Source organism: Ancylobacter sp. TW_SC_1 (genome assembly GCF_056836805.1).
On sequence record NZ_CM166365.1, the window covers coordinates 1869041 to 1982657 of the forward strand.

At 67.0% G+C, this 113617-nt stretch carries 93 protein-coding genes, 2 tRNA genes and 6 pseudogenes (2 of these 101 cut by a window edge); 40 read left to right on the plus strand and 61 right to left on the minus strand.

Annotated features, from left to right (window positions below; genetic code table 11):
- Positions 1–1050 carry the 3' portion of an alpha/beta hydrolase gene (locus AC1PZ7_RS08610; protein ID WP_482359060.1) on the plus strand. 147 nt of this gene lie to the left of the window's left edge, so 1050 of the gene's 1197 nt are visible here — the last part of the coding sequence; its start codon lies off the left edge, out of view; its stop codon occupies positions 1048–1050.
- Positions 1051–1200: 150 nt separating this feature from the next.
- Complete coding sequence (locus tag AC1PZ7_RS08615) at positions 1201–2922, plus strand: EAL domain-containing protein (protein WP_482359061.1); 1722 nt, start codon at positions 1201–1203, stop codon at positions 2920–2922.
- 57 nt (positions 2923–2979) lie between these two features.
- On the opposite strand, the gene phaR is transcribed toward AC1PZ7_RS08615, so the two are convergent.
- Positions 2980–3555 carry a polyhydroxyalkanoate synthesis repressor PhaR gene (gene phaR, locus AC1PZ7_RS08620; RefSeq protein WP_482359062.1) on the minus strand — a complete coding sequence of 192 codons (576 nt, stop codon included), beginning with the start codon at positions 3553–3555 and terminating at the stop codon, positions 2980–2982.
- 258 nt (positions 3556–3813) lie between these two features.
- On the opposite strand from phaR, the gene AC1PZ7_RS08625 reads away from it, so the two are divergent.
- A complete protein-coding gene (locus AC1PZ7_RS08625; RefSeq protein ID WP_482359063.1) occupies positions 3814–4992 on the plus strand; it encodes an acetyl-CoA C-acetyltransferase in 1179 nt (392 codons plus the stop codon).
- A 137-nt stretch (positions 4993–5129) separates the two neighbouring features.
- A complete protein-coding gene (gene phbB, locus AC1PZ7_RS08630) occupies positions 5130–5855 on the plus strand; it encodes an acetoacetyl-CoA reductase (RefSeq protein WP_482359064.1) in 726 nt (241 codons plus the stop codon).
- Positions 5856–6046: 191 nt separating this feature from the next.
- On the opposite strand, the gene AC1PZ7_RS08635 is transcribed toward phbB, so the two are convergent.
- Positions 6047–6292, minus strand: coding sequence for a PepSY domain-containing protein (locus AC1PZ7_RS08635; RefSeq protein ID WP_482359065.1), 246 nt, complete (start codon positions 6290–6292; stop codon positions 6047–6049).
- Between the two features lie 149 nt (positions 6293–6441).
- Here AC1PZ7_RS08635 and yddG point away from each other — a divergent pair, with 149 nt between their 5' ends.
- On the plus strand, positions 6442–7308 hold the full coding sequence (gene yddG / locus AC1PZ7_RS08640) for an aromatic amino acid exporter YddG (protein ID WP_482359066.1): 867 nt from the start codon (positions 6442–6444) through the stop codon (positions 7306–7308).
- 6 nt (positions 7309–7314) lie between these two features.
- Here yddG and AC1PZ7_RS08645 read toward each other — a convergent pair whose 3' ends face one another.
- From AC1PZ7_RS08645 to thpR, 5 genes are all read right to left on the minus strand, one after another.
- Positions 7315–7755, minus strand: coding sequence for a cupin domain-containing protein (locus AC1PZ7_RS08645; protein WP_482359067.1), 441 nt, complete (start codon positions 7753–7755; stop codon positions 7315–7317).
- Positions 7756–7763: 8 nt separating this feature from the next.
- Positions 7764–8537 (minus strand): hydroxyacylglutathione hydrolase, encoded by a 774-nt coding sequence (gene gloB, locus AC1PZ7_RS08650; RefSeq protein ID WP_482359068.1) that lies wholly within the window; start codon positions 8535–8537, stop codon positions 7764–7766.
- Positions 8538–8621: 84 nt separating this feature from the next.
- A complete protein-coding gene (locus tag AC1PZ7_RS08655) occupies positions 8622–9140 on the minus strand; it encodes an invasion associated locus B family protein (RefSeq protein WP_482359069.1) in 519 nt (172 codons plus the stop codon).
- A gap of 219 nt (positions 9141–9359) precedes the next feature.
- Complete coding sequence (locus AC1PZ7_RS08660) at positions 9360–9743, minus strand: YkvA family protein (RefSeq protein WP_482359070.1); 384 nt, start codon at positions 9741–9743, stop codon at positions 9360–9362.
- Between the two features lie 87 nt (positions 9744–9830).
- Positions 9831–10364, minus strand: a complete 534-nt coding sequence (thpR, locus tag AC1PZ7_RS08665) for an RNA 2',3'-cyclic phosphodiesterase (RefSeq protein WP_482359071.1) — start codon at positions 10362–10364, stop codon at positions 9831–9833.
- 178 nt (positions 10365–10542) lie between these two features.
- On the opposite strand from thpR, the gene AC1PZ7_RS08670 reads away from it, so the two are divergent.
- The gene (locus AC1PZ7_RS08670) at positions 10543–11373 is read left to right on the plus strand and encodes an MOSC domain-containing protein (protein WP_482359072.1); all 831 of its coding nucleotides are present in this window, start codon (positions 10543–10545) and stop codon (positions 11371–11373) included.
- A 96-nt stretch (positions 11374–11469) separates the two neighbouring features.
- Here the strand turns inward: AC1PZ7_RS08670 and AC1PZ7_RS08675 are convergent, their stop codons facing one another.
- The 5 genes from AC1PZ7_RS08675 to AC1PZ7_RS08695 form a co-directional block, all read right to left on the minus strand.
- Positions 11470–12774, minus strand: coding sequence for a DUF4167 domain-containing protein (locus tag AC1PZ7_RS08675; RefSeq protein ID WP_482359073.1), 1305 nt, complete (start codon positions 12772–12774; stop codon positions 11470–11472).
- A gap of 361 nt (positions 12775–13135) precedes the next feature.
- Positions 13136–13984: a peptide chain release factor N(5)-glutamine methyltransferase gene (gene prmC, locus AC1PZ7_RS08680; RefSeq protein ID WP_482359602.1), complete on the minus strand. Its 849-nt coding sequence runs from the start codon at positions 13982–13984 to the stop codon at positions 13136–13138.
- Positions 13984–15081, minus strand: coding sequence for a peptide chain release factor 1 (gene prfA / locus AC1PZ7_RS08685; RefSeq protein WP_482359074.1), 1098 nt, complete (start codon positions 15079–15081; stop codon positions 13984–13986). The genes prmC and prfA overlap by 1 nt, the downstream gene beginning before the upstream one ends.
- Before the next feature lie 10 nt (positions 15082–15091).
- Positions 15092–17359 (minus strand): phosphoenolpyruvate--protein phosphotransferase, encoded by a 2268-nt coding sequence (gene ptsP / locus AC1PZ7_RS08690; RefSeq protein ID WP_482359075.1) that lies wholly within the window; start codon positions 17357–17359, stop codon positions 15092–15094.
- Positions 17360–17441: 82 nt separating this feature from the next.
- Entirely contained in the window at positions 17442–18692 is a 1251-nt protein-coding gene (locus AC1PZ7_RS08695; RefSeq protein WP_482359076.1) for an aspartate kinase, read from the minus strand.
- Positions 18693–18853: 161 nt separating this feature from the next.
- Between AC1PZ7_RS08695 and ubiG the strand changes: the two genes are divergently transcribed.
- Both ubiG and clpB read left to right on the plus strand, forming a co-directional pair.
- Positions 18854–19600, plus strand: coding sequence for a bifunctional 2-polyprenyl-6-hydroxyphenol methylase/3-demethylubiquinol 3-O-methyltransferase UbiG (gene ubiG / locus AC1PZ7_RS08700; protein WP_482359077.1), 747 nt, complete (start codon positions 18854–18856; stop codon positions 19598–19600).
- A gap of 232 nt (positions 19601–19832) precedes the next feature.
- Complete coding sequence (gene clpB, locus AC1PZ7_RS08705; RefSeq protein WP_482359078.1) at positions 19833–22451, plus strand: ATP-dependent chaperone ClpB; 2619 nt, start codon at positions 19833–19835, stop codon at positions 22449–22451.
- 152 nt (positions 22452–22603) lie between these two features.
- Here the strand turns inward: clpB and AC1PZ7_RS08710 are convergent, their stop codons facing one another.
- Positions 22604–23494 (minus strand): UTP--glucose-1-phosphate uridylyltransferase, encoded by an 891-nt coding sequence (locus AC1PZ7_RS08710; RefSeq protein ID WP_482359079.1) that lies wholly within the window; start codon positions 23492–23494, stop codon positions 22604–22606.
- Between the two features lie 257 nt (positions 23495–23751).
- Here AC1PZ7_RS08710 and AC1PZ7_RS08715 point away from each other — a divergent pair, with 257 nt between their 5' ends.
- Positions 23752–25122 carry a lytic murein transglycosylase gene (locus AC1PZ7_RS08715; protein ID WP_482359080.1) on the plus strand — a complete coding sequence of 457 codons (1371 nt, stop codon included), beginning with the start codon at positions 23752–23754 and terminating at the stop codon, positions 25120–25122.
- 80 nt (positions 25123–25202) lie between these two features.
- Positions 25203–26636 carry an SGNH/GDSL hydrolase family protein gene (locus AC1PZ7_RS08720; protein WP_482359081.1) on the plus strand — a complete coding sequence of 478 codons (1434 nt, stop codon included), beginning with the start codon at positions 25203–25205 and terminating at the stop codon, positions 26634–26636.
- Between the two features lie 116 nt (positions 26637–26752).
- On the opposite strand, the gene AC1PZ7_RS08725 is transcribed toward AC1PZ7_RS08720, so the two are convergent.
- Together AC1PZ7_RS08725 and gltB are read right to left on the minus strand one after the other, a co-directional pair.
- Positions 26753–28177, minus strand: coding sequence for a glutamate synthase subunit beta (locus AC1PZ7_RS08725; RefSeq protein ID WP_482359082.1), 1425 nt, complete (start codon positions 28175–28177; stop codon positions 26753–26755).
- A 248-nt stretch (positions 28178–28425) separates the two neighbouring features.
- On the minus strand, positions 28426–33165 hold the full coding sequence (gene gltB, locus AC1PZ7_RS08730; protein WP_482359083.1) for a glutamate synthase large subunit: 4740 nt from the start codon (positions 33163–33165) through the stop codon (positions 28426–28428).
- A gap of 413 nt (positions 33166–33578) precedes the next feature.
- On the opposite strand from gltB, the gene AC1PZ7_RS08735 reads away from it, so the two are divergent.
- Positions 33579–34517, plus strand: a complete 939-nt coding sequence (locus AC1PZ7_RS08735) for a hypothetical protein (protein ID WP_482359084.1) — start codon at positions 33579–33581, stop codon at positions 34515–34517.
- Between the two features lie 131 nt (positions 34518–34648).
- Here the strand turns inward: AC1PZ7_RS08735 and AC1PZ7_RS08740 are convergent, their stop codons facing one another.
- Positions 34649–35125 (minus strand): Hsp20 family protein, encoded by a 477-nt coding sequence (locus AC1PZ7_RS08740; protein WP_482359085.1) that lies wholly within the window; start codon positions 35123–35125, stop codon positions 34649–34651.
- Between the two features lie 265 nt (positions 35126–35390).
- Here AC1PZ7_RS08740 and AC1PZ7_RS08745 point away from each other — a divergent pair, with 265 nt between their 5' ends.
- Positions 35391–35777 (plus strand): hypothetical protein, encoded by a 387-nt coding sequence (locus tag AC1PZ7_RS08745; protein WP_482359086.1) that lies wholly within the window; start codon positions 35391–35393, stop codon positions 35775–35777.
- A 137-nt stretch (positions 35778–35914) separates the two neighbouring features.
- On the plus strand, positions 35915–36865 hold the full coding sequence (locus AC1PZ7_RS08750; protein ID WP_482359087.1) for an alpha/beta fold hydrolase: 951 nt from the start codon (positions 35915–35917) through the stop codon (positions 36863–36865).
- Here AC1PZ7_RS08750 and hisN read toward each other — a convergent pair whose 3' ends face one another.
- The gene (gene hisN, locus AC1PZ7_RS08755; protein ID WP_482359088.1) at positions 36866–37651 is read right to left on the minus strand and encodes a histidinol-phosphatase; all 786 of its coding nucleotides are present in this window, start codon (positions 37649–37651) and stop codon (positions 36866–36868) included.
- A gap of 1698 nt (positions 37652–39349) precedes the next feature.
- Positions 39350–40231, minus strand: a complete 882-nt coding sequence (locus tag AC1PZ7_RS08760; RefSeq protein WP_482359089.1) for an N-formylglutamate amidohydrolase — start codon at positions 40229–40231, stop codon at positions 39350–39352.
- A gap of 303 nt (positions 40232–40534) precedes the next feature.
- On the opposite strand from AC1PZ7_RS08760, the gene cpdR reads away from it, so the two are divergent.
- Together cpdR and AC1PZ7_RS08770 are read left to right on the plus strand one after the other, a co-directional pair.
- Positions 40535–40894, plus strand: a complete 360-nt coding sequence (gene cpdR / locus AC1PZ7_RS08765; protein WP_482359090.1) for a cell cycle two-component system response regulator CpdR — start codon at positions 40535–40537, stop codon at positions 40892–40894.
- Between the two features lie 99 nt (positions 40895–40993).
- Positions 40994–41068, plus strand: a tRNA-Val gene (locus AC1PZ7_RS08770).
- Between the two features lie 143 nt (positions 41069–41211).
- Here AC1PZ7_RS08770 and AC1PZ7_RS08775 read toward each other — a convergent pair.
- The gene (locus AC1PZ7_RS08775) at positions 41212–42735 is read right to left on the minus strand and encodes a putative bifunctional diguanylate cyclase/phosphodiesterase (protein ID WP_482359091.1); all 1524 of its coding nucleotides are present in this window, start codon (positions 42733–42735) and stop codon (positions 41212–41214) included.
- Between the two features lie 326 nt (positions 42736–43061).
- On the minus strand, positions 43062–43313 hold the full coding sequence (locus AC1PZ7_RS08780; RefSeq protein WP_482359092.1) for a hypothetical protein: 252 nt from the start codon (positions 43311–43313) through the stop codon (positions 43062–43064).
- Positions 43314–43487: 174 nt separating this feature from the next.
- Between AC1PZ7_RS08780 and AC1PZ7_RS08785 the strand changes: the two genes are divergently transcribed.
- A complete protein-coding gene (locus AC1PZ7_RS08785; RefSeq protein ID WP_482359093.1) occupies positions 43488–43766 on the plus strand; it encodes a hypothetical protein in 279 nt (92 codons plus the stop codon).
- Positions 43767–43833: 67 nt separating this feature from the next.
- Here the strand turns inward: AC1PZ7_RS08785 and AC1PZ7_RS08790 are convergent, their stop codons facing one another.
- Positions 43834–44532, minus strand: a complete 699-nt coding sequence (locus tag AC1PZ7_RS08790) for a histidine phosphatase family protein (protein ID WP_482359094.1) — start codon at positions 44530–44532, stop codon at positions 43834–43836.
- Positions 44533–44682: 150 nt separating this feature from the next.
- On the opposite strand from AC1PZ7_RS08790, the gene AC1PZ7_RS08795 reads away from it, so the two are divergent.
- Positions 44683–46527, plus strand: coding sequence for a M3 family oligoendopeptidase (locus AC1PZ7_RS08795; protein WP_482359095.1), 1845 nt, complete (start codon positions 44683–44685; stop codon positions 46525–46527).
- A 2-nt stretch (positions 46528–46529) separates the two neighbouring features.
- Here the strand turns inward: AC1PZ7_RS08795 and AC1PZ7_RS08800 are convergent, their stop codons facing one another.
- On the minus strand, positions 46530–47411 hold the full coding sequence (locus AC1PZ7_RS08800) for a helix-turn-helix transcriptional regulator (protein ID WP_482359096.1): 882 nt from the start codon (positions 47409–47411) through the stop codon (positions 46530–46532).
- Between the two features lie 91 nt (positions 47412–47502).
- Here AC1PZ7_RS08800 and AC1PZ7_RS08805 point away from each other — a divergent pair, with 91 nt between their 5' ends.
- The 9 genes from AC1PZ7_RS08805 to AC1PZ7_RS08845 all read left to right on the plus strand — a co-directional run bounded on the left by AC1PZ7_RS08805 (position 47503) and on the right by AC1PZ7_RS08845 (position 55985).
- Entirely contained in the window at positions 47503–48528 is a 1026-nt protein-coding gene (locus tag AC1PZ7_RS08805; RefSeq protein WP_482359097.1) for an MBL fold metallo-hydrolase, read from the plus strand.
- A 241-nt stretch (positions 48529–48769) separates the two neighbouring features.
- Positions 48770–49711, plus strand: a complete 942-nt coding sequence (locus AC1PZ7_RS08810; RefSeq protein ID WP_482359098.1) for a heme-dependent oxidative N-demethylase family protein — start codon at positions 48770–48772, stop codon at positions 49709–49711.
- 30 nt (positions 49712–49741) lie between these two features.
- The gene (locus tag AC1PZ7_RS08815) at positions 49742–50239 is read left to right on the plus strand and encodes a DUF6790 family protein (RefSeq protein ID WP_482359099.1); all 498 of its coding nucleotides are present in this window, start codon (positions 49742–49744) and stop codon (positions 50237–50239) included.
- 72 nt (positions 50240–50311) lie between these two features.
- A complete protein-coding gene (locus tag AC1PZ7_RS08820; RefSeq protein WP_482359100.1) occupies positions 50312–51691 on the plus strand; it encodes an ABC1 kinase family protein in 1380 nt (459 codons plus the stop codon).
- Between the two features lie 88 nt (positions 51692–51779).
- Positions 51780–52073, plus strand: coding sequence for an aa3-type cytochrome c oxidase subunit IV (locus AC1PZ7_RS08825; protein ID WP_482359101.1), 294 nt, complete (start codon positions 51780–51782; stop codon positions 52071–52073).
- 8 nt (positions 52074–52081) lie between these two features.
- Positions 52082–53239 carry a Re/Si-specific NAD(P)(+) transhydrogenase subunit alpha gene (locus AC1PZ7_RS08830; RefSeq protein ID WP_482356651.1) on the plus strand — a complete coding sequence of 386 codons (1158 nt, stop codon included), beginning with the start codon at positions 52082–52084 and terminating at the stop codon, positions 53237–53239.
- A gap of 234 nt (positions 53240–53473) precedes the next feature.
- A complete protein-coding gene (locus tag AC1PZ7_RS08835) occupies positions 53474–53926 on the plus strand; it encodes a proton-translocating transhydrogenase family protein (protein WP_482359581.1) in 453 nt (150 codons plus the stop codon).
- Between the two features lie 10 nt (positions 53927–53936).
- Positions 53937–55334, plus strand: coding sequence for an NAD(P)(+) transhydrogenase (Re/Si-specific) subunit beta (locus AC1PZ7_RS08840; RefSeq protein WP_482356650.1), 1398 nt, complete (start codon positions 53937–53939; stop codon positions 55332–55334).
- A 198-nt stretch (positions 55335–55532) separates the two neighbouring features.
- Complete coding sequence (locus tag AC1PZ7_RS08845) at positions 55533–55985, plus strand: CBS domain-containing protein (protein ID WP_482359102.1); 453 nt, start codon at positions 55533–55535, stop codon at positions 55983–55985.
- A gap of 75 nt (positions 55986–56060) precedes the next feature.
- Here the strand turns inward: AC1PZ7_RS08845 and rpoH are convergent, their stop codons facing one another.
- A complete protein-coding gene (gene rpoH / locus AC1PZ7_RS08850) occupies positions 56061–56972 on the minus strand; it encodes an RNA polymerase sigma factor RpoH (protein ID WP_482359103.1) in 912 nt (303 codons plus the stop codon).
- Between the two features lie 155 nt (positions 56973–57127).
- On the minus strand, positions 57128–58174 hold the full coding sequence (locus AC1PZ7_RS08855) for an RluA family pseudouridine synthase (protein WP_482359104.1): 1047 nt from the start codon (positions 58172–58174) through the stop codon (positions 57128–57130).
- Between AC1PZ7_RS08855 and AC1PZ7_RS08860 the strand changes: the two genes are divergently transcribed.
- Together AC1PZ7_RS08860 and AC1PZ7_RS08865 are read left to right on the plus strand one after the other, a co-directional pair.
- Positions 58173–58514 carry a hypothetical protein gene (locus AC1PZ7_RS08860; protein WP_482359105.1) on the plus strand — a complete coding sequence of 114 codons (342 nt, stop codon included), beginning with the start codon at positions 58173–58175 and terminating at the stop codon, positions 58512–58514. The genes AC1PZ7_RS08855 and AC1PZ7_RS08860 overlap by 2 nt on opposite strands.
- Positions 58515–58626: 112 nt before the next feature.
- Positions 58627–58701 (plus strand) — tRNA-Glu (locus AC1PZ7_RS08865).
- 443 nt (positions 58702–59144) lie between these two features.
- On the opposite strand, the gene AC1PZ7_RS08870 is transcribed toward AC1PZ7_RS08865, so the two are convergent.
- From AC1PZ7_RS08870 to AC1PZ7_RS08895, 6 genes are all read right to left on the minus strand, one after another.
- Positions 59145–60008 (minus strand): ABC transporter permease, encoded by an 864-nt coding sequence (locus tag AC1PZ7_RS08870; RefSeq protein ID WP_482359106.1) that lies wholly within the window; start codon positions 60006–60008, stop codon positions 59145–59147.
- Positions 60009–60010: 2 nt separating this feature from the next.
- Positions 60011–60880, minus strand: a complete 870-nt coding sequence (locus AC1PZ7_RS08875; protein ID WP_482359107.1) for an ABC transporter permease — start codon at positions 60878–60880, stop codon at positions 60011–60013.
- A 5-nt stretch (positions 60881–60885) separates the two neighbouring features.
- Positions 60886–61959 (minus strand): ABC transporter ATP-binding protein, encoded by a 1074-nt coding sequence (locus AC1PZ7_RS08880; RefSeq protein ID WP_482359108.1) that lies wholly within the window; start codon positions 61957–61959, stop codon positions 60886–60888.
- A 113-nt stretch (positions 61960–62072) separates the two neighbouring features.
- The gene (locus AC1PZ7_RS08885) at positions 62073–63149 is read right to left on the minus strand and encodes an extracellular solute-binding protein (RefSeq protein ID WP_482359109.1); all 1077 of its coding nucleotides are present in this window, start codon (positions 63147–63149) and stop codon (positions 62073–62075) included.
- A 181-nt stretch (positions 63150–63330) separates the two neighbouring features.
- Complete coding sequence (locus AC1PZ7_RS08890) at positions 63331–64821, minus strand: aldehyde dehydrogenase family protein (protein WP_482359110.1); 1491 nt, start codon at positions 64819–64821, stop codon at positions 63331–63333.
- Between the two features lies 1 nt (position 64822).
- On the minus strand, positions 64823–66094 hold the full coding sequence (locus AC1PZ7_RS08895) for a mandelate racemase/muconate lactonizing enzyme family protein (RefSeq protein ID WP_482359111.1): 1272 nt from the start codon (positions 66092–66094) through the stop codon (positions 64823–64825).
- Here AC1PZ7_RS08895 and pdxR point away from each other — a divergent pair.
- Complete coding sequence (gene pdxR, locus AC1PZ7_RS08900; RefSeq protein ID WP_482359112.1) at positions 66087–67613, plus strand: MocR-like pyridoxine biosynthesis transcription factor PdxR; 1527 nt, start codon at positions 66087–66089, stop codon at positions 67611–67613. The genes AC1PZ7_RS08895 and pdxR overlap by 8 nt on opposite strands.
- Before the next feature lie 23 nt (positions 67614–67636).
- On the opposite strand, the gene AC1PZ7_RS08905 is transcribed toward pdxR, so the two are convergent.
- The 6 genes and pseudogenes from AC1PZ7_RS08905 to AC1PZ7_RS08930 form a co-directional block, all read right to left on the minus strand.
- On the minus strand, positions 67637–69259 hold the full coding sequence (locus AC1PZ7_RS08905; protein ID WP_482359113.1) for a GMC family oxidoreductase: 1623 nt from the start codon (positions 69257–69259) through the stop codon (positions 67637–67639).
- A gap of 107 nt (positions 69260–69366) precedes the next feature.
- Entirely contained in the window at positions 69367–70455 is a 1089-nt protein-coding gene (locus AC1PZ7_RS08910) for an extracellular solute-binding protein (protein WP_482359114.1), read from the minus strand.
- An 840-nt stretch (positions 70456–71295) separates the two neighbouring features.
- A pseudogene (locus tag AC1PZ7_RS08915) lies at positions 71296–72233 on the minus strand (IS630 family transposase).
- Positions 72234–72457: 224 nt separating this feature from the next.
- A complete protein-coding gene (locus AC1PZ7_RS08920) occupies positions 72458–77620 on the minus strand; it encodes an autotransporter domain-containing protein (protein WP_482359115.1) in 5163 nt (1720 codons plus the stop codon).
- Entirely contained in the window at positions 77617–77787 is a 171-nt protein-coding gene (locus AC1PZ7_RS08925) for a hypothetical protein (RefSeq protein ID WP_482359116.1), read from the minus strand. Before AC1PZ7_RS08925 ends, AC1PZ7_RS08920 begins: the two co-directional genes overlap by 4 nt.
- A 751-nt stretch (positions 77788–78538) precedes the next feature.
- Positions 78539–79477 carry a helix-turn-helix domain-containing protein gene (locus AC1PZ7_RS08930; protein ID WP_482359117.1) on the minus strand — a complete coding sequence of 313 codons (939 nt, stop codon included), beginning with the start codon at positions 79475–79477 and terminating at the stop codon, positions 78539–78541.
- A 297-nt stretch (positions 79478–79774) separates the two neighbouring features.
- On the opposite strand from AC1PZ7_RS08930, the gene AC1PZ7_RS08935 reads away from it, so the two are divergent.
- Entirely contained in the window at positions 79775–79999 is a 225-nt protein-coding gene (locus tag AC1PZ7_RS08935) for a hypothetical protein (RefSeq protein ID WP_482359118.1), read from the plus strand.
- Positions 80000–80350: 351 nt separating this feature from the next.
- Here AC1PZ7_RS08935 and AC1PZ7_RS08940 read toward each other — a convergent pair.
- Together AC1PZ7_RS08940 and AC1PZ7_RS08945 are read right to left on the minus strand one after the other, a co-directional pair.
- Positions 80351–80515: pseudogene (locus AC1PZ7_RS08940) on the minus strand (IS5/IS1182 family transposase); the annotation flags it as partial.
- A gap of 270 nt (positions 80516–80785) precedes the next feature.
- On the minus strand, positions 80786–81772 hold the full coding sequence (locus AC1PZ7_RS08945) for an aldo/keto reductase (RefSeq protein WP_482359119.1): 987 nt from the start codon (positions 81770–81772) through the stop codon (positions 80786–80788).
- A gap of 87 nt (positions 81773–81859) precedes the next feature.
- Here AC1PZ7_RS08945 and AC1PZ7_RS08950 point away from each other — a divergent pair, with 87 nt between their 5' ends.
- Positions 81860–82711, plus strand: coding sequence for a LysR family transcriptional regulator (locus AC1PZ7_RS08950; protein ID WP_482359120.1), 852 nt, complete (start codon positions 81860–81862; stop codon positions 82709–82711).
- 62 nt (positions 82712–82773) lie between these two features.
- On the opposite strand, the gene AC1PZ7_RS08955 is transcribed toward AC1PZ7_RS08950, so the two are convergent.
- The 4 genes from AC1PZ7_RS08955 to AC1PZ7_RS08970 are packed head-to-tail and all read right to left on the minus strand — an operon-like array spanning position 82774 to position 85704.
- Entirely contained in the window at positions 82774–83487 is a 714-nt protein-coding gene (locus AC1PZ7_RS08955) for an SDR family oxidoreductase (RefSeq protein WP_482359121.1), read from the minus strand.
- Between the two features lie 47 nt (positions 83488–83534).
- Positions 83535–84212: a peroxiredoxin-like family protein gene (locus AC1PZ7_RS08960; protein WP_482359122.1), complete on the minus strand. Its 678-nt coding sequence runs from the start codon at positions 84210–84212 to the stop codon at positions 83535–83537.
- Between the two features lie 46 nt (positions 84213–84258).
- Positions 84259–85029 carry an enoyl-CoA hydratase/isomerase family protein gene (locus AC1PZ7_RS08965; RefSeq protein ID WP_482359123.1) on the minus strand — a complete coding sequence of 257 codons (771 nt, stop codon included), beginning with the start codon at positions 85027–85029 and terminating at the stop codon, positions 84259–84261.
- 48 nt (positions 85030–85077) lie between these two features.
- Entirely contained in the window at positions 85078–85704 is a 627-nt protein-coding gene (locus AC1PZ7_RS08970; protein ID WP_482359124.1) for a glutathione S-transferase family protein, read from the minus strand.
- Between the two features lie 109 nt (positions 85705–85813).
- Between AC1PZ7_RS08970 and AC1PZ7_RS08975 the strand changes: the two genes are divergently transcribed.
- Positions 85814–86692: a LysR family transcriptional regulator gene (locus tag AC1PZ7_RS08975; protein WP_482359125.1), complete on the plus strand. Its 879-nt coding sequence runs from the start codon at positions 85814–85816 to the stop codon at positions 86690–86692.
- A 163-nt stretch (positions 86693–86855) separates the two neighbouring features.
- On the opposite strand, the pseudogene AC1PZ7_RS08980 reads toward AC1PZ7_RS08975, so the two are convergent.
- Positions 86856–86939: pseudogene (locus AC1PZ7_RS08980) on the minus strand (IS5/IS1182 family transposase); the annotation flags it as partial.
- On the opposite strand from AC1PZ7_RS08980, the pseudogene AC1PZ7_RS08985 reads away from it, so the two are divergent.
- Positions 86929–87141 (plus strand): annotated as a pseudogene (locus AC1PZ7_RS08985) (IS21 family transposase); the annotation flags it as partial. The pseudogenes AC1PZ7_RS08980 and AC1PZ7_RS08985 overlap by 11 nt on opposite strands.
- Positions 87141–87638: pseudogene (locus tag AC1PZ7_RS08990) on the plus strand (ATP-binding protein); the annotation flags it as partial. The pseudogenes AC1PZ7_RS08985 and AC1PZ7_RS08990, both read left to right, overlap by 1 nt.
- A 38-nt stretch (positions 87639–87676) precedes the next feature.
- Here AC1PZ7_RS08990 and argE read toward each other — a convergent pair.
- Entirely contained in the window at positions 87677–88807 is a 1131-nt protein-coding gene (gene argE / locus AC1PZ7_RS08995) for an acetylornithine deacetylase (protein WP_482359126.1), read from the minus strand.
- Between the two features lie 114 nt (positions 88808–88921).
- Positions 88922–89788: an agmatinase gene (locus tag AC1PZ7_RS09000; RefSeq protein ID WP_482359603.1), complete on the minus strand. Its 867-nt coding sequence runs from the start codon at positions 89786–89788 to the stop codon at positions 88922–88924.
- A 130-nt stretch (positions 89789–89918) separates the two neighbouring features.
- Here AC1PZ7_RS09000 and AC1PZ7_RS09005 point away from each other — a divergent pair.
- Positions 89919–91282, plus strand: a protein-coding gene (locus AC1PZ7_RS09005) for an IS3 family transposase (RefSeq protein ID WP_482359592.1) whose coding sequence is annotated in 2 segments (ribosomal slippage) — positions 89919–90266 and positions 90269–91282 — 1362 coding nt in all. Because the reading frame shifts where the segments join, the coding sequence is not laid out codon by codon here.
- A 74-nt stretch (positions 91283–91356) separates the two neighbouring features.
- Positions 91357–91604 (plus strand): annotated as a pseudogene (locus tag AC1PZ7_RS09010) (transposase); the annotation flags it as partial.
- 73 nt (positions 91605–91677) lie between these two features.
- On the opposite strand, the gene AC1PZ7_RS09015 reads toward AC1PZ7_RS09010, so the two are convergent.
- Complete coding sequence (locus AC1PZ7_RS09015; RefSeq protein ID WP_482359127.1) at positions 91678–93219, minus strand: MFS transporter; 1542 nt, start codon at positions 93217–93219, stop codon at positions 91678–91680.
- A gap of 166 nt (positions 93220–93385) precedes the next feature.
- On the opposite strand from AC1PZ7_RS09015, the gene AC1PZ7_RS09020 reads away from it, so the two are divergent.
- Entirely contained in the window at positions 93386–94240 is an 855-nt protein-coding gene (locus AC1PZ7_RS09020) for a LysR family transcriptional regulator (RefSeq protein ID WP_482359128.1), read from the plus strand.
- A 43-nt stretch (positions 94241–94283) separates the two neighbouring features.
- Here AC1PZ7_RS09020 and AC1PZ7_RS09025 read toward each other — a convergent pair whose 3' ends face one another.
- Complete coding sequence (locus AC1PZ7_RS09025) at positions 94284–95327, minus strand: zinc-dependent alcohol dehydrogenase family protein (protein WP_482359129.1); 1044 nt, start codon at positions 95325–95327, stop codon at positions 94284–94286.
- Positions 95328–95427: 100 nt separating this feature from the next.
- Here AC1PZ7_RS09025 and AC1PZ7_RS09030 point away from each other — a divergent pair, with 100 nt between their 5' ends.
- Complete coding sequence (locus AC1PZ7_RS09030; RefSeq protein WP_482359130.1) at positions 95428–96351, plus strand: LysR family transcriptional regulator; 924 nt, start codon at positions 95428–95430, stop codon at positions 96349–96351.
- Positions 96352–96914: 563 nt separating this feature from the next.
- Here the strand turns inward: AC1PZ7_RS09030 and AC1PZ7_RS09035 are convergent.
- The 5 genes from AC1PZ7_RS09035 to AC1PZ7_RS09055 form a co-directional block, all read right to left on the minus strand.
- Positions 96915–97943 carry a mechanosensitive ion channel family protein gene (locus tag AC1PZ7_RS09035; protein WP_482359131.1) on the minus strand — a complete coding sequence of 343 codons (1029 nt, stop codon included), beginning with the start codon at positions 97941–97943 and terminating at the stop codon, positions 96915–96917.
- Between the two features lie 124 nt (positions 97944–98067).
- Positions 98068–98985 (minus strand): MBL fold metallo-hydrolase, encoded by a 918-nt coding sequence (locus tag AC1PZ7_RS09040; protein ID WP_482359132.1) that lies wholly within the window; start codon positions 98983–98985, stop codon positions 98068–98070.
- Positions 98986–99097: 112 nt separating this feature from the next.
- Positions 99098–100303 carry an NAD(P)/FAD-dependent oxidoreductase gene (locus AC1PZ7_RS09045; protein ID WP_482359133.1) on the minus strand — a complete coding sequence of 402 codons (1206 nt, stop codon included), beginning with the start codon at positions 100301–100303 and terminating at the stop codon, positions 99098–99100.
- A gap of 108 nt (positions 100304–100411) precedes the next feature.
- A complete protein-coding gene (locus AC1PZ7_RS09050) occupies positions 100412–101242 on the minus strand; it encodes an alpha/beta fold hydrolase (RefSeq protein ID WP_482359134.1) in 831 nt (276 codons plus the stop codon).
- A gap of 231 nt (positions 101243–101473) precedes the next feature.
- Entirely contained in the window at positions 101474–102445 is a 972-nt protein-coding gene (locus tag AC1PZ7_RS09055) for a helix-turn-helix transcriptional regulator (RefSeq protein ID WP_482359135.1), read from the minus strand.
- A gap of 215 nt (positions 102446–102660) precedes the next feature.
- Here AC1PZ7_RS09055 and AC1PZ7_RS09060 point away from each other — a divergent pair, with 215 nt between their 5' ends.
- Positions 102661–104241 carry a winged helix-turn-helix domain-containing protein gene (locus tag AC1PZ7_RS09060; RefSeq protein ID WP_482359136.1) on the plus strand — a complete coding sequence of 527 codons (1581 nt, stop codon included), beginning with the start codon at positions 102661–102663 and terminating at the stop codon, positions 104239–104241.
- Positions 104242–104457: 216 nt separating this feature from the next.
- Here the strand turns inward: AC1PZ7_RS09060 and AC1PZ7_RS09065 are convergent, their stop codons facing one another.
- Both AC1PZ7_RS09065 and AC1PZ7_RS09070 read right to left on the minus strand, forming a co-directional pair.
- Positions 104458–105132 carry a pyridoxamine 5'-phosphate oxidase family protein gene (locus tag AC1PZ7_RS09065; protein ID WP_482359137.1) on the minus strand — a complete coding sequence of 225 codons (675 nt, stop codon included), beginning with the start codon at positions 105130–105132 and terminating at the stop codon, positions 104458–104460.
- A 50-nt stretch (positions 105133–105182) separates the two neighbouring features.
- Complete coding sequence (locus AC1PZ7_RS09070) at positions 105183–106184, minus strand: MBL fold metallo-hydrolase (protein ID WP_482359138.1); 1002 nt, start codon at positions 106182–106184, stop codon at positions 105183–105185.
- 137 nt (positions 106185–106321) lie between these two features.
- Between AC1PZ7_RS09070 and AC1PZ7_RS09075 the strand changes: the two genes are divergently transcribed.
- Positions 106322–107236 (plus strand): LysR family transcriptional regulator, encoded by a 915-nt coding sequence (locus AC1PZ7_RS09075; protein ID WP_482359139.1) that lies wholly within the window; start codon positions 106322–106324, stop codon positions 107234–107236.
- Between the two features lie 167 nt (positions 107237–107403).
- On the opposite strand, the gene AC1PZ7_RS09080 is transcribed toward AC1PZ7_RS09075, so the two are convergent.
- The 7 genes from AC1PZ7_RS09080 to AC1PZ7_RS09110 form a co-directional block, all read right to left on the minus strand.
- Entirely contained in the window at positions 107404–107658 is a 255-nt protein-coding gene (locus AC1PZ7_RS09080; RefSeq protein ID WP_482359140.1) for a recombinase family protein, read from the minus strand.
- A gap of 73 nt (positions 107659–107731) precedes the next feature.
- The gene (locus AC1PZ7_RS09085; RefSeq protein ID WP_482359141.1) at positions 107732–109489 is read right to left on the minus strand and encodes an ABC transporter substrate-binding protein; all 1758 of its coding nucleotides are present in this window, start codon (positions 109487–109489) and stop codon (positions 107732–107734) included.
- Between the two features lie 57 nt (positions 109490–109546).
- Positions 109547–109852: a DUF2160 domain-containing protein gene (locus AC1PZ7_RS09090; RefSeq protein WP_482359142.1), complete on the minus strand. Its 306-nt coding sequence runs from the start codon at positions 109850–109852 to the stop codon at positions 109547–109549.
- A gap of 12 nt (positions 109853–109864) precedes the next feature.
- Positions 109865–110653, minus strand: coding sequence for a carbohydrate ABC transporter permease (locus AC1PZ7_RS09095; RefSeq protein WP_482359143.1), 789 nt, complete (start codon positions 110651–110653; stop codon positions 109865–109867).
- Positions 110650–111540, minus strand: a complete 891-nt coding sequence (locus AC1PZ7_RS09100) for a carbohydrate ABC transporter permease (protein ID WP_482359144.1) — start codon at positions 111538–111540, stop codon at positions 110650–110652. The genes AC1PZ7_RS09095 and AC1PZ7_RS09100 overlap by 4 nt, the downstream gene beginning before the upstream one ends.
- Entirely contained in the window at positions 111537–112613 is a 1077-nt protein-coding gene (locus tag AC1PZ7_RS09105) for an ABC transporter ATP-binding protein (protein ID WP_482359145.1), read from the minus strand. The genes AC1PZ7_RS09100 and AC1PZ7_RS09105 overlap by 4 nt, the downstream gene beginning before the upstream one ends.
- 9 nt (positions 112614–112622) lie before the next feature.
- Positions 112623–113617: the 3' portion of an ABC transporter ATP-binding protein gene (locus AC1PZ7_RS09110; RefSeq protein WP_482359146.1), read on the minus strand. It continues 91 nt past the right edge of the window; only the last 995 of its 1086 coding nucleotides appear in the window; its start codon lies off the right edge, out of view; its stop codon occupies positions 112623–112625.

The following is a 113617-nucleotide window of genomic DNA, read 5'->3' on the forward strand; positions in this document are numbered from 1 at the left end:
GGCGAGCGGACCCCGGCGCTGAGCTTCGCCAAGGTCGAGATGACCGTTCCGCCCAACCACAAGCCGGGCATGGTGGAATCGCCGAAGCAGTCGCCGCCCAATCCGGCCACCGACATGGTGGTGCGCGAGGCCGTCTATCGCGACACGCCGCAGGAATTCACCCGCGACCTCAAGGGCGAGCTGGCGAAGTGGCCGGCCGGCAAGAGGCAGGCGGTCATCTTCGTTCACGGCTACAACACGCTGTTCTCCGAGGCGCTCTACCGCCTCACCCAGATGGCCGAGGATTCGAAGGCGCCGGGAGTCCCGGTGCTGTTCACCTGGGCCTCGCGCGGCAGCGTCGGTGACTATGTCTACGACAACAACAGCGCCACCGCCGCGCGCGACCGGCTGGAGGAGACCATCCGCCTGGTCTTCGACAGCGGCGCCGACCAGGTGAGCATCGTCGCCCATTCGATGGGGAACTGGGTCACGGTCGAGGCGCTGCGCCAGATCCAGATCTCGGGCAAGCCGCTGCCGGCGAACAAGATCGGCAACATCGTCCTCGCCGCGCCCGATATCGACGTCGACGTCTTCAAGTCCCAGCTCAAACGCTTCGGCAAGCCGGCCAAGCCGTTCATCGTCATCGTCTCGCGCGACGACAAGGCGCTGGCCTTTTCCGACTTCATCGCCGGCGACAAGCCGCGGCTGGGCGCCTACACCAACGACAACGACCTGGTCGAGCTCGGTGCCGTCGTCATCGACATGACCGAGGTGAAGTCGTCCGACGGCCTCAACCACAGCAAATTCGCGCAGCTCGCCGAGATGGCGCCGGAGCTGCGCGGCATGATCATGCGGGCACAGTCGAGGGTCGGTGCCACCACCTCGATCGAAGTGGCGGGCATCCATTTCTCCGGCATTGACAAGATGAGGGCCGCCAGCACGTCGAGCGCGATCGCCGCGACGAAGGAAACCGGAGCCGAGGCGCTGGCGACCGAGGGCACCGGCGAGAGCCTCGTCGTGGTCGAGGAGAACGCACCCATCGTCAGCGCGAGCACGGTCGCGCGCCGGTGAATGGCCGTCGTGCGGCGCGACGCGCGTTGCCCGACGGGGTGGGGGCCCATCGCCTGTTAATTCCCTGCCGCCCTTAACCATTCTTGGGGAGCTTTGCCTGTATCTGCACGATCATGCACCGCTCTCACGCCACCTCAATGAAAACTGCCCATGTCGACGCATGAGACGGTCGCCAAGACAGGCCCGGACGCCTCGCTCCAGCCGGAGGCGATTGCCGATGTCGCACACTCGCTCGGAGCCGCGGCCTATCGCTGGACACTCGAGGACGATCTCTTGCAGTGGAGCGCGGCGGTGGCGGAGGTGCTCGGCGACGAGCGCCTGCCTTTCGCGTGGCGGGGCGCGGACTACGCCGATCTGATCACTCCGGGCTCGGGGCGTTCGCGCCACGAGGCGGCCGTCGCCGCCCTGCAGGTGGGGGCCGCGCCGGGCAGCGATCGCAGCGCCCGTTTCTTCGAGACCGTCTACTGCCTCTCCCTGCCGCCCGGCAGCGCGCCGCGCCGGCTGTGGGTCGAGGATCGCGGCGTGGCCAGCTTCGACGATGACGGCAGGCTGGTCGAGGTCGACGGCTTCCTGCGCCGCCTGTCGGTTGGACGTCCCGTGCGCCCGGCCCAAGGGGGCGGGGTGGAGGCGAAGACCGATCGCCAGCGCCTTGCCGGCCTGCTCGAGGAGCGCCTGGCGTGGGCCCTGGAGGAGGATCGCGAATTCGGCTTCGTGCTGATCGGCGTCGACCGCCTCGGCGACCTCAACGACGCCTACGGCTTCCTCGTCGCCGACGAGGTGATCGACGTCGTCTGGCTGCGCCTGCGGGCCCAGCTCGAGGAGGGCGAGGAGCTTGCCCGTTTCTCCGGCAGCAAGTTCGGTCTCCTGCTGCGGGTGGAATCGGGCGAGGATTTCATGGCCTCCGCGCGGCGCTTCCTCTCGGCGGTGAACCAGACGCCGCCGCGCACCAGCGCGGGCGCCGTCGCCGCCAGCATCTCCGCCGGCGGGCTGATCGTGCCGTCTCAGGGGCGCAATGTGCCGGAGATCTTCTCCCACGCCCAGGACGCGCTCCAGCGGGCGCGGCGCCACGCGCGCGGCTCGATGGAGATGTACTCGCACGCCTTCGACCGTACCGCCGAGCGCCACGCCAATGTGCGCTTCGCCGACGAGATCGTCGGTGCGCTCGGGCAGGACCGGGTGTCGCTCGCCTTCCAGCCGATCGCGCACGGCATCAGCCGCAAGATCGCCTTCTACGAGAGCCTTGCCCGCATCACCGGCCGCGATGGGCGGGTGTTCGACGGTGGTACCGTCATTCCGACGGCGGACCGGTTCGGCCTGACCCGAATGGTCGACTGCCGCGCGATGGCGCTGGCGCTGTCGGCGCTGCGCGCCGATCCGGCGCTGCGGCTTTCGGTGAACGTCTCGCCCGGCTCGATCCACGACGTGGCATGGCTGCAGCTTCTCGAAGAAGGCGCGCAGGCCGGCCTCGGCACGCGGCTGATCATCGAGGTCACGGAAAGTTCCAGCCTGCCGGACATCGAGACGATGCGCTCGCGCATCGCCTGGCTGCGCGGCCATGGCTGCAAGGTGGCGATGGACGATTTCGGCGTCGGCTACACCTCGTTCCGCAACCTGCGCAACCTGCAGGTCGACATGCTGAAGATCGACGGCAGCTTCATCTGCACCATGATGCAGTCGGAAGACGACCGGAGCTTCGTGCGCATGCTGCTCGATCTCGCCGGCCAGCTCGGCATCGAGACGGTGGCGGAATGGGTGCTGGACGAGGAAACCGGCCAGCAACTCGTCGAGTGGGGCTGTACCTATCTGCAGGGGCAGCTCATCGGCCTTCCGGCCTACAGACCCTCTCTCCAGGATGGCCCGCGCGGCCCCTGACCGCGTGGAAACGAGCTTTTGCCGGCGCTTTGCCGGCGGCGCGTCCCGTGCGCGACGTCAGTCCTTCTTGCCGCCTTCGCCGAGCCGGTCGAGGCGCTTTTGCATCTCGGCCACCTGCCGGCGCAGTTCGTCGAAATCGTCCGGCTGGGCGGCGGTCGCCGGCGCGGCCGCGGTATCCTCGGGCCGGCCGTTGGGCAGGAACACCTTGAAGGCGCGATCGAAGATCTCCATGTTCCGGCGAACCTGCTCCTCCAGCACGCCGAAGCCGCCGACGCCGAATGTCTTGGACACCTGCTCGCGCAGATTGTTCTGTTCCTTGCTGAAATTTTCGATCGACATGTCGAGATAGCGCGGCACCAGCATCTGCATGCTGTCGCCGTAGAAGCGGATGATCTGGCGAAGGAAATTGATCGGCAGCAGGTTCTGGCCCTTGCCTTCCTGCTCGAAGATGATCTGCGTCAGAACGGAATGGGTAATGTCCTCCGACGACTTCGCATCATAGACCACGAAGTCTTCGCCATTCTTCACCATCTGCGCGAGGTCTTCGAGCGTCACGTAGGTGCTCGTGCCGGTATTGTAGAGGCGGCGGTTCGCGTACTTCTTGATGGTGACGGGTTCGTTGGATTTTGCCATTGTGATCCTGTCGCCTTGATCGTTTCCCATTGAAAACCCTAGGACGTTTCCCGTCGGACGGCTACAGGAATTGTAGCGGCCGGCGGCCGTTCCCGCCGCCGCGCGGCGCGCCGCGCGAAATCGTGCCCGCAAGAAAATCCGGGCGCCATTGACATGGATCACTTGAGCCCACCACGATGGTGGCACACCTGGAAAACAAGGTGCAGGCACCGGCTCGGAAGCTGCGCCGAATTCGGAACGTACCGGAGGATCCCATTCATGAAAGACGGCATCGTCATCGTCGGCGCCGCGCGCACGGCTGTCGGCGCGTTCAATGGCGCACTGTCCTCGCTGCCGGCGCATGAACTCGGCAAGATCGCGATCACCGCGGCGCTGGAGCGGGCGGGCGTGGCGCCGGAAGAGGTGAGCGAGACCATCATGGGTCAGGTCCTCACCGCGGGGGCGGGCCAGAATCCGGCCCGGCAGGCCTCGGTGGCGGCCGGCATCCCGGTGGAGAGCCCGGCCTGGGGCGTGAACCAGCTCTGCGGCTCGGGCCTCAGGGCCGTCGCGCTCGGCTTTCAGGCGATCCTCAACGGCGACAGCGACATCGTCGTCGCCGGCGGCCAGGAGTCGATGAGCCAGGCGCCGCATTGCGCCTATCTGCGCAGCGGCACCAAGATGGGCAACCTCGAAATGGTCGACACCATGATCAAGGACGGCCTGTGGGACGCCTTCAACGGCTACCACATGGGCACGACCGCCGAGAACGTCGCCCGCCAGTGGCAGATCACCCGCGACCAGCAGGACGACTTCGCCGTCCGCTCGCAGAACAAGGCCGAGGCGGCGCAGAAGGCGGGCCGCTTCAAGGACGAGATCGTCCCGGTCACCATCTCCACCCGCAAGGGCGACATCGTCGTCGCCGACGACGAATACCCGCGCCACGGCGCCACCATCGACAGCATGACCAAGCTGCGCCCGGCCTTCGCCAAGGACGGCACGGTGACGGCGGGCAATGCCTCCGGCATCAATGACGGCGCCGCCGCCGTGGTGCTGATGAGCGCCGCCAAGGCGGCCAGCGCCGGCAAGAAGCCGCTGGCGCGCATCGTGTCCTGGGCGCAGGCGGGCGTCGATCCGGCGATCATGGGCTCGGGCCCGATCCCGGCCTCGCGCCGGGCACTGGAGAAGGCCGGCTGGACCGTCGCCGACCTCGACCTCGTCGAGGCCAACGAGGCCTTCGCCGCCCAGGCCTGCGCGGTGAACAAGGATCTCGGCTGGGACCCCGCGAAGGTGAACGTCAATGGCGGCGCCATCGCCATCGGTCATCCGATCGGTGCCTCGGGCGCGCGCATCCTCACCACGCTGCTCTATGAGATGGAGAAGCGCGACGCCAAGAAGGCGCTCGCCACGCTGTGCATCGGCGGCGGCATGGGCATCGCCATGTGCCTGGAACGCGATTGATGCGGATCAGGCACAGCCCGCACTGGCCGTGACGGATTGAGACGGCAAGACGGTTTTGCCGCCTTGCCGTCACCAAGAATCGACGTACAAGCCGTCGATAGGTTCCCTAGGGAAGGGACGCCAGAGGGGGGAGTGAGATGGTTCGTGTTGCGTTGGTCACGGGCGGCACGCGCGGAATCGGCGCGGCGGTCTGCAAGGCGCTGAAGGCCGCCGGATACCGGGTTGCCGCCAATTACGCCGGCAACGATGCCGCCGCCGCCGCCTTCACCGCCGAGACCGGCATTCCCGCCTTCAAATGGGACGTTTCCGACTTCGAGGCCTGCAAGGCGGGCATCGCCGAGGTGACGGCCGCGCTCGGCCCGGTCGACGTGCTGGTGAACAATGCGGGCATCACGCGGGACGGCATGCTGCACAAGATGGCGCCGGAGCAGTGGCACGCGGTCATCAACACCAATCTGAACTCGGTGTTCAACATGTGCCGCAACGTGATCGAGGGCATGCGCGAGCGCAATTTCGGGCGCATCGTGACGGTCTCGTCGATCAACGGCCAGAAGGGCCAGATGGGCCAGACCAACTATTCCGCCGCCAAGGCCGGCGAGATCGGCTTCACCAAGGCGCTGGCGCAGGAGAACGCCCGCAAGGGCATCACCGTGAACGCCATCTGCCCGGGCTATATCGGCACCGAGATGGTGCGGGCGATGCCGCAGGAGGTGCTGGACAAGCACGTTCTGCCGCAGATACCGGTGGGCCGGCTCGGCGAGCCGGAGGAGATCGCGCGCTGCGTCGTCTTCCTGGCCGCCGACGATGCGGGCTTCATCACCGGCTCGACCCTGACCGCCAATGGCGGCCAGTACATGATGTGAGAGCCTGACCTGTCATCCGCTTCCCTCATCCCCGGGCTTGACCCGGGGACCCAGCCTTCACGCATCCACTAGGCGGAAAGTCTGGGTGGCCGGGTCAAGCCCGGCCATGAGGCACTGAGAGAGAACGTGCTGACCGGCGACCTCCGGCGTGACAGGCCGGCGCTCTAACCCGATGCCCTACCGCTAGAGGCCTATTTGATCGAGATCACCTTGCCGTCCACGGCATTGATCTCGATCTCCATCTTCTTTCCCTGGGCATCGAGGCCCTCGGCTTCCCATTTGGACAGGCCCTTCTCGTGCTCGTGCTCGAGCTTGGCGACCGTCGCCATGCCGTTGGCGCGCACGATCACCAGTGCCTCGTCGATGCCGATGGCGGCCTGCGCGAATGCCGCCGTGGACAGCAGGGCGAAGGCGAGAATCAGGGCCGGGCGCGTCATCGGAGTTCTCCTCGGGTAGCCTGAAGGGGATTGCCCTAAGGTAAGGCCTGGCGACGACGGCGTCCATCGGTGGGCGCTGGGTGGAGAGACGCTTGGCGGGCGGATGGGTAGCGGCCATAAGGGGCCGTCCGATTCGAAGGTCCCCCCGCATGTCCCGTTCCTCCGCCACGCTCATCGGCTTCACCGCCATCCTGCTCTGGTCGACGCTGGCGCTCGCCACCTCCTCGACCGGCGCGGTGCCGCCCTTCCTGCTGACCGCGCTGACCTTCGCCATCGGCGGCGGCGTCGGGCTGGCGACGGCCATGGCGCGCGGCGTCGGGCTCTCGGTGCTGCGCCAGCCCTGGCCGGTCTGGCTGCACGGCGTCGGCGGGCTGTTCGGCTATCACTTCTTCTATTTTTCGGCCCTGAAGCTGGCGCCGCCGGCCGAGGCGGGCCTCATCGCCTATCTCTGGCCGCTGCTCATCGTGCTGTTCTCCGCCTTCCTGCCGGGCGAGAGGCTGCGTCCGGCGCATATTGGCGGGGCGCTGATGGGGCTCGCCGGCACGGTGGTGCTGCTCGGCGGCCGGGCCGGCGGTTTCGGCTTCGAGCCGGAATATGTGCCGGGCTATCTCGCGGCGGCGGCCTGCGCGGTGATCTGGTCGGTCTATTCGGTGGCCTCGCGTCATTTCGCCAACGTGCCGACCGAGGTGGTCGCCGGCTTCTGCCTCGCCACGGCGGGGCTTTCGGCGCTCTGCCACGCGATGTTCGAGCCGTCCATCTGGCCGGCCGGGGCGGGGCAGTGGCTCGCCGTCGCGGCGCTCGGCATCGGTCCGGTCGGCATCGCCTTCTACACCTGGGACATCGGCATGAAGCGCGGCGACATCCGCCTGCTCGGCGTCACCTCCTACGCGGCGCCGGTACTGTCCACGCTGCTGCTGGTGGCGGCGGGCTTCGCCGCGCCGAGCTGGACGCTCGCCATCGCCTGCGCGCTCATCGTCGGCGGGGCCGCCGCGGCGACGCTGCTGGCGCGCCGCTGAGCCTGGTCAGCCCGGCGACCAGCCGGGGGCGGCCAGCTCGAAGCCGGCGAATTCGAAGCCCGGCGCCACGGTGCAGCCGATCAGCGTCCATTCCCCGCAGCTGCGGGCCGATTGCCAGGCATCCTGCGGGACGATGTGCTGCGGCTCCTCGCCCTCGATCATGCCGGGGCCGAGGAGCCGCGACATGATCGGGCCGGCATCTTCCAGCGCGATCCGCAGTTCGAGCGGCGCGCCGGCATACCAGTGCCAGACCTCCACGGCGTCGACCCGGTGCCAGTGGGAGACCTCGCCGGCATTCAATAGATAATAGATGGCGGTGGAGACCGAACGGCCCTCCGCCGTGCGCCGCGCGTCGCGGAAGGTCTCGCGGAAATGACCGCCTTCCGGATGCGGCGCGAGCGCCAGCCGGGCGATGACCTCCTGCGCGGAAAGCCCGTCCCATCCCATGGCGAGCCTCAGCCGCGGAAGCTGTTCTTGAGGCTGCGCAGCTCGGTGAAGACGGCGCCGGGCTCGGCGCCGGGCAGGCCGATGCGCGCGGCGAGCTCGGGGTCGTCCGCCCGCAGGAAGGGATTGGTGGTCTTCTCCGCGCCGATGGTCGTGGGCAAGGTGGGCTTGCCGGCGGCGCGCAGCGCCTCGACCTCCTTCAGCCGGGCGGCGAGCTCGGCATTGTCCGGGTCGACGCTGAGCGCGAAGCGGGCGTTGGAGAGGGTGTATTCGTGCCCGCAATAGACCGAGATGTCGTCGGGCAGGGTGCGCAGGCGCGCCAGCGATTCCCACAGGACCGGCGGGTCGCATTCGAAGGGCCTGCCGCAGCCCATGACGAACAGCGTGTCGCCGGAGAACAGCAGGCGCTCGTCCTCGAACAGGAAGACGATGTGGCCCTTGGTGTGGCCGGGCGTTTCCATCACCCGGCCGACCAGGCTGCCGACCGCGACGGGGTCGCCATCCACCACCGCGAAGTCGAGACCGGGAATGGTGTCGCGCTCCGCCTTCGGGCCGATCACCGTGGCGCCGAAGCGTTCCTTCAGCGCCTGCACGCCGGCGATGTGGTCGGTGTGATGGTGGGTGACGAGGATGTGCGTCAGCGTCCAGTCCTCGCGCTCCAGCGCGGCGAGGATCGGCGCCACCTCCGGCGCGTCGATGACGGCCGTCGCTTCCGTCACGGGATCGCGCAGCAGCACCGCGTAATTGTCGGCGAGGCAGGGGATGAGCCGCAGTTCGACCGGCATGGTGTTCCTCTGGATGCCTTACCTCGGAGGTGGCGGGGCGGCCGCGGCCGCCGCCGTCAGTCTAGTGCAGGGCCAGACGATGCGTCAGCGGCATTCCTGCGCGGCATGGTCGATGGCGGCGGAGACGCCGCTCAGCGAATAGGTGTCGGTGGTGACGTTGCCGCGCGTCGACGTGCTCTTCACCACCACGTCGCGTCCCTTGCGCATGGCGTCGACGAGGCGGGTTTCCTCCGCGACGTTGCGCACCCAGGCGCCGGTGCCGCGGGTGTAGAGGTCGAAGCTCGCCGGGCCGATGGTGAGAGTGGCGTCGGTGCCTTCCTTCAGCGGGAAGCCCATGACCACGCTGACTTCGCCCTTCACATTCTCGGCGGTGCGGGTCGAGACGAAGAAATAGGCGGGATCGCGGGCCAGACCGGCCGGCAGCCGGGTCTTCGGCTGGGAGAGGGCGTAGCAGATCTTGCCGCTGCCGCTGGTGTCCAGATAGACGCCCCAGTCGCCGAACTGTCCGACAAGCTTGGGCGCACCCTGGGCGCTGGCGCAGCTCGCGCCGATCATTGCCAGTGCCATACCGGCGAGTGCCGCGCGCACGGTGCGTCGTGCCATGGTCTCTGTCCTCCGTGTCGTCCGCCGCGATGCGGCTCGCAGTGATTCTCCGTTCAGGTCGCCCCAGGGATATCCGCCCGACTCGCGGCTGTGAACCCTTGGCATCCCAAAGCGGAGGCTTTGCTGTTCAAATGCCCGAAGGCGGGCGGCGAATTGAAGGCATGGTTAACAGTTTCCTGCCGTTGTGCCCCAGTAAGATACCGTTATCGAGAGAGGGGTTCAGTTCCCACGCAGCTGCTCGAGCGCGGCATGGGCGGCCGCGCGGTGATCCGGGCCGATATGGCCGGCGAGCAGGTTGAGCGCGGCTGCCAGCACAGCCGCGTCGTCGGTGAAGCCGAGCCCGAGGAAGAAGTCGGGGACCGCGTCGGCGGGCAGCAGGAAATAGGCGAGGGCGCCGAACAGCAGCGCCCGCACGCGGGTCGGCGTGCGGCTGTCGAGCGCGCAGTAATAGGCCGCCGCCGCGTCCTCGGCGAAGGGGATGCGCGCGGCACCGGCCGCCAGCTTGCGCCAGAAGCCGGCACGCACCCGCGCCTCGTCCTTCGGGCTGGCGCTGAGCGCTTCGATATCCTCGATGTTGAACGTCCGGTCGGTAGGGCGGGCCATGCAGATCTCCTGACCAAGCCTGTCGAAAGCCGCTGGTCATGTCCCCACATGGTTGCGGCCGTGCGTCTTCGCAATGTCGCGCCGGGCCTACATCAGCGGATAGGCGGCCTCGACGCGGTAGGGCCCGCCGCCCACCGAATCACGCGAGGAATAGAGCACGAATCGCGAGACCTCGAAGGTCGGACTGCGGAAATAGCCGCGCAGGGCGAGATAGTCGGCGACCTGGCGCGGGGCGGCGTCGCGCAGCCGGGCGAGGGTGACGTGCGGGCGGAAATTGCGCGCTTCCGGCGGCAGGCCGATGCGCTTCATCGCCCGCTCATGCTCGGCATGAAGATCGTTCAGCGCCTCATTGGCCTTCACGCCGACGAAGATGGAATGCGGCTTGTGATTGCCGAACTGGTCCACCCCCGAGAGCGTGAGATCGAAGCCGAAGCGGTCGATCTCGTCGAGCGCGGCGGCGGCATCGCGGGCGACCGCATGGTCGACATCGCCGATGAAGCGCAGCGTGACGTGGTAGAATTCCGGGCTGATCCAGCGGGCGCCGGGCAGGCCGCCCCGCAACATGGACAGTTGCTCGGCGACGTCGCTCGGAATTTCGAGGGCGGTGAAGAGCCGCGGCATGACCCCCTCCTATGAGTTGCCGGCCAGGAAACCCGTCACCGATTGAGACGGATTCGCGCGCCGAGGAAAAGCTGAAAATGCGACAGGCAAAACACAGGCCGTCGCGGCATTGTGCGGTGGGGTGACGATTCTCCACTCAGGCTGACGAGGGGCTCGCAACCCTATATGGTGAGGCACGATGAACGAATCGACCGAAGATGCCGAACTTTTCACCCCTGCCGAGGCATCGGCGGGACCCGTCAACTTCGCCAGCATCGGCTCGATCTACCGCTATCCGGTGAAGGGCCTGACGCCCGAACGGATGGAACTGGTCGAGCTGGAGGCGGGGAAGTATTTTCCCGGCGACCGGCTCTACGCCATCGAGAACGGGCCCTCGGGCTTCATTCCCGAGGCGCCGGCCTTCCAGCCCAAGATCAAGTTCCTGATGCTGATGCGCAACGAGCGCCTCGCCGCGCTCGATGCCCGCTATGACGACGTGACGGCCGAACTCGTGATCCGCCACGAAGGCGGCGAGGTCGCGCGTGGAAAGCTCGATACGCCGGAGGGATGCGAGGCCATCGAGGCCTTCTTCCAGCGCTATTCGCGCTACGAGCTGCGCGGTGCGCCGCGCGTGCTGGCCGCGCCGCAGGGGTTCCGCTTCGTCGACACGACGGAGGGGTTCATCTCGTTGATCAACCTCGCGAGTTGCCGGGCGCTGGGCGACATCATCGGCCAGCCGGTCGATCCGCTGCGCTTCCGCGCCAATTTCTATCTCGACGGCATGGAGCCGTGGGAGGAGTTCGATCTCGTCGGTCACACGATCGAGGTCGGCAACCAGGTGCGGCTGAAGGTATCGCAGCGAATCTTCCGCTGTGCCGCGACCAATGTCGACCCGCACACCGCCCGGCGGGACATGGACGTGCCCGGCACGCTGATGCGCACCTTCGGCCATACCGATTGCGGCATCTTCGCCGAGGTGGAGCAGGGCGGGCTGATCGCGGAAGGCGATTCGGTACGCATCACCGTCTGAGCGGCTCGTGCCGGGACCGGCGCGGTGCGGCGTTCCGGCGACAAAAAAAGGCCCGGCTGAGCCGGGCCTTTTTCGTATCGGCGGATCGCCGCCGGATCACTCGCCGGCTTCGGCCGGCGCGGGCTCGGTGGCCTCGCCTTCGGTCTCGGCGCGACGATAACGCCGGCGACGGGTGCGCGGCGCGCGCGCCTCGCCATCCTCGGAAGCCTCTTCGACAGCGGCCACCGGCGGCGGCGCGGCCTTGGCGGCGCGCGAACGGCTGCTGCCTTCGGGCTTGGCCGGCGCTTCGCTCGCGACGGCCTCTGCCTTGGGCGCCTTCGCCACGACAGCCTCGACCGCCGGGGCCGCGACCACCGGGGCCTCGACCTTCGGCGCGGGTTCGGGGGCGCTCACCGGCACCGTGGTGCTCTGGGTGATGAAGGCGGGCAGGCCGATCTCGGCCTCGACTTCCGGCCCGAGGCGCGGCTGCGGCTGCTGCGAGGGATCGCGATACCCCTCGCCACCTTCACGGGGCTCACGCGGCTCGCGATAGGGGCGGTTGTCGCGGGACCAGCGACCCTCGCGCGGCTCGCCACGCTCCTGGCGGTCGCGGTCGGGGCGCTCGCTGCGCTCCTGCCTGTCGCGGTCCGGACGGTCGTTTCGGTCGCGGTCATTGCGATCGCGGTCATTACGGTCGCGATCCTGACCCCGGTCCTGCTGACCCCGATCCTGCTGGCCGCGGTCCTGATTGCGCTCCTGCCCGCGGTCGCGGTTGTCGCGGCGGCCATCGCGATCACGGAAGAAATCGCGCTGTCCCTCGCGCGGGCCCTGCTGCGGCTCGCGCGCCTGGAAGGCCGGCTGGCCATCGGCGCCGGCGTCCTCCATGTCCTCGTCGAACTCGTCGTCGTCGGAGCGCTGGTAGGGCTGCCCCTGGACGCCGAACTGCGCCTGCGCGGCGGCGATGATGCGGAAATAATGCTCGGCGTGCTGGAGGTAGTTCTCCGCCGCGACCGGATCTCCCGACGCCTGCCCATCGCGGGCGAGCTGCTGGTATTTCTCGACGATGTGCTGCGCGGTGCCGCGCACCTTCACGTCGGGACCGTTGGACTCGTAGACGCGCGTAAGCGGATTCTGGCTGCGACGATTGTTGTTGTTGCGGCCACGCATACGCTTCTGCTGGTTCGTATTTCGCATTGAGCTGGTCTCTGATGCCGGAACGCCGCCGGCGGGGCGAACCCCGTTCGGCGCAGCTACAGGCGGGTCAATCACCTCGATCGCCCGCTCTCCCGTCCCTTCGGCCTCGGCCTTCGGGGCGGTACGTCGGGAAATCTCGCCTTGGGTCGGGGCAAACCTGCCATACGCCGGAAGCCAGGAGGTTCCGGACATGCCACAGGTCGCCATCGACCATCGGACTTCTTCCATGGGAGCGCATCTCGAAGATGCTCCGCCGCCGGACAGGCCGGCCGCGATCTATCCCGGCCGCATTTCTCCGGCCCGGACCCGGCGCGCGCTACACTGCGCTGCCGCCGACCCCATGTTTCATCGTGCAACCAAGGCCGCACGGATAAACTCGTGGAGCGTTCGCCCCCTTGAGACCATTCATTCAAGCCTTCCGCAAGGGCTCGAATGTACCCGCCAGCGATGAGCACGACCGCTCAGAGAGAAGAGCAACCGGCATCCAAACCGCGAGAAGGCAGGTGATGTCTCAGGACGATTCCTGAAATCGACACTAATCGGTTCGGTATCTCGTTCCAAGCCCTTTTTTGCTGCATCGCCGGCATTCTCAGGCCGGCCGGGTCACGATGGCGCGTGCGATGCCGGCCAGATCGCGCCGGGCCGGACCGTCGGCGGGAAGCCCGGCCGCCGCCAGCAGCGCGGCGACGTCGTTCTCCTGTCCGATGCCCAGTTCGAACACGCCGCGTCCGCCCGGCCGCAGGAGGCCGGGCAGGGCGCGCGCGAGGACGCGATAGGCATCGAGCCCTTGCAGGCCGCCGTCGAGCGCGAGACGCGGGTCGTGTTCGCGCACCTCGCGATCGAGCGTGGCGATATCGTTGCTGGGAATATAAGGCGGATTGGAGACCACGAGGTCGAAGCGCCCGGCGATCGCCTCGGCCCAGCGGCCGACCAGCACGCCCGCGCGCGCTAGCAGGCCCAGCCTTGCCAGATTGTCGCGGGCCTGCTGCGCCGCCCCCTGCGACAGGTCGACGCCGACGCCGTAGGCCGCGGGATATTCGCTCAGCAGGGCGGCGAGCAGGGCGCCGCTGCCGGTGCCGAGATCGAGGATGCGGAGTGGAGCCCTGCTGTCGGGGAACAGGGCGAGCGCCGCCTCGACCAGCGTCTCGGTTTCCGGGCGCGGCACCAGCGTCTCGGGCGCGAGGGCGAAGTCGAGGCTCCAGAACTCGCGCCGGCCGGTCAGCCGGGCGAGCGGCTCGCCGGCGGCGCGGCGGGCGGCGAGGGCGCGCAGGCGGACGGCGTCGTCGTGCGAGACCGCCAGCTCGGCGCGGGCGACGAGGTCGAGATCGGTCAGGCCGAGCCCGGCCTTGATCAGGGCGCGCGCCTCGCGCTCGGCGTTCTCCATCCCGCGGGCGGCGAAGCCGGCGGCGATTTCGCGCTGCAGCTCGCCGCGGGCGATCACCGCTCGCCCCAGCCGGCGCTTTCCGCCTCGGCGAGCAGCGCGGCCTGGTATTCGGTGGTCAGGGCGTCGACGAGTTCGCCGAGGCTGACGCCGGCGAGGATTTCCGGCAGCTTGTGCAGGGTGAGGCCGATGCGGTGATCGGTCACGCGCCCCTGCGGGAAATTATAGGTGCGGATGCGCTCCGAGCGGTCGCCGGAGCCGACCTGTACCTTGCGCGCGCTGGCGCGGGCGCTGTCGCGCCGCTCGCGCTCGGCCTCGTAGATCCTGGCGCGCAGCATGCCCATGGCGCGGGCCTTGTTCTTGTGCTGCGAACGCTCGTCCTGCACGGCGACGACCGTGCCGGTGGGGATATGGGTGATGCGCACCGCGCTCTCGGTCTTGTTGACGTGCTGGCCACCGGCGCCCGAGGCGCGGAACACGTCGATGCGCAGGTCGGATTCGTTGATGTCGATGTCGACATCCTCGACCTCCGGCAGCACCGCGACGGTGGCGGCGGAGGTGTGGATGCGGCCCGACGCCTCGGTCTCCGGCACGCGCTGCACGCGGTGCACACCCGATTCGAACTTCAGCTTGGCATAGGCGCCGTTGCCGTGGAGGGCGGCGATGATCTCCTTGAAGCCGCCGGCCGCGCCCTCGGTCGTCGACAGCACCTCGACCGACCAGCCGTTGAGCGCGGCGAAGCGCTCATACATGCGGAACAGGTCGCCGGCGAACAGCGCCGCCTCGTCGCCGCCGGTGCCGGCGCGCACTTCGAGGATGACGCCGCGCTCGTCCATCGCGTCCTTGGGCAGCAAGGCGAGCCGCACGGCGTGGGTCAGGTCCTCGATGCGCGCGTCGAGATCGCGGGATTCCTCGCGGGCGAGTTCGGCCATTTCCGGGTCGGTCGCGGGGTCGTTGATCAGCGCCCACGCTCCGGCACGCTCGCGCTCGGCGGCACGCAGCGCCTTGACGCTTTCGATCACCGGCGACAGGTCGGCGAATTCGCGCGACAGGCGGACATAGGTTTCCGCCTCCGGACTGGCGGACAGGGCGTGCTCGATCTCGGCGTGGCGGGCGAGAAGCTGGTCGAGCCGGGCGTCGGGAAGGGCCGTCACGTGCGTGTACTCACAGCGGCAGGCCGGCCTTTTCGGCAAAGGCGGCGAGTTGCGGGCGCAGCGAGGCCGCTTCTGCGGTGACGGCGAGGAGCGGCTCGACGAAGGCGGCCGCGGCGGCGAGGTTGAGCTCGATGAGCATCGCCTTCACCGGGCCGTAGGAGGCCGGCGAGACCGACAGCTTGCGATAGCCGATGGCCGCGAGCGCCAGCGCCTCCAGCGGGCGCGAGGCGAGCTCGCCGCAGAGCGTGACCTGCTTGCCGTATTCGGCGGCCTTGTCGGCGATCAGCTTGAGCGCCCGCAGCGCGGCCGGGGCGAGCGGATCGAAACGGTCGGCGACGCGCGAATTGCCGCGATCGGCCGCATAGAGGAACTGCACGAGGTCGTTCGAGCCGACGGAGGCAAAATCGACACGGCTGAAGAGCTGGTCGAGCTGGAACAGCAGCGCCGGCACCTCCAGCATCACCCCGACCAGCACGCGCTCCGGCAGGCCATGGCCGTGGCGGCGCAGATGGGTCAGCTCGCGCTCGACGATATGGTGGGCGCGGTCGAACTCATCCACCGTCGACACCATCGGGAAGATCAGCCGCAGCTCGCGCCCGGTGGCGGCGCGCAGCAGCGCGCGGATCTGGCTGCGCAGCAGGCCCGGGCGGTCGAGGCCGAGGCGGATGGCGCGCCAGCCGAGGGCGGGATTCTCCTCCTCGATGGCGCGCATATAGGGCAGCACCTTGTCGCCGCCGATATCGAGCGTGCGGAACACCACCGGCCGCTCGCCCGCCGCGTCCAGCACCGAACGGTAGAGCTTGAGCTGCTCATTGGTGCGCGGGAAGGCCGAGGCGATCATGAACTGCAGCTCGGTGCGGAACAGGCCGATGCCGGTCGCGCCGGTCTCGGCGATGTGCGGCAGGTCGACCAGCAGGCCGGCATTGAGATGCAGTTCGATCTCGACGCCGTCCTTGGTGACGCTCGGCACGTCGCGCAGCGCCGCGTAGCGCTCCAGCCGCTTGGCGCGGAAGCGCACCTTCTCGACATAGGCCGCCTCGACATCGGCGGGCGGGCGCACATGCAGTTCGCCGCTGACGCCGTCGACGATGACCGCATCGCCCGCGTCGACCTGGCCGACGATGTTCTCCAGATGCCCGACCGCCGCGATGCCGAGCGCCCGGGCGACGATGGTGAGGTGGCTCGTCGCCGCGCCTTCCTCCAGCACGAGGCCGCGAATGCGCGTGCGGTCGTAGTCGAGCAGCGCCGCCGGGCTCATGTTGCGGGCGACGATGATGGCGTTGTCGGGCAGTCCGGCATGCTCGGAACGGTCGGCGCGGCCGGTGAGCTGGCGCAGCAGCCGGTTCGCCAGATCGTCGAGATCGTGCATGCGCTCGCGCAGATAGGGATCGGTCATGCGCAGCATGCGCGCGCGGGTGTCCGACTGCACGCGCTCCACCGCGCCCTCGGCGGTGAGGCCGGTCATCACCGCCTCGCGCATGCGGCCGATCCAGCCGCGGTCATGCGCGAACATCCGGTAGGCTTCGAGGATCTCGCGATGCTCGCCGACGCGGGCGACGCCCTCGTCCTCCAGCATGATGTCGATCGAGCTGCGCAGCGTGTCGACGGCGCCGTCGAGCCGGTTGAGCTCGGCCGGCAGGTCGTCGGCGATGACCTTGGTGACTTCGATGCGCGGCTCGTGCAGCACCACATGGCCGAGACCGATGCCCTCCGACAGGGCGAGGCCCTTGAGGTGGAGCGGCCGGCGGGCGGCCGGCTCGGCGCCGGGCAGCGCCATGGCGGTGAGTTCACCCGAGGCGATGATCTCGGCGAGCACCATGGCGGTGGTCTGCAGCGCCTCGATCTCTTCCTCGGTGTAGGAGCGGTGCGCGCGGTTCTGCACGACGAGCACGCCGAGCGTATTGCCCGCGCGCAGGATCGGCACGCCGAGGAAGGAATGGTAGATCTCTTCGCCCGTCTCCGGCCGGTAGGAGAAGGCGGGGTGCGCCTGCGCGTTGGACAGGCTGATCGGCTCGGCCTCGCGCGCCACCGTGCCGACGAGGCCCTCGTCGATGCGCATCACCGTCAAATGGACGGCGGTGCGGTTCAGGCCTTCGGTCGCGTAGAGCTCGAGCGTGCCGTCGACGCGCAGCACATAGACCGAGCACACCTCGGCCACCATGTTGGCCGCGATCAGCACCACGATCTTGTCGAGGCGGTCCTGCGCGCTTACCGGCTCCGCCATGACTTCGCGGAGACGCCTCAAAAGCACGCGTGGGCCGCCGAGCGCGCCACGCATTGGCCGTCCTCGGTTTCCGGGAGCCGCGCTTCCCGGAGCGTCGCTGAAGACGGCGCGACTCGCGCCGCGCCGTTGCCTGGATTCAGGCGTCGAGCCCGTATACCGAATGCAGCGTTCGCACGGCAAGCTCGGTATAGGCGGCGTCGATGAGCACCGAGATTTTGATCTCCGAGGTGGAGATCGCGCGGATGTTGATTCCGCGCTCGGAGAGTGCCTTGAACGCCCGTGCCGCGACGCCGGCATGCGAACGCATGCCGATGCCGATGATCGAGACCTTCACGACGTCGGTCGCGCCCTCGATGCTCTGGAAGCCGATCTCCTCGCGAACGCCGGCGAGCGCCGCCTTGGCGCGCTCGAAATCGGTGGTCGGCACGGTGAAGGTAATGTCGGTAAAGCCCTCGGCAGAGATATTCTGCACGATCATGTCGACATTGATGTTCGCTTCCGCGAGCGGCACGAACACATTCGCCGCGATGCCGGGCTGGTCCGGCACGTGGCGGATGCTGACCTGGGCTTCGTCACGCGCGAAGGCGATGCCGGTGACGACTTCACTCTCCACGATTTCCTCCTCGTCGCAAATCAGTGTGCCGGGCGGATCACCGGCGGTCTTGAGTTCCGGGGCGTCCGGATCGGTGAAGCTGGAGCGCACGAACGTCCGCACCTTGTGTACCATGGCGAGCTCGACCGAGCGCACCTGCAGCACCTTTGCGCCGAGCGACGCCATTTCCAGCATTTCCTCGAAGGCGACCTTCTCCAGCCGGCGCGCCTTGGGAACGATGCGCGGGTCGGTGGTGTAGACACCGTCGACGTCGGTATAGATGTCGCAGCGGTCGGCCTTGATGCCGGCGGCGACCGCCACCGCGCTGGTGTCCGAACCGCCGCGGCCGAGCGTGGTGAGGCGTCCGGTCGGCAGGTGGATGCCCTGGAATCCGGCGATCACCGCCACTTCGCCCAGCGTGAAGCGGGAGATGATCTCCTCGCCGTTCACATCGAGGATACGCGCCGCGCCGTGCGCGTCGTCGGTCGAGATCGGGAGCTGCCAGCCCTGCCAGGAGCGGGCGGGAATGCCCATGTCCTGCAGCACGATGGCGAGGAGGCCGGACGTCACCTGCTCGCCCGAGGCGACGATGGCGTCGTATTCGCGGGCGTCGTGCAGCACGGCGGCCTCGCGGCACCAGCCGACCAGTTCGTTGGTCTTGCCGGACATGGCGGAAACGACGACGGCGACCTGGTGGCCGGCCTCCACTTCCCGTTTTACGTGTCGCGCGACGTTGCGGATGCGCTCGATGTTGGCGACCGAGGTGCCGCCGAACTTCATCACCAGACGTGCCATTGCGGGAAACCGTACCGTGTTCTTCTGTGGGGCCGGGCGGGAGGAGGTGGGCTCCCGGCCCAAAAGGCGCGTATACATATCCACCTCGTGCGATGCCCGCAACGGCACCGAGCGAGCTTGGAATCCCTCTCGGCAAAAGCCGAGCCGAACACGAGACACCGATGACCGGAACCGCCACCACCGTCGATCCCCGCGAAGTGGAGCGCTTCGGCGCGCTCGCCGCCGAATGGTGGAACCCGCGCGGCAAGATGCGGGTGCTGCACCGGTTCAATCCGGTCCGGCTGGCCTGGCTGCGCGAGAAGATCATCGCTCATTTCGGCCGCGACCCGCGCGCCATCCGGCCGCTGGAGGGGCTGCGCATCCTCGATATCGGCTGCGGCGGCGGCCTGCTCAGCGAGCCGCTGGCGCGCATGGGCGCCTCGGTCGTCGGCATCGATCCGGCCGAGAAGAATGTGCGCATCGCTGCCCTTCATGCCGGGGAGAGCGGCGTTCCGGTCGACTACCGCGCGACGACCGCCGAGGACCTCGCCGATGCCGGCGCGCGATTCGACGTGGTGATGGCGATGGAAGTGGTGGAGCACGTGGCCGATGTCGGCCTGTTCCTCGCGCGCGCGAGCGAGATGGTGGTTCCGGGCGGCCTGTTCTGCGCGGCGACGCTCAACCGCACGAAGCGCTCCTTCGCCCTCGCCATCGTCGGCGCCGAATATGTTCTGGGCTGGCTGCCGCGAGGCACACATGACTGGAACCGTTTCGTCACGCCGGAGGAGCTGCAGGCGGCGCTGGAAGCCGGTGGCCTCGATGTGATCGACCGCGAGGGCGTCGTCTTCAACCCGCTCGCCGACGAGTGGCGGCGGTCCGGCGACCTGTCGGTGAACTATCTGATGCTGGCTGAAAAGGCGGGGGATTGAGCCCGCCGTCATCCCGCACGGCCGCAGGCCGATCCGGGATGACGGAGGCGGAAATCAAATTCCGCTCTTGATCCGTCTCAAGACCCTTCCGTTGCCGATGGGCCACACTACATGAGGACGGACGGATCGCCGCAACGGGATCCGTTGCGGCGACCGGGATACGGGCGCCGTCGTCCCGAGTGACCGTGCCGTGCCTGATCAGGGCGGCCGGGGGGCCAGGAGGCAACGCACTATGAATTTCGAGATCTATACCGAGCGCGCGCGCGGATTCGTCCAGTCCGCCCAGTCGCTTGCCCTGCGCGAGGGCAACCAGCAGTTCACGCCCGAGCATCTTCTCAAGGTCTTGCTCGATGACCCGGAAGGGCTGTGCGCCGGCCTGATCACCCGTTCGGGTGGCGATCCCCGCATCGTGCTCGCCGATACGGAAGGCGCGCTGGCCAAGCTGCCCAAGGTGCAGGGTTCCGGCGCCGGTCAGGTCTATCTCGCGCCGGCGACGGCGCGCGTGTTCGAGGCGGCCGAGCAGGCGGCGAAGAAGGCCGGCGACGGCTACGTCACCGTCGAGCGGCTGCTCCTCGCGCTCGCGCTGGAGAAGGACAGCGAGGCGGGCAAGATCCTCGCCAAGGCCGATGCCACGCCGCAGAAGATCAATGCCGCCATCGAGGCGCTGCGCAAGGGCCGCACGGCCGACAGCGCCACCGCCGAGAACGCCTATGACGCGCTGAAGAAATATGCCCGCGACCTGACCGCGGCGGCGCGCGAGGGCAAGCTCGACCCGGTGATCGGCCGCGACGAGGAAATCCGCCGCACCATTCAGGTGCTGTCGCGCCGCACCAAGAACAACCCGGTTCTCATCGGCGAGCCCGGCGTCGGCAAGACGGCGATCGTCGAGGGCCTCGCCCTGCGCATCGTCGACGGCGACGTGCCGGAGAGCCTGAAGGACAAGAGCCTCCTATCGCTCGACATGGGCTCGCTGATCGCCGGCGCGAAATATCGCGGCGAGTTCGAGGAGCGGCTGAAGTCCGTGCTGTCCGAGGTCGAGGCGGCCGAGGGCGGGATCATCCTGTTCATCGACGAGCTGCACACGCTCGTCGGCGCCGGCAAGACCGACGGCGCCATGGACGCGTCGAACCTGCTGAAGCCCGCACTGGCGCGCGGCGAGCTGCACTGCGTCGGCGCCACCACGCTCGACGAATACCGCAAATACATCGAGAAGGACGCCGCGCTCGCCCGCCGCTTCCAGCCCGTCTTCGTCTCCGAGCCGACGGTGGAGGACACCATCTCCATCCTGCGCGGCATCAAGGAGAAGTACGAGCTGCACCACGGCGTGCGCATCACCGACTCGGCGCTGGTGGCGGCGGCGACGCTGTCCAACCGCTACATCACCGACCGCTTCCTGCCCGACAAGGCGATCGACCTTATCGACGAGGCGTCCTCGCGCCTGCGCATGCAGGTCGATTCCAAGCCCGAGGAGCTCGACAGCATCGACCGCGAGATCGTGCGCCTGCGCATCGAGCAGGAGGCGCTGAAGAAGGAGAGCGACGCGGGCTCGAAGGACCGGCTGAAGAGGCTGGAGAAGGAACTCGCCAATCTCGAGGAGCAGTCGGCCTCCATCACCTCGCGCTGGAAGGCGGAGAAGGAGAAGCTCGGCGACGCGCAGAAGATCAAGAGCGACCTCGAGAAGGCCCGCGCCGACCTCGCCATCGCCCAGCGTTCGGGCGAGTACCAGAAGGCGGGCGAACTCGCCTACGGCACCATCCCGGCGCTGGAGAAGAAGCTCGCCACCCTCGAGGCGAAGGACACTGCCGAGGAGGTGAAGTCCGGCACGATGATGGAGGAGGCGGTGACGCCCGACCACATCGCCGGCGTCGTCTCGCGCTGGACCGGCGTGCCGGTCGACAAGATGCTGACCGGCGAGAAGGAAAAGCTGCTGCGCATGGAGGAGGAACTCGCCAGGCGCGTCATCGGTCAGAAGGAAGCCGTCGAGGCCGTCTCCACCGCGGTGCGCCGCGCGCGGGCGGGCCTTCAGGACCCCAACCGGCCGATCGGCTCCTTCATGTTCCTCGGCCCGACGGGCGTGGGCAAGACCGAGCTGACCAAGGCGCTGGCCTCCTTCCTGTTCGACGACGACACCGCCCTCGTGCGCATCGACATGTCGGAATACATGGAGAAGCACGCGGTGGCCCGGCTGATCGGCGCGCCTCCCGGCTATGTCGGCTATGAGGAGGGCGGCGCGCTCACCGAGGCGGTCCGCCGCCGGCCCTATCAGGTCGTGCTGTTCGACGAGGTCGAGAAGGCGCATCCCGACGTGTTCAACGTGCTCCTGCAGGTGCTCGACGACGGGCGGCTGACCGACGGGCAGGGGCGCACGGTCGACTTCCGCAACACGCTGATCATCATGACCTCGAACCTTGGTTCGGAGTTCCTGGTGAACCAGCCCGACGGCGAGGACACCGAGGCGGTGCGCGACGAGGTGATGGCGGTGGTGCGCTCGCACTTCCGGCCGGAATTCCTCAACCGCGTCGACGAGATCATCCTGTTCCACCGGCTGCGGCGGGACCAGATGGGCGCGATCGTCGACATCCAGGTCAAGCGGCTCGACAAGCTGCTGGAGGAGCGCAAGATCACGCTGGAGATCACCCCCGAGGCGCGGGACTTCCTCGCCGAGAAGGGCTACGACCCGGCCTATGGCGCGCGCCCGCTCAAGCGGGTGATCCAGAAGCTGCTGCAGGACCCGCTGGCCGGTCGCATCCTCGCCGGCACGGTGAAGGACGGCGACGTGGTGCGGGTCGAGCGCGGGGCCAACGAGCTCCTGTTCGACACCCGCCCCGGCGCGGTGGAAGAGGCCGCCTGACGGGCCGGTTCCGGTCCATCGCGTGAATCAGAAAGGGCGCCGCGGAAGCGGCGCCCTTTTTCTTGAGGTCGTCTCCCCCGACCGGGCCGCCCGGACGCGGGCCGCACCCGGCTCTCGCGGTGCCCGGCCGGGCCTGACGGGCCCCGCGGCCTTCAGCCCTTCGCCAGCAGCGCGTCGAGTTCGGGGCGGAAGGCGCCGGAGATTTCCGGATTGTCCAGCGCGTAGGCGACGTTGGCCATCAGGAAGCCGAGCTTCGAGCCGCAATCGTAGATCGCGCCGTCGAAGGTCACGCTGTAGAAGGGCTGGCTCTGCGCCATTTTCAGCATGGAATCGGTGAGCTGGATCTCGTTGCCGGTGCCGCGCTCCTGCGTGGCGAGAAGGTCGAAGATCTCCGGCTGCAGGAGGTAGCGGCCGGAAATGGCGAGGTTGGACGGCGCGACCTCCTTCTGCGGCTTCTCGACCATGCGGGCGATCCGGTGCACGCCGTCGGCGACCTCGTCGCCAAGCCCGACGATGCCGTACTGGTCGGTCTGCTCGGGCGGCACCTCATAGACCGCGATATGGTTGCCGCCGCCGGTCTTGGCATAGGCCTCGACCATCTGCGCGAGGCAGCCCTTGCCGTTGGTCGGCTTGTGCAGCATGTCGGGCAGCAGCAGGGCGAAAGGCTCGTTGCCGATGATGTCGCGCGCGCACCACACCGCGTGGCCGAGGCCGAGGGGAAGCTGCTGGCGGGTGAAGCTGGTGGCGCCGGGACCCATGGTCTCCTGGCGCAGCATCTCCAGCATCTGCGTCTTGCCGCGATCCTTGAGCGTGTCCTCCAGCTCGTACTGGCGGTCGAAGTGATCCTCGATGACGCCCTTGTTGCGTCCGGTCACGAAGACGATGTGCTCGATGCCGGCGGCCCGGGCCTCGTCGACGACATGCTGGACGACGGGGCGGTCCACGACCGTGAGCATCTCCTTCGGGACGGCCTTGGTCGCAGGCAGGAAGCGCGTGCCGAGACCGGCGACGGGGAGGATCGCTTTGCGAATGGGAGTTACCATTTGAGAGTAATGCCGCTTTGATGATGCTGATGTGTGGCGAGCAGAACGAAATTCCTATCAAATTCAGCTTAACGTTTCGCTCCTGCCATTGCACCGTCGTGATAACGCGCAGGTGACGGAATGGGTCCGGCCGCGTTGGACGAGCCTCGATCGCGCAGCTTGCTGACGCTACGTCATGATAAAGTGCCGTCACGTTAAGCCGATGGAAACCATGACGCCCGCCTAATCCTCGCCTGGAACTGCGTTAGGGTTGCGTCATGAGTCATCGCACGGTCTCCGGCCGGGAGCATGCCGGCCGCCGCATGGGCGGTGTCGCCAGCGTCGCTCTGGTCTGCTTCGGTCTCGCCGGCTGCGCGAGTTCCGACGACATCACCGGCGCCTTCACCGCGCCGGCGGCGGCGCCGGTGCGTCAGGCCGCCCGCCCGCAAGCGCCGACGGCGACGGCGTCGACCTCGACCCATCCCGACATGGCGCCGCAGGCGCTGGCGCGGGCCGAGGCGAATTTCGGTCGCTGCATTGCCGGGCTGGAGCCGAAGGCGCGCGCCGCCGGCGTCTCCGCCGCCGGCTTCCGCCGCTACACCGCCGGGCTGACGCCCGACATGAGCATCATGAAGAAGCTGGAAACCCAGCCGGAGTTCAGCCGCACCGCCGGCGACTACGTCACCATGCTCGTGTCGGAGACCCGCATCCGCAAGGGACGCGAGGCGATGGCGCAGAACGCGGCGGTGTTCGAATCCGTCGGCCGGACCTATGGGGTCGACCCCTATGTGGTGGCCGCGATCTGGGGCATCGAGACCAATTACGGCAGCGCGCGCGGCTCCTATCCCGTGCTGCAGGCCACCGCGACGCTCGCCTGCGTCGGCCGCCGGCAGGCCTATTTCCGCGACGAGTTCGTTGCCGCGCTGCGCATCCTCGACAAGGGCGACATTCCCGAGAGCCATCTGCGCGGCTCCTGGGCAGGCGCGTTCGGCCTCACCCAGTTCATGCCGACCGCCTTCCAGCGCGACGCGATCGATTTCGACGGCGACGGCCACCGCAATGTCGTCGATTCGGTCGCCGACGCGATGGGCTCGACCGCCAACAAGCTGAAGCGCGGCGGCTGGGTCGCCGGGCGCAGCTGGGGCTACGAGGTCGTGCTGCCGCGCCGCTTCAACTACCTGCTGGCCGACAAGCACCTGCGCAAGCCGATGCGCGAATGGTGGGCGCTCGGCGTGCGGCGCCCCGAGGGGCGCGCGATGCCGGACGGCGACGAGATGGCCTATCTGCTGCTGCCGGCGGGCGCCAAGGGGCCGGCCTTCCTGATGACCGGCAACTTCAAGGCCATCCTCAGCTACAACCCCGCCGACGCCTATGCGCTGGCCATCGGCCATCTCGCCGACCGCATCCGTGGCGGCGGGCCGTTCGTCCAGCCCTGGCCGGAAGACCAGAAGATGCTGTCGCGGCAGGAGCGCTCGGAACTGCAGAAGCGCCTCGCCTCGCGCGGCTATGATGTCGGTCCGCATGACGGCGCCGTCGGTCAGAAGACGCGCGTGGCCGTGCGCGAATATCAGGTCAGCGTCGGCATGCTGCCGGACGGCATGGCGACCGGCGAGGTGCTGGAGAGTCTGCGCGCCCGCGACGGTTCTTGACGCGGCCACGCCCGGGGGGTCTTGAAACGGCCGCGATAATGGTTCACCGCTGCAGGCGTATCGCCATCGGGGAACGGCTCATGCGGTCGCGCGGACACCGGCTCGGACTGAAGGCGCTGGCGGTGGTCGGCGTGCTGGTCGCCGGCTGTTCGCTCGCCCAGGCCCAGAGCGACTGGTTCCGCCCGCCGGCCGATATCGGACAATCCAATGCCCGGCAGTCGCAGCAGCCCCGCGCCCAATCACCGAACCGCCCGCAGCGACAGCAGTCGCGCCAGACCAACCGCCAGCAGCAGCGCCCGCAGGGAAATGTCCAGCAGCCGGCGCCGCGCCGCGCCTGGTCGCCGTTCCAGCCGCTGATCGACCTTTTCGGCGGCGGTGGCGGTGGCGGTGGCGTGGGTCGCGCCCGTCGGCCTCCGGACGTCGTCCTGCCGCCGCCGCCCGTGGTGGCGCAGCAGCCGGCCGATCCGCGCGGCAAGGTGTTCACCTCGGTGACGGAAGCGCGTGGCGACGCCGAGAAGGCCAAGGAAGTCGTGCTGGTGCTCGGCGACGAGCAGGCCGGCCCGCTGGCGCAGGGATTGGCGGACGCCTTCGCGGCGGACCGCGAGGGGGCCGCCGTGGTTGGCCGGTCCGAGGACGGAGCGGGCTTCGCGCCCGGCAGCCGGGTGGACCTGATCGCGACGGCGCGGCAGCTCCCGGCGGGCAATGACCAGCCCAATGTCATCGTCGTCATGGCCGGCAGCAACGATCTCGGGCCGATCGTCGATCCGGCCGGCCGGATGGAGCTGTTCGACGACCGCTGGCGCGAACTCTATGGGCGCCGCCTCGATGAGTTCCTGATGGCGCTGAAGCTGCAGCGGCGCTCGGTGGTCGTGGTCGGCCTGCCGCCGGTCGAGGACGAGGCCCGCAGCGAGCAGATCGCCCGGTTCAATGCGATGCTCAAGGAAACGGTCGAGCGGGCCGGCTTCATCTTCGTGGACGTGACGGACGGCTTTGTGGACGAGAACGGCAAGTTCATGACGTCGGGCCCGGCAGTCGACGGCCAGCGTCGGCGCCTGCGCACGGCGGACGGGGTCGGCTTCACCCGGGCCGGCGCCCGCAAGCTGGCCTTCTTCGTCGACCAGAAGCTGGACGACCTCATGTCCGGCCAGGACCTGCCTGCCGCGACCGCCGATCCTGTCGACGCGCGCCCCTCCATCATCCTGCTGACCGGCGGATCGGCGGGAACGGCCCGTTCGCTCGCCGGGGCGCCCGGAACGCCGGCGGGGAGCGACATCATGCAGGCCGCGACCTCCGCCGCCGACACCCCCGAGCCTGCCAGCGTCCTCATCAGCGGCGGTCCGCTGCCGGCGGTCGCCGGTCGTGCGGACGATTTCCGCTGGCCGGCGGGGCAGCCGGCGGCGAGCACCGAGCCGCTCGTTCCGCCCATGCCGGAGACGGCCCTGCCGGGTGCGGTGCCGCATGCTGCGCCGGATGCGGCGGCAACGCCGGCCGGTACCGGCACCGCCACGCCCTGACGGCGCAGGCGCGCCGACGCACGGCACCGGCGCGGCATGAAAAGTCGGGCGCGGCATGAAAAAACCGGGCGCGGCATGGCCGGCCCGGCTTGATCGAGGCGCTGGGGAGCCGCCGTTCAGCGCGGCAGGACGGAGCTGCCCATCAGATAGGTGTCGATCGACTGCGCCGCCTGCCGACCCTCGCGGATCGCCCAGACCACCAGCGACTGGCCGCGCCGCATGTCGCCGGCGGCGAACAGCTTCGGCACGCTGGTGGCGTAGTCGAGGTCGCTCGCGTGCACATTGCCGCGCTTGTCGAGCGCCAGCCCTTGCTGCTCCAGCATGCCCTCATGCACGGGATGGGCGAAGCCGAGGGCAATGAAGACCAGATCCGCCTTGATGTGGAATTCGGTGCCGGGGATCGGCTGGCGCCGGGCGTCGACGCGGGCGCACTTCACCGAGGTGACGCGGCCATTCTTGCCCTCGACGCCGAGCGTGGCGGCGGAGAATTCGCGATCGGCGCCCTCGGCCTGGCTGGAGGAGGTGCGGAACTTGGTCGGCCAGTACGGCCACACCGCCAGCTTGTCCTCCTTGAGCGGGGGCACCGGGCGGATGTCGAGCTGGTGCACGGAGAGCGCGCCCTGGCGGAAGGAGGTGCCGACGCAGTCGGACGCGGTATCGCCGCCGCCGATCACCACCACATGCTTGCCGGCCGAGAGGATCGGCTGCTCGCTGCCGACGTCCTCGCGACCGACGCGGCGGTTCTGCTGCACCAGATAGGGCATGGCGTAGTGGACGCCCTCCAGCTCCTGGCCCGGCAGGCCGGGGTCGCGCGGGGTCTCCGAGCCGCCGCACATCAGCACCGCGTCGTGGGCGTCGAGCAGCTCGTCGAGCGGCGTGGTCACGCCGACATTGGCGCCGTAATGGAAGGTGACGCCTTCGCCCTCCATCTGGGCGACGCGGCGGTCGATATAGTGCTTCTCCATCTTGAAGTCGGGGATGCCGTAGCGCAGCAGGCCGCCGGCCTTGGGCTCGCGCTCGAACACGTGCACGTCGTGCCCGGCGCGGGCGAGCTGCTGCGCGGCGGCAAGGCCGGCCGGGCCGGAGCCGATCACCGCGACCTTCTTGCCGGTCTTGTGCGCGGCCGGCTCGGGCTTGATCCAGCCCGCCTTCCACGCCTTGTCGGCGATGGCCTGCTCGACCGTCTTGATGGTGACCGGCACGTCCTCGAGGTTCAGCGTGCAGGCCTCCTCGCAGGGCGCGGGGCAGATGCGGCCGGTGAATTCGGGGAAGTTGTTGGTGGAGTGGAGGTTGCGCGCCGCCTCCTCCCAGTTCCCGTGATAGACGAGGTCGTTCCAGTCCGGGATCTGGTTATGGATCGGGCAGCCGTTCGGCCCGTGGCAGAACGGGATGCCGCAATCCATGCAGCGCGAGGCCTGGTTGGCGACCTCGGCGTCCGGCAGGGGCAGGGTGAACTCGCGGAAATGGCGAATGCGGTCGGACGCCGGCTGATACTTCGCCTCGCGCCGATCGATTTCGAGAAAGCCCGTAACCTTACCCATTGCGCCCTCTTTCGCGGAGCACCGCCACCTTGGAGGCATTCCACCTCCGGTGCCAGATACATCAAACATGCCAGTTGGAAAATGACGGCGCGGCACACCGCCGCGCCAAGCTGCTTGTCTCGACACCGTCCGCCGTCATCCCGGAACCGCCGCGAGGCGGTGTCCGGGATCGTCCTCCTGGGGAGAGCGATCCCGGCTCGGCGCCCTGCGGGCTTGGCCGGGATGGCGCGCGATCGGTGCAGAGGCGGCTATTCGGCCGCCTGCAGGCCGCGCATTTTCTCCATTTCGCGCAACGCCCGCTGGTACTCGACGGGCATCACCTTGACGAACTTGCCGCGATATTCGGCCCAGTTGTCGAGGATGGTCTGCGCCCGCTTCGAACCCGTGTAGTGCAGGTGCTTGGCGATGAGCTGGTGCAGGCGCTCCTCGTCGTGGCGGCCCATATCCGCCATGATGTCGATGCGGCCCTTGAACTCCAGGTCGCCGCCATGGTGGTGCAGGCGCTCCATGAGGTCCTCTTCCTCTTCCACCGGCTCGAGATCGACCATGGAGAGGTTGCAGCGCTTCTTGAAGGTGCCGTCCTCGTCCAGAACATAGGCCACGCCGCCGGACATGCCAGCCGCGAAGTTGCGCCCGGTCTGGCCGATGACCACGACGATGCCGCCGGTCATGTACTCGCAGCCATGGTCGCCGGTGCCTTCGACCACCGCGATGGCGCCCGAGTTGCGCACCGCGAAGCGTTCGCCGGCGACGCCGTGGAAGTAGCACTCGCCGGAGGTGGCGCCGTACATCACGGTGTTGCCGACGATGATCGACTCCTCCGGCACGATGGCGCTGTCGGCCGCCGGCTGCACGACGATGCGCCCGCCCGAGAGACCCTTGCCGACATAGTCGTTGGCCTCGCCCACCAGGGTCATCGAGACGCCGGTGGCGAGGAAGGCGCCGAAGGCCTGGCCGGCGGTGCCGGTCAGATGGATGTCGATCGTGTCGTCGGGCAGGCCGGTGTCGCCGTAGCGCTTGGCCACCTCGCCAGAGAGCATCGCGCCGACGGAGCGGTTGATGCTCTTGATCCCGGTGTGGATCACCACCTTCTCGCCGCTCTCCAGCGCCGGCATGGCCTGATGGATCAGCGTGCGGTCGAGCACATGCGCGATCGGGTGGTTCTGCCGCTCGGTGTGGTAGACCGCGACCTCCGGGCCGACATCCGGCTTGGCGAAGATGCGGCTGAAGTCGAGGCCCTTGGCCTTCCAGTGCTCGATCGCCTCGCGCTGGTCGAGCCAGTCGGAGTGGCCGATCATCTCGTTGAAGTTCGCCACGCCCAGCGAGGCCATCAGCTCGCGCACTTCCTCGGCGACGAAGAAGAAGTAGTTGATGACGTGCTCGGGCGCGCCCTTGAAGCGCTTGCGCAGCACCGGGTCCTGCGTGGCGACGCCGACCGGGCAGGTGTTGAGGTGGCACTTGCGCATCATGATGCAGCCCGCCGCGATGAGCGGGGCGGTCGAGAAGGCGAAGTCGTCGGCGCCGAGCAGGGCGCCGATCACCACGTCGCGCCCGGTGCGCAGGCCGCCATCGACCTGCAGCGCGATGCGCCCGCGCAGATTGTTCAGCACCAGCGTCTGGTGCGCCTCGGCGAGGCCGATCTCCCAGGGCGAACCGGCATGCTTGATGGCGGTGAGCGGGGAGGCGCCGGTGCCGCCCTCGAAGCCGGAGACGGTGATGTGGTCGGCGCGCGCCTTGGCGACGCCGGCCGCGACCGTGCCGACGCCGACCTCGGAGACGAGCTTCACCGAGATATCGGCCTCGGGGTTGACGTTCTTCAGGTCGTAGATGAGCTGCGCGAGATCCTCGATCGAGTAGATGTCATGGTGCGGCGGCGGCGAGATCAGGCCGACGCCCGGGGTCGAATGGCGCACCTTGGCGATCACCGCGTCGACCTTGTGGCCGGGCAGCTGGCCGCCTTCGCCGGGCTTGGCACCCTGCGCCATCTTGATCTGGATCATGTCGGCATTGACGAGGTAGTCCGCCGTCACGCCGAAGCGGCCGGAGGCGACCTGCTTGATCGCCGAGCGCATGCTGTCGCCGTTCGGCAGCGGCTTGAAGCGGGTGGCCTCCTCGCCGCCTTCGCCGGTGTTCGACTTGCCGCCGATGCGGTTCATCGCGATGGCGAGCGTGGTGTGCGCCTCGCGCGAGATCGAGCCGAACGACATGGCGCCGGTGACGAAGCGCTTCACGATGTCGACCGCCGGCTCCACCTCGTCGAGCGGAATCGGCGCGCGGCCGACCTCCTCCGCGTCGCGGATGCGGAACAGCGAGCGGATGTTCAGCGTCTTGGCGCCGGCCTCGTTCACCAGCTCGGCGAAGTGGCGGTACTTGTCCTGGGCATTGCCGCGCACCGCGTGCTGGAGCACGGCGACGGTCTCGGGGTCCCACGCATGCTCCTCGCCGCGCAGGCGGAAGGCATAGTCGCCGCCGACGTCGAGCGCGGTGCGGTAGACCGGCGCGTCGCCGAAGGCGTCGCGATGGCGCATCGCGGTTTCCTCGGCGATCTCGGCCAAGCCGATGCCGCCGATGGAGGAGGCGGTGCCGAAGAAGTACTTCTCGATCACGTCCTGGTTGAGGCCGACCGCGTCGAAGATCTGCGCGCCGCAATAGGACTGGTAGGTCGAGATGCCCATCTTCGACATGACCTTCAGCAGGCCCTTGTCGATCGACTTGATGAAGCGCTTGACGATCTCGTCCTCGGACACCTCCTCGGGGATGTCGACGCGCATGTCGATCATCGTCTCGAAGGCGAGGTAGGGGTTGATCGCCTCGGCGCCATAGCCCGCGAGACAGGCGAAATGGTGCACCTCGCGCGCCTCGCCGGTCTCCACCACGAGGCCGACGGAGGTGCGCAGGCCCTTGCGGATCAGGTGATGGTGCACGGAAGCCGTGGCCAGCAGCGACGGGATCGGGATGCGGTCCGGCCCGACCAGCCGGTCGGACAGGATGATGATGTTGTAGCCGCCATGCACCGCCGCCTCGGCGCGCTCGCACAGCCGCTCGACGGCATCGTCCATGCCCGCCGCGCCCTTGTCGGCGGGGTAGGTGATGTCGAGCGTGCGGGTGTCGAAGCGCTCCTCCATGAAGCCGATGGAGCGGATCTTCTCCAGGTCCTCATTGGTCAGGATCGGCTGGCGCACCTCGAGCCGCTTGCGGCGCGAATTGCCTTCGAGGTCGAAGATGTTCGGCCGCGGCCCGATGAACGAGACCAGGCTCATCACCAGCTCCTCGCGGATCGGATCGATCGGCGGGTTGGTGACCTGCGCGAAGTTCTGCTTGAAATAGGTGAAGAGCGACTTCGACTTCTTCGACAGCGGCGAGATCGGCGTGTCGGAGCCCATGGAGCCGACCGCCTCCTGGCCGGTGGTCGCCATCGGCGCCATCAGCAGCTTGAGGTCTTCCTGAGTGTAGCCGAAGGCCTGCTGGCGATCGAGCAGCGACACGTCGGTGCGCACCTCGCGTGCCTCGACGGAACGCAGTTCCTCCAGCACGAGCTGGGTGCGCTTCAGCCACTCCTTGTAGGGATGCGCCTTGGCGAGCGTGGTCTTCACCTCCTCGTCCGGGACGAGGCGGCCCTCTTCGAGGTCCACCAGCAGCATCTTGCCCGGCTGCAGGCGCCACTTGGTGACGATCTCGCTCTCGGGGAAGGTGAGAACGCCCATCTCCGAGGCGAGCACGATCCTGTCGTCGGTGGTGACGAGATAGCGCGCCGGGCGCAGGCCGTTGCGGTCGAGCGTGGCGACGATCTGGCGCCCGTCGGTGGCGACGATGGCCGCCGGCCCGTCCCACGGCTCCATCATGGCGGCGTGGTATTCGTAGAAGGCGCGGCGTTCCTCGTTCATCAGCGGGTTGCCGGCCCAGGCCTCGGGCACCAGCATCATCGCCGCGTGGGGCAGCTCGTAGCCGCCCTGGATGAGGAATTCGAGCGCGTTGTCGAAACACGCCGTGTCCGACTGGCCCTCATAGGAGATCGGCCAGAGCTTGGAGATGTCGTTGCCGAACAGCTCGCTGTCGACGGAAGCCTGGCGGGCCGCCATCCAGTTCACATTGCCGCGCAGCGTGTTGATCTCGCCATTGTGCGCGACCATCCGGTAGGGATGGGCCAGCGACCAGGCCGGGAAGGTGTTGGTCGAGAAGCGCTGGTGGACGAGGGCCACCGCGCTCTCGAACGACGGATCGTGCAGGTCGGAATAGTAGGCGCCGAGCTGGTCGGCGTTGAACATGCCCTTGTAGACCAGGGTCCGGCAGGACAGCGACACGACGTAATAGCCCGAGGTGCGCGGGTCCTTGGCGGAGTAGATGGCGTTGGAGATCACCTTGCGCAGGACGAACAGCCGGCGCTCGAAATCGTCCTCGCTGGCCACCGCCTCGCCACGGCCGACCAGCACCTGGACGTGCTTCGGCTCGGTCGGCAGCACGGTGTGGCCGAGCGAGGTGTTGTCGGTCGGCACGTCGCGCCAGCCGAGCAGAACCTGGCCTTCCTCGGCGATGACCCGCTCCATGGTCGAGCGGATGATCTCCTGGCCCTCGGCGTCGTGCGGCATGAAGATGTGGCCGACGGCGTAATGGCCGGGCTCCGGCAGATCGAAGCCGAGCTTGGCCGCTTCCTTGACGAAGAAACGATGCGGAAGCTGGACCAGCATGCCGGCGCCGTCGCCGGCGCGCGGGTCGGCGCCGACCGCGCCGCGGTGCTCGAGGTTCAGCAGGATCTTCAGGCCGTCCTGAACGATCTGGTGCGACTTGCGGCCCTTGATGTCGGCGATGAAGCCGACGCCGCAAGAATCCTTCTCGTTGCGCGGGTCGTACAGACCCTGCGCGGCCGGCAACCCCGGATCGACATGGGAAATGGATTTGGTGGCGGCGCGATCCGTCGCGGCCGGACGAACCGAACCCTCGCCGATCATGCGCGCGGCAGCGCCGCCCAATTCCTCGTTCATTCCCGTCACTCCCTCAAGGGTCGCATTCCGCCCGGCGCCGACACGGACAACTCTCGCGGGGCGCTCTCCCGCAAGGCGTGCACGCTCGCCGACCTACGCTAGCATCCTTCGTGCCATGCCCCTGCATGGGCACGAGTCAATGAATTATAGGACAGCATGGCTGCCCTATCAATCGCGAACATGCCAGAATTGACGCCCGCGCACAAGCGCCGCGCATGGGATGGCCAGGGCGTTTTTTCTCGCTTCTTGCGAAGGTGGTGCGTCCGGCGAAAGGAACGGTAAGGCGCCGCGCGCCGGCGCGCAATGCCGTTGCGCCCGTGACGGCCGCCGCCATCCACGCCGGAATGCCGGCGCCGGGTCTTGTCGGCGCCGCATTTGCGGTTTCCGCTAGGGTGGGTCGTCAATGTTGATTGGAGCCTTCGATGTCGACGCCGCGCGCGCCGATGCGCCTGCCGCCCGCCGCCATGCCGATGCTGGCCGCCCTGGCGGCGATCGCCAGCTTTCCGGCGCAGGCCGAATTCTATTTCCGGCCGTTCGGCGGGGTGTATGTCGAGCGCTATTACGAGCCGTTTCCGCCTGGCGGCTACTACCCGCCGCCGCCGGTCTACCGGACGCCCGGGCGCTTTCCCTTCGCCGACATCAATCCGATGCTGGGCTCCATGGGCATGACGGCAATTGGTCGCGCCCGCGTGGACGGCGATACCTATGTGGTCGACGCCACCGACCGCTCCGGCAGGCGCGTGCGCGTGCGCATCGACGCTTTCAACGGGCGCGTCATCGCCATGCATCCGGTCGGTCAGGCCCCTGTTGCCCGTCAGGCGCCACCGCCACTGCCTGCCGTTCCGCCGCTGCCGCCGGCGCGTCCCCCGGAGATCGCCACGGTGACGGCTCCCGCCCCCTCCGATCCGGCCGTGCCGGGCTCGTCCGGCGCGCCGGACATGGGGGCGGCTGCCAAGCCGGCGGCCGATCCCGCGCCGGCCGTTCCCGCGGCGGCCGTTCCCACTGCCGCTCCGACCCAGGCCGGGCCCGCCGATTCCCCCGCGGCCGGTGCGGCTCCGGCGGGGACGGCGGTGCGGGTCATTCCCGGCATAGCCGTGCCGCCCGGCACCGCGCCCGATGCGGACGCGCAGGCGCCCGCCGCCGGTACGCCGGGTGAGGAGACGCCGGCGGCGCAGGCCGAGACGTCTTCACCCAGGAGCGGTCCCGAGGCCCAAACCAGCGTGCCGCCGCCCGCCGTCGCACCGCCTGCCGTCGGCAGCGGAACGGGAACCGGGACGGGAACGGGCAGCGACACCCCGGCCGGCACCGCCTCGGTCGTGGTGCGGGGAACCGGAAGCCCGCCGGCTCCGGCCGCGGAGTAGCCGGCGGACATCGCGCGCGGGCGACGGCAACAAAAAAGGGCGCCCCGGTGGTCCGGGGCGTCCTTCTCATGCGTCGGCAGGTGCGTGCCGGGCTCTCTATCCCACAGGGAGAGAGTGCCGGCCGCCGGCCTTCACGCGGCCTTCGCCGTCGTCTTCGCCTCGATCGTGCGGGGCGTGGCAGCACCGGCGGCGATCGGAATCGTGCGGGGCTTCATCGCCTCGGGAATTTCACGCACGAGGTCGACATGCAGCAGGCCGTTGGCAAGGTTGGCGCCGCGGACCTCGACATGGTCGGCGAGCTGGAAGCGGCGCTCGAAGGCGCGCGCGGCAATGCCCTGATAGAGCACTTCGCCGGACTTGGCGGAGGTGTCGACCTTGCGGTCGCCACGGATGGAGAGGCCGTTTTCCTTCACCTCGATGGTGAGGTCGTCCTCGGTGAAGCCCGCTACCGCGACGGTGATACGGTAGGAATTCTCGCCGGTCCGCTCGATATTGTAGGGCGGATAGGTGGTGCCGGTCTCGACATTGTTGACCTGGTCGAGCAGGGAGAACAGCCGGTCGAAGCCGACAGTCGAGCGGTGCAGGGGGGTAAGATCAAACGTACGCATGGCATATCCTCACGTTAAGCGACATGCAGGGGCCAGGGTCCTCTCATCTGAGCCGGACCCGGTTCGTGTACCGCCATCCGGCCGGTACGACTTCGAGATAGGCATGGCTTTGCTCTGCGCAAGGGGAGGGGCGGCAGATGTCGCGACGTCGGCCGGGGCCGAAGATGAACGGAAAATGAACGACCGGCTCGGTCGACGTTCAGTGCACTGTTCTTAAGGAAATGAAGGTTCGATACTCGCCGGATTCGAAGGACGGTGTTGCGTGATGGCGCGAGCATCGGCGGTGCTGATCGTCGCTATGGGACTGCTGCTGGGCCAGCTCCCGCCCGGGTCGCCGGGCGGGACGGCGGCGTTCGCGCAGAATTACCGTCCGGCGCCGGGGCCCTATACGCCCAATCCGGGCCCCTACGCCCCCTATGACGCGCCACCCGCCCCGCGCGGCGGCGGAGGCGGCCAGATGGACGCGGACGCGGCGGTGCGCATGCTGTCCGGGCGGGGCTTCTCCAAGATATCGGTGATCCGCCGGCGGGGCGCGACTATCCTTCTGGAGGCTAACGGCCCGCGCGGGGAGCGGGTGCAGGTGGTGGTCGACGGGGTTTCGGGCGCCATCAGCGGCATGAAGGTGATCGGCTTCGGCGACAAGCGCTACTGATGCCGGCGGCGCGCGCGCCCCTTCGCACGCCCCTTGTGGCGCCTGCCTTCGATGCCGCTTGCGCCTTGTGGAGCGGCGCGGCTCCGGTATAAGCCGCAGGATCGACCGTCAACGCCCGCCGGAACATGCCGCTCGAAATGATCCTCCACAGTACCAAGGACAACCCCGTGCCCGAGGGCGCGGTATGCGGCGCCGTGACGACCTCGGACGGCGTGCGGCTGCGCTTTGCCCGCTGGCGGCCGGAGAACGGCATGTGCCTCGGCACGGTCTGCGTGTTTCCCGGCCGGACCGAGAAGATCGAGAAATATTTCGAGACGGTGCGCGATCTCCGGCGCCGCCATTTTGCCGTTGCCGCGCTCGACTGGCGCGGGCAGGGCGGTTCGCAGCGGCTGCTCGCCAACCCCATGAAGGGGCATGTGGGGAATTTCGCCGAGTATCAGCGCGATCTCGGTGCCTTCATGCAGCAGGCGGTGCTGCCGGACATGCCTGGACCGCATTTCACCCTTGCCCATTCGATGGGGGCGTCGATCCTGCTCGACCACGCCCGGCGCGGCGGGCATTTCTTCGCGCGCATGTTCCTTGTCGCGCCGATGCTGGACCTGTCGCTGGTCAAGCACGACGTCGCGGCGCGCCGGCTGGCACGCTTCCTGGCGCGGCTCGGCCTTTCGAAAGCCTATGTGCCGACGCGGCGCATGAAGCCGCTGCACGAGGTGCATTTCGACGGCAACCGGCTGACCTCCGACCGCGCCCGCTTCGCGCGCAACCTGACCATCAACATGGAGCAGCCGCAGCTCGATGTCGGCCCGCCGACCATCGGCTGGGTGAAGGCGGCCTTCGACCTGATGGAGACCCTCGCCGACCCCGCCTCCGCGCGGGCGATCCGCCAGCCGCTGCTGATGGTCGGGGCGGGGGCGGACAGTATCGTGTCCACCCCGAGCATCGAGTATCTCGGCACGCGGCTGATCGCCGGCGCGCATGTGGTGATCCCCGGTGCGCGGCATGAACTGCTGCAGGAGCGCGACGTCTTCCGCGAGCCGCTGCTGGCGGCCTTCGATGCCTTCATCCCGGGCAGCGGCGCGGCGGCCTGATCAGCCGCCGTTGAGCACTCTCAGCGCCGCGTCGTGGACGCGGCGGTCGCCCGAGGCGACGACGCGGCCGCCGGAAAGATCCGGGCCGCCTTCCCAATTGGTGACGATGCCGCCCGCGCCCGCGACGATCGGCACCAGCGGCACGATGTCGAAGTCGTTGAGATTGGTCTCGATGACGAGGTCGACATGGCCGGCGGCGAGCATGCAATAGGCGTAGCAGTCGCCGCCATAGCGCGGCAGGCGAACGCGCTTCTCGACCTCGGTGTAGAGCGCGCGGTTGTCCAGATCCATCAGCAGCGGGCTCGTGGTCATCAGCACCGCCTCGCCCAGGCTGGCGCAGGGGCGCACGGCGAGGCGCCGCTCGCCCGCCGGCCCGCGATAGCGCGCCTGCGCGCCGTCGCCATAGAAGCGCTCGCGGATGAAGGGCTGGTGCATCATGCCGTAGACCGGCTGGCCCTGCCGGCACAGGCCGATCAGCGTTCCCCAGGCCGGCATGCCGCAGATGAACGACTTCGTGCCGTCGATCGGGTCGAGCACCCACACGAAATCGGCGTCGATGCCGTCATCGGGGAATTCCTCGCCGCGCACGCCATGGCTGGGGAAGGTGCGGCGGATAAGGGTCCGCATGGCCTGCTCGGCGGCGCGGTCGGCGGCGGTGACGGGGTCGAAGGCCGCGCCCCGGCTCTTGTCCTCGACGCCGAGCGCGGTGCGGAAGAAGGGCAGGATGGCCTGGCCCGAGACCGTGGCGAGTTCATGCACGAAACTCTCGAAGTCCACCGCACTCATCGGCCACGCTCCTGTCGGCTGCCACCCGCCGGCGCACGGTGCCGGTCGGGCCAACGCATATCGGGCGCGGGCGGGCTCGGCAATCGCCACGGCGCCGCTTCGCGCCTGTCGCGTGCGGCGCAGATGCGCGTATCGCTGAGGGGCGCCCGTCAGTTCGCCCCGCGCTCCGCGCATGGCTGCTATTCCAGCAAGTCCAAGAAATGAGCAATCAGGGTCGTTGCTATCGGGAAGCGAAGCTGCCATATTATTGCAGCGCGGTAAGGCGATTGGCGTTGCCCTACCGCCGCCCTCCTTGGGCGTTTCCTCCCTAGACTTGGGCCGCTCCGGCAACGTGAGCGGCCCCTTTCTTTTTCGCCAATAGATTGAAATTAAAGGCTGTTTCGAACGAGCTGCGGCGCGTTGGCTTCGTCGCGCCGGCGTGTCGCCCGGCTCTGATCGCCTCGGCGTTCCCGCGTGGCGGGTGGCCAGGACATCGACAGGGCTTCGCACATCAATGGCGCGTGACAAGCGCGAATGTCATCATTTGAGCGCCTGCGACCAATTGTCGGTTTCGTTTCTTTCGTATCGTGCTTGCCAAGTGTGCGTCGCAGCGTTATGAATGTTGCGTTGCGGTAGCGCGATTGGCGTTGCGCCACCGCCGCCCTCCTTGGGCGTTTCCTCCCTAGACTTGGGCCGCTGCGGCAACGCGAGCGGCCCCTTTCTTTTTCAGCCCTTTGGTTTCGGAATGGACGGCGGCGCTCGCGGTATTCGCGTTGCGCGACGTACGTCACCGTGCGTGCGTGACAGGCGCGTCGCCGGGCGGGAGCGATACGCGGGAGCGGGAGACGGGACCGGCCCCCAGGGCCGATGCACGTGGCCTCGGGCGCGGCGTCAGGCGATGTCGGGCGGCATCGTTGTCGCGAAGGCGGGGGAGGGCCGTCGATCCGGCGTGGGCTGGAGCCTTTTTCGCGAACCTTGATCGAACGTCGCGCCTGGAAAATGCGTCGACGGGTCGACGAGGACGTACTTCAGGCGTCGCCGGTCTGCGCCGGCCTGCGCCGGCCGCGCAATCCCGCGCCATCGGCGCTCGCGAGTCGGCGCCCGGCAAATTCCGGCGATAGGTCAAATCCAGGGCTCGAAACGCAAAACGGGCGTTGACGTGTCGCGACCCCCCGGCCGACCCGTCAACGCCCGTCAAGGCGGAAGCCGCCTTTGCCGGTGCCTTGGCACCGCCGTTTGCGACATTAATGCCACAACGGAAGCTCATTTGTATTTGGTATGCCAGAAAATGCCGGTGCTGCCTTGATTATTCCGCAATGCACCTACATCTTGCACTCGTACGCAGCGATTGGCGTCGCTCCGTACAGCCCTCCTTGGGCGTTTCCTCCCTAGACTTGGGCCGCTTGCGCACTGCGTAAGCGGCCTCTTTCTTTTGCGCTGGACCGAAAATGCGCCCGCCGTGGCTTTGCCATCTTGCGTGGTCGTCTTCGCTATGTGTCCAACCGCTCTCAAGGGGCGGCCTGATCACCGGGGCCGACATCTCCCTCCCGCTTTATCTGCGGTCAAACCCGAACAATCGGAAAGGGAACTGTCAGCCCGGAACCGAGCGTGCAGAATTGGTATAGGTCGCATGTCCAAAATGCAAGGCTCTTATGCGGTTTTTTGCATCACCCCATCAATTTTCCGCGGGGTACCGGTTAAGTATTTGATAAAATAGAGTTATTCGGCCGCCGTGCGGATGGGCGCGAGTTCCAGATGGGCGATGCGGGACAGCGCCAGCGCCATGTCGAGCAGGTCGCTACGCACAATTTCGAAGCTGTCGGACGGCTGATAAGTAGCCTCATGCATATAAAGCGCGCGGTTGATCTCGATCTGGACCGCGTGCATGCCGGAGGCCGGATTGCCATAATGCTCGGTGATGAAGCCGCCGGCATAGGGCTTGTTGCGCGCCACCGAATAGCCGCGCCGGCGCAGCTCGGCTTCCATGATGTCGGGGATGATCGGAGCGCAGCTGGTGCCGTAGCGGTCGCCGAGCACGATGTCGATGCGCGAATCGCGCTGGCAGCCGGACGGCATCGAATGGCAGTCGACGAGCACCGCGATGCCGAAGGTGCGCTGCATCTGGACCATCAGCTGGCGCAGCGTGCGGTGATACGGCTTGTAGAGGGTCTCTATGCGCGAGATGGCGTCATCCACCGGAATCCGGCGGCCATAGATTTCCTGCGCCTCGCCGACGATGCGGGCGATGGTGCCGAGGCCGCCGGCGACGCGCATCGAGCGCGTATTGGCGTAGGCCGGCAGGCGCCCGTCGAACATGCGCGGGTCGAGCTCGTAGGGTTCGCGGTTGACGTCGAGATAGCAGCGCGGGAAGTGCGCCCGCATGAACCCCATGCCCAGACGCGTCACGTCGTGGAACAGCGTGTCGACCAGCGTGTCTTCCGAGCGGCGCAGGATCGGCAGATCGAGCCGCGACTGCTCCACGAAGTCCCTTGGATAGACGATTCCACTATGGGGCGAGTTGAAGAGGAGCGGCGCGTTGAGGGTCGCCGGCTGCACAATCTCGAATGCCGGATCGATCGTGTCAGCTAAGACGGCCATCATTCCTCAATCCGCTCCTCGCGCCGGGTATCTCTCAGACGGCGAGACGTCGTGCACGCCCTTCACCGAATTCTCTAACATGCGGGCCTGCGGGGCGGAATGCGGGCGCGCAGCGTCGGTGACCGTTTCATGAACACGTAAGTGCGAGGCTGCTCCCGCCAGGATGCGTGCGCGAAGCCTCCGGCGTTCACGATGTGCTAAGAGGCGCCGGGGTACCCAAGTGAAACGTGCATGCGGCCGGAGCCTCGCCGCCGATTCAGGGGAATTGGCGCGGGGCGGCCGCTTCAAGGAATCAGGATGCCCGGGATGCTCAAGATCCTGCTCGCCGAAGACGATACCGACATGCGCCGCTTTCTGGTCAAGGCGCTCCAGAATGCGGGCTACGAGGTCGTGGACTTCGACAATGGCCGATCGGCCTATGACCGGCTGCGCGAGGAGCCGTTCGAACTGCTGCTCACCGATATCGTGATGCCGGAGATGGATGGAATCGAGCTGGCGCGCCGCGCCACCGAGCTCGATCCGGACATCAAGGTGATGTTCATCACCGGCTTCGCGGCCGTGGCGCTGAACGCCGACAGCCAGGCCCCCAAGGACGCCAAGGTGCTGTCGAAGCCCTTCCACCTGCGCGATCTCGTCAATGAGGTCGGCAAGATGCTGGCGGCCTGAACGCGGATCGGCGGCGTCATCCACAGCCGTCATTCCCCGGCTTGCGCCGGCGCGGGGTTCCCGATATAGGGGAGCCCCGCTCGCAAGAGACCACGGAATGGGCGCGTAGCTCAGCGGGAGAGCACCTCGTTGACATCGAGGGGGTCACAGGTTCAATCCCTGTCGCGCCCACCATTCCTTTCCGGTTCAACCGCGACGCCGCGCCTGGCGACCAACGCCGCGCCGGACGACATCCAAGCCATCCTCTTCACCATTTCGCGGGTCACAGACGCCGGTGGACGGCGTGCGCCATCCCGCGCCCCGAAAAACGGATGGCGTCAGGCCGTCTGTCTGTCGGGCGAGGCGCAGGCGAGATAGGTGGTGACCTCCGCGGCCGGCATCGGCCGGGCGAACAGGTAGCCTTGGGCGAGCTCGCAGCCGAGCTGCCGCAGCTGCAGATACTGCTCCTCCGTCTCCACGCCCTCGGCCAGCGTCGCGACGCCGAGGCCCTGGCCGAGATTCACGATCGAGCGGACGATCTTCATCTGCTTGTCGTTGTCGAGGAAGCTCTGGATGAAGCGACGGTCGATCTTGATCTTGTCGAACGGGATGTTGGCGAGCTGCGCGAGGCTCGAATAGCCGGTGCCGAAATCGTCGAGCGCGATACGCACGCCCGCCGCGCGCAGCCGCTCCAATGCCGTCACCGCACGGTCGAGTTCCTCCACGACCGCGGTCTCGGTGATCTCGATGGAGACCCGCTTCGGCGGGAGGCCGGTTTCCCGAAGAACGGTGAGGATGCGTTCGGTGAGCCAGACGTCGGTGAGCTGAAGCGGCGAGACGTTGAACGAGAGCATGATATGGGTCGGCCAGCTCAACGCCTGGAGGCAGGCCTTGCGCAGCACTCCCGTGGACAGGTCGCTGATCAGCCCGGCGCGTTCGGCGATGGCGACGAAGACATCGGGAGGGACAATCAGGCCGTCCGGCCGCGTCCAGCGGGCCAGCGCCTCGAAGCCGTAGACGGAGCGATCCGCGAGCCGGACCAGCGGCTGGAAATGGACATCGATCCGGTCCGCGGCGATGGCCTCGCGCAGCATGCTCTCCAGTTCCAGCCGCCCGGCCAGCTCGTGGCCGAGTTCCGGCGTGTAGGCGCAGTGCTGGTTGCGCCCGCGGCGCTTGGCTTCCCCCAAGGCGAGGTCGGCATGGGCGATCGCCGCCTTGATCTGGTCGGGCGCGGCGATGGCGGCCGATCCCATGCAGACGGCGACCTCCACCGCCACGTCGTTGATCTCCGAGGGTAGGCGCAGCAGCGCGATGATCTTCTGAGCCAGCTGGCCCATCTCTTCCGAATGATCCTCCGTGACGATGATGAGGAATTCGTCGCCGCCGGTACGTGCCACGATGTCGTCGGGGAAGGCGTTGCGAAGGCGGTCGGCCACCGTCCGCAGCAGAAGGTCGCCGCCCTTGTGCCCGGCAAGATCGTTCACGCGCTTGAAGTCGTGGAGGTCGATGGCGAAAACCGCCTTGAGCTGCTGCACGCGCATGAGCGTGGGCAGGCGCTCCTCCACGAAATGGCGGTTCGCGAGGCCCGTCAGTATGTCGTGAAAGGCCAGGAATTCCGCGCGCTTTTCGGCGATCGTGCGGCGCGCGATTTCCGCCCGGAGGTCGAAGATGCGCCGCAGCCCGTAGATGAAACCGCAGATCCCTATCACCTGCAGGGCCAGAATGGCTTCGTCGACGGCATACTCGTCGCCGAACAGGAATGTGCCGTGAAGCGATTTATGAAGATCGAAATAGAGGGCGAGCACGAAACCGACGCCGCCGACCAACGCGAAGATCAGGGCATCCTTGACCGCCTTGTTCATTCTTCACACCCGGTTCGCTCGCCAGACAAATCCACGCCGCTTCCGGGACTGCGGTTTCTGTCGACACTGTGCGGGCAGGATGCGACGCGAAAGCGGAGTGTGGCAAGCCATATGATGTCCCGTCTGGCGCTACCGGCGCGGGCCGAAGCCGTGGATGCGCCGTGAACATTCGGACGATGCCTGGAGGAGACGAGCTTCCTGGCATAAAGGTTTCACGATACCGTATATCGTATTGTTCGACAGGGCGGCGAGAGGCCGTCGGCGCATCGATTTCCCTCTGGATTCCACGAAGAAGGGATGCCGCCTGAGCATTGTCGAGCCGATGCCTAGGTCGATCGGCCGGGCTCGACCAGCAGGTCGTTGGATTGTGCCCACCAGTTGAACGCATTCGCCGCCTCGATCATCTCCTCCGTGCTGTGCGCCCCCTGCAGGCGACGGATCATTCCCTCATAATCGCCGCGGGGGTGGGGATGGGTCTCGGCGAAGGCGAGGGCCTCGTCCAGCGTGGCGATCGCAACACCGGCGGCGCCGTCGCGCAATTTCAGCGGCGGCGTCAGGGCGGGGGGATTCGATTTCACGTTCATAGCCCTCCTACGATCTGCCCGGCGGAAAGTTCCATCGGCGACGGTGCATTTTATCGCGTCCGAGAGGAAGCATTATCCCGTCCACCCGAAAGTACCTCTTTTGTAGTTCGGGGAACGATCCCGATTCCTGGGCGTTGTCGTTTCGATCAACCCCCATGGGAGGTAATCATGATGAAGAAGAGCAGAAATGTTACCGCAAGCATTGCTGGGCTGGCCGCCGTGACGATGCTTCTGGGCGCGGTGCCTGCCGTGGCGACGTCGGTGGGTCCGCGCGACGGGCAGCGCGTCGGCGACAGCGTGGACCGCAATCAGGTGCGCGAGCACGAACGCATCCGCAAGCAGCAGGTCCGCCAGACCCGGGATACGCCGCTGTACAGGCCGTTCTTCGCCCCGCTCTATGAGGGCAGCAACTCGCCCTGGCAGCGGATGAAGCGCAGCTTCGACTGAGGTGCATTCCGATGCACCCCCCAGTCCGGATCTTGAACTTGGCGCCCTTCGGGGCGCCTTTTTTGTTTCAGCTGCAGTTGCTGCCCGGCGGCAATGGCTCGGGCTTGCCCCAGCCGTTCGAGGGAAGGTTTGCGTAGGGTTCGGCGAAATACTGCCGGATGACCTCGAAGCGGCTCGGCACCGTGTCGTCCGGCCGGTCATAGGTGAGGACCCAGAAGAAATTGTAGTTGCTGTTGGGCCAGGTCTTCGGCACCCCGCCGGGCACGCCCTTTATCTTGTCGAGGTTGAGAAGCTGGCGCAGCGTCGCCTGTTGCCCGGCAAACTCCCGTTCCAGCGCCGCGCTGGCGATATGGAAGTGCTCCCACACCATGACCACCGTCTTGCCGTGCCAGCGCGGATTGCTGAGCAGGTCGTGCGCCACGCGGCGATTCTCGGCGTTCAGCAGCGCGTTGAAATGGCGATCATTGCGGATCGGCACGAGCATGAGCGGATTGGTCTTGATGGGCAGGTCCCAGGCGCGGGCGATCGGCCGCGCGGTTTCCAGCGTGTGCAGCGTCATGGCGAGGATCGCGTCCGGCGGCTGGCTGCGCAGCAGGCTCATCGGGCTGGTCGGGTTGAGATACTGGGCGGCCAGCGCACGGGCGCGTTCCCTGCCGATGTCGCACAGGCTGAGCGCATTGTGCTTCTCGCCATGACGCAGCAGCACGATGCGCCGCGGCGCCGCCTCCGCCAGCGCGGTTCCCAGACAGATCAACCCGGCGAGCATGGCCAGAAACCGGCGCCGCGACGTGATCCTCAATGCCGTCAATGTCTCCCCCTGCGATGTCTGCGACGCCCGCCAATTGCGCGCGTGACGGTTGATAGCGTGCCGGCCCGCACGATATCACTGCCACGACACATTACCTCCGGAGTGATCATGCTGCGCCGTTTCGATCGTCTCGCCTTCGTGCCCCGCTCTCCCGAGGCTTCCGCCGCCGCGTTCGGCAATCTCCCGCAATGGGACCTGTCGGACCTCTATCCCGCGCTCGACGCGCCGGAGCTTCACGCCGATCTCGCAAGCGTCGCCGCCGAGTCGGCGCATTTCGAGGAGGCCTACAAGGGCAAGCTCGCCGGCATTCTCGACGCGCCGGACGCGGGCGGGCAGATGGCGGCGGTCGTCGCGCGCTACGAGAAGATCGAGGACCTGCTGGGCCGGCTCTATTCCTATGCCGGGCTGGTCTATTCCGGTGACACCACCGATCCGGTGCGCGCCAAGTTCTACGGCGACGTGCAGGAGAAGCTGACCGACGCCTCGACGCATCTTCTGTTCTTCACGCTGGAGCTCAACCGGCTCGACGACGCCAAGATGGAGGCGGCGCTGGCCGTTCCGGCCTTCGGCAAGTACCGCCCCTGGATCGAGGATGTGCGGGCCGAGAAGCCCTACCAGCTCGAGGACCGCATCGAGCAGCTCTTCCACGAGAAGGGCGTGACGGGACGCGGCGCGTGGAACCGGCTGTTCGACGAGACCATCGCCGGGCTGCGCTTCGACGTGGCCGGCGAGATCCTGCCGTTGGAGCAGACGCTGAACTTCCTCGCCGAGTCCGACGAGGAGAAGCGCAAGATCGGCGCCGAGGCGCTGGCCAAGGTGTTCGGCGAGAATCTGCGCCTGTTCACCCTCGTAACCAACACGCTCGCCAAGGACAAGGAAATCTCCGACCGCTGGCGCGGCTTCGAGGACATCGCGGATTCGCGCCATCTCGCCAACCGCGTCGAGCGCGAGGTGGTCGACGCGCTGGTCTCCTCCGTGCACGCCGCCTATCCGCGCCTGGCGCACCGCTACTACAAGCTGAAGGCCAAGTGGTTCGGCAAGGAGAAGCTGGAATACTGGGACCGCAACGCGCCGCTGCCCAAGGTCGAGACCCGTCCCATCGGCTGGGACGAGGCGCGCGACACCGTGCTCGGCGCCTATTCCACCTTCTCCCCGCGCATGGCCGACATCGCCCGCGACTTCTTCGACAAGAGCTGGATCGACGCCGGCGTGCGGCCGGGCAAGGCCACCGGCGCCTTCGCCCACCCCACCGTGCCCTCGGCGCACCCCTATGTGCTGCTCAACTACATGGGCAAGCCGCGCGACGTGATGACGCTCGCCCATGAGCTCGGCCACGGCGTGCACCAGGTGCTGGCCGCGCCCAACGGCGCGCTGATGGCGCCGACCCCGCTCACCCTGGCCGAGACGGCGTCGGTGTTCGGCGAGATGCTGACCTTCCGCCGGCTGCTGGCGGCGGCGCCGGATGCGCGCGCGCGCAAGGCGATGCTGGCCTCGAAGGTCGAGGACATGATCAACACGGTGGTGCGCCAGATCGCCTTCTACACCTTCGAGCGGCGCATCCACACCGAGCGCAAGAACGGCGAGCTGACCGCCGAGCGCATCTGCAAGATCTGGATGGAGGTGCAGGCCGAGAGCCTCGGCGAGGCCATTCATTTCGGGCCGGGCTACGAGAATTACTGGGTCTATATCGGCCACTTCATCCATTCGCCGTTCTATGTCTACGCCTACGCCTTCGGCGACTGCCTGGTGAACTCGCTCTACGCGGTCTACGAGAACGCCTCGGAGGGCTTCGCCGAGCGCTACCTCGCCATGCTGGCGGCGGGTGGCACCAAGCATCACTCCGAGCTGCTCAAGCCCTTCGGCCTCGATGCGCGCGACCCGGCCTTCTGGCAGACCGGCCTCAACCTGATCGAGCGCATGATCGCCGAGCTGGAGGCGATGGAAGAGGCCTGAGGCTAGAGCGGCGCGCCGGTCCGCCGGCGCGCCGGATCGCCCGACATCCTCACGCCCTGCAGGCTCCAGGACGGCGGCGCGCCGAAGGTGCGGCGGAAGTCGTGCGTGAAGTGCGCCTGGTCGCAGAAGCCGGCGGCGTGCGCGGCGTGGGTGAGGTTGCTGCCCCCCGCCACCGCGGCGATGGCCGCGCGCATGCGCGTCCAGGCGCGGTAGCGCCGATAGGGCACGCCGACCTCGCGCGTGAACAGATGCTGGAAATGGTGCGGCGACAGCCCGGCCGCGACACAGGCGGCGGCGACGCCGCCGGGGGCGTCGTCCGGCGTCGCCTCCAGCAGCGCGAGCGTCCGCGCGATCCGCGGGTCCATGGCCCGTCGTGCCCGTGGCGCGGCGACGCCCAGCAGGTCGTCGAGCGCCGCCCCGGCCCAGGCGACGCTGCGGGCGTCCTCCCAGAGCTGCCGCATCAGCCCGATCTCCCCGCCCGTGCCGACCAGCGCGCCGTCGACCTCGTCGGCCGAGGTGGTGAGGGCGGCGAGCGTGCCGGCGCCTTCCAGCGTCGGCTCGATATAGAGCACGGCGATCGGGTTGCCGCCGATGTCGAGCTCATGCACCACGCCGGCCGGGATCATCGCGGTGCGGCAGGTCCGCCAGGGGCCGCCGGCGAGGCGCAGGCGAAAGCTCTCATAGAGACCCGCGAGGAAGACCGGCGCGCCGTGCTGGTGCGGCGCGTTGTAGGTCAGCGGGCCGATGAAGCAGGTCCGGCGGGCGTCGAGATGCCAGAGCGGGCCCAGAGCGACGGCGCCCGGCGCGCGGGGAGGGGCGCTCGGCGCAGGTTCGTACAGCGGCGCGCCCGGCGCACGTTCGTACAAGCGGCCCGGCGGGGCCATGGCTAGCCTCCTCGGAGGTGCGCTCGCGACAGGGCACCCAGTTGAACATGAAAGAGGCCCGCCGCGAAGCGGGTCCCCGGAGGAGACCGCCATGCCGTCCGTCACCCGTCCCCGTCATCCGCGCCCGGCCCATTGGCTCTCCCGCCGTCAGGCGCTGGCCGCCGCCGCCGGTCTGCTCGCCGCGCCGGCCCTGCTGAGGAGCGCGCCCGCCTTTGCCGCCGCTCCCGCGCTCGGCCCCTCGCCGCAGAATTTCCAGCGTTTCCGCCTCGGGGCCTTCGAGGTCACGAGCCTGCTCGACGCCAGCGCGATGATCGACGGGCCGTGGCCGATCGTCGGCGAGAACCGTCCGGCCACCGAGGTCGAGGCGCTCATGCAGGCCAACCTCCTGCCCGAGAAGCGCTTCCGCCCCGGCTTCTCGCCGACCCTCGTCAATACCGGCCGGGAACTGGTGCTGTTCGATGCGGGCAATGGCGAGCAGGGCTTCGTGCCGCCGCCCGCCGGCGGCTGGCTGGTCGGCTCGCTCGAAGCCGCCGGCTATACGCCCGATCAGGTGGACGTGGTGGTGCTGACCCATGCCCATCCCGACCATGTCGGCGGATTGATCACCGGCGGCAAGCCGGCCTTCCCCAAGGCGCGCTACGTCATCGGCGCGACGGAGTTCGACTTCTGGAAAAGCGACCGCCCGCTCGCCGCGCCGAAGGAGAGCAACGAGTACCGCTCCGGCGTGATGTTCCGTTCGCATGTCCTGCCGCTCGCCGACCGCACGAGCTTCGTCGCCACCGATGGCGAGGTGCTGCCGGGCATCCGCGCGGTCGAGGCCCATGGCCACACGCCGGGCCATCTCGCCTTCCATGTCGAGAGCGAGGGCCGGCGGCTGCTGGTCTGGGGCGACTGCGCCCATCACGAGGTCGCCTCGCTGGCGCGCCCGGACTGGCACGCCCTGTTCGACCAGGACAAGGAGACCGGCGCCGCCACCCGCCGGAAGATCTACGACATGGTCGCGACCGACCGCGTCGCCGTCGCGGCCTACCACACCTCCTTCCCGTCGGTCGGCTATGTCGAGCGGCGCGGCGACGGCTATCGCTGGCTGCCTGTCAGCTACCAGCTCGATTTCTAGCCCGCCCGATGCCGTCCCCCGGACGGCCGGCGGCCGCTCCGGGATCGCGTGCCGATCATCGCACGTCGATCGCGGCCCTCCGGCCGCGCCTGCGGACGGCGACGACGGGGCAATGGAAGACCGCCGTGGCGGATCGCGACAGCGGTACTGGCGAAAAGTTGGGCTGACGGGGAGGTTGCACGCGTTCTAAGCTGGCGAGGCTCGGGCCCTTTGCCCGCGCCTTCCAGCCGAGCGTGATCCGATGAACGTCTCCCCCCCGTCTGCCATCCCCGCTGCCGCCGCCGATCCCTTCGCCCACACGCCCTATGACGGCTCGCGCAAGGCGTTCTCCGTCGGCCTCGCACCGCTCGATCTCGACCACTGGATCGAACCGGACCCCAAGCTCGCCGCCACGCTCGCCGAGCGCGAGGCGCTGATCCGCGACAAGCGCGATCTGGTGGTGCGCGAGGAGCCGGGCACGCGCGCGGCCCAGCGCGAGGCGCTCGAGCTGATCGTTGCCCATGTCACCGTGCGCTATCCCGATCTCTACCGGCTGGAGGGGCGGCGCCTCACCGTCGTGCCGACTGGCCGCAGCTTCGACCTCGATGACGAGAGCGAGGCGCCGCTGGTCGTCGCCGGCCATCTCGTCTCCGACGACCTGGTCATCCTGACCCGCGGCGAGGAGGGCTATCGCCTCGTCGCCGCCGTGCTCTGCTTCCCCTCCGCGTGGTCGCTGGCGGAAAAATTCGGCCAGTCGCTCGACCGGCTGCACGAGGCGGTGCCGGGCTATCCCTCCAAGCTCGCCAAGGTGATGAACCGCATCTTCGAGAACCTGAAGGTGGAACAGCCGGTCTGGCGGGTGAACTGGTCGATCTACCCGGACGACGAGCTGCATCATCCCGAATCCAAGGAGCGCCCGCGGCACTGGTTCGAGGACCCCGCTAACCTCGCGCCGGAGGCCTTCGTGCGCGTCGAGCGCCAGGTGCTGCGGCGCATGCCGGTGAGCGGCGACATGCTGTTCTCCCTGCGCATCCATGTCGATCCGTTCAGCGCCTTCCGCCGCCACCCCGAGGGCAAGGCGCTCGCCGCCTCGCTGCGCGAGCAGATCCTCGGCCTGGATCCGGAGCAGCTCGCCTACAAGGCGCTGACCGAGCACCGCGACGCCATCGCTTCCGTGCTGGAGCGTATCGCCGCCGGCGAATAGAGTGGCCGGAATGTCGTGGGGGAGGTGCCGGTGGTTTTCTGGGTTCCGTTGATCGCGTGGGCCGCCGCGCTCGTCGTCGCCATCGTGATGGTGCTGCGCGGGCCACGCCCGATCACCCCACGGGGGATCGTCGACCAGCTGCTGCGGTACATTCTCGCCTTTCCCGTCGGCCTCATGGGGTTGTGGGCGTTCATGGGGCACGTCTTCTTTGCCGATCAGGCGGCGGCCTCGATCGGCTGGGCGCCGAGCCCGTTCCAGTTCGAGGTCGGCATGGCCAATCTCGGCATCGGCCTTGCCGGGCTGATCGGCGCGTTCTTCGGCTCGCCCGGCTACCGGGCGGCGGTGGGCGTCGTGGCGCTCGGCTTCCTCGGGGGCGCCGGCGTCGGCCATGCGGTCCAGATCGAGGAGACGGGAAACCTCGCCGCCGGCAATGCCGGGCCGATCTTCTACACCGACTTCCTCACCCCGCTCGCCGTGCTCGGTCTCCTGCTGATCCAGCGCCTGTTCCTGCGCGTACCGGCAACGTGATCGCCGCGCCTGCGGGCGAGAGGTTGCGTGCCGGCCGGCGCGCGCTAACTGACAGGCAACGCCGAGGCCGTCTTGACCGATTCCGACAATCCCGATTCCGGCCCGCCCGACCGCGAGGCCAACCGGCTCTCCGCCCGGGCCATGCGCTATGCCCGCGTCGGCACCCGGGTCGGCGGCGTGGCGGCGCGCATCGCCGGCACGCGGCTGTTCGGGATGGATCAGCAGCAGGGCAATGCAGCAGCGCTTGCAGCGGCTCTCGGCGGCCTGAAGGGGCCGATCATGAAGGTCGCGCAGCTGATGGCGACCATTCCCGACGCGCTGCCGCCCGAATATGCCGCCGAGCTCGCCACGCTGCAGAACCAGGCGCCGCCCATGGGCTGGGCCTTCGTCAAACGCCGCATGATGGCTGAGCTTGGGCCGGATTGGACGGCCCGCTTCGCCTCCTTCGACAAGGAGCCGGCCGCCGCCGCCTCGCTCGGCCAGGTGCACCGCGCCCGCGCCCTCGACGGCACCGAACTCGCGGTGAAGCTGCAATATCCCGACATGCAGTCGGCAGTGGAGGCCGACCTCAAGCAGCTAAGCGTCCTCCTAGCCATCCATCGACGCATGGAGCCGGCCATCGATACCACTGATATTGCAGAGGAAATCGGCGAGCGGGTGCGCGAGGAGCTGGACTACCGCCGCGAAGCCGCCCATGCCGCGCTCTATGCCGCGATGCTGGCGGACGAGCCGGCAGTGCGGGTGCCGCGCATCCATGCCGCGCTGTCCACCGGCCGGTTGCTCACCCTCGACTGGCTGGAGGGCCGCCGGCTGCTCGACTATGTCGGCGAGCCGCTCGAGGTGCGCAACCGCATCGCCCGCGCCATGTTCGCCGCCTGGTGGCTGCCCTTCTCACGCTTCGGCGTCATCCATGGCGACCCGCATCTGGGCAACTACACCGTCTTCGAGGAGGATGGCGCCGCCGCCGGCATCAACCTGCTCGACTATGGCTGCATCCGCATCTTCCCGCCGAGTTTCGTCGGCGGGGTCGTCGATCTCTATCGCGGCCTGCAGACGGGCGATGAGGCGCGCGTGGTCCACGCCTACGAGACCTGGGGCTTCCGCGACCTCAGGCGCGACCTGATCGACGTGCTCAACATCTGGGCCCGCTTCATCTACGGCCCGCTGCTCGACGACCGGGTGCGCAGCATCGCCGACGGCGTGGCGCCGGGCGAATATGGACGGCGCGAGGCCTTCACCGTGCACCGCGCGCTCAAGGAGAAGGGTCCGGTACGGGTGCCGCGCGAATTCGTCTTCATGGACCGCGCCGCCATCGGTCTCGGCGGGGTGTTCCTGCATCTAAAGGCGGAGCTGAACTTCCACGCCCTGTTCGAGCAGGCGATCGCCGATTTCTCGGTGGAGAGGGTGGCGGCGCGTCAAGGCGCCGCGCTCGGCGAGGCCGGACTCCGCTGAGCGGCAGGGATACCCGCCGTTGCCGGAGCGGGCGTCTTCCGCTAAAGCGAATATTCACGCGATTATTATTCTTTGGGAGGGGGTCGACATGGCCGATCACGGAGCGCCCGAATACGCCACGGCGGACGGCAACGACTATGCCGAGCACAAGGGCACGTACCAGTTCTTCATCAAGCTGACGCTCGTCGGCACGGTGGCGCTTGCCTGCTTCATGGTGTCGTTCGCCATTGGCGGCGCCAATGGCCATTGGGGTATCTTCACCCTCGGCACGCTCGCCTCGATCGCCGTGGCCGCCATCGGCCTGGCCTCGGATGACGGCAAGCCCAAGCTGCTGTTCGGCCTGCTCGGCGTCCTCGTCCTTGCCCTGATCCTCACTTCCTGAGACCAGCCATGCGCATATCGATTGTCAGCGAGAGCTCTGCCTTTGAGCCACGGGTTTCCGCGTCTGCGGATACGGTTCGTCGTTATGTCGGATTGGGAGCTGAGGTTGTCGTGTCGTCGGGGGCTGGTGTGGCCTCTGGGATTGGCGACGGGGAGTATGAGGGTGCGGGCGCGCGGGTGGTGGCGGACAACGCCGCGGCGGTCGCGGGGGCGGACATCGTGCTGTGCGTGCGCCGTCCGGCGGCGGCGGCGCTGAAGGGGGCGAACCCCGGGGCGCTGGTGATCGCGATCATGGACCCGCACGGGCATGAGAAGGAGCTCGAGGCGCTGGCCAAGGCGGGGGTGTCGGCCTTCGCGATGGAGCTGATGCCGCGCATCACCCGGGCGCAGGTGATGGACGTGCTGTCCAGCCAGGCGAACCTGGCGGGCTACCGGGCGGTGATCGACGCGAGCGCGGAGTTCGGCCGGGCGTTTCCGATGATGATGACGGCGGCGGGCACGGTTCCGGCGGCGCGGGTGTTCGTGATGGGCGCGGGCGTTGCGGGGCTGCAGGCGATCGCCACGGCGCGGCGTCTGGGCGCGGTGGTGTCGGCGACCGATGTGCGCCCGGCGGCGAAGGAGCAGGTGGAGAGCCTGGGCGCCAAGTTCATCGCGGTGGAGGACGAGGAGTTCAAGCAGGCGGAGACGTCGGGCGGCTACGCCAAGGCGATGTCGGGCGAGTATCAGCAGAAGCAGGCGGCGCTGGTGGCGAGCCACATCGCCAAGCAGGACATCGTGATCACCACGGCGCTGATCCCCGGGCGTGCGGCGCCGAAGCTGGTGTCGGGCGAGATGGTGGCGTCGATGAAGCCGGGCTCGGTCATCATCGACCTGGCGGTGGAGCGCGGCGGCAATGTCGAAGGGGCGGTCCCCGGCGAGGTGGCGACGACGGCCAATGGCGTGAAGATCGTCGGGCACCTGAACGTTCCGGGGCGGCTGGCGGCGACGGCGTCGCAGCTCTACGCCAAGAACCTGTACGCCTTCGTCGAGACGCTGGTGGACAAGGGCACGAAGAGCCTCGCGGTGAAGTGGGACGACGAGCTGGTGAAGGCGACGCTGCTGACCAGGGACGGCGCGGTGGTGCATCCGGGGTTCGCGCCGGCTTCGGAGGTTTCGCCGGCGGCTTGAGGAGCGCCGTCCTCCCGGACGGCGGCAGGCCGCTGCGGGAGCGCGTGCCACTCAGGCGACGCTCCCGGCTCTGCGCCTTGGCGCCGGCCGGGATGACGTTCTCGCCATGCGGTTCAGGAAACAGCAAGCCCATGGGTTGCCTCGGGCGACCTTCGAGATCCAAAGGGAATTGAGGAAATGGCCAATCCGGCAGGGGGCGTGATACTCGCCCAGAACGCGCCGAGCGGGGACGCGATGGCGCAGAACGCGGCGGAAGGCGCGCGCATGGCGGCGGAAGTGGCGCGCCAGGCCGCCGAGGCGGCGCGGGCCTATGCGGATGCCGCGGCGCAGAGCTATGCGGAGATCGCGGGCGATGTGGCGGGCACGGCGGCGCATGCGCTGACGGGCGGGGCGATCGACCCGTTCGTGTTCCGCCTCGCCATCTTCGTGCTGGCGGTGTGCGTGGGCTACTACGTGGTGTGGTCGGTGACGCCGGCGCTGCACACGCCGTTGATGAGCGTGACCAACGCGATCTCCTCGGTGATCGTGGTGGGGGCGCTGCTGGCGGTGGGCGTGGACACGGTGGCGGACGGCACGGAATGGGCGCGGGGCTTCGGCTTTGTCGGCCTGGTGCTGGCGTCGGTGAACATCTTCGGCGGGTTCCTGGTGACCAGCCGGATGCTCGCCATGTACTCGAAGAAGAAGTGAGGGCGCCCCGATGAACGCCAATCTGGTCGCGCTCCTCTACCTCGTCTCGGGGGTCCTGTTCATCCTGGCGCTGCGCGGGCTGTCGAGCCCGGTGACGTCCCGCCAGGGCAATCTGTTCGGCATGGTGGGCATGGCGATCGCCATCGCCACGACGCTGGCCTCCTCGCCGCCGGCGGGTCTGGGCGGCTGGGCGCTGGTGCTCGGCGGGCTCATCATCGGCGGCGGCGCCGGGGCGGTGATCGCGCGCAAGATCGCGATGACGCAGATGCCGCAACTGGTGGCGGCGTTCCACTCGCTGGTCGGCCTGTCGGCGGTGATGGTGGCGGCGGCGGCGCTGTACGCGCCGGCGGCGTTCGGCATCGGCGATCCCGGCCATATCCACGCGCAGGCACTGATCGAGATGAGCCTCGGCGTGGCGATCGGCGCCATCACCTTCACAGGTTCGGTGATCGCCTTCGCCAAGCTGAACGGCAACATGTCGGGCAAGCCGATCCTGCTGCCGGCGCGCCACGTCATCAACATCGCGCTGGCGCTGGCCATCGTGGTTCTGGTGGTGGTGCTGACGCTGACCGAGAGCCACACGGTGTTCTGGCTGATCGTGCTGGCCAGCCTGGTGTTCGGCGGGCTGCTGATCATCCCGATCGGCGGCGCCGACATGCCGGTGGTGGTGTCGATGCTGAACTCGTATTCGGGCTGGGCGGCGGCGGGCATCGGCTTCACGCTGGGCAACACGGCGCTGATCATCACCGGTGCGCTGGTGGGCTCCTCGGGCGCGATCCTGAGCTACATCATGTGCAAGGGGATGAACCGGAGCTTCGTGTCGGTGATCCTGGGCGGCTTCGGCGGCGACGCAGCGGCGGGTCCGGCGGGCGCGGTGGAGAGCCGGCCGGTGAAGCAGGGCTCGGCCGAGGACGCGGCGTTCATCATGAAGAACGCGTCGAAGGTGATCATCGTGCCGGGCTACGGCATGGCGGTGGCGCAGGCGCAGCACGCGCTGCGCGAGATGGCGGACCGTCTGAAGGAGGAGGGCGTCGAGGTGAAATACGCCATCCACCCGGTGGCGGGGCGCATGCCCGGGCACATGAACGTGCTGCTGGCGGAAGCCAATGTTCCCTATGACGAGGTGTTCGAGCTGGAGGACATCAACTCGGAGTTCGCTCAAGCCGACGTGGCCTTCGTGATCGGCGCCAACGACGTGACCAACCCGGCGGCCAAGACCGACCCGACGTCGGCGATCTACGGCATGCCGATCCTCGACGTGGAGAAGGCCAAGACCGTGCTGTTCATCAAGCGCGGCATGGCCGCCGGCTATGCCGGCGTCGAGAACGAGCTGTTCTTCCGCGACAACACCATGATGCTCTTCGCCGACGCAAAGAAAATGGTCGAGGACATCGTCAAAAACCTCTGAGGCGTCGGGCGGTGCCGTCCGCCTCGCCGTCGATCAAGCAAAAGGCCGGGCTCGCGCCCGGCCTTTTTGCTGTCCGGTGCCTTCGCAATGCTGCAGTGCGGCGACACTTTTCATTGACGGTTTGTGTATTGCATACCAGACTTAGACAAAAGAATAAGTGCGTGTGACGGCCTAGGCTCAACGACCGAGGGATACGCCATGCTTGTCGCCGATCTCATGAAGCTCAAAAGTGCCCGCGTGCCGACGATCCGCATGTCGGAAAATGTCGAAATGGCGGCGACCCTGCTCAATCGCGAGCGCATCGGCGCCGTGGTGGTGAAGGACGCCTGCGGCTCGGAGGGCGACACCGTCGTCGGCATCTTCTCCGAGCGCGACGTGGTGCGCGCCGTCGCCGATCGCGGCGCGGCCGCGCTGCGGCTCACCGTCGGCGACCTGATGTCGCGCAACATGATCTCCTGCAGCATGGACGACACGATCGACCATGTGCGCGCGATGATGGACGAACATCATGTGCGGCACCTTCCGGTGCTGGAGGAGCACCAGCTCGTCGGCGTGCTCAGCATCCGCGATGTGCTCGCCCACGACGTGCGTCGGGCCACCGAGTTCAGCACCGGGATCGCGCCGACGGCGGGGCACCCGCTGCCGGCCTGATCCGGAAGCAGGAAAAAGGGCGCCCTTGCCGCGGGCGCCCTTCCATATCCGGTCATCGGGAGCGGCGGCCCGTCCTCACAGGGCGGGCGAGGCTTCCTGGCGCATCGGCGCCGTCTCCATCTGGTGGACGCGGTCGATCACCGCCTTCTGCACCTTCTCGAAGGCGCGGACCTCGATCTGGCGCACGCGCTCGCGTGACACGCCGAACTCGGAGGCAAGGTCCTCCAGCGTCATCGGGTTCTCCGCCAGGCGGCGGGCCTCGAAGATGCGGCGCTCACGCTCGTTGAGCACGGACAGCGCCCCCGAGAGCGCATTGCGCCGGTTGTCCATCTCCTCGACCTCGACGAGCGTTGCCTCCTGGCTCTCGCGATCGTCGGCGAGCCAGTCCTGCCACTCGCCGCCGCCGTCGACATCGCCGCGCAGCGGCGCGTTGAGCGAGGCGTCGCCGCCGAGACGGCGGTTCATGTCGATGACGTCCTGCTCGGTGACGCCGAGCTTGGTGGCGATCTGCTGCACCTGATCGGGACGAAGGTCGCCTTCCTCCAGCGCGGAGATCTGGCTCTTGGCCTTGCGCAGGTTGAAGAACAGCTTCTTCTGCGCCGCCGTGGTGCCCATCTTCACCAGGCTCCACGAGCGCAGGATGTACTCCTGGATCGAGGCCTTGATCCACCACATGGCATAGGTCGCGAGGCGGAAACCCTTGTCGGGCTCGAAGCGCTTCACCGCCTGCATGAGGCCGACATTGCCTTCCGAGATGACTTCGGAGATCGGCAGGCCATAGCCGCGATAGCCCATGGCGATCTTGGCCACGAGGCGCAGATGGCTGGTGACGAGCCGGTGTGCGGCGTCGGGGTCCTCATGCTCGCGCCAGCGCTTGGCGAGCATGTATTCTTCCTGCGGCTCCAACATCGGGAACCGGCGGATTTCGGCGAGATAGCGGCTGAGGCCGCCCTCGGCGGACGGTAGGCTCATTGCGGAACGGGCCATGACTGCACCCTCCTCTTCTTTCGGTCCCCTTGATTGGGCGACCGGTTTGCGGCCGCCTTCAGCCGACCGCCACTCTATAATAGCAGGAAGGCGCTCCTTTTGCGAAAGCGCAAGGCGTTGTGGGGTCACGAAGCGTTGAGCGGGCGTGCTCGCGCTCAGGCGGCCGCCGCGAGTGCCGCGGCGAGACGGACGAGGTCGTCGGGCAGTTCGCTTTCGAACAGCATGAATTCGCCCGTCGCCGGGTGCTCGAAGCCGAGCCGCGCCGCGTGCAGGGCCTGCCGGCCGAGCGCCTCCAGCGCCTCGCGGGTCTTTTCGCCGAGCCGGTTGGCGCGGGTGCGCTGACCGCCGCCATAGACCGCGTCGCCCAGCAGGGGATGGCTGATATGGGCCATGTGGACGCGGATCTGGTGGGTGCGGCCGGTCTCCAGCTGGCACTCGACGAGCGCGGCCACGGGGCGCCCCTGCAGGTCCTCATAGGCTTCGAGGCGCTGCCAATGGGTGATGGCGAAGCGCCCGCTGGTGCGCACGGCAATGCGCTCGCGCGACACCGGGTGGCGGGCGAGGGGAGCGTCCACCGTGCCGGTGGGCAGTTCCGGAACGCCCCAGACAAAGGCCAGATAGGCCCGCTCCAGCGGGCCGGTGCGGCCGTGGTCGGCAAACTGGGCGGCGAGCCTCTTATGGGCCCTGTCGTTCTTGGCGACGACCATGAGGCCGGAGGTGTCCTTGTCGAGCCGATGGACGATGCCGGGACGCCGCACGCCGCCGATGCCCGAGAGGCTCGCGCCGCAATGATGCAGCAGGGCATTGACCAGCGTGCCGTCGGGATTGCCCGGCGCGGGATGGACGACGAGGCCGGCGGGCTTGTCGATGACGATGAGGTGCTCGTCCTCATGAACGATGACGAGCGGAATCTCTTGCGGCACCGGAATCGCCGATTCCGGGGCAGGGACCTCGATGCGGAAGCTTTCGCCGGGGCTCACCTTGGCCGAGCCGCTGGTGGCCGGCCGGTCCGCGCGCAGCACCTTGCCGTCGGCGATCAGCGCCTGCAGGCGGGTCCGGCTGAGGTCCGGCAGATGGCGCGCCAGCACGCGATCGAGCCGAAGCCCTTCATCCTCCGGCCCGGCGATGATATCGACGCGCATCGCGGCCGCCTCGGGCGCGACATCGTCCATATCCTCATTCAGCTCGTCCGGTGCCGGCATGACTTCTCCTGATTCAGATGACGACAAGCTCGATCCGGCCGCCGAGCGCGTGCTGCACAAGATGCGCCGCTTCGCGGCCTTCTCTGGCCTTATCATGCTTCTCGGCTTTCTCGCCGTGTTCGGTGCAATCGGATACAAGCTCATGAGCGGCAGGAAAAGCGCGCCCGCCGAGATCGCCGGCACCATCCAGCTTCCCAAGGGGGCGAATGTGCGCTCCGCGGTCGTCTCCGGCGATCTGATCGCGGTGACGCTGGAACGCGGCGGCATCGTCGAGACCCGCTTCTTCGACCTTGCCACCCGTGCACCGCGCGGCGTTCTCGGCTTTGCCAGCGAGCCGTGACCGCGTGGCCGCCGATATAAGATGGGGGCGCGGGGACAAATTCCAACGGGATGAGCGGCGGCAGGTCTTGATCCGACTGCCAAATCGCTCTAAGAGACCGGCCTGCCTAGATGCGCCCATCGTCTAGCGGTCAGGACGTCGCCCTCTCACGGCGAAAACCGGGGTTCGATTCCCCGTGGGCGCGCCAAATTCTCGCTAGGGCACGCTACCGTACCCAACAAATAGGCCGACGTCGCAAAGCAACGACCCATTGGCTGTCCGTCGCCAGATGATTTGAGACTGTCTCGGTGCCTCGGGAAGGGAGGTTCTGGCTCATCTGGGTTTGAGGTTATGCGGCCTGCAGTTGATGCTGCAAGCGTCTCTGCTGGATGGTCTGGCGCTTGATCCTTTCGCGTTCGGTGAGGATGGCCTGCCCGTCGGCTGGCTGTCATTTCCAAGCCGACATCCCGCTGGCCGCAGCCGCAACCTGCCCGCCACTCTCCACGATCCGCTTCACCAGAAGGATTCGGCGCCAAAGGTCATCCGCTCATTCTAGTATCTGTGCATCCGGGCGCTCCGGTCAGGGCTGGTTGGCTTCGCAAACCAGCCTCACATCCCGGCACGGACGAACAGCCTTCATCGCTTCGACAGCTAGGCGGCATCGTCTTTCCGCTGGACCGCCACGCTGGCGAGCGCCAGAAGGCCGGACACGACCATCAGAAAGACCGAAATCGCGTTCAGCACCGGCGTCGACCCCACCTTTACCATGCGGTCATACATGACGATGGTAAGCGGCGCGTCCGACCCGACCAGCATCAGCGTGGTGTTGAAATTCTCGAAGGAAACGAGAAAGGCCACGACAAACGCCGCCGAGAGCGCCGGCGCGAGATAGGGCAGCGTGATCGTGGTGAGGATGCGCAGCCGGGAGGCGCCGAGGTTCAGCCCGGCCTCTTCCAACGCGATGTCGAACTTGCGCAGACGCGCGGCGATCACCAGCGACGTGATCGTCGTCATGAACGAGAACTGGCCGAGAACGACCAGCACGAGGCCCGGCCGCAGCGCATCCACGTCGATACCCAGCAGATCATAGAGCGTGTTGGCGATGGCGCTCGCAAATACCAGCAACGAAATGCCGAGGATGACACCGGGAATGACGAGTGGCGCAATCATCAAGATGTAGAAAACTTCCTTGCCGGGGAAGTGCTTGCGCTCGAACAGAAAGGCGTTGGCGGTGCCGGCGGCGACCGCCAGCGCTGAGACGGCAAGGCCGATGAAGACGGAATTCCACAAGCCCTGCATGAGCCGGCGGTCCTGGAACATGCCGAGCTTGGGCTCGCTCGTTCCGAAGAACCAGTCCAGCGTGAAGCCGTTCCATGGCAGGGCGGGAAACAGCGAATCGTTGAAGGCGAAGATGCCGGCCGCGGCGAGAGGCGCAGCCAGGTAGACGAAGAAGACGACCATGTAGCCACGATAGAGCCAGCGCAGGGCAGCGGATTGGGGGGCCGCGACATTCATCGTCAGTCCTTTGCGATGGTGGTGGCGAGGCTTTGGCCGGTGAGCCGAAGGCCGAGCCACACGACGAGCGAGGTGAAGCCGAGCAGCAGAACCCCGAAGGTGGCTCCCGATTCCCAATTGTAACGGGTGACGAACTGATCGTAGATCTGCTCGGTGAACCACATGCTATTCTTGCCGCCCAGCAGGATCGGCGTCAGATAGCTGCCGGCCGCCAGCATGAACACGATGATGCAGCCGGCGACGATGCCCGGCATGGCATAGGGCACGACAATGCGCCGGAATACCACAAAGCGCGAACCGCCGAGATTGTAGCCCGCCTCGATCAGAGCGTTGTCCATGCCTTCCAGCGTCGAGACCAGCGGCACGATCATAAACAGGACCACCGTATAGACGAGGCCGAAGGTCACGGTGACGTCGTTATACAGCAGCTCCAGGGGGCCGCTGATCAGGCCGAGCGCCTGCAATATCTGGGAGACGATGCCGGTCTCGCGTAGCAGGACGATCCAGCCGAACGCGCGGACCAGATCGCTGACCCAGAGCGGAATGAGGCACATCAGGAACAGTGCCGCCCGCGAGCGGCGGGACGCGATCTTCGCGATGTAATAGGCGACCGGAAAGCCGACCATCAGCGACGCGGCCGTCACGACCAGCGACATCCAGGCGGTGCGCAGAAGGGTGTTCCAGTAAATTGGCTCGCTCAGGAAGTCGACGTAGTTGCCGAAGCCGAAGCTGTAGTCGCCGGGACCGGCCTTCTCGCGCAGCGACAGGACCCCGATCCCCACCTGCGGCAGGATGATGAGGAGAAACATCCAGAGGGCGAAAGGCGTGAACAGCAGGATCAGCGACAGCTTCCGGGCATCGGAACTCAGCATCGCACTCACCCTTTTACGCTGAAACAGTGACCGTGCTCGCGCGACCAGCCAAGGGTCACGGGCATGCCGGGCACGACGGCATCGCCGTTCTCGACCAGCGATTGCCCCACCTCGACCAGATGAGGGCCCGAGCGCACCAGAATGCGGCTGGCCGCACCGTTGAACAGGAGGCTTTCGACGATGCCCGGCAGCCGGTTGCCGTCCTCCGGCGCACGGAGCGAAATCATCTCCGGGCGAACGAAGAGATCGACCGGCGCGCCGGGTCGCACGCCGTCATCACCGGCCTGCGCCACCATCTCGCCGCCACCCGCGATCTCGATCTGCGCCTCCTGGCCCCGCATGGACAGGACACGTCCCGGCCAGCGATTGCTGTCTCCAACGAAGCCCGCCACGAAGCCGGTCTTCGGGTCGTTGTAGAGGTCGCGCGGCGCGCCGATCTGCTCGAAGCGCCCCGCATTCATCACCGCCACCCGATCCGACATCAGCAGCGCTTCGGACTGGTCATGGGTGATGTAGAGAAAGGTGGTGTCGAACTGATGCTGCAGCAGCTTCAGTTCGATCTTCATGCGCTCGCGCAGCTTCAGGTCCAGCGCGCCGAGCGGTTCGTCGAGAAGCAGCACATCCGGTTCGAGAACCATGCAGCGGGCGATGGCGATGCGTTGCTTCTGTCCGCCCGAGAGCTGGGAAACGCTCTTCTGCGCGACGCCGGGCAGACCGACGCGCTCGAGGACGGCTTTCACCTTCTCCTCGATCTGCGCCCGGCCATCGCCGCGGCAGCGCAACCCATAGGCAATGTTTTCGCCGACATTCATCATCGGAAACAGCGCCAGATGCTGAAACACCATCTTCACGGCGCGCTTGTTCGGCGGAACGCTGATCACGGAAGCACCCTTGATGCGGATATCCCCCTCGCTCGGCGTCTCGAAGCCGGCGATCATCCGCATCAGCGTGGTCTTACCGCACCCCGAAGGGCCGAGGATGGAGAAGAAGGATCCACGGGGAATTTCAAGGGAAACGCGATCGACGGCGGTATGGGCGCCAAATCGTTTAGTAAGGCTCACGCATTCAAGATCGAGCATATCGGCCCCATAGGATTTGCGGCGTCGCCGGGGGTGCCGGCGGTTCTTGGGCAGGAACCCCGCATCGCGTTTCCTGCCCGCTCGTCCGGTTGTCTACCGCCGCGACAGGAACGTCACTTGGAAGCGGCCGCCTTGATCCGCTCTAGCGCCTTGCCTTCCATATCCTCGATGCCGGGGGGGATGTTGGCAAAGAACTTCAGATTGTCGAGGCTCTTGGCATCGAAGGCCGCCTTCACCGCCGCCTTCTTGTCGGCCGGCAGCAGATCGATGCCGTTCTTGACCGCGGCGATCGCGCCGGTGGAATCCGACATCAGCGTCACGATTTCCGGACGCATGACGAAGTTGATCCACTTGTACGCGGCCGCATCCGCCTGACCCTTGCGCGGGATGGCGAAGGTGTCGATCCAGGCAAGCGCGCCGGTCTCTGGCGGAACGAACAGGATGTTCTTGTTCTGGCCGTAGAGCTTGAAGGCTGTGGAATCCCACGCTTCCGACACCACGACTTCGCCGGAAAGCAGCAGCGTCGCGAGCTCGTCGCCGCCGTTCCAATAGGTCTTCACATTGCTCTTGCAGGCGATAAGTTTGTCCGTCACCTCGTCGAGCATCTTCTGATAGGCGACGGGATCGGCGTAGAGTTCGAACGGGTTCTTGCCGAGCGAGAACGCGGTGCCCAGCAGGATGGTCCGCCGCAGGCGCATCGAGGTGCGCCCCTTATAGGTGGGATCGCACAGATCGCCCCAGCCCTTCACGCCCGATGCCTTGGCGGTGTTGACGACCAGACCGGACGTGCCCCATTGGTGCGGCACGGCATAGACGCCGCCATTGATGGTGGCATTCGCCTTCACGCCTTCGAGAAGATTGGGCGCCATGGCCGACACATCGATCTTGGACAGATCGAGCGGCTTGTAGATGTTGAATTCTTTCTGCGCCGAGAAGATGCGGTCATGGCTCGGCTGGGCCAGATCATAGCCGGCACCGCCGGTGGCGCGCAGCTTGGCGACCATTTCCTCATTGTTGGACAGCGTCACCTCGACCTTGATGTCGGGATTGGCCTGTTCGAACAGCTTGATGACGTTTTCAGGGGCATAGCCGCCCCATGTCAGCAGACGAAGCGTCTCAGCCTGCACCGCGGTGCCGGCAAGCATCAGGGAAAAGGCAGTCGTCACGGCAAGAGCTGTTTTCAGTTTCATCGTTCCATCCTCATGTCGGTCCGTCGCTACGGCCATCCGGGTGGTTCCCGGTTCTTTTTTGCGGGGGGAAGCAGGCTCCTTCCGCAGATATTTAATCGTCACCTGAAGCGCATTAGAGGGATGAATTGGTCCCCGAAAAAGGTCCATTCTCCCTCAGTCTCCAGTCCACTTCCGCAAGGATTCAGTCGCGGATGCGGGCTGCCAGGCTCTTGGTCCGGGTGTAGCTGGCAAGCGCTTCCTGACCCTTCTCGCGCCCGAAGCCCGAATGCTTGGTGCCGCCGAATGGCACTTCGATGCCGCCGGCGAAATATTCGTTGACGTAGACCTGCCCGGCTTCGATCTCGGCCGTCATGCGATGGGCCCGCGCGAAATCGCGGGTGTAGATGCCGGCGACCAGTCCAAAGGGGGTGTCGTTCGCCACGTGCACCGCCTCCTCCTCGCCGTCGACGATCTGTACGCACAGCACCGGGCCGAAAATCTCGTCGCGCGCGATCGGGTCGCCTGCGGGCACGGCGTCGACAATGGTCGGCCGGTAGAACCAGCCGCGGCCGCTCTCGGGGTCGCTCGCGCGGGTCCCTCCAACCGCGACATCAAGGCCCCGCGACCGGGCGGCCTCGACGCAGCCGGCGATCTTGTCCAGATGGGCGGCGGAACTGACCGCGCCCATTGTCGGCCGCCTGAGCCCATGGCCGTGCGTCAGCGCGGCGGCACGCGCCCCGAGCCGCCCGACGATCTCGGCATGGACCGCGCGCTCCACGACCAGCCGTGAGCCCGCCGAGCAGATCTGGCCCGCATTCTCGAAGATCGCGCCCAGAATACCCTCGATGGCCGCATCGATATCCGCATCGGCCATGACGATCACCGGCGACTTGCCGCCGAGTTCGAGCACGACGCTGGAGACGTTCCGCGCCGCGGCCTGCATCACGCCGATGCCGGTCGTCACCGAGCCGGTGAAGGTGACGTGCCGCACGTCGGGGTGGGCCACCAGAGGAGCGCCCACTTCCGCGCCCAAGCCCGTGACCACATTGCACACGCCGGGCGGCAGGCCCGCGCGCGCGAGAATATCCGCCAGCAACAGGGCCGAGAGCGGTGTCTGCTCGGCCGGCTTGGCCACCACCGTGCAGCCCGCCGCCAACGCGGCGGCGATGCTGCGCGCGGCCGTCGCCAGCGGATAGTTCCAGGGAATGACATGCGCCGTGACGCCGACCGGCTCCGGCACGGAATAGCCGATATGGTCGGGGCCGAGCGGGAAGCTGCGGCCTTCGATCTTGTCCGCCGCTCCGGCGTAATAGTCGAAGCTGCGCGCCGCGCTCCGCACATCGCCCTCGGCTTCCTGAAGCGCCTTGCCGCTGTCGAGGCTCTCAACCACGGCAAGGCGCGGCGCCTCGGCGCGGATCAACGCCGCGGCGTGCGACAGGATCGCTCCGCGCGCACTCGGCTTCATTCGGGCGAAGTCGCGTTGCGCGCGCTTTGCCGCCGCGACCGCCGTCTCCACATCGTTGGCATCGCCCGCCGCGAAGCTGTGGAAAGCGCGCGCCAGGCCGGGGTCGAAACTCTCCATGCGCCGGCCCGCCTCCGCCGGGACGGGGCCGCCATTGATGAAATGGGTCGACGGCAAACCTGCGAGCGTGCCGGTCGCGAAATATTCGGCAACGAGGGATTGCGTGGCCATGTCACGCCATCTCACTGATCTGGTAGGCGGATTTGGCGAGCCATTCAGGCGCGATCTCGACCCCCCAGCCCGGCTCGTCCGTCACGCGCGCCATGCCGTCGACGATCGCGTAGGGGCAGTTGCGGAACAGCCCGTCCTGCCAGGGATAGTAGTCCTCGCCCTCGATCGAGAATTCGAGATATTTGCCGGCATTGGGGACGGCCCGCAGCAGATGCATCGTGAACAGCGTGACCATCGAAAGATTGGCGCAATGCGGCGTCACTGGCAGTCCCGCCGCCTCGGCCATCTTCACCACGCGCAGCGTTCGGCTGATGCCGCCGAGATAGCAGATATCCGGCTGCGCGATGTCGACGGCCCGCATGTCGATCATCCGCCGCCAGGTCTGCAGGTCGCAATCCTGTTCGCCGCCGGTCACAGCGATCGTCAGCGCGTCGGCAACTGTCTTGGTCTGCTCCAGTTCCCAATAGGGACAGGGCTCCTCGAAATGGGCCAGCCCATTGTCTTCCATGAGCCGCCCCACCGCTATGGCACGTGCCGGTGAGAAGCCCGAATTGCCATCCGCGAGCAGTTCAGCCTCCGCACCGATTGCGGCGGCGATCGTCGGGATGATCTCCTCGGTCCGGCCCGGCCATTCGTCCTGGTCGCGGCCGCATTCCGCACCGACACGGAACTTGAAGGCGTCGAAGCCGAAGTCGCCGCGCAGCCGCCGGAAGCGCTCGGCTTCCTGCTGGGGCGTGATGTCCCGTTTCATCGAGGACGCATAGGCGCGCAGGGGCCCTGACGTGCCACCGAGCAGCGCGGCCACCGGCTTCCCCGCCTGCTTGCCGCGCAAGTCCCAGATTGCCGTGTCGAGGCCGCCCATGGCGCGGGCCATATAGGAGCCGGGAAATTTATGTTCGCGCTCGGCGATGCGGTCCAGATGGTCGTCGAGATCCGTAATCTCCACGCCCAGCGTCCACGGCGCCACTTGCCGGTGAAGCACTTGCGCGGTGAGGTCGGATTGATAGGTGGAGACCTGTCCCCACCCCTGCGCGCCGGTCTCGTCGGTAATGCGGACGAAGCCGACATAGCGGTTGCAGAATGTTTCGATGCTCTTGATTTTCATCTGGTCTCGACACGCCTCCGGGCAAGGCCTCCATGCCTTCCGCCCGAGACGCGGAAGTCTCTTGACCTTACAAACTGGCATGACAGTCTGCGCTGGTTCGGAAATTTGTAAGGTCCACTTTGAAATAAGTGGCGGACCATTTCGCCGGTTGGAGGGCAGCGTGGTCAAATATCCGGGGGGAGCCTTGCTTCCCGCGCTGCAGATCGACCGCGCGTCGAAGACGCCGGTCACTGTTCAACTGTGCAGCGCGCTCCGGGAGATGATCCTCAAGGGCGAGCTGGAGCCCGGTCAACGCCTGCCGTCGAGCCGGACGCTGGCGATGGACCAGAACGTCTCGCGCACGACGGCGGTCAGCGTCTATGAACAATTGGTGGCCGAAGGGCTGATCCGTTCGTCGATCGGCGCCGGCGCCTTCGTCGCCGACACGCTGCGGCACGGCATTCCTGTGCCGCAGCCGGCGGTGGAGGCCGCAAGCGCCGGGCGCCCGCCGCCGCGCCTCGCCAGTCTCAGCGCGGAAGCCTCCGAGCATTTCTTTCCCCGCCTCGCCCACCCGGAAAACCCACGCGCGTTCATCACCGGCATCCCGGCGTTCGACGAATTCCCGATGGTGCTGTGGTCCAGCCTGGTGGCGCGCTACTGGCGCCAGCCCCGCAACCTGCTGCTGGGCTACCCGCCACCGGAAGGGCTGATGGAGCTGCGGCGGGCGGTCGCGATGCACCTGCGCTCCAATCGCGGCGTCGTGTGCGAGCCCGAACAGGTCTTCATCTTCAACGGTGCCCAGGACGCGTTCAACCGCATCGGCAACATGCTGCTGGATCCCGGCGATCCGGTCTGGATCGAGAACCCCGGCGCCATCGGCGCGCGCAACAGCCTTATCTCATCCGGCGCGCGCCTCATTCCGATCAGCGTCGACGAGGAAGGGCTCAACGTCGAAGAGGGGCTGGCGATCGCGCCGGATTTCCGCCTGGCCTTCGTCACCCCCGCCCATCAGCATCCGCTGGGTGTAACCATGAGCCTCAAGCGCCGCTTCGAGCTCTTACGCGCCGCCGAACGTGCTGCGGCCTGGATCATCGAGGATGATTACGTTGGCGAATTCAACTATGGCGGCCATCCGCCGCCGACGCTGAAGAGCGTCGACACGTCCGGGCGGGTGATCTATGTCGGCAGCTTCTCGAAGACGCTGTTTGCCGCGCTCCGCCTCGGCTACGTCGTCGCCCCGCCGAACCTGGTGGATGTTTTCCATCGTATCGCCGGCGCCACGCTGCAGGGATCGCCGGCCAGCCTGCAATCGGTGGTGGCGAGCTTTATCGAGCGGGGCCATTTCGCTAGCCATATCCGCCGGATGCGCCGGGTCTATGCAGACCGGCTGCAAGCTCTGCTCGACGTTTCGGAGAGCCAATTGGGGGGCATGCTTGATGTGGCGCGCACCGACACCGGCTTTCATACCGTCGGGCGGCTGGCGCCGGACTTCAACGCGGTGGACATCTCGCGCCGCGCCGCCGAGCGCAACATTTTCGTCTCCTCGGTGGAGCGCTTTGCCATCAAGCCGGTCGTGCAGAAGGGGCTCATCCTGGGCTTCAGCTCCGCCCCGCCGGCTGCGATCACGGCCGCCGGCAAAGCACTGGGCGAGCTTTTGCGCGAAGTGCGCCGGGACGCCAGCCGACCGCCGGCCGCCGTCAGGAATTGATGCCGTCTCGTGGTGAGCGGGACTCAGGACGCGTCAGCCAACGTCATCTCCGCGCCCTTCTCGCCCACCATGATCGTCGGCGCATTGATGTTGCCCGAGGTGATGTAGGGGAAGATGGAGGCATCGATGACCCGGAGCGCGTGAATCCCGTGCACCCGCAATCGCGGGTCGACCACGGCGCTCCGTTCATCAACACCCATGGCGCAGGTACCGCAGGCGTGGAACACGGACCCGCCGCGCTGGCGGATGTCGCGGATCATCTCCTCGTCGCCGACCGTGTCGGGACCCGGAAGTATCTCGCGGCGGATGATCTCCTGCATCGCCGATGTCCGCGACAGGCGTCGCATGAACCGCGCGGCCTCCAGCATTTCGGTCACGTCGTGTTCGGTCGCCAGATAGTTCGGCCGTATCGACGGCGGCGCAAGCGGGTCGGCCGAGTTGATGGCAATCTCGCCCCGACTGGTGGGATGGCAGTTCGAGACCCCCACGATGAAGCCCGGAAACACGTCCGGGCTCATCAAGGCGCGCTTGCCGGGCACACCGCGCGTGTAGCTCAGCGGCGAGAAATAGAGCTGCATGTTGGGCCGGTCCCGGTTCGGCCCGCTGCGGAAAAAGCCGCCGCCTTGGTTCACGCTCATCGAAAGCGGACCGCTGCGGGCCAGAATGTAGCGCAGCCCCACGCTCAAGCGGCCCCACCAGGGCCGGAGCACATCGTTGAGCGTCGGCCGACGCGATTCATAGATGTAGTCGAAACCCAGATGGTCCTGGAGGTTTCGCCCGATCTGCGGGGCGGCATGGACGACCGGGATACCGTGGCCTTGCAGGAGAGCGGGATTCCCGACGCCCGAAAGCTGGAGCAACTGCGGGGTGTTCACCGCACCGGCGGACATGATCACCTCGCGCCGCGCCAGAACGCGGCGGGTTTCGCCGTGCTGGCGATACTCCACACCGACCGCCCGCTTGCCCTCGAACAGGATGCGGGTGGCGTGGGCATGGCTCCGCACCGAGAGATTGGCGCGACGGCGGGCCGGGTTGAGATAGGCGGTGGCAGCGGAGCAGCGCAGGCCGTTGCGCGTGGTTATCTGGTAGATGCCGACGCCTTCCTGGCTCTCGCCATTGAAGTCGGGATTGACGTCCAGCCCGGCCTCGACGGCGCCGGCGAGGTAGGCGCGGCATAGAGGATGAGCGAGGTCGTCGACGCTCGTGATGGTCAACGGACCGCCCCGGCCTCGCCATTCATTGCCGCCGGCAAGGTTGTCCTCCATGCGCTTGAAGACGGGCAGCACGTCGGCATAGCTCCAGCCGGCATTGCCCAGCGCCGCCCATTGGTCGAAATCCGCCGCCTGACCGCGAATGAACACCATGGCATTGATGGAACTGGATCCGCCGATGACCTTGCCCCGTGGCCAGTAGGCTGCGCGGCCTTCAAGCCCCGGATCGGGATCGGTCATGTATTTCCAGTTCAGCCGATCATGGTAGAAAGTCTTGCCGTAGCCGATCGGCATACGAACCCAGACATTCAGATCGCTGCCGCCCGCTTCGAGGAGAGCGACGCGGTGCGTGCCATTGGCTGTCAGCCGTTCGGCGACCACGCACCCGGCAGATCCCGCACCGACGACGATGTAATCGAACTCTTCCGCTGCCATTCATGCTCTCTTCGCGCCGAGTTTCTGATGCCGCACGGCTCTGCCCACGCGCGGGATAGCCGACCTTCGCGGGCATGGGAGACACCATGCCCGCGTGAGGGCGTGCGCTATTTGGCGGTCGCGGCCTTGATCTTTTCCAGCGTCTTGCCTTCGATGTCCTCGACACCGGGCAGGATCACCGCCGCCCATTTGATGTTGGCAATATCGGCCGGCGTGAATGCGGCATTGATAGCCGCCTTCTTGTCGGCGGGCATCAAATCAATGCCGCCCTTCACCGCTGTCACGGCGCCGGTATTAGCCCCCATCAGCGTGGCGATGTCCGGGCGCATGACGAAGTTGATCCATTTATACGCGGCCTCGTCCGCGCGGCCTTTCTTCGGCAAGGCGAATGAGTCGATCCAGCCCACCGCACCGCTTTTCGGTGGGACATACACAATGTTGTTGTTCTGGGCATAGAGCTTGTAAGCTGTGGAATCCCACGTATCCGACCCGACGATCTCGCCGGAAAGCATCATCGCCGACAGATCATTGCCGCCCTTCCAGTAGGCTTTGACATTGTCCTTGCAGGCAATGAGCTTCGCTGCAACGCGGTCCATCAGCGCTTGATACTTCGGCAGGTCGCCATAGGCGGCATAGGGATCCTCGCCCATGGCAAAGGCCGAGCCGACCAGCATGGTGCGCGCAAGCCGCATGGACACCCGGCCCTTGTACCGGGCATCGCACAGATCGAGCCAGTCCTTCAGTTCCGGGGCCTTGGTCTTGTCGACCATAAGACCGGAGGATCCCCACAGATGGGGCACGGCATAGACCTTGCCGCCGCTCTCGGTGCTTGCCTTCACGCGGGCGAACAGGACAGGGTCAAGCATGTCCGTGGCGATTTTTGACAGATCGATCGGCTTGTAAATGCCGAATTCCGCCTGCGCCGCCTTGATGCGGTTGAAGCCTGGCTGGGCAAGATCGAAACCGCTGCCGCCGGTGGCACGCAGTTTGGCGATCATCTCCTCATTGTTCGAGAGTGTGACCTCGACCTTGATGTCGGGATATTCGGCCTCGAACTTCTTGATGACGTCCTCGGGTGCGTAGCCGCCCCACGTCAGAAGACGCAGCGTTTCCGCCGCGCGGGCGGGCCCGCCCGCGGCCAGCATGGCCAGGCCGAGCGCGGCGATCGGCAATAGCTTGGCGAAGGTTCGCTTCATCTCATCGTCTCCTGAGGTCGGGTGGTGGCCTTCATCCGCTGTCGGTGTGCCGACAAAAGGCCAAACCGTGCGGCCTCCTCCGCCATACCGATCGGCTTCCGATTCAAAGCCTGGTGAAGAGATGCTCGCAACCCTGCCGCCTTCGAGCCTGGCGGGGCATCGCCCTCATCCGCGTCGTCCAGCCTGGACCTCAGAGGAGGCTTGTTTTGCAGGAAACCCAAGGTCCATTCTGACAAAAATGGCGGTCCATCTCGCGGACTGCCGCGCCGGCAATTCGCCCCGCCGCCAGTGCCGAGACTCAACCGGGCCAAGATGAAGCGAGAAGCGTGAGAAATTCGAAACAGACCGAAGTGCACGATCTCGCTTGAGATGAATTGCTGACGCGCGGGGCTGAAATGGCGCTCAACCCAGGTACGGGGCGCTTTCTAAACCAGCGCGATTTCAACGACATAGGTGTTCGCAGTTTCACCTTGGTCGGCGCGCCAGCAACCTCACGGGTTTGCTCTGGACTAGGCGGAAGTTCCCTATTTTCGTTGCCGAATTCGTTGTCATTGGTTGGCGATGGTCGCGCGTGCCCTCGGTCGCTTGCTTTGGCGCGCGGGCCGTGTGCTGCAGTTGGTATGTTCCGAGCGGCGGCATAGAGCGATTTTGCCAAGGTTGGGGTCGTGGGTTCGAATCCCATCGCCTGCTCCAATTTTCTCAATGAAAATCAAATGCGTAGCGAGCGCCCGTCGGGGCGTTTTCTGCTTACTGGCGGCAGTGTGGTCTGTCTGGTAAGCGCTCGGTAAGCTTGTCAGGCAAAACCTTGGCGAGCTCCAGCGTCTCTAGAACACGTCCGCTTTAATCCGGGTCATGTCCTGCGGCTTTGAAGTAGTTTGCGCATTCGGCTGGCGTAAAGGCGTCCAGGAGCGCACCGACGGCGTTCCATAAGGCACACGGTGCGTTCGGTCCTGGCTCTCAGGAGTGCCTCGAGCTTGGCGAAGGCATTCTCGATCGGGTTGAAGTCCGGGCTGTAGGGCGGCAGGTACATGAGCGTGCCGCCGACCTGCTCGATGGCGTTGCGGACGCTCGCCGCCTTGTGGGCCGGCAGATTGTCCATGACCACGATATCCCCGGGTTGGAGCGTGGGGACCAGCACTTGTTCGACGTAAGCCCGGAACACGACCCCATTCATGGCACCGTCGTAGACGAAGGGCGCGGTCAGTCCGGTGAGGCGGAGCGCGCCCGTGAAGGTCGTTGTCTTCCAATGCCCGTGCGGCACGCCGGCCCGGCAGCGCTCGCCGCGCGGGGAACGGCCCCGCAGGCGGGCCATCTTGGTGGACAGGCTGGTCTCGTCGACGAAGACGAGCCTGGTCGGATCGAGGTCGGGCTGGGCTTCGAACCAGTCCTCCCGCCGCTTCAGGCTATCCGGACGCTCCTGCTCCAGCGCATGGGCGGACTTTTTTGAACGTCCAGCCGCGCCCGCGCAGCCAGGTGCTCAACGCGCTGCGTTCGATGGCGAGAGCCCGTTCGGCCTTCAGCCGGGCGACCATCTCGTTCAGCGTGATGTCCTTGGCCACGTCGATCATGGCGATGATGAAGGCCTCGTGGGCATCGAGCCGCGAACCGCGCGGCTTGCCCTGCCGACGGGCCGTGCGCTCACCGTCCTGCCGCGCCCGCCGGGCCCAGACGATGGCGGTCGCCACACCGATCCCGAACCGCGCCGCCGCAGACCGGGCCGATGCTCCCGCCGCCACCGCTTCCAGAACCCGCACCCGAAGATCGTCCTTCGTGGGGATTGCGGCGGTCCTGACCCTTCGCGGACTCTGGAAATGTCCGCTTCTGGGCGGGCATGTCGCATGACCGGGCGGTGATGGGGTTGGCCCAGGGCAGCGGGGCGATGGCCAACTCCAGGCGCCCGCCCCTCGCTTGATGCCAACCGGGATCAAGCGGGGGGGGGCGGATGCGACGATGAAGCCGCGGGCGGGCGAGCGCGCGGCCTGCCGTCTGGACCCTCATCCGCTCAGAAGCTGACCTTGAGCGTTGCGTTGAAGCCGTTCTGGGTGACGCCGTCGCCGAGCTGGCCGGCATAGACGACGCCCAGCGTGGTCGAGGCGGCGATCAGCACGTCGAACCCGGCCTCGATGAGCGCGGCGTCCTCGGCGATCGGCGTGCCTGAGACGGTGAAGGCATCGCTGCCCGCGAAGGCCTGCGTCGCCAGCGGCGTGATGTCGCCAAACGCATGGCGCCAGCCCAGCGCGCCGCGCAGGGTGGTTGCGGCACTGCCGATCAGCACCGTCTTCGAGGCGCGAACACCCAGCGTGGTGAAGCTGGTGTCGGTGTCCGAGCTGTTGCCCGTCAGCGCCGCCGCCCCGCCGGTCTCGCTGAAGCCGTCGGTGTGCAGGCTGACATAGGCCAGGTTGGCGAACGGCTCGAAGGCGGCGAACGCCGTGTCGATCCGGTAGCCGAGCTCGCCGAACGCCTGGAAAGTGCCGGCGTTGTAATCGGCGTCGAGGTAATCACCGAAGCCGGTGAAGCCGACCGCGCGCGAGGTCTCCACATCATGCCAGCTATAGGCGAGGCCGGTGCGTAGCCCGAGCGCACCCCATTGATTGCCGCCATACAGGCCGACATGCCAGTTCTCGCTGTTACCGGAGGAGTTGCGGGCCTCAATATCGAAATCGGTGTAGCTGTAGCCGCCGGTGACGCCGAGCCGCCAGCCGGCACCGAGCGTGGCGTCGGCACCGATCAGGAAGCCGCCGGTGGAGCTGGACAGGTTGGCGGCGTTGCCGTTGCCATCCATCTCGCCCCAGGCGCCGAAGCCGGACGCCCACATCGCGATGGTCTCGGTCGTCGCGGGCGCGGCAACCGCCTTCAGCGCCATGCCGGCCTCGCTGGCGCCGGGGCCAGATGGCGCGGCATAGGCCATGACGGGCGCGGCGGAGCTGGCGACGGCCCCGAAGGAAGCGCGCAACCGATCGATCATCGCGGTGCGGATCAGCCCGCTCTGCTCGATAAACAACCCCTTGGCCGAGGCATAGGCCTCGCCGGAGAGCTGGTCGAACGCGTATTGCGCCTCGGTTTCGCTGGTGAGGAACAGCAGCGCATTGTAGAGCGCGAGCGAGGCTCCGCTCTGCGGCAGCGTGTCGAGCGCCACCGCCGTGGCGAACTGGTTCGGCGTCGCGGCCGCCCGCGCGAACACGGCCGGCGTCGGCGTGGGGCCGTCGCCCTTGACGGCGATGGTCAGGTTGACGCCGTTCAGCAGGTCTTGCGCGCTCACATCCAGGAAGATCGAGTCCGACACCGCCGCATCGAACGCCCCGCTGACGCCGCCGGCGGCGGTCAGGATGGTGTAGCTCTGGCCGTTCTGGTAGCTGGTCTGCGGGTCGAGCGCGGTCACCTCGACCGTGCCGCCATTGATGAACGCCTGGCCGGTGGCGGCGATCAGATCGCTCGTGCCGTTGCCGAGGATCTCCACCTCATAGGTCGAGCCGGAGTTGAACGTCACGTCGCCCGCCACATTGAGCGTGCCGACCGAGTTGCCGGGCGCCACGGTGCCGCTGATCGTGGTGCTGCCCACCGTGCCGGTGCCGCCCAGCGTGCCGCCGGCCCGCACGTCGAGCGTGCCACCGAGCGAACCGTTGACCGACATCAGCCCGGCCGCCACCGTCGTGGTGCCGGCAAAGCCCGCGCTGTCCCCGGTCAGGTTCAGCGCACCGGAGCCCTCCTTGGTGAAGGCGCCGCTGCCGGAGATCGTTGCGGCATAGTCCGCATCGGCCGGCTGGTCGAAGGTAAAGCCGGCCCCGCTGCCGATCGCCACGTCGCCGAAGAAATCCGCCGCATTGGCGGTGAGGTCGCCGGCCTGGACATTCCAGTCGACCTCCGACGTGCCCGAGAGCACCAGCGCACCCGCGCCGAGCTTGGCGAGCGTGCCGGCGCCGGAGATTGCGCCGGACAGAGCGAGCTCCGTACCCGAGGCCACATCGAAGCCGCCAAGGGTTGCCACCGTCACTTCGCGCGCACTGGCAAAGCTCGCGCTGGTGGCCAGCATGCCGCCCGAGAACGTCAGTCCGCCGGATGCCGCGCCCAGATTGGCGTCCGAGGCAACCTGGAGGGTGCCGTCTTCCAGCACCGTGCCGCCGGCATACTCATTGGCGCCCGACAGCACCAGCGTGCCGAAGCCGTCCTTGGTGAGCCCGCCGGCGCCGGTGACGGTGCCGGTCAGGCCCAGCGTCGTGCCGGTGGCGACGTCCAACGCGCCGTTCGCGTCAAGCGTGACCGCCCGCGCAGTGTCGAAGCTCGCTGTGGTCGACAGCATGCCGCCGGTGAAGGTCAGCCCGCCCGACGCCGCGCCGAGATTGCCGTCCGAGGAGACCCGAAGCGTCCCCCCGGCGATCTGCGTCCCGCCCGTGTACGTGTTGGTGCCGGTCAGCTCCACCGTGCCGCCGCCGACCTTGGCGAGGCCGGTCGCTGTGCCGTCCGCGATCACCGAACCGATGGTGACGCTGACGCCGCCATCGGTGGAAAGCGTCCCATAGCTGCCCGAAGCCGGCGCCAGCGCCAGCGTGCCGCCCGTCAGCTCATAGCCGTCGGTCTTGAACTGCAGCGTGTCGAACGCCTGTGTACCCGCCACAGTCACCGTGCCGGCCGTTCCCATGAACACGCCGACCGAACTCACCCACGGGATGTTGGAGCTTCCGGCGACATTGGTCCAGTTGGTGGTCGATCCATCCCAGGTGCCGGAGCCGCCATCGACGGTGCCGTTCGCTGTCGTGTTCGACCCGTCCCAGAACTGGATGATCTGGCCGTCGGTACCGACGAGCAGGTTCACCTCGCCGGCAACGGCCGTGATCACCGCGCCAATCCCGCCGGAAAGGCCGCTCACGCTCACCGTATCGAAAGCGCCGGAGAGCGCACCGCCGTATCCATAGAGATTGTAGTAGCCGGCCGAACCCGCTTGGGCCTGCAGCGTGCCGCCGACCGTCAGGTCGCCGCCGACGGACACGAAATCGTTCGTCGCTCCGCCGGATACCTCCGGCGTGTTCAGTTCGAACAGGCTCGTCGATTCCGAAGCCAGACCCAAATTCCCGCCGATGGTCAGCGTGCCCGGGCTCGCCCCCGCCGACAGCGTGCCGCCGCTATCAACCGTCACGTTGCCGCCGAGCATGCCGGTGCCGCCCAGTGTGCCGCCGTTTTCGACCGTCACCGACGAACTCGCATCGCCCAGCACGCCATTGACCAGGAGCGACCCGCCCGACACGATCGTCGTGCCGGTGAAGCCCGCGCTGTTGCCCGTGAGCGTGCTTGTGCCCGTTCCGGTCTTGGACAGGGTGCCTGAGGAACTCAAGACCCCGGCAAAGGTCCGGTCGGTCGACTGGGCCAGCTCGAACAAACCCGTGATGCTCACATCCGAACCGAGGGCATTGGTTACACGAACTCTCCCCGTGGTGACATCCAAAAGGCCGGTGAAGCCGGAGGCGTCGCCCGACAGGGTCGTAACTGTCGCAATGCTCGACATGAGCAAAGTACCGGTACCAGAGATGGTGCCGGGGAGATTGATGTTGAAACCGGTGGCTTTGAACGTCGCGTCAACTTCGATGTCGCCACCGAGCGCTTGGGTCACCTCAAGCGTGCCTGCCGAGACGTTCGTCGTCCCCGCGAAGGCGGAATTGTCGGTCGTCAGCCTCAGAGTGCCGTTGCCGCTCTTGGTAAACGTGCCCGTCCCGGACAAGGCCCCGCTCGCGGTGACCACTGCCGAATTCGTGACAGCGATCGCACCATTGCTGGCGCCGATTGCGATCGCGTTGGCGACCGCGGTCGTCGCATCCACCTCCAGCGTACCGCCGTCGAGCCTGAGCGCGCCGGAAGAGTCGCCCAGCGAACCACCGTCAGAGATCAAGAGTGTCCCCCCCAACACTGTCCACGGGGTCGTTTCCGTGGTCGAGCCAAACAGCGTCAAGGTGCCGGTACCGGCCTTCTCGAAAGCCTCGAAGCCCCTGAGGAAGCCGCTGACGCTGTCGAAAGCCCCGACATCATAGGTTGCGCCAGACTGATCGATCGTCAGGGTGTCATTCGTCCCGTTCGCGACAACGGCACCCCTGAAGTCAGCGCCGCTGAGCAGGGTCAGCCGGTTGGTGCCGCCGGTGAACTCGATCGCGTTGGCCCGGGTCCCGTCGCCGCCGAGGCCGCCGATAACGGCGGCTGACAGGTTTACCGTCAAGTTGGCGCCCTGGATGCCCACGCCGCCGGCGCCATCGGCGCCATCGCTGCCCGCAGACGAGCCGCCGCTGCCACCGGCGCCACCGGTGACTTGGGCCGAGCCGGAGACCACGACCGTCCCGCCATTGAGCCCAAGCAAGCCGGCGCCGCCGGCGCCGCCGGCAACGCCGCCGCTGGCGTTGTTGATGCTCGCGCCGCCGTCACCACCGGCGCCGCCGGTGACATTGCCGGAGATCTCGACGCTGCCGCCGGCGCCGAGAACCACGCCGTTGCCGCCGCCGCCGCCCGCGCCGCCCACGCCTTGGGTGGCCCCGGCGGCGTTACCGCTGGCGCCGCCGTTGCCGCCGGCGCCGCCGGTGACGCCGCCGTCAATGGTGGCGGCTGCGTCCTGCACGAATGTCAGACCGTCCCCGCCATTGCCGCCGGCGCCGCCGTCACCGACGGCGAAGCTGATCGCCGCATCGCCCCCGTTACCGCCATCGCCGCCGTTGCCCCCCTCCACATTGGAGGGAATGACGAGATCAACGCCCGAACCCTGGATGAGCAGGCCGATGCCCCCGTCGCCACCGCCGCCGCCGCCGCGACCACCCGTAGCGTCGGTGCCGCCGCGACCGCCATTGCCGCCGGCGCCGCCATTGCCTCCCTCGAAGCTGAGCCCCGGCAATGTGGCGGGGCCGGTTCCGGTAAACACGAAGCCGTAGCCGCCCGCGCCGCCGCCGCCGCCGCCGCCGGAATTGCCGCTACCGTCGGACACCGAGCCGCCCGCGCCGCCGGCGCCGCCCGCGCCGCCGGTCACATTCAGGGTCGGCGGACTGTCGGACCCCGCAATGAGACCCGCTGCGCCCGCTCCGCCGCCGCCGCCGCCGCCGGAATTGGAAATGCTGTCCTGGCCGTCGCCGCCATCCTCGCCGTCGGCGCCATCCGAAGCCCCGCCAGCACCGCCGGCGCCAGCGGCGCCATCGTTCACGCCACCTCTTTCAGCGCCAGCACCGCCGGCGCCAGCAGCGCTGACACCCGCGCCGCCGCCGCCGCCGCCGCCGACAGCGAACACACTGCCGATCCCCACGCCGCCATTTCCGCCGTCGCCCGTGAGACTTGATGTTCCGCCTGGGCCACCATCGTTGAAAGTAACACGCCCGCCTCCGTCGCCGCCGTCCGCGAAAGCGGGCACCCCCGCGAGGGCCACAACCGCGACGGTGCTGAGAAGGGCGGTCCGAAGCCCCGGTCGCCGGCAATTCTGCGCACGGACTGCGCCGTCGAATTCGTTCCTGATCGTGACAAGGCGGGTGGCGACCGAGAGAGAAGACATATTCATGCAGAGACCGTCCCCCGAAAAACGTACTGGCACATCAGGCGGCAGGCGTGGCGGCGAGCCTGGCCGGCTCTCGCCCGCATGCATTGCGATCCGCCCGCGAGGATGCGCGCGCAGATGGCAAAGTCCTGCTTAGCCAAGGGCATCGAACGGGACGACGGGAGGGCGTCCACTTTGCACGCAGCGCGAAAAATGGTGCACGGCGGTATAGTCGGGCTTCGGAGTCCGGCGGTGTTCGTTAACGACCGTTAATTCCAACTGGAACGGACCCGGCTTCGCCGAATCGAGCCGGGCGACTTTGAACCTCGGGCTCCGGCAACGTTCCAGCGGTCGCAGGCACTGCGGGGTCGGGTTCAAACGCTTTGAGTGCGGCCTCTTCGGACCGACCCGGCCGCACCGGTAATGGCTCCAGATTCAGATATCTGAGCAGTTCCTTTTCGTTCAGGTCGATTCAATCTGAACGGGACGTGCTTTGGAGCGAATCTCGGGATGCGGGAACCGACCTTCGGTCAGGAGTTGCGTCAAAACAAGCAATTGGAGCTGTTCTGCGCCTCCACGAAAGGTGGATCAGCTCTAGCTTTCTGCGACGCGCGCCATCCACTCCCCGAAGGTCGTCACCTTGGCGCTGCGCGCCATGTGCCCATCCAACCAGGCGGAGCGCGCCTCACCCGGGCTGAAGCCATAGCGGTGGTGAAACTGCCGGTAGAAGGACGACAGGTTGGTGAAGCCGTAGTCGAAGGCGATCGAGCTGATCAGCTTGTTTTCGCTCTCCCGGGTGAGGGCGGCGTAGCAGGCCGCAAGGCGTCGGTCCGTAATGAATCGGACGACGCCGCCATGCCGCGCAAAGAGATAATAGAGCTGGCGACGCGACACGCCGAGATGCGAGCACAGAGTGTCGGGTCCGAGATCGGGGGATCGGAGGTTCCCATTGATGAAGCGCCGCGCCAGCTCGAACTGCGCCGCCGCGATAGGCTCGCGCGCGGCCTCGAGCGTATCGGCGTCCTGGTGCAGCATCGCTTTCAACAAGGCCGTGAAAGCCTCATTGATCGAAGGGGTGTCGGCTATGGTGAGTGCCGGAGCATGAGCCGCGAGAGACATGACGAACGCGCGCATGATGTGAGACATCGCACCCGCGACCGGCCGATGCGACGCGCTGTCGAGGGTGTCGGCGATCTGCCAGTACTCGTCGCGACCGAAGAGGAGGCAGACAAAATCGATCTTCTCCGCGGCACCGGAGAGCGGCGCGGCAAAGCTGTTGAGAAGGACCGACCCGGCCGCCGCATTCTTCTCCGCAGCCCCCGTTCTTGCTCTGAGACCGCCCTCGGTCACGGCCATCACTGACCAGTGATCGAACCCGGATCTGCTGATATGGTCGCGGCTGTGGTGAAACACTGTCGGGTCGAACTCGAACCGGCCCAGTTGCAGGACGCCCAGATCGACCATGTCGATACTGCCGCGATAGCCTTGCTGCGGCGAACCGACCGGCTCGATGTCGACGATGGCGGCGGTCATCTGCCGCCAGGCCTCGAATTGCTCCCGTCGGGCGACACCTTGCGTCGTCAGCCGCACGCTGGGCACAAGCGCGGCGTCGGAACCCGATTTTTCACTCCTGTGCACCTGAATCTATCCTTCGAAGACTTCGGATCGGATACGAAGGCCCCTCCGCGTGAGCCCCACTACGGTCTCAGTCACCTTCCGGAGCCGTTCGCGGCGGAACGAATAGGTGCGGAAGGTACCGACCACCCTCAACGGCAGCAGGAAGGAAGGGGCGATCGCGCGCCGATCCCAGACATCGAGGATTTCCTTGAAATGCTGTTCGTCGGGATGCGGCTCGACCGGGTGCTGGGCCTGCACCGCGCCGACACGCCCGCCCTGGAGCGGGTCCGCCGCATTGCTGCCGTCGAAGCGTATGGCGCCGGCTCAGGTCGCACTCCACGCCTCCACCAGATGGCACAGCTGCGCCATGAGATGGACGCAGGCGCGATCCGGCTGAGCAGCCTCGAAATCGGAAAGATCATCCCACAGGCGATATAGGTTCTCGGTCTGCATGGCGCCGTTCTTGGACGAGGCTGATCAAGTCATCAAGATGATGATCGAGCCGGCAGTGAGCGGATTTTCATAGAATATCCTGACACCAGCGTGTCCGCCAGCGGTTCCGAACGTTGATGCCGTACATTAGGCCGCGCTCCGTTTTGAAAAGCTGCGGGACCACCGCCTCCGGACGCCGAATTGACCGTGCGCCGGGATGTCGGAGGTCGGAGGTTTCCACGTCGCTTGCCCCCATTCCGCGCACGCACTGAACGTCGCTACTCGGCGCCGATCCAAGGTCCGCTCCTGGCGGATTCCGTTGAAGAGGTTGGCCTTTGAGGCGTGCTGGCACGAAGCCGGATTTCGCCGGCGCAGGCGGTCGAGCTTCTGGATGCGTTTGAGATGCGCGAACAGCATCTCGACCTTCTTCCGCTGCCGCCGCGACGTGACATAGGCGTCAGTGTCGGCGATGGCCTGTGCCATGTCGCGGGCGCCCTCGTGGATCGAGCGGGGTACCTTCTTTGCAACGGACGCCACCTCTCTGCGTGGTCCCTCCGCGAAGCTCGACATGCTGATCACCGTCGGTGCCGAGGGTGCCGAGGGGCGCCATTTTCCGTGGCCCGAGCTGCGGCGCATCCGCAGGGATGTTGAGCGACTGGTGCAGTTGTAGCCGCAAAGGACAGCCACCTTCACTGCTTGACGCAGTGCTCGCGCCTGCGCCGGAAGGGGGCGGACGCTCGAACGCCCGTTGCGGGGCGATAGCGCGTCCGCTTCGATTGACGCGGCCCTCAATCAACGGGCGCGCGGAGGTCCCTCGGCGGGGCGCTGGAGGATAGTCTCGATTTCCTCCATCACGCTCCCCGGCAGCGGACCGAAGGCCATGGCGGCGGCGTTCTCGGCCGCTTGGACGGCGGTCCTGGCGCCTGGAATCGGCAGGATCATGGGACCCTTCGCCAGCAACCAGCACAGCGCCCCCTGAGCCAGCGTGCGGCCTCCGACCGTGAGCAGTTCGCGAACGGTCGCCATCTGCCGCGCCAGATCCGCGCGCGGACGCCCGGCATCGAAATAGCCCTGCCAGTCCGCCGGGCCGGCGCGTACGTCTCCCTTGGAGATTGAGCGCCCGTCATCGAACTTCCCCGTCAGCACGCCCATGCCGAGCGGCGAGCGGATGAGCTGGGTCAGGCCGCGCTCCGTCGCCACCTGGCACATGGACGGCGCATCGAAGAACAGGTTCATGGAATGCTGAACCGTCGAGAAGCCAAGCCGGCGCGCCATGGCCGCGACGCTCGCAGGGAAATCCGTACTCCAGCCATAGCTGCCGATGGCTCCGACCGCCACGAAGGATTCCAGCGTCTCGAAAGCCGGCTCGGCGTCCGCGACCGGGAGGTCGTTGAGATGCAGCAGCATGACGTCGATATGATCCCGGCCGAGGCGCGCCAGGCTCTGCTCGACCGACCCGTGCACATAGGCCGGATCGAAACGGGGGCCCAATAGCTGCCTTGTTGCGGCATCGATCGAATGGCCGAATTTGGAGACGATTACTGCATCATCCCGTCCCGCCAGGGCCTGGCCGAGGAGCCGCTCGGAATGGCCGGCGCCATAGACGGCGGAGGTGTCGAACACCCGGATTCCATTGTCCCACGCGGCGTGGATGGCGCGCATGGATTCGGCATCGTCCGCGCCGGAATATCCGGCCGCGATCTCGCCGAACCAGAACGGGCCTCCAATGGCCCAGCAGCCCATGCCGATGCGTGGTGCCGTCTGCAGTCTTGATGTCATATTTCCCGACGCTCCATCCTGAGTCGTTCGGGAAAGTGCGCCGCCGCCGCCGGCTCGTGCAGGCGCCGGGAATGAAAGGCCCCGTTCATGGATGAAACGGCGTTCGACTGGTCGGACCTTCGGATCTTCCTGGCCGTCGCACGGACCGGCGGGCTCGCGGCGGCGGCGAAGGCCACCGGGCAGAGCTCTGCGACACTGGGGCGCCATATCGTCGATCTGGAGCGTGCTCTCGGCGAGGAACTGTTTCGCCGTCTGCCAAGCGGCTACGCGCTGACGGAAGCCGGCGAGAAGCGTCTCGCGCAGATCGAAGCGGTGGAGGGGCGCATTCTCGATATGGTGCGGGATTCCTCCGAGCGGGACGCCGGGTTGCCCATCCGCATCTCGGCTGGAACATGGATGACCTGGTTCCTGACCCGACACATCGACGCACTAGGTGTCGCCAGAAGCACCCTTGTCTTCAGCGCAGCGGAGGAGCGGCACAATATAGGGCGGCGAGAAGCGCTAATCGGCATCCGCAACCAGCGCCCCTCCGAACCGGGATTGGCGGTGCGACGCACGGCGACGGTGACCTTCGCACCCTATGCACTGAACAGCGGATCGGTACGCGACGGCTGGATCGCCTGCACGGTCGAGACACCGTCGGCACGCTGGGTGCGAAGCCATCGACGCGACCGCATTCGCATGGAGGTGTCGAACCCACGTTCCCTTCTCGATCTGGCGCTGGCCGGCGCCGGGCAGGTCGTGCTGCCCTGCTTCGTCGGCGCCGCCCATGAGAGCCTGATCAGGACGGGGCCGGTGATCGAGGAGATCTCCCATGAGCAATGGCTGGTCGTTCACGGTGAGGACCGGACCAGGAGCGGCGTGCGCGAGACGATCGACGCCATCGCCCGCCTGGTCGCCGCAAAGCGCGCCCTGTTCGCTCCGATGCAGGACGCCTGATGGCGTCGTCGCGCCAGGAGCAGACCCTTGCTGCGCCTCGCAATCCGGACATTGGCCGAAGGTCAGAGCGACGCCTTGCCGATCGAGGCGCCTCCGTCGACATGCAGCGTCTGTCCGGTGATGAAGGCGGCATCGTCCGATAACAGGAAGCCGATGGCGGCGGCGATTTCCTGCGGGGTTCCGAACCGCCCCATCGGCACGCCGGACAGGTAGCGCGCCTCGCCCGTGCTGCCCGGCGCGTTATTGGCGCGGAACAGCTCGGTCTCGGTCGGCCCGGGCGCAACCGCATTGACGGTGATGCCGGTGGTCGCGAGCTCCAGAGCCCAACTGCGGGTGAAGCTCACCAGCGCCGCCTTGGCCGCGGCGTAGGATGTGCGCTCCAGAGCGCCGAGGACGGTGAGGCTGGAGACATTGACGACGCGCCCCCAGCCGCGCGCCTTCATGGTCGGCAAGGCGGCCTGGACGGCGGCGAGGGCGGGGTGGAGATTGGTCCGCAGCACCTCATCGAGCGTCGCGGCCTCGATCACCCCGAGCGGCGCGGCGCGCACCAGCCCGACATTGTTGACGACGCCGTCGACCGGATGGGTGTCGACGATCTGCGCCAGTCGCCGGCTCGCCTCGGTGGCGCCGAGATCGAGCGTGTGAAGCTCTCCGGGGAAGTCGTCGGCTTGGTTGCGGGCGATGCCGATGACCCGATGCCCTTGCGCCGCGAGGCGCTGCGAGAGGGCGAGGCCGATGCCCTTGCTGGCGCCGGTGATGAGGAAGGTCCGTTGCATGTGCGTTCTCCGCCCCGCCCGCATCGGACGGGGCATATCCGGATGGGTCAGGCGGGCGTCGCGCTCCGGGCGCGGCGAAGGGCGGGGATCATGTCTTCCGGCTCGGGCCGGCGCGTATAGTCGGGATTGACCTCGGCATAGAGGATCGTGCCGTCCTCGCCGACAACGAAGCGGGCCGGCATCGGCAGGGTCCAGCTCGGGTCGCCGTTGAAGGCGGGCAGGTCGTTCTTCAGGGATTTGTAGAGATCGACCAGATAATCCGGCAGTGCGAACCGCAGGCCGAAGGTGGCGGCGACCTCGTTGCCCGGGTCCGACAGGATCGGGAAGGACAGCGTGTTCTGGCGCACCGACTTACGGCTGTTGACCGGGTTCTGGGGCGAGATCGCAATGAGGCTCGCGCCCAGCGCCTGGAACTGCGGCAGGATCTCCTGCAGCGCCTGCAGCTCCATGTTGCAATAAGGGCACCAGACGCCGCGATAGAAGCTGATAACGAGCGGCCCTCTGGCGAGAAGGTCGGCCGAGGAGACCGCCTTCCCGTCGGGATCAGCGAGAGTGAAGGCCGGGATCCTGTCGCCGGCCTTGAGCGCCCGTTGCGCCGCGCCGGAGGCGATGAGTTCAGCGGTGGCGCGGTGCATCGTCTCGATGACCGAACGGGGCACGTTGTAGGGCGGCATGCCGGCCTGGAAATCGGCCTTGAAGGCGTCGAGCTTTGCCTGGAGAGACATGGGATTCTCCCTGATGGAGTTTGATGTCGGGTTGCGAGGGGGGCGGTCAGCCGGCTGCCGCCATCGAGCGGGCAACCTCGGCGGCGCTGATGCCTTCGAGCGCCAGGCCATAGCCGGCACCCTCGTCGACGATCCGGCGCAGCTTCTGCGTCAGCGCGATGCGGGTGTAGCGGCTGGTGAGCGGGGGCAGGGCGGCGATCCCCTCGGCAATCTCATGGGCGCGGGCGAGCAGTCGGTCGGCGGGGACGATCTCGTTGACCACGCCCCACTCCTTCGCCGTCGCGGCGTCGAGCACCTGCCGGGTGAGGATGAAATAGCGGCCGCGCACGCTGCCGATCACTTCCGGCCAGAGCAGGTTGACGCCGTCGCCCGGAACGATGCCGAAGTCGAAATGCGGCTTGTCCTGGAACACGGTTTCCGGCGTGGCGAGGATGATGTCGGTCAGCAAAGCATATTCGCTATGCAGCAAGACGGGGCCATTGAGCGCGGTGATCATCGGCACCTCGACGTCGAGGATGTTCATGAGCACCTTCTTGCCCTCGCGATAGATCTTGTCGTAGCCGCGCGGCGAGAAGAAATCGAAACCCTCGGGGCTGATCGCGTCCATGAAGGCGTCGCCCGATCCGGTGAGGATGACGACCCGGTTGTCCGGGTCCGCGCCGATCTGGTGGAACAGTTCGACGAACTGCTCATGGGTATGGCCGTTGAAGACCAGCTTCTGACCATCGGTGTGGAAGCGGACCTCGAGCACGCCGCTGTCGGAGCGGGTGAGCTGGGCGTTGGCGAAGGCGGTCTTATAGGTGTCGAAGCGGGACATGGGATGGCTCCTTCATGCGTGCGCACGGTTGAGGGGATGGGGAAAAGTTCAGGCCGCCGGGACGAGGGCCTCGACGCGGGCGATGGCGCGTTGCACGGCTGGCCGCGCGGCGATCGCCTCGTACCAGCGGGAGAGGTTGGGACGGGCGTCCAGCGTCACGCCGGGAAAGGCGCGCCGCCACAGCCAGCCGAAATGGGCGATGTCGGCGATGGTGAAATCGTCGCCGGCGGTGAAACGCTGGGTGGCCAGCTTTCCTTCGAGAAGGTCGAGGATGCGTTCCGCCTCGGCGGAGAAACGGGCTTCGGCGATGGGCTGGGGCTCCGGCGACGAGCGCTTGAAGAAGCCGGCATTGCCGAGGGCCGGGCTCAGCGCCGAGGCGTGGAAGAACAGCTGTTCGAAGACGCGGGCGCGTCCGGCACCCTGCGTCGGCAGCAGCCGGCCGGTCGTCTCCGCGAGATGGACCAGGATCGCCGCGCTCTCGGTCAGCACGAACGAGGCGTCGCGCTCGACCAGCACCGGAACCTTGCCATTGGGGTTCAAAGCGAGAAACGCGGCGTGCTTCTGTTCGCCCTGGCGGACGTTCACCGGCTTCAGCTCATGGGCAAGGCCCAGCTCCTCCAGCGCGATCGGGACCTTGACGCTGTTAGGGGTGGCGAAGGCGTAGACTTCGATCATGTTCAGCTCCCGAACCCGTATCGGCGTGTCGTGAAGCTGTTATCGTCATTCCTGGAGTGTTGCGGCAGCCCGCTCGTGGCGATAATACTCATTCTCAGGAGGAATGAGCATGGATCGACTTCAGGCCATGCAGGTGTTCGTGACCGTGGTGGAGGCGGGATCCTTCTCCGCTGCGGCGCGGCGGATCGGCGTCGGACAGCCCGCCATCTCCAAGACCATCGCCCAGCTCGAGGAGCGCCTTCAGGTGCGCCTGCTCGTGCGCTCGACGCACAGCCTCGCGCCGACCGATGCGGGCGTGCGCTTCTATGAACGGGCGCGCGTGGCGATCCGGGAGGCGGAGGAAGCCGAGTTGGAGGCGCGGGGCGCCGGCGCGGGCCTGTCGGGACGCCTGCGCGTCTCGGCGGCCACTACATTCGCGCGCCTGCTCATCGTTCCGCGCCTGCCGGAATTTCTGGCGCGTCATCCCGACATCGAAATCGACGTGCTGCTCGATGACCGCGTCATCGATCTAGTGTCAGAGGGTATAGATCTCGCGCTTCGGATGGGGGAACTCACCGATTCCACCGCCATTGCCCGGCGGATCGCCCGCGGCCGGCGCTCCGTGATCGCGACCCCGGCCTATCTCGCGCGCGCCGGCACGCCGCAGGCCCCCGCCGATCTCGCGACCCACGAGGCGATCGTCTACAGCCAGCTCGGCGACAGCTGGACTTTCCGCCGGAACGGCACGCAGGCCTCCGTTGCCGTCAAGGGTCGCGTGCGCCTGAGCGCGGCGGAAGGCATCCGCGCCGCCGTGCTCGCCGACATCGGGCTGACCGTCAACTCCGACTGGATGTTCGCCCCGGAACTCGAAAGTGGCGCGGTGCGGCGCGTGCTGGAGGACTGGGAGCTGCCGCCGGTTGATCTGTGGGCCGTGTTCCCGACCGGGCGCCTCGCCAGCGCCAAGGCGCGGGCATTTGCCGATTACGTGGAAAGCATCCTGGCCCAGTAGGGCTATTCGCGATGTACCACGACGCGCCGGAAACAGATCTTGCCAAGTGCGCGTCTGAACGCCCGGTATGGGGCCGGTAGCGGAAGGGCGGCTGCCAGACCGGATCGCCGAAACCTGCCCTCCATTCACATGAATGGCTGGCGCTAGACTCAGGACTCATTGATCAAAGCCAGAACATGACGGCGGCTGCGATGCAGATTGCCGAGAAGAATGTGTGAGCGCATCGGTCGTATCGGGCAGCGATGCGCCACGGCCTGCCTGCCGTGAAGGCGGCATGCTCGGAAGCGCTGTCTGAGGGCGTCCACGCCGCCGACGTCATCCTCAACATACTGGCGAGAACCCGGGAGCCCGCCGGCACGATCACCATCATGACCCCGGACGCGTTGCGTCTTCGCCACGAGCCGGCGGCTGACTGCGCCCGCGACGACAACCTCAGGAGAGCAGCATGATGGAACGCTCCGAGATCCTCGGCGCCATGGGCGAGCTGAAGCTCTACGGCATGAAGGCGGCCTTCGACGAGATCATCTCTACCGCCGTGAAGCGTCAGCATGAGCCGAGCCGCGTCGTCGGGGACCTCCTACAGGCGGAAATCTCCGAGAAGCAGGCGCACTCGATCAAATACCAGATCACCATCGCCAAGCTGCCGCTGGCCCGGAACATCGACGACTTCGTCTTTGACGACACGCCGATCAACGAGATCCTGGTGCGCGATCTCGCCGGCGGAAACTTCCCCGCACATCAGCGCAATGCCGTCCTTATCGGCGGCACCGGTGCTGGCAAGGCCCATCTGGCGATCGCCATCGCCCGGGCCTGCATCCGCTCAGGCGCCCGGGGCCGCTTCTTCAATGTCGTCGACCTCGTCAACAAGCTCGAGGCGGAAGGACGGGCGGGCCGTCACCTGGAAGCGGGCCTGCTACCCTATCAACTCGCCGTCGTCTTCGTGGTCTCCGGCGGAAAGGCCCCGGCCGAACAGCACAGTGATCGTCACGATCCCGCGAGAAGGTCTCCCCCGAGCGCCTCGATAAAGGCCTGGCATGACGTCAATTCATCCATGCGGATGAACTCATTGGGCTTGTGCGCCCGAGCGATATTGCCTGGCCCGCATATGATCGAAGGGACGCCCGCATTCTGGTAAAGCCCGGCTTCCGTCCCATAGCTGACGGCCGCCAATGACGGCTCTCCCGTGAGTTTCTCCACCAGCCTGGCGAGTGGCGCATCGGCGGGAAGGGAGAGCGCGGGATATTCGCTCAACGTCTCCCACGTCGCTTTGACGCCGCGCTCGGCGAGCGAGCAGACCACGGCGTGGACGGGCTCAAGAAGCGTGCGCGGCTGAATGCCGGGTATGGCGCGGGCCTCCAGATCGGCGACACACAGGTCGGGAACGATGTTGAGCGCCTGTCCGCCCCTGATCGTGCCGATCTGCATCGAGGCGTAGGGGGGCTCGAAGGTCGGGTCCTGCGCTCCCTCCGCCAGAGCCTGCGCCGTCTCCACGGCCCGTGCCAGCACCTCCGCCATTAGGTGGATGGCGTTGATGCCCTGGTCGGGACGCGAGGAATGGCCCGCGCGCCCTTCGATGCGGATGCGAGCCGCCGCCTTCCCCTTATGGGCGCGCACGCCCCTCATCCCGCTCGGCTCGCCGATGATGGCGCCGAGGGGTGGCGCGCACAGTTCCGGCAGGCGTGCAATGAGGTGGGGCGCGCCGCGGCAACCGGCCTCCTCATCATAGGAGAAGGCGAGGTGGAGGGGCCGGTCGAGCGGGCCGGCCAGCACGGCCGGGACGCTCGCCAGCACCGCCGCGAGGAAACCCTTCATGTCGCTGGTGCCGCGCCCCTGCAGCGCATCGCCCTCGGCGCGGAGCGTGAAGGGATCGGAGCGCCATTCCGCCTCCTCGGCAGGCACCACATCCATGTGCCCCGACAGGATGTAGCCGGGCCGGTCGCGCGGCCCCAGCGTGGCGAACAGATTGGCGCGGTCCCCTTCCGGCCCCGGCAGAACGCGCACCTCGACCGAATGACTTTCCAGATAGGCGCGGATCCAGCCGACAATAGCGCCATTGGGGGTGCCGACGACGGAGGGAAAGCGCACCAGGCGTTCGAGGATCTGCACGACATTCATGGAACGGCATCCGGGACGGAATGGGGCCGGCGGGCCCGCAAGCCCGCCGGCGCGGCGGCGGCCGGCGTACGGCGCGAAGGGGAAGGAGCGCCCCCCGCAATGGCGGAGCGCCGGCTATTTCGCGCCGAAATAATCGGCCCGGACGGCCGCGCCGACGAGGTTCACGATCAGGCGGCCGGCGGTGATGCAGGTGATGTCGTTGACGTCGCTGGCCGGCGTGATCTCCACCACATCCATGCCGACCACGCGCCCCTTGTTCACCAGGCCGTGGATCAGGCTTCTGGCCTGCATGAAGGTCATGCCGCCGGCGCAGGGTGCGGCGACCCCCGGGGCGATGCCGGGCTCGAAAGCGTCGAGATCGACGGTGATGTAATAGCGCCCCCCGGCGGGGATCCTGTCGAGCACGTGCTGGATGCCCCGCTCATGGAGCTCGTAGGAGGAGATGAGATGCGCGCCATAGGCCCGGGCGGCGTCGAACTCCTCCTGGCGTCCGCTGCCGCTGGCGTGGAGGCCGATCTGGAAGATCTCGCCGATATGATCCATTTCCGAGGCGCGGCGGATCGGACTGGAGAGCCCGTGCGTGACGCCGTTGATCTCCTCGCGCCAGTCGAGATGCTGGTCGATCTGGATCAGCGTGATCGGGCCCTGGTCGTCGAGCGCCTTGAGCACCGGGATCGGAATCGAGTGATCGCCGCCAAGGATGATCGGCATCGCGCCTGAGGCCACGATCTTGCGCACCACCTCCTCGGCGCGTTTGAGATGCTGCTTCAGCTCGCGCGGATCGGCATAGACATCGCCGCAATCGACGGCGCGGATCGGCCGGTTGTCGTAGAGCGGGCCACCAATGTCGAAATCATAGCGCTCGACGGCGCGGAGAATCCGGCCCGTCGCCCGGCGCATCGCCAGCGCGCCGCGGCTCTGGTCGCTGGCGATTTCGCCGAAGGTGTAGGATTCGCCATAGGGGATGCCGAGATAGGCGATATCCGCGCTGAGCGCGTCAAGATCCGTGCAGGGCTCGGAATAGAGTGTCCGCCGTCAGCACCAATGGCACAGATTTGAGGTTGTGATTTAAGGAGGGTTGGGGCTTCGTCGTAGTGACGAAGGAACGAAGATGAAGGCCCAACCCTCCTTGAAAAAATCGCCGACAAAGGCCCCTGCTGAGCGTGTTGTGAAGGATATTCGGCGGCAGACGCGTCGCCATTTCTCGGCCGAGGACAAAATCCGCATCGTGCTCGATGGGCTGCGCGGCGAGGACAGCATTGCGGAGCTGTGCCGCAAGGAAGGCATCGCCCAGAGCCTGTACTACACTTGGTCGAAGGAGTTCATGGAAGCGGGGAAGCGCCGCCTGGCCGGCGATACTGCCCGCGCGGCGACCACCGGTGAGGTCCAGGATCTGCGCCGCGAAACCCGTGCTTTGAAGGAATGCGTGGCGGACCTGACGCTGGAAAACCGGTTGCTCAAAAAAAGCATGATTGCGGATGGGGGCGACGACGAATGAGGTATCCCGCATCCGAAAAGCTCGAGATCATCCGGATCGTGGAACAGTCGCACCTGCCCGCCAAACGCACGCTCGACCAGTTGGGCGTCGCCCGTCGGACGTTCTACCGCTGGTATGACCGTTATCTTGAGGGCGGGCCGGAGGCGCTGGAGGATCGGCCATCGGCGCCGAGCCGGGTGTGGAACCGGATCGGCCGCGACATCCAGGATCAGATCGTGGAGATGGCGCTGGAGGCGACCGACCTCAGCCCCCGCGAACTGGCGGTGCGCTTCACCGACGAGAAACGCTACTTCGTGTCAGAATCCGCGGTTTACCGCCTGTTGAAGGCCCAGGATCTGATCACCAGCCCGGCCTATGTCGTGATCAAGGCCGCCGATCAGTTCCACACCAAGACCACCCGGCCGAACGAGATGTGGCAGACTGATTTTACCTACTTCAAGATCATTGGGTGGGGCTGGATGTACCTGTCGACCGTCCTCGATGACTTCTCGCGCTACATCATCGCCTGGAAGCTGTGCACCAACATGCGGGCCGAGGACGTGACCGACACGCTGGACCTGGCTCTGGCGGCTTCCGGCTGCGACAGCGCCACGGTGCTGCACAAGCCCAGGCTGCTCAGCGATAATGGTCCCAGCTACATCGCCGGCGAACTTGCGGAATACATTGAGGCCCGGAAAATGAGCCATGTGCGCGGCGCCCCGATGCATCCCCAGACCCAGGGCAAGATCGAACGCTGGCATCAGACCCTGAAGAACCGCATCCTATTGGAAAACTACTTCCTGCCCGGCGATCTCGAGGCCCAGATCGAGGCCTTCGTCGAACACTACAATCACCAGCGTTACCACGAGAGCCTGAACAATGTGACGCCCGCCGACACCTACTTCGGAAGGGCTCCGGCGGTCATCCAACAGCGTGAAAGGATCAAGCGACAGACCATCGAACATCGGCGCTTGCAGCACCGCAAGCTCGCCGCCTAACATCAACCCCCAGACGAGGCCCGCACTCCGCTAATTTACCCCGCGAGTTGCGCCAAATGTTCTGACGACGGACAACCACCAAGATCCACGCGCTCGTCGATGCTGAAGGAAGCCCGATCCGCCTGACGGTGACCGAAGGCCAGGCCCACGACGGGCGCTCGGCCGCCGACATGCTGGACACGCTCGAGTCGGGAAACATCCTTCTCGCCGACTCGCCGACAGGGCTTACGACAGTGACGCCTTGCGAGATAAGATGAGCGGGAGCGGGGCACGGGCCAATGTCCGCGCAATGCCAAACAGGGTCAAAACCCTCTCCTTCAACCTATCCAGCGAGAACGCGCGCCTTCGTCGGAGTGGCGGGTGGATCGGGCGCCAGCGCCGTCGACCCAGGACGTTCAACGAACCGGCCATTGTTCGCATAACGGACCGGTCGCCTCTCTGCGACCGAAGATGAAGAAGCTCAGCGCCGCCAGCAGCCAGACGCCGATGCTGCCATACAGCATAACCCAGCCGAAACCTTGGGTGAGCGCCTGGTGGACAATGGCTGCGGAAATACCCTGATCCGGCAAAACAGAGGCTCCCGACGCGATCCGCTCCGCCAATGCTCGTAACTGCACCGCGTCGATATCACCCGGTAGTGCAGCCCCTAGTGCTGATCCGACGCCCTCGACCAGCACGAAGCCCATCAGCGCAATGTTGATGGCGAGCGAAATCATCCTCGCGCTCATGTCGATGCCAGACGCCATGCCTGCACGTTCGTTGGACACCGACCCCGTGGTCGTATTGGTGACGGGCGTGTTGGTGAAGCCGAGGCCAGTTCCAGCGAGCAGGCAACCCGGCAGCATTGTCAGCCAGCTCGGGTGTGGGGCCGTGCTCCCAAGCTTCATCAGAATAAAGCCGAGACCGATGATGAACAGGCCAGCAGGGATGACCAAGCCGGGTCGGTAATGCAGCGACAGGCGCTCCGCCAATGGTGGCGCCACCAGCGTCGGCAAAGTGTAGGCGAGTAACGCCAGACCCGCCGCCACACTGTCATAGCCAAGTCCTGCCTGGAACCAGATCGGTAGATAGATCATGAATGGCCAGAAGCTGATATTCATGGCCGCCGAGCCGACGACTGCGCCGGAGAAGGCGCGTACGCGGAACACGGAAAAGTCGAACATCGGCCGTGGGCTGAGTTTTTCGGCGATGAGAAACCCGATGAAGCTCGCGACGGCGACGCCGAGGATCGCGAGCGCAGCGGGACTTGCAAAGCCAAGTTCCGGACCCTGCGTGATGAAGAAGGCGAGGCAGAAGACCGATAGGGACAGCGTGAGCATGCCGGCAACGTCGAGGCGCGTCGCGTCAGGATCACGCGACTCCTGCACGCCGTTGAGTGCAAGCAGCAACGTCACAACGCTCAGCCCGACATGGACGAGGAAAACCCATTCCCAACTCCACATGGCGGCGATCATCCCCCCGACGATTGGACCGAAGCCGAGCCCAATGCCGAAGATGATGCCCCACCAGCCGAACGCCATGCCGCGCTCACGACCCTCCCGGAACTGATGGGAAAGCACCGCGACCTGACAGATCAACATCGCTCCACCGCTCATGCCTTGAAGAAACCGGGCGATGATCAGAACGGACACGCTTTCCGTCAGCCCGCAAATCAGCGAGGTGAGGCCGAACGCGACGATTCCGATCAGGAAGACGCGCTTGCGGCCGTAGCGGTCAGCCAGCGTGCCTGTAGCCATCAGCACCGTAGTTACAGCGATGGTGTAGGCGTTCATGATCCACTGGAGCTGCCTGAAATCCGCATGCAGCACCTGTTCCAGCGTCGGCAGGATTGCCGGCACGCTGGAGATCTCAAGGCCGAACATCAGGGATGAAAGGCAGACGGCTAAGAGAGCGGCAATGCGCTGGCTTGAAGGAGATTGAGGAACGGCAATGGTCATGCTTCGGCCTTTCGACGTCAGGACCGCAACGCCGAAATCCGATCATGACGGGAAGGCGCGCGAGCTTCGGTCCACATGTTGCGGACAGCGGCAAACTAGCGGAGCCTTGATCACAACTAAATTGGATGCCTGAATATATCAGAAATAACAATTTCGGATTATTGGAATGACCACGCTGGACGTGGACGCCGTGCAGGCGTTCGTCACCATTGCTGATTTGCAGAGTTTCACCCGCGCCGCGGAAGCGCTGGGCACGACCCAGGGCGCGATCAGCGTCAAGCTCAAACGGCTTGAGGCTCGGGTGGGCCAGCAACTGATCGAACGGACACCGCGCTCGGTGCGGCTGTCGGCGCAAGGTGCGGTGTTTCTCGCCGGTGCCCGTGAATTCCTCGCGGCTCACGATCGCGCCATGGCTGGCCTATCGGCAGCGCGCCGCCGCTTCAGCCTCGGCATTGCCGCCCACGTTGCGGGACCGGAGGTTCCGACGCTTCTGGGGCGGCTCAACGCCCATGATCCCGGCCTGACCATAGAAGTGCGGATGGACAGTTCGCGGGTGCTGCTGGATGCCTTCGATCGCGGCGAACTCGACGCTGCCATCATTCGGCGCGAGGACGACCGGCGCGGCGGCGAGGTGCTTGGGCCAGAGCATTTCGGCTGGTTCGCAGCCCCGCAGTTCGAACATCGACTGGGCGAGCCTTTGCGGCTGGCAGCGCTCTCGCCCGCCTGTGGAGTGCGTGACATCGCCGCCCGCGCACTGGACGCCATTTCCATGTCGTGGACAGAAGTATTCCTTGGTGGGACGTCATCGATGGTGGCGGCCGCTGTCTCGGCGGGCCTCGCCATTTCCGCCTTCTCCTGTCGGCTTGCGCCTCCCGGCACGATCGAGGTCAGCCAGCGCTTCGGCCTGCCGCCGCTGCCTTCCACCGAGATCGTGATGTTCTCAACCCTCACCGACGTCAGATCCCGTGAGGCGCTGCGCACGCTCGCCGCCGCCTTCCGCGAACACCGACCGGGTTCATAAGGGAGACGCCGCCGACTCTTGCTCGGCAAGGCGGAATTGAGGCTCAGCTTCCAGCTTCATTCTCGAACCGAACGACCACCTTGCCGAACGCCCCGCGTTCGAGATGATCGAACGCGGCACGCACATCCTCAAAGGCGTAGACCTTGTCGATCACCGGCTTGAGGCCATGCTCGTCAATGGCGCGGTTCATGTCCTCGAATGCCCGCCGGTGCCCGACCGAGATGCCCTGGATGATGGCCCTCTTCAGCATCATGGGAACCGCCGACAGCACGATCTCCGATCCCTTCATGAAGCCGATCTGGGCGATACGCCCGCCGCTCGCCAGTGCAGTTGCCGACTGGCTGATATTGTCACCGCCGATCAGTTCGAGCACATGATCGACACCACGCCCGTCGGTCAGGTCCAACGCTCCAGCGGACCAGTCTGGGTTGGCACGCGTGTCGATCACGCCGAAGGCACCGAGCGCCTTCGCGTGCTCCAGCTTCTCGGCGTTCCGCGAGGTGACGATCACGCGGGCTCCGAAGGCCTGCGCAAACTGGAGCCCAAACAGGGCGACGCCGCCCGTGCCCTGCACCAGAACCGTCTGGCCCGCTTTCAGATGACCTGTCTCGATCAGGGCGGACCATGCCGTCAGCGCCGCAACCGGCAGGGTAGCGGCTTCCTCGTCCGTCAGCGATGCGGGCGCCTTGACGGCGATGTTCTCGTGGAGCGTCACATATTCAGCCAGCATGCCCGGCAGCGGTCCACCAAGCGACAGGCCGTGCCGGGTCATCTCCCGTGGCGGCTCACCATCGATCCATTGCGTCCAGAAGTTTCCCAGCACCCGGTCGCCGACCTTGAAGCGCGATACACCCGCGCCGGTCGCCACCACCTCGCCCGCCATGTCCGATACCGGAACGAACGGCATGGTTGGCCTGTCGGGTAGCAACCCGCCTTCGACCACCAGCTTGTCGCGATAGTTGAGGGAGACCGCCGCAACCCGGATCAGCAGCTCGCTGCTGCCCGGCGCAGGCACTGGCGCCTTGGCCAATTCCAGGTTCTTCAGCCCGAATGACGGCAGCTGCCACCGTCTCATTGTCTCGCTCATGGTCGGTCCTTTCGCTTGTTGAGCGAGGACCTTATTGACAATCATATCGATTGTGTTGCGACGTGTTTTGCGAACACTTCCTCTATTTTGTCGCCAGTCGATGAGCCTGAACATTCATTCCCGCCTTCAAGGCATTTCCGCCTTCGTCCATGCGGTGGAAACAGGCAGCTTCACGGCAGCCGCCGCACGCATGGGCGTGTCGAAATCCGCGACCGGTAAGAGCGTGGCCCGCCTCGAAGAACGTCTCGGCATCCGGTTGCTGGACCGCACCACCCGCAGCCTGAACCTGACGGCCGAAGGGCAGGCCTATTACCAGAGCTGCCTCAAGGTCCTGGAAGAACTCAACGCGGCGGAGACGCTACTGGCCTCGCGAACACGCGTCGTATCGGGAACCTTGCGGATCAACCTGCCGATCTCGTTCGGCCGGTTGTGCGTCATGCCCGTGCTAACGAAGGTCGCGGACAGGAACCCCGATCTCGGTCTCGATATCTCCTTCGCGGACCGACGGGTCGATCTCGTCGAGGAAGGCATCGATCTTGTGGTCCGGCTTGGCGATCCCGGAGATCATGCCAGCCTGATCGGGCGGCGCATTGGTACGCAACGGTCGATCATCTGCGCCGCGCCGGCCTATCTGGACCGCCACGGGCGTCCGACTTCGGTAGAGGAACTCGGCGATCACGACTGCCTCGCCTTCGCCAAGGATGGCCGCCCACTGCCATGGGCGGTTTGCGGCCCGGGCGGAACGATCAGGCCCTTCGTCGTCCAGGCGCGCCATACGATCAGCCATGGCGAGGCCTTGCGAGACGCGACCGTGAACGGGCTTGGCGTCGCCTATCTCTCGACCTGGCTTGCGGCAGACGACATCCGCACCGGGCGGCTTGAAGTGGTGCCGATCCCGATCGCTGCGGAAGATGTCCCCGTTACGGCGCTCTGGCCGCGCTCGCGGGACCTGGCGCCCAAAGTACGGGTGGTTGTGGATGCCCTCGTCGAGGCGTTCAAGCCTACCCACCTGACCGGCTCGTGAGAAAGGGCGGCGGTAGAGGGCTATAGCGTAGACGTAGTACTCATCTTCCTCGGGCGTGGCCCGGCTACGACGCCAAGAGCTGCCTCTGATCTTCCGCCAGCACGCTAAGATCGCCGATAGCATCATCGGCGGAGCGTGCGGGATTCGAGCGAAGCTGAAACGCACGTTCCGCGCGGATATGTTTGTCGACGTGCCGGCCGGCGCACCCTGACTTCGAAACGCCGCTTAAACCCATTCCTCGGCACTTTCCAAACCAACGCAATTTCGATGACATAGGTGTTCGCATTTTCCCCTCTGTCGGCGCGCCAGCATCGTCGATTCTACTCCGCGGTGCGACATAGCTGCCGGGAATTCTCCGGAGCAAAGGGCAGCAAATAACCGCGCCAACAATCCTTGCTGTTCCGAAGAGTTATTGAGACGGCAGCCCTACGCCGTGACTTTTATCATATGTCAGGTCGACGAAGACTGGCGCCAGAAACGGCGAAGCGTCAGGCTAGCGGAGCTTGCAGACATACTGTTGCGAGAAACGCGTGCGGCCGACGGCAGGGGTACTTTCGTCGGCTCTAAGGCGCGTGGGGTGAGCGCGATTTGGGACTCGGAGCGGTAGCCTCGCCGCGTGTCGTTGCCGGCACGTACACGAGGCTTTGTGCGGGCAAGGCCAGGGAAAGCCCACCTGCTTCGCAGTGGTCATGGATGAGGTCGATGATCTCGTTCTTGGCGGACGTTCCCATGGCGAGGCTGGCGACGCGGAACTTCAGTTCCACGTCGATCGCGACGGCGTCGATGGACTTCAGCGCAACGGCCGGCGGCGGATCCTTCACGATGCGGGTGCTGGCTTGCAGCACGGACTCCATCGCCTCCTCGATCCGGCGCGGCCGCTGCACGGCGGCGAAGCGCACGCCCAATGTGATCTGATGCGTTTCGTCGGGACGGCTGAGGCTGGTCAAGCCCTGCCTTGCCAGCATGCTGTTGGGCAGCACGACGATATTGTTCGCCCAGGTCAACAGGTTGGTGGAGCGCCAGTTGGTTTCGGTGACGCGCCCCGCCGTGCCGTCGCTTAGCTGCACCCAGTCGCCTATCGCGTAGGCCTTGCCGAGCGTCAACGCGATGCCGGAAAAGACATCGCCGAGCGTATTCTGTAGTGCCAGCCCCAATATGAGGGCGACCACGCCCGAGGTCGTCACCAGGGAGGCGATGGGCATGCCGAAGACGAAGCCCATCACCGACAGCGCCACGCCGAGATAGATGGCGGCAACGGCCATGTCCAAAATGAGATGCGCTTCCCGTGGCTTGCGATTGAGCCTGATGTAAATGTGGATGAGACCGATGATCGTCCACGCGAGATGGGTCCACCAGAGAATCCTGGCGGACTTCGACAGTAGCGCGGCGAAGCCCTCGGTGTAGACTTCATCGAGTCGATGCGGCGCGATGCCTCCCGCATAAAGAACGAGGCTCATGCCGGTGAAGAACAGGATCTGGACGATCAGGCGACCTGTCGGGCGGCTGGCGCCCTGAACGTGCCAGACGACGATGCCGGCAATTCCCAGGATGTTGATCAGGGCAAGCGGAAGGTAATGCTCATCGCCAAACATGGGAGCTTCGCCGGGATTGCTTGCGGTAGACTACACCGGCCGAGCCGGAATGACGGGTTCGGGCGTCCTGGAGCATCTCCGCGTTTCACCGTATCGCGGAAATGCTCCAGTCGGCGCTACGAGGTCAGTAGTCCCAGAAGACCGGCACCCAGCGGAAGTGGTCGCCGTCGACCGCCACATGGCCGACGGACGGGAACGGCAGGTGGGTGGCCACCAGCGATGATTCAGTAGCCGCCAGTTCCTTCAAGAGACGGACCCGGACGCGGGCCGCCTCTTCGGGGTCATGTTCGAAGCCATTGTACCATTCGGGGTGTTCGAACCCGACCGCGAATACGGCGTCGCCGGCGAACATGAGCCGGTCGCCGCCGGACGCCACGCGGACCACGCTGTGGCCGGGGGTGTGGCCGCCGGTGCGAGAGACGACCACGCCTGGCGCCACCTCGGACTCCTCATCGAACAGCCGCAGATGGCTCTGATACTCTTTCGCGAACCGCTTCGCGGCGGCTCGAAGCGCGTCCGGGAAGCCGGGCGGCATGTTGACGTGGCTGAAATCGGGCGCCTTCCAGAACTCGACCTCGGCGGCGGCCACGTGGATCCGCAGATCCGGACGCAGCCGCTCCTTCACTCCGTCGATGAGCAGACCGCCCACGTGATCCATGTGCATGTGGGTCAGGACCACGTCGGTCACGGATGCCAGATCGATGCCGGCGGCCGCGAGCCGCTTGATCAGCTGCCCGGCGCGCGGCAGGTTCAGATCGGGGTCGAGGCCCAGGCCGGCGTCGACGAGGATGGTCTGCCGGCCGCTGCGGACCACGACCACGTTCAGCGCCCAGTCGAAAGCCTCGGTCGGCAGAAACATGTCGTTCAGCCAAGCCGCCCGCGTGGTCGGGTCGACGTTATGTCCCAGCATCTTGGTCGGAAGCGGCAGTACGCCGTCGCTCACGATCAAGACCTCGATCTCGCCGACCCGCACCGCGTAGCGCGACGGCACCAGTTCTTCGGGTCCCGTTCGACGGGGGGCGGAAGTGTTCTGCACGTTCATGTTTGCCTCCTGAGGTGGTGGAACCGACCGGGTCGGCTCCGCTGATGGTGTGGGTTGTCGTGAGGTGATCCGCTCGCAGCCGCCGATGCGGCACGCGCGGCATTGGTCGCGCCTAGAGGTCGGTGACACGCTCGGGCTCCGCCGAAGCGAGGGCGACGTCGCGCTGGGCACGGGGCGGGTAGATCCACACGGTGTTGATCTCCTGCTTCATCTTCTTGGCCTCGGCGCCCACGAACTCGACCTGGCGGTCCCAGCCGCGCGTGAACAGCGCGCCGGCGTCGCCGAGGTCGAGGCAGGTCACATAGGCTTCCTGGTGGTAGGGGATCGTCGGCACGCCCAGCAGTTCGGCGGCGGCGTTGTGACCGGCAAAGGCGCCCATGCGGGTGGCGTGCTGGCAGGACATCAGCGCATAGTTGCCCATGTCGTCGCGCGCCGCCCTGGCGGCATCGCCGGTGGCGAAGACGCCGCCGACCCCCGGCACGCGCAGGGCGCGGTCGACGAGCAGCCGGCCGAGATTGTCGCGCTCGGCCGGGATCTGCTGGGTCAGCGGCGCGGCGCGCATGCCGGCGGCCCAGATCACCGTCGCGCTCTCGATGCGCTCGCCGCCGGTGAGCGTCACGCCACCAGCATCCACCGAAGCGACGCCGGCGCCGAGCCGGGTCTCCACGCCCACCTTGCGCAGGGCGTTCTCGATGACCGGGCGCGGACCGGCGCCCATATCGGGCGCGATGGCGTCGTTGCGGTCGACGATGACGACGCGGATAGAGGCCTTGTCGCCGAGAATGGCCCGCAGCCGCGCCGGCATTTCCGTCGCCGCCTCGATGCCGGTGAAGCCGCCACCGGCGACGACCACCGTGTCGCGGGAAGCCGAAGCCGGCCGGCGCGCGAGCCCGTGGAGATGGCGGTCGAGGGCGACCGCGTCGTCGAGCTGGTCGACGCTGAACACGTGCTCGGCGAGTCCGGGAATGTCCGGGCGGAACAGCCGGCTGCCGGTGGCGAGCACCAGCCGGTCATAGGTCAGCGTCCTGCGCTCGCCACCACCGGTGACGATCCCCACCGAATTGGACCGGGTGTCGACCGTCTCGGCGGTGCCCTGCACATAGTGGACGTCGATCGCCTCAAGCAGTTCCAGAAGCGGCGCCGTCAGCGTCTCGGGCTTGGGTTCGTAGAGCCGCGGGCGAACCACCAGCGTCGGCTGCGGCGCCACCAGCTCGATCTCGAGCTCGTCGGGCGAGATGCCCCGGAGATCGCGCAGGCGCGCGGCGGAAAGGGCGGCATACATGCCGGCGAAGCCGGCGCCGATGATGACCAGTCGCATGTGAACTACTCCTGTGAGGGGTTCCAGAAGGGTGCAGGCCGCCGCTGCCGCGCCGTTGAACCGGCGAGGCCTTGGGAAGCGGCGGCGATGCGGGAAAACGGCGAAGCGTCAGCCGGCTACAAAGGCGAGCAGCTCGGCGGTAACCAGATCGGCATGGACGGTGCAGATGCCGTGCGGCAGCTTCTCATAGGTCTTGAGCGTGCCGTTCTTCACGAGCTTCGCCGAGAGCAGGGCCGAGTCGGCGATGGGCACGATCTGGTCGTCGGTGCCGTGCATCACCAGCGTCGGCACGGTGATGCGCGTGAGATCGTCGGTGAAGTCGGTCTCGGAGAAGGCGCGGATGCCGTCATACTGCGCCTTGGCGCCACCCATCATGGCCTGGCGCCACCAGTTCCAGATGACCGCCTGCGACGGCTCGGCGCCGGGCCGGTTGTAGCCGAAGAACGGGCCGCTGGCGAAATCGAGGTAGAACCGCGAGCGGTTGGAGGCGAGCTTCGCGCGCAGGTCGTCGAACACCTCGACCGGCAGCCCGCCGGGATTGGCGGATGTTTTCACCATCAGCGGTGGCACGGAGCTGATCAGCACCAGCTTGGCCACCCGGCCCTTGCCGTGGCGCGCGACATAGCGGGTTGCCTCGCCGCCGCCAGTGGAATGGCCGACATGGACGACGTGGCGGAGATCGAGATGCTCGACCACCGCCGCGACGTCGGCGGCGTAGTGGTCCATGTCGTGACCCTCGCTCACCTGGGTCGAGCGTCCGTGCCCGCGCCGGTCATGAGCGATGACGCGATAGCCCCTGCCGACGAAGGCGAGCATCTGCGCATCCCAATCGTCGGAAGAGAGCGGCCAGCCATGGTGGAAGAAGATCGGCTGTCCGGTCTTCGGGCCCCAGTCCTTGTAGAAGATCTCAACGCCGTCCTTGGTGGTGACGGTACGCATGGTCCTGCTCCTCTCCGTGAGACGATCATTGCTCGCCCCTTCCGCCGAAGGGACACGGAGCGTCGCGGACATCGCGCCGGCGATGGCCGTCACCAGGACGTTGCGGCGTGATAGGTTAGAAAGATGTCCGGTCATCGTCTGTCTCCTTTGGTCGGTGGGCACGACATGGGATTAGCGCGAGGGGTACGGGGCTGCCCGAGAGCGATTGCCCCGGTTAGAGAGCGATTGCCGCTAACGTGCGCGGCGGCGCCATTCGCTCGGCGTCTCGCCGGTCAGGCGCCTGAACGCGGCGGCGAAAGCGGACTGCGAGCCGTAGCCCAGCGCGACCGCGATCGACACGACCGGCTCGTCGGTATCGCGCAGCAGCGCCGACGCCTGCGCCAGCCGGTGCTGCCGCAACCAGGCATGTGGCGAAAGCCCGGTGCTCTGCTTGAAGGCGCGGCAGAAATGGAAGCGCGACAGGTGCGCGTCAGCGGCGAGCGCGGCAAGCGACAGGTCGGCGTCGCTGTCCGAGCGCAGGCGCTCGATGGCACGGCGCAGCGCCGTCGGCGACAGCCCGCCCAATGCCAGCTGATGGCTGGCCGGAGCGCCGGTGTGCCCGGACAAAAGCCGCGTCGCCAGAAGCTCGGTGAGCTGCTGCCGGAACAGCGCGTCGAGGGCCTCGCTGCCGTCGAGGACGTCCGCCGCGCTCATCAACAGGCGGGATGTCGTCGGGTCGAGATAGCCGGTGCGCTCCAGCAGCGGCGCCGCTCCCGATGCATCGGCCTCGGCGGCGACGCGCTCGAGGATGGCGTGCGGCAGGTAAAGCTGGAGCACATTGACCACGCCGCCGATGTCCCAGCGCGAGCTGGAGCCGGACGGAATGATCGTCACCACGCCCGGCCGCGCCGTTCCGGACGCCAGGGTCTTCCCCGTCCGGCGCTCGAGGCGCTGCATCGTGTCGATATAGGTCATGATGACATGGTCCGTCATCGGCTCGACGACGTCGTGCAGTTCGCCGTGCTTCCAATGGGCGATGGAGCTGCCGGAAAGCTCGGTGACGATGCGGCGCGGCGTGGTGCCGAGGACGCGCGTCATCTCGTCCGCCGTGGGCCGGGAGGCGGTCCATGGCTGTTGCGCGGTGGGGTCGGACGTTGCCTGAGTGGGTTCGGAAGTGCGGAACAGATCCTCTAGCGAGGGTACGCGCAGGATGGTCTCGTCCATCGATCTACGCTCACGGTTCGGTTGCGTCGTGAGGCAGAGTGCGTCGGTGCCGGCGCGAAGTCCTTGCGGCGCGATTGGATTGGTCTTGCTTTTGCGTCCAAAACGACGCGAAGCGGCCTTATGGGAAAGGCTCCGTCCGGACCATGGTATCAAGGCGATCCGCAGAGCGGCGCGGCCAGCTGCCACGCCCTGCGGATAGGCGATGGAGCGCTGGATTGAAGTACCAATTCGCAGACTGCGTGCTCGACCTCGACCGCCGGGAGCTGACCCGCGCGGCGCAGACGGTCGCCGTGGGTCCGCAAGTCTTCGACCTATTGGTCCACCTCGTCGAGAACCGCGAGCGCGTGGTGAGCAAGGACGGCGTGCTGGACGCGGTCTGGAACGGCCGCATCGTCTCCGAATCCACGCTGACGAGCCACATCAACGCGGTGCGCAAGGCGATCGGCGACAGCGGTGCGGAACAGCGCCTCGTGCGTACCGTCGCCCGCAAGGGGTTCCGCTTCGTCGGCGACGTCATACAGGTCCGGCAGCCGGACGCGTCCGGCGAGGTGGGGATCGCGCAGAGATTCAGCATGCCGGAAACGACGGCCGCGATGGCGCACAAGCCTTCCATCGCCGTCATGCCGTTCCAGAATCTCAGCGGCGATCCGGAACAGGACTATTTCGCCGACGGCATGGCGGAAGAGATCATCACCGCCCTGTCGCGGGTGCGCTGGCTGTTCGTCATCGCGCGCAATTCGAGCTTCGCCTATCGCGGCAGCCCCGTCGACGTGGCGCAGATCAGCCGCGACCTAGGCGTCACCTATGTGCTCGAAGGCAGCGTGCGCAAGGCCGCCGACCGCATCCGCATCACCGGCCAGCTCGTCAATGCCAGTACCAATGGCTATCTCTGGGCCGACCGGTTCGAGGGCGCCCTCGACGACATCTTCACGCTGCAGGACCGCATCTCCGGCAACGTCGTCGGCGCCATCGCTCCGCAGATGGAACTGGCGGAGATCGAGCGCGCACGGCGCAAGCCCACCGAGAATCTCAGCGCATATGACTGCTATCTGCGCGGCCTCGCGCATCTGCACCGCGGCGGCAGGGAATCCGTCGAGGAGGCACTGCCGCTGTTCCGCAAGGCGATCGAGCTCGATGCCGAGTTCGCGCCGCCTAAAGCAATGGCCGCCTGGGGTTATTTCTGGCGCAAGATCAATGGCTGGACGACCGATCCCGCGCGGGAGACGGCCGAGGGCATAGCCCTCGCCCGTGACGCCGTGGAACTCGGCCGGGACGACGCGGTGGTGCTTGCGAGGGCCGGACATGCGCTCGCCCATCTCGCGGGCGAGTTCGACAGCGGCATCGCCCTGCTCGACCGGGCGCTGTTCCTCAATCCCAACTTGGCCCCGGCCTGGTTCCTCGGCGGCTTCCTGCGGGTCTGGCACGGCGAGCCGGAAGGAGCGATCGAGTATTTCGAGCATGCCATGCGCCTGAGCCCCGTCGATCCCGAGCTCTACCGGATGCAGGCCGGGATCGCGATGGCACATCTCTTCGCCGGCCGTTTCGAGACCGCGTCGCTATGGGCGGACCAGGCCCAGCGGAACCTGCCGAGCTTCCTCATGGCCGTGGCCACCGGCGCAGCCAGTCAGGCGCTGTCGGGCCGCACCGAGGAAGCCCGCCGGACCATGGATCGTTTGCGCGAACTCAGCCCCGCGCTGCGCGTCTCCAGCCTGAAGGACTGGCTGCCGATCCGCCGGCAGGAAGATCTCGCCCTGTTCGCCGACGGCCTGCGCAAAGCCGGCCTTGCCGACCAGTGAGCCGCAACGATCGAAGCTGCGGCCATTGAGTTCAGGTCGATCAGGTACTCTCCGACGAAGCGCTGTTGCCCGGCGGTGAGGTTGCGGGTCGGAACGCTGGCCGGCTTCAAGTCGGGATGCCTGGCCGGAGTGAATTGGAATCCGCAAACGGGCGCGTCGCACCGGCGCTCCAGTGGTCATCGCGGCCACTTGCGCACGGCATGCTCGGCGGCCGATTCAAACCGAGCCTTCCGAGACATCGCGGCTCCCGTGATCACGAGAGTGCAGCTCGCGCCGCAGGCGTTCATTCTCCCGCCGCAGGGCCGCTATCTCGTCGCGCACGGGGACGAGCGCGACCTCGAGCTCGGCCTGCGTGAAACGCGGGGTGATGTGCTGCGGGCAGTTCCAGTCGAACGCCTCCACCGCGATCAGGACGAGGCGCTCGACCCGGCCGGGATAGCCCGGGACTGCCAGCCTCTCCGCAAGCGCCGGGTCGTCCGCGGCGTCGATCATGCGCATGTGACCGAAGATCTTCAGGCGCCGCCGGTGCGCATAGTCCATCAGGAAGAGCGAGACGCGGTCATTCGCCCGGACATTGCCTGTGGTGATGTATTGCCGATTGCCGCGAAAATCCGCGAAGCCCAGCGTCGTATCGTCGATGGCCGAAAGGAAACCCGCCGGCCCGCCGCGGTACTGCACATAGGGCCAGCCGGTCTCGGACACGCTGGCGAGATAGAAGCCGTCGCGTGCGGCGATGAAGGCCAGCTCCGGCGGACCGAGGCGCTGGCTCTGGAAGGTTTCGTCGGAGTGGCCGCGCGCGCCCATCCGCGCCCATTGGGCCGCGCTGCCATAGCGCTCCTGCGCGGCGGCGACGGAGGGCGTGGTGGCGATATCGAGATATTTGTAGCTCATGCCGGTTTCACCTTCGCGGCCGCCGGAGCGGCGGCTGGCCGCAGCCGACCTCAGGTCTGCAGGGCCCAGTCCGCCACCTGCCAGCGCATCTGCCCCCGGTCGGCGACGACACGGCCGAGCCCCGGGAAGGGCATGTGCGTCGCGGCGATCAGCGCGCCTTCCGAGGCGGCACGGGGAAGGAAGCGATCCCGCATCGCCTGTGCCGCCGCGCGGTCCTGCTCGAACAGGAAGCCGACATCGGGCGCCCCGGGATGAACGACCGGAAAGATCATGTCGGACACCATGATGAGGCTCTGTCCGCCATCCTCGATCCGCACGCCGATATGGCCGGGGGTGTGGCCGGTCAGGTCGACGATGGAGACGCCGCGCACGATCTCGCGCTCGCCGTCGATCGCCTGGAGCTTGGGGTAAAGGCGTACGACCTCGCCGGCCATGCGGAAGCTGGTCTGCAGATAATCGGGCGCGCCGTTGCGCTTGGCCGGGTCGGTCCAGTGGGTAACGTCGCGCCGGTCGATATAGAGCTCCGCCTCGGGGTAGTTGTTCTTACCTCCGACAATCAGCCCGCCCATGTGGTCCTGATGCATATGCGTCACGATCACCGCGTCGATCTGGTCTCGTTGCAGGCCGAGCGCGGCGAGCGCCTGCGGCAGCGCGCCGGTCTGCCCGATCGAGCCGGCCGGACCGGCATCAATCAGGATCCGGCGCTCGCCGTCCTCGACCAGATATTGGTTGAACAGGAACCGCACGCCGCTCGGCCGGGCGGTGAACTGAGCGACGGCCGCCTGCTCGACCTCGGCGGCGTCGCGGCCCGGAAAGAAGCCATAGGGCATATCGGCATAGCCGTCCGTCAACGCGGTGACGGTAAAGCGGCCGATGCGGATCTGCGCCAGCGGCGTGACGCTGACCGGTGCCGTCGGCGCGACGGCAGCACCTGGGTTCGCAGCGAGGACTGGCGCGAGCCCGCCGTCGATCAGGCTGCTCCCAAGGAGGCTTCCCCCGATGAGGCCGAGAGGAAGACCGCTGGTAAAGGCACGGCGGGACAGTCGAGGCATGGTGCACTCCCTCTGATCATTGGACGTGGTGGAGAGCCGACCGGCTCAATCCGACACGGCGCAAGATTAGGGCATCCAGATTTGAGGAAGTATCCTGCGATTTCGGGAGATGGCCTCCCGAATTTTGGAAGGATGCGATGGATCGTTTCGAGGCGATGTCTGTACTGATGGCGGTTGTCGAGGCAGGCAGCCTCTCGGCCGGGGCGCGGCGGCTGCGCACGCCACTGGCCACGGTCAGCCGCAAGGTCGGCGAACTGGAAAAGCATCTGGGCGTCCGGCTCGTGCTGCGCTCCAGCCGCGGGCTCGCCCTTACCGATGAGGGCCGCGCCTTCGTCGCTGCGTCACGGCGCATATTGGAGGAATTGCAGGCGGCGGAGCGCCAGGCAGCCGGCGATTATGGCGCGCTGCGCGGCGGACTGCATGTGACCGCGCCGATCGCGTTCGGCGAGCGCCATCTGCTGCCTGTCGCGTTGGAGTTCCTGAAGGAGCAGCCGGAGATCAATCTGCGCCTGACGCTGGCCGATCGGCAGGTCGGTCTGGCCGACGAACATATCGACGTGGCCTTGCGGATCGGGCATCTGGCGGACAGCGCGCTGATCGCGACGCGCGTCGGTACCGTGCGCCGGGTGATCTGTGCGAGCCCGGCCTATCTCGCCCGCCGGGGCGTGCCGCGCCAGCCGGACGATCTTGCCGAGCATGACGGCATCAGCTTCCAGGGCTTCGCAACCGCACCGGAATGGCGCTATCGGCGGGACAGCGCGGCCTTCGCCGTCGAGCCGCGCCCGAAGCTGGCGGTCAACACGACGGAGGCGGCCGTTCGGGCGGCTCTAGCGGGTCTCGGCATCATCCGCGTGCTGTCCTATCAGGTGTCGGACGAGTTGCGCTCCGGCCAGCTGCAGGCCCTGCTGCCAGATTTCGTCCCTGAGCCGCTGCCCGTGAACCTCATCTATGCGCCAGCTGATCTGCTGCCGCTGAAAGTGCGGAGTTTCCTCGACTGGACCGTGCCGCGCCTGCGCGCGCGGGTGGCCGGGCTCTCTGTGGGTGGGCCGTGAGGGCGGCCGCCGGACCACGGGAAAGGAAGGTTCAGGGCCTCGCCCAGCAGTTCATATCCGCACCGCATGGATCACCCGCGTCTCCGGCCCGTTGGTCGATGCCAGCGGTACGCGTTAGGCGGCCGGATAGGCGACCTTAAGGGGCCGCCAGCGCCTAATCGCTAGGATCAATCGCTGGGGCTGGTACGCGTCGAACAGGGGATCACCTGCCGCATCATGACCTGGGCCGGATCGTCCCCGTGTTCCCTGGTGATCGAGACGAGCCGCACGTCATGCCTGGCGAGACGGCGGATGGGCATCTCCAGCCCGAAGGCATTGCGGAAGAGGCGACTGAAGCGATCGACCACGATGATGTCAAACGGTTGATCGTTATTGCAGGCCCGCTCGATCATCCGCTGGAATTCGGGGCGAGTGTCGTCCATGGCCGAGTCTGGCGCGGCGGTTCTTTCGCGGGCGCATAGGGACGGAGGCCGAAGCCTCCGTCCGCGGGATGCCTCAGTTTTTCTTCGGCGGGGTTGCGGGCCAGCTGCCGATCAGCGTGTCGTAGTCGACGGTCTCGCCCTGCGGCTTCTCGTTGGCGAGCTTGGGCTGGGGCGCGAGGTTGTCGGTCTCCTTGGCGAGCTTCACCCAGTATTCCATCGGGTGCTTGGCATTCAGCTTCGGGCCGCAGTCACCCTGCACGCCGGAGCGCTCGAGGCGCTCGAGCACCGAGTCCTGCGCCGCGGCGAGGCTGTCCATCGCCGCCTGCGGGGTCTTGGCGCCGGAGGAGGCGTCGCCGATGTTCTGCCACCAGAGCTGCGCCAGCTTGGGATAGTCCGGAATGTTGGCGCCGGTGGGCGACCACTGCACGCGGGCCGGCGAGCGGTAGAACTCGATCAGGCCGCCGAGCTTGGGCGCGCGCTCGGTGAAGCTCTTGTCCCAGATGTCGCTCTCGCGGATGAAGGTGAGGCCGACATGGCTCTTCTTCAGCGAGACGGTCTTGGAGGTGACGAACTGGGCGTAGAGCCAGGCCGCCTTGCGCCGGTCGACCGGGGTGGACTTCAGCAAGGTCCAGGAACCGACGTCCTGGTAGCCGAGCTTCATGCCCTCCTTCCAGTAGGCGCCCTTCGGCGAGGGAGCCATGCGCCATTTCGGCGTGCCGTCGGCGTTCATCACCGGCAGGCCGGGCTTCACCATGTCGGCGGTGAAGGCGGTGTACCAGAACATCTGCTGGGCGATGTTGCCCTGCGCCGGGACCGGGCCGGCCTCGGAGAAGGTCATGCCGTTGGCGGCGGCCGGCGTGTATTTCTTCAGCCACTCGATGTACTTGGTGATCGAGTAGACGGCCGCCGGGCCGTTGGTGTCGCCGCCGCGCTCGACCGAGGAGCCGGTCGGGCGGCAGCCTTCCATGCGGATGCCCCATTCGTCGACCGGCTTGCCGTTGGGCAGGCCGCGGTCGCCATTGCCGGCCATGGAGAGCCAGGCATCGGTGAAGCGCCAGCCGAGCGAGGGGTCCTTCTTGCCGTAGTCCATGTTGCCATAGACCTTGACGCCGTCGATCTCCTTGACGTCGTTGGTGAAGAAGTCGGCGATGTCCTCATAGGCCGACCAGTTCACCGGCACGCCGAGCTCGTAGCCGTACTTGGCCTTGAACTTGGCCTTGATGTCCGGGTTGGTGAACCAGTCGTAGCGGAACCAGTAGAGGTTGGCGAACTGCTGGTCGGGAAGCTGGTAGACCTTGCCGTCCGGCGCGGTGGTGAAGGCGATGCCGATGAAGTCGCCGAGGTCGAGCGTGGGCGAGGTGACGTCCTTGCCGTCGCCGGCCATCCAGTCGGTCAGCGGCACCGCCTGCTTGTAGCGGAAATGCGTGCCGATGAGGTCGGAATCGTTCACCCACGCATCGTAGATGTTCTTGCCCGACTGCATCTGGGTCTGGATCTTCTCGACCACGTCGCCTTCCTGGATGAGGTCGTGGGTGAGCTTGATCCCGGTGATCTCGGAGAACGCCTTGGCGAGGACCTTGGCCTCGTATTCATGCGTGGTGATGGTCTCGGAGACGACGTTGATCTCCATGCCCTTGAAGGGTTCGGCGGCCTTGATGAACCATTCCATCTCCTTCATCTGCTCGTCCTTGGAGAGCGTGGAAGGCTGGAATTCGCTGTCGATCCATTTCTTGGCGGCGGCCTCGTCGGCCCGCACGGGGGCGGCGAAAGCGATCAGCGCCATGGCGCTGGCGGCCAGCAGAAGCCGGCCTCGGCTCTTTGACGGCAACATGGGTCTTTCCTCCCGTTTCTTCCCAGAATTCCGCGGCTTTCCACCGCTTCGGCGAATTCACACGAGGCGGAACACCGCCAGTGCGTAGACAAGGCAGAGCGCGAGCGCCCAGCCGAGATCGGGTCCCACCAGGCCGAGCCAGGCGAGAGTGATGAAGGCGCTGCCGAGCAGCGTGATGAACAGCCGGTCGCCGCGCGTCGTGGGGATGCCGAGCACGCCGACGCGGGCCCGCTCGGGCCGGCGCAGGGCGAGCACGGTGAAGACCGCGAGGAGGCTGGCGATGACGGCGAAGAACAGCGCCGTCGGCCAGGTCCAGGCCATCCAGGCGAAGTTCTCGGAGAGGCGCGCGGTGATATCTTCCATCACATCCTCCCGTCACACCCGCCCGAGGGCGAAGCCCTTGGCGATATGATTGCGCACGAACCAGATCACCAGCGCTCCGGGGATGAGGGTCAGCACGCCGGCGGCGGCGAGCAGGCCCCAATCGATGCCGGAGGCCGAGACGGTGCGGGTCATGATCGACGAGATCGCCTTGCTGTTGGTCAGCGTCCGCGCCAGCAGCAGTTCCACCCAGGAGAACATGAAGCAGAAGAAGGCGGCGACGCCGATGCCGCTGGCGATCAGCGGCATGAAGATCTTCACGAAGAAGCGCGGGAAGGAATAGCCGTCGATGCGGGCCGTCTCGTCGATCTCGCGCGGCACGCCGGAGATGAAGCCTTCGAGGATCCATACCGCCAGCGGCACGTTGAAGATGCAATGGGCGAGCGCGACCGCCCAGACTGTGTCGAACAGACCGATCGAGGAGTAGAGGTTGAAGAAGGGCAGGGCGAACACCGCGGCCGGCGCCATGCGGTTGGTCAGCAGCCAGAAGAACAGGTGCTTGTCGCCCACGAAGCTGTAGCGCGAGAAGGCATAGGCCGCCGGCAGTGCGACGCTGATCGAGATGATGGTGTTCAGCACCACATAGCTGAGCGAGAACAGGAACCCGTCGAACCATTCCGGCGAGGTGAAGATGACGGCATAATTCTTCAGCGTCGGCTCCGCTGGCCACAGTGTCATCGTGGTCGATATCTCGACGTTTCCCTTGAAGGACAGGTTGATGAGCCAGTAGAGAGGAAGCATCAGGCAAAAAAGATAGGCATAGAAGACGATCCGGCGGGTCATGACCGGGGCTCCTGGCTGTCGCGGGTAACAAGGACCGTGTAGAATACCCAGCACACCGTCAGCACGATGAGGGTGTAGACCATCGACATGGCCGCGGCCTTGCCGAGGTCGAACTGGCCGAGGGCGATCTTCACGAGGTCGATGGATAGGACCGTCGTGGAATTGCCGGGTCCGCCGCCCGTCACCACGAAGGGCTCGGTGTAGATCATGAAGCTGTCCATGAAGCGCAGCAGCACGCCGATCATCAGCACGCGGCCGAGTTTTGGCAGTTCGATGTAGCGGAATATGGCAAGGCGCGAGGCGCCGTCGATCCGGGCAGCCTGGTAGTAGGCGTCGGGGATCGACTTCAGCCCGGCGAAGCACAGCAGAGCCACGAGGCTCGTCCAGTGCCACACATCCATGGCGATCAGCACCAGCCAGGCCTGGGCGGTGCTGCGGGTGGCATTGAAGTCGAAGCCGATCGCATTGATGAGCCAGCCGAACAGGCCGATATCGCTGCGCGTATAGAGCAGCCAGATCGTGCCGACGACGTTCCATGGCACGAGCAGCGGCAGCGCCATGACCACAAGCCCGATGGCGAGTTGCATGCCGCTGCGGGGCATGCACAGGGCGACGAGGATGCCGAGCGGCACCTCGATGGCGAGGATTGCCAGAGAGAAGGCGGTGGAGCGTCCGAGCGCCGCAAAGAAGCGCCCGCCCAGATCGCTCGATGGATCGAGCAGTTCCTGATACCAGCCCAGCCCGTTCCAGAAGAACTGGTTGTTGCCGAAGGAATCCTGGAACGAATAGTTCACCACCGTCATCAGCGGCAGGATGGCGTTGAAGGCCACCAGCGCAAAAACCGGCAACACCAGGAACCAGGCGCGGTTGTCGATGGATTTGTTCATGGCTCGCCCACCAGCAGGTTGTCGGCATAGACGTGGATGCGTGCGGGGTCGAAGGAGATGCGCACCTCGGGGCCCGTCGGCGGCGGTTCGCCCTCCGGCACCTGCGCGGACAGCCGGTGCCCTTCGAAGAGGACCCGGGCGTAGCGCACGCGGCCGAGGTCCTCGAAGCGTTCAAGTTTCGCGGGGTACCCGCCGCTGGCGGTGAGGCGGAGATGATCCGGCCGGATACCGATTTCGACCTTCGCCCCCGCCGGCAAGGTCGGGTAGTCCCGTGCCAGCGCGACGCCGGCGCCGCCGACCCGCGCGCCGCCGGCCTCAATCTGCGCCGGCAGGAAATTCATGCCCGGCGAGCCGATGAAATGGCCGACGAAGGTATGGGTAGGACGGTCATAGAGTTCATCCGGCCGGCCGGACTGCACAATGCCACCGTCATGCATGACGACCACCGTGTCGGCGAAGGTCAGCGCTTCGGTCTGATCATGCGTCACATAGATCATGGTGATGTCGAGGGCGCGGTGCAGGGCCTTGAGCTTGGAGCGGAGCTCCCATTTCAAGGCGGGATCGATGACGGTCAGCGGCTCGTCGAAGAGAACCGCCGCCACGTCCGGGCGTACGAGGCCGCGGCCGAGCGAGATCTTCTGCTTGGCATCCGCCCCCAGGCCGCGAGCCCGCCGCCTGAGATCTGCCGTAAGCTCCAGCAGGCTGGCGATCTCGTGCACCCGCGCCTCCACCTGGCGCACGTCCAGTCCGCGATTGCGCAGCGGAAAGGCAAGGTTTTCGAAGACCGTCATCGTGTCGTAGACAACCGGGAACTGAAACACCTGAGCGATGTTGCGCCGCTCCGTCGGTTGGCGCGTGACCTCGTTGCCATCGAACAGCACCTTGCCCTGGGAGGGCGTCACGAGGCCGGAAATGATGTTGAGCAAGGTGGTCTTGCCGCAGCCGGAAGGACCGAGCAGCGCGTAGGCGCCGCCTTGGTTCCAGGTGGTGGTCATCGGCTTCAGCGCGTAATCCGAGGGTTGTGCGTGCGCCCAATAGGCGTGGGCGAGGTCGACGAGTTCGATGCGTGCCATGTCAGCCTCTCACGCCCCGGTGGTGCTGTCGGGCGCGATGACGACGCGCCCGCTGGAATCGAAGAGGAAAAGCCGCGCAGGATCGACATGCACGGAAATGGGCGTGCCGGGCTCCAGCTCGTGCACCCCCATGACGAGGGCCACCCAGCGCAGCGCGCCCGAATGGATATGGATGTAGCTTTCCGAGCCGGTGATTTCGGCGACCTCGACCGCCCCCGTTATCGGGACGCTGCCCCTTTCCGCAGCGAGCCGCAGGTGATGGGCCCGCACACCCAGCCGATAGGGGCCATCGGCGAGAGCCGCGAGGGCTCCCGTCGCGGGCAGGGCGGAGCCGCCGGGCAGGACGAGACGTGTGCCGCGCTTCTCGACCTCGGCGACATTCATTGGCGGATCGGAGAAGGTCTGCGCAGCGGCGAGGCTGACGGGATGGCGATAGACCTGCGCGGCCGGGCCGAACTGCAGCAGCCGGCCCTCCGACAGACAGGCGGTCTTGCCGCCGAGCATCAGCGCTTCGGAAGGCTCGGTGGTGGCGTAGACGAAGATGGCGTTGGTTTCGGCGAATATCCGCGGCAATTCCTCGCGCAGTTCTTCGCGCAGCTTGTAGTCGAGATTGGCGAGGGGCTCGTCGAGAAGCACGAGATCCGCGCGGCGCACCACGGCGCGGGCGATGGCGCAGCGCTGCTGCTGGCCGCCCGAAAGCATGAGCGGCGTCTTGTCCAGATGCCTGTCGAGCTTCAAAAGCGCGGCAGCCGCGCGTACCTGCCGGTCGATCTCCGCCCTCGGCGCCCCCCGGACCCGGAGCGGCGAGGCGATGTTCTCGTAGACCGTCAGCGCCGGATAATTGATGAACTGCTGATAGACCATCGCCACCGATCGTTTCTTGACCGGCACCGCGGTGACATCCCGTCCGTCCGCGACGAGGCGGCCGTCGGTCGGCGTGTCGAGCCCCGCCATCACCCGCATCAGGGACGTCTTGCCCGAGCGGGTAGGGCCCAGCAGCACGT

Excerpts from the sequence above, each read along its gene's own strand:
- AC1PZ7_RS08825 (WP_482359101.1), top strand. The coding sequence starts at position 51,780 with ATGGCCGATCACGGAGCGCCCGAATACGCCACGGCGGACGGCAACGAC.
- AC1PZ7_RS08905 (WP_482359113.1), bottom strand. The coding sequence starts at position 69,259 with ATGGCAGCGGAAGAGTTCGATTACATCGTCGTCGGTGCGGGATCTGCC.
- AC1PZ7_RS09085 (WP_482359141.1), bottom strand. The coding sequence starts at position 109,489 with ATGTTGCCGTCAAAGAGCCGAGGCCGGCTTCTGCTGGCCGCCAGCGCC.
- AC1PZ7_RS08635 (WP_482359065.1), bottom strand. The coding sequence starts at position 6,292 with ATGACGCGCCCGGCCCTGATTCTCGCCTTCGCCCTGCTGTCCACGGCG.
- AC1PZ7_RS08745 (WP_482359086.1), top strand. The coding sequence starts at position 35,391 with ATGGCGCGAGCATCGGCGGTGCTGATCGTCGCTATGGGACTGCTGCTG.
- AC1PZ7_RS08885 (WP_482359109.1), bottom strand. The coding sequence starts at position 63,149 with ATGAAACTGAAAACAGCTCTTGCCGTGACGACTGCCTTTTCCCTGATG.
- AC1PZ7_RS08955 (WP_482359121.1), bottom strand. The coding sequence starts at position 83,487 with ATGCAACGGACCTTCCTCATCACCGGCGCCAGCAAGGGCATCGGCCTC.
- ptsP (WP_482359075.1), bottom strand. The coding sequence starts at position 17,359 with ATGCGTGGCGCGCTCGGCGGCCCACGCGTGCTTTTGAGGCGTCTCCGC.
- AC1PZ7_RS08805 (WP_482359097.1), top strand. The coding sequence starts at position 47,503 with ATGCCGTCCGTCACCCGTCCCCGTCATCCGCGCCCGGCCCATTGGCTC.
- AC1PZ7_RS08785 (WP_482359093.1), top strand. The coding sequence starts at position 43,488 with ATGATGAAGAAGAGCAGAAATGTTACCGCAAGCATTGCTGGGCTGGCC.
- AC1PZ7_RS09065 (WP_482359137.1), bottom strand. The coding sequence starts at position 105,132 with ATGAGCTACAAATATCTCGATATCGCCACCACGCCCTCCGTCGCCGCC.
- AC1PZ7_RS08935 (WP_482359118.1), top strand. The coding sequence starts at position 79,775 with ATGCTGTTCGTCGGGATGCGGCTCGACCGGGTGCTGGGCCTGCACCGC.
- AC1PZ7_RS08970 (WP_482359124.1), bottom strand. The coding sequence starts at position 85,704 with ATGATCGAAGTCTACGCCTTCGCCACCCCTAACAGCGTCAAGGTCCCG.
- AC1PZ7_RS09105 (WP_482359145.1), bottom strand. The coding sequence starts at position 112,613 with ATGGCACGCATCGAACTCGTCGACCTCGCCCACGCCTATTGGGCGCAC.
- AC1PZ7_RS08835 (WP_482359581.1), top strand. The coding sequence starts at position 53,474 with ATGGCGCAGAACGCGGCGGAAGGCGCGCGCATGGCGGCGGAAGTGGCG.
- AC1PZ7_RS08760 (WP_482359089.1), bottom strand. The coding sequence starts at position 40,231 with ATGATGGCCGTCTTAGCTGACACGATCGATCCGGCATTCGAGATTGTG.
- AC1PZ7_RS09090 (WP_482359142.1), bottom strand. The coding sequence starts at position 109,852 with ATGGAAGATATCACCGCGCGCCTCTCCGAGAACTTCGCCTGGATGGCC.
- AC1PZ7_RS08720 (WP_482359081.1), top strand. The coding sequence starts at position 25,203 with ATGCGGTCGCGCGGACACCGGCTCGGACTGAAGGCGCTGGCGGTGGTC.
- AC1PZ7_RS09095 (WP_482359143.1), bottom strand. The coding sequence starts at position 110,653 with ATGACCCGCCGGATCGTCTTCTATGCCTATCTTTTTTGCCTGATGCTT.
- AC1PZ7_RS08860 (WP_482359105.1), top strand. The coding sequence starts at position 58,173 with ATGACTTCTCCTGATTCAGATGACGACAAGCTCGATCCGGCCGCCGAG.
- AC1PZ7_RS09040 (WP_482359132.1), bottom strand. The coding sequence starts at position 98,985 with ATGAACGTGCAGAACACTTCCGCCCCCCGTCGAACGGGACCCGAAGAA.
- AC1PZ7_RS08710 (WP_482359079.1), bottom strand. The coding sequence starts at position 23,494 with ATGGTAACTCCCATTCGCAAAGCGATCCTCCCCGTCGCCGGTCTCGGC.
- AC1PZ7_RS09050 (WP_482359134.1), bottom strand. The coding sequence starts at position 101,242 with ATGCGTACCGTCACCACCAAGGACGGCGTTGAGATCTTCTACAAGGAC.
- AC1PZ7_RS08880 (WP_482359108.1), bottom strand. The coding sequence starts at position 61,959 with ATGCTCGATCTTGAATGCGTGAGCCTTACTAAACGATTTGGCGCCCAT.
- phaR (WP_482359062.1), bottom strand. The coding sequence starts at position 3,555 with ATGGCAAAATCCAACGAACCCGTCACCATCAAGAAGTACGCGAACCGC.
- AC1PZ7_RS09055 (WP_482359135.1), bottom strand. The coding sequence starts at position 102,445 with ATGGACGAGACCATCCTGCGCGTACCCTCGCTAGAGGATCTGTTCCGC.
- AC1PZ7_RS08750 (WP_482359087.1), top strand. The coding sequence starts at position 35,915 with ATGATCCTCCACAGTACCAAGGACAACCCCGTGCCCGAGGGCGCGGTA.
- AC1PZ7_RS08830 (WP_482356651.1), top strand. The coding sequence starts at position 52,082 with ATGCGCATATCGATTGTCAGCGAGAGCTCTGCCTTTGAGCCACGGGTT.
- AC1PZ7_RS08870 (WP_482359106.1), bottom strand. The coding sequence starts at position 60,008 with ATGAATGTCGCGGCCCCCCAATCCGCTGCCCTGCGCTGGCTCTATCGT.
- AC1PZ7_RS08945 (WP_482359119.1), bottom strand. The coding sequence starts at position 81,772 with ATGACATCAAGACTGCAGACGGCACCACGCATCGGCATGGGCTGCTGG.
- hisN (WP_482359088.1), bottom strand. The coding sequence starts at position 37,651 with ATGAGTGCGGTGGACTTCGAGAGTTTCGTGCATGAACTCGCCACGGTC.
- AC1PZ7_RS08950 (WP_482359120.1), top strand. The coding sequence starts at position 81,860 with ATGGATGAAACGGCGTTCGACTGGTCGGACCTTCGGATCTTCCTGGCC.
- AC1PZ7_RS08625 (WP_482359063.1), top strand. The coding sequence starts at position 3,814 with ATGAAAGACGGCATCGTCATCGTCGGCGCCGCGCGCACGGCTGTCGGC.
- AC1PZ7_RS08675 (WP_482359073.1), bottom strand. The coding sequence starts at position 12,774 with ATGGAAGAAGTCCGATGGTCGATGGCGACCTGTGGCATGTCCGGAACC.
- rpoH (WP_482359103.1), bottom strand. The coding sequence starts at position 56,972 with ATGGCCCGTTCCGCAATGAGCCTACCGTCCGCCGAGGGCGGCCTCAGC.
- AC1PZ7_RS09015 (WP_482359127.1), bottom strand. The coding sequence starts at position 93,219 with ATGACCATTGCCGTTCCTCAATCTCCTTCAAGCCAGCGCATTGCCGCT.
- AC1PZ7_RS08660 (WP_482359070.1), bottom strand. The coding sequence starts at position 9,743 with ATGGCCCGCCCTACCGACCGGACGTTCAACATCGAGGATATCGAAGCG.
- AC1PZ7_RS09080 (WP_482359140.1), bottom strand. The coding sequence starts at position 107,658 with ATGGACGACACTCGCCCCGAATTCCAGCGGATGATCGAGCGGGCCTGC.
- AC1PZ7_RS08670 (WP_482359072.1), top strand. The coding sequence starts at position 10,543 with ATGAACGAATCGACCGAAGATGCCGAACTTTTCACCCCTGCCGAGGCA.
- AC1PZ7_RS08975 (WP_482359125.1), top strand. The coding sequence starts at position 85,814 with ATGGATCGACTTCAGGCCATGCAGGTGTTCGTGACCGTGGTGGAGGCG.
- AC1PZ7_RS08715 (WP_482359080.1), top strand. The coding sequence starts at position 23,752 with ATGAGTCATCGCACGGTCTCCGGCCGGGAGCATGCCGGCCGCCGCATG.
- AC1PZ7_RS08695 (WP_482359076.1), bottom strand. The coding sequence starts at position 18,692 with ATGGCACGTCTGGTGATGAAGTTCGGCGGCACCTCGGTCGCCAACATC.
- AC1PZ7_RS09070 (WP_482359138.1), bottom strand. The coding sequence starts at position 106,184 with ATGCCTCGACTGTCCCGCCGTGCCTTTACCAGCGGTCTTCCTCTCGGC.
- argE (WP_482359126.1), bottom strand. The coding sequence starts at position 88,807 with ATGAATGTCGTGCAGATCCTCGAACGCCTGGTGCGCTTTCCCTCCGTC.
- AC1PZ7_RS09035 (WP_482359131.1), bottom strand. The coding sequence starts at position 97,943 with ATGTTTGGCGATGAGCATTACCTTCCGCTTGCCCTGATCAACATCCTG.
- AC1PZ7_RS08795 (WP_482359095.1), top strand. The coding sequence starts at position 44,683 with ATGCTGCGCCGTTTCGATCGTCTCGCCTTCGTGCCCCGCTCTCCCGAG.
- AC1PZ7_RS08845 (WP_482359102.1), top strand. The coding sequence starts at position 55,533 with ATGCTTGTCGCCGATCTCATGAAGCTCAAAAGTGCCCGCGTGCCGACG.
- AC1PZ7_RS08875 (WP_482359107.1), bottom strand. The coding sequence starts at position 60,880 with ATGCTGAGTTCCGATGCCCGGAAGCTGTCGCTGATCCTGCTGTTCACG.
- AC1PZ7_RS08810 (WP_482359098.1), top strand. The coding sequence starts at position 48,770 with ATGAACGTCTCCCCCCCGTCTGCCATCCCCGCTGCCGCCGCCGATCCC.
- AC1PZ7_RS08890 (WP_482359110.1), bottom strand. The coding sequence starts at position 64,821 with ATGGCCACGCAATCCCTCGTTGCCGAATATTTCGCGACCGGCACGCTC.
- AC1PZ7_RS08740 (WP_482359085.1), bottom strand. The coding sequence starts at position 35,125 with ATGCGTACGTTTGATCTTACCCCCCTGCACCGCTCGACTGTCGGCTTC.
- AC1PZ7_RS08840 (WP_482356650.1), top strand. The coding sequence starts at position 53,937 with ATGAACGCCAATCTGGTCGCGCTCCTCTACCTCGTCTCGGGGGTCCTG.
- AC1PZ7_RS09030 (WP_482359130.1), top strand. The coding sequence starts at position 95,428 with ATGAGCCTGAACATTCATTCCCGCCTTCAAGGCATTTCCGCCTTCGTC.
- AC1PZ7_RS09075 (WP_482359139.1), top strand. The coding sequence starts at position 106,322 with ATGGATCGTTTCGAGGCGATGTCTGTACTGATGGCGGTTGTCGAGGCA.
- AC1PZ7_RS08930 (WP_482359117.1), bottom strand. The coding sequence starts at position 79,477 with ATGACCGCCGCCATCGTCGACATCGAGCCGGTCGGTTCGCCGCAGCAA.
- AC1PZ7_RS08960 (WP_482359122.1), bottom strand. The coding sequence starts at position 84,212 with ATGTCTCTCCAGGCAAAGCTCGACGCCTTCAAGGCCGATTTCCAGGCC.
- AC1PZ7_RS08800 (WP_482359096.1), bottom strand. The coding sequence starts at position 47,411 with ATGGCCCCGCCGGGCCGCTTGTACGAACGTGCGCCGGGCGCGCCGCTG.
- thpR (WP_482359071.1), bottom strand. The coding sequence starts at position 10,364 with ATGCCGCGGCTCTTCACCGCCCTCGAAATTCCGAGCGACGTCGCCGAG.
- AC1PZ7_RS08855 (WP_482359104.1), bottom strand. The coding sequence starts at position 58,174 with ATGCCGGCACCGGACGAGCTGAATGAGGATATGGACGATGTCGCGCCC.
- gloB (WP_482359068.1), bottom strand. The coding sequence starts at position 8,537 with ATGCCGGTCGAACTGCGGCTCATCCCCTGCCTCGCCGACAATTACGCG.
- AC1PZ7_RS08910 (WP_482359114.1), bottom strand. The coding sequence starts at position 70,455 with ATGAAGCGAACCTTCGCCAAGCTATTGCCGATCGCCGCGCTCGGCCTG.
- AC1PZ7_RS08775 (WP_482359091.1), bottom strand. The coding sequence starts at position 42,735 with ATGAACAAGGCGGTCAAGGATGCCCTGATCTTCGCGTTGGTCGGCGGC.
- AC1PZ7_RS08735 (WP_482359084.1), top strand. The coding sequence starts at position 33,579 with ATGTCGACGCCGCGCGCGCCGATGCGCCTGCCGCCCGCCGCCATGCCG.
- AC1PZ7_RS08965 (WP_482359123.1), bottom strand. The coding sequence starts at position 85,029 with ATGTCCCGCTTCGACACCTATAAGACCGCCTTCGCCAACGCCCAGCTC.
- ubiG (WP_482359077.1), top strand. The coding sequence starts at position 18,854 with ATGACCGGAACCGCCACCACCGTCGATCCCCGCGAAGTGGAGCGCTTC.
- AC1PZ7_RS09020 (WP_482359128.1), top strand. The coding sequence starts at position 93,386 with ATGACCACGCTGGACGTGGACGCCGTGCAGGCGTTCGTCACCATTGCT.
- clpB (WP_482359078.1), top strand. The coding sequence starts at position 19,833 with ATGAATTTCGAGATCTATACCGAGCGCGCGCGCGGATTCGTCCAGTCC.
- AC1PZ7_RS09025 (WP_482359129.1), bottom strand. The coding sequence starts at position 95,327 with ATGAGCGAGACAATGAGACGGTGGCAGCTGCCGTCATTCGGGCTGAAG.
- AC1PZ7_RS08645 (WP_482359067.1), bottom strand. The coding sequence starts at position 7,755 with ATGGGATGGGACGGGCTTTCCGCGCAGGAGGTCATCGCCCGGCTGGCG.
- phbB (WP_482359064.1), top strand. The coding sequence starts at position 5,130 with ATGGTTCGTGTTGCGTTGGTCACGGGCGGCACGCGCGGAATCGGCGCG.
- AC1PZ7_RS08790 (WP_482359094.1), bottom strand. The coding sequence starts at position 44,532 with ATGCTCGCCGGGTTGATCTGTCTGGGAACCGCGCTGGCGGAGGCGGCG.
- cpdR (WP_482359090.1), top strand. The coding sequence starts at position 40,535 with ATGCTCAAGATCCTGCTCGCCGAAGACGATACCGACATGCGCCGCTTT.
- yddG (WP_482359066.1), top strand. The coding sequence starts at position 6,442 with ATGTCCCGTTCCTCCGCCACGCTCATCGGCTTCACCGCCATCCTGCTC.
- AC1PZ7_RS08655 (WP_482359069.1), bottom strand. The coding sequence starts at position 9,140 with ATGGCACGACGCACCGTGCGCGCGGCACTCGCCGGTATGGCACTGGCA.
- AC1PZ7_RS08615 (WP_482359061.1), top strand. The coding sequence starts at position 1,201 with ATGTCGACGCATGAGACGGTCGCCAAGACAGGCCCGGACGCCTCGCTC.
- AC1PZ7_RS09045 (WP_482359133.1), bottom strand. The coding sequence starts at position 100,303 with ATGCGACTGGTCATCATCGGCGCCGGCTTCGCCGGCATGTATGCCGCC.
- AC1PZ7_RS09100 (WP_482359144.1), bottom strand. The coding sequence starts at position 111,540 with ATGAACAAATCCATCGACAACCGCGCCTGGTTCCTGGTGTTGCCGGTT.
- AC1PZ7_RS08725 (WP_482359082.1), bottom strand. The coding sequence starts at position 28,177 with ATGGGTAAGGTTACGGGCTTTCTCGAAATCGATCGGCGCGAGGCGAAG.